Origin of the sequence: Vibrio sp. 2092, assembly GCF_033339635.1 — a bacterium.
Classification (GTDB): domain Bacteria; phylum Pseudomonadota; class Gammaproteobacteria; order Enterobacterales; family Vibrionaceae; genus Vibrio; species Vibrio alginolyticus.
The window spans coordinates 1-115,343 of the sequence record NZ_JAWOUY010000012.1 but is presented as its reverse complement, the minus strand read 5'-3'; the positions used below and the strand labels follow the sequence as shown (position 1 = coordinate 115,343).

Annotated in this window: 107 protein-coding genes and 2 pseudogenes (1 of these 109 running past the window's edge); 34 read left to right on the top strand and 75 right to left on the bottom strand. The window is 45.2% G+C overall.

The window, feature by feature from the left end:
- The 4 genes in view from tssL to tagH are tightly spaced (at most 21 nt apart) and all read right to left on the bottom strand, a layout consistent with a single transcriptional unit that may run on beyond the window.
- Window positions 1-254, bottom strand: the 5' end (the start) of a protein-coding gene (tssL, locus tag R7P80_RS19450; RefSeq protein WP_213869733.1) for a type VI secretion system protein TssL, long form. The gene continues 1,039 nt to the left of window position 1, outside the view; only the first 254 of its 1,293 coding nucleotides appear in the window; the start codon lies at window positions 252-254; its stop codon lies off the left edge, out of view.
- An 11-nt stretch (window positions 255-265) separates the two neighbouring features.
- Window positions 266-1,591, bottom strand: a complete 1,326-nt coding sequence (gene tssK, locus R7P80_RS19445) for a type VI secretion system baseplate subunit TssK (protein WP_085569002.1) — start codon at window positions 1,589-1,591, stop codon at window positions 266-268.
- Window positions 1,592-1,612: 21 nt separating this feature from the next.
- Entirely contained in the window at window positions 1,613-2,068 is a 456-nt protein-coding gene (gene tssJ / locus R7P80_RS19440) for a type VI secretion system lipoprotein TssJ (RefSeq protein WP_017820223.1), read from the bottom strand.
- 11 nt (window positions 2,069-2,079) lie between these two features.
- Window positions 2,080-3,273 carry a type VI secretion system-associated FHA domain protein TagH gene (gene tagH / locus R7P80_RS19435; protein WP_085569001.1) on the bottom strand — a complete coding sequence of 398 codons (1,194 nt, stop codon included), beginning with the start codon at window positions 3,271-3,273 and terminating at the stop codon, window positions 2,080-2,082.
- A 312-nt stretch (window positions 3,274-3,585) separates the two neighbouring features.
- On the opposite strand from tagH, the gene R7P80_RS19430 reads away from it, so the two are divergent.
- The 3 genes from R7P80_RS19430 (at window position 3,586) to R7P80_RS19420 (ending at window position 6,744) form a co-directional block, all read left to right on the top strand.
- Complete coding sequence (locus R7P80_RS19430; RefSeq protein ID WP_085569000.1) at window positions 3,586-5,736, top strand: serine/threonine-protein kinase; 2,151 nt, start codon at window positions 3,586-3,588, stop codon at window positions 5,734-5,736.
- A 446-nt stretch (window positions 5,737-6,182) separates the two neighbouring features.
- The gene (locus R7P80_RS19425) at window positions 6,183-6,518 is read left to right on the top strand and encodes an Hpt domain-containing protein (protein WP_031781126.1); all 336 of its coding nucleotides are present in this window, start codon (window positions 6,183-6,185) and stop codon (window positions 6,516-6,518) included.
- 34 nt (window positions 6,519-6,552) lie between these two features.
- Window positions 6,553-6,744 carry a hypothetical protein gene (locus R7P80_RS19420; protein WP_025767706.1) on the top strand — a complete coding sequence of 64 codons (192 nt, stop codon included), beginning with the start codon at window positions 6,553-6,555 and terminating at the stop codon, window positions 6,742-6,744.
- Between the two features lie 70 nt (window positions 6,745-6,814).
- On the opposite strand, the gene R7P80_RS19415 is transcribed toward R7P80_RS19420, so the two are convergent.
- The 4 genes from R7P80_RS19415 to R7P80_RS19400 form a co-directional block, all read right to left on the bottom strand.
- The gene (locus R7P80_RS19415) at window positions 6,815-7,276 is read right to left on the bottom strand and encodes an ATP-binding protein (RefSeq protein WP_213971890.1); all 462 of its coding nucleotides are present in this window, start codon (window positions 7,274-7,276) and stop codon (window positions 6,815-6,817) included.
- The gene (locus R7P80_RS19410; RefSeq protein ID WP_085568998.1) at window positions 7,257-8,486 is read right to left on the bottom strand and encodes a PP2C family protein-serine/threonine phosphatase; all 1,230 of its coding nucleotides are present in this window, start codon (window positions 8,484-8,486) and stop codon (window positions 7,257-7,259) included. The genes R7P80_RS19415 and R7P80_RS19410 overlap by 20 nt, the downstream gene beginning before the upstream one ends.
- 29 nt (window positions 8,487-8,515) lie before the next feature.
- The gene (locus R7P80_RS19405) at window positions 8,516-8,776 is read right to left on the bottom strand and encodes a hypothetical protein (protein ID WP_017820228.1); all 261 of its coding nucleotides are present in this window, start codon (window positions 8,774-8,776) and stop codon (window positions 8,516-8,518) included.
- Window positions 8,777-8,996: 220 nt separating this feature from the next.
- The gene (locus R7P80_RS19400) at window positions 8,997-9,611 is read right to left on the bottom strand and encodes a glutathione S-transferase family protein (protein ID WP_054574314.1); all 615 of its coding nucleotides are present in this window, start codon (window positions 9,609-9,611) and stop codon (window positions 8,997-8,999) included.
- Window positions 9,612-9,895: 284 nt separating this feature from the next.
- Here R7P80_RS19400 and R7P80_RS19395 point away from each other — a divergent pair, with 284 nt between their 5' ends.
- Window positions 9,896-10,471: a TetR/AcrR family transcriptional regulator gene (locus R7P80_RS19395; RefSeq protein ID WP_005375904.1), complete on the top strand. Its 576-nt coding sequence runs from the start codon at window positions 9,896-9,898 to the stop codon at window positions 10,469-10,471.
- 1 nt (window position 10,472) lies between these two features.
- Window positions 10,473-10,877 (top strand): PPC domain-containing DNA-binding protein, encoded by a 405-nt coding sequence (locus tag R7P80_RS19390; protein ID WP_064369222.1) that lies wholly within the window; start codon window positions 10,473-10,475, stop codon window positions 10,875-10,877.
- Between the two features lie 98 nt (window positions 10,878-10,975).
- On the opposite strand, the gene nirD is transcribed toward R7P80_RS19390, so the two are convergent.
- From nirD to R7P80_RS19335, 11 genes are all read right to left on the bottom strand, one after another.
- Window positions 10,976-11,311, bottom strand: a complete 336-nt coding sequence (gene nirD, locus R7P80_RS19385) for a nitrite reductase small subunit NirD (protein ID WP_038897520.1) — start codon at window positions 11,309-11,311, stop codon at window positions 10,976-10,978.
- Window positions 11,312-13,831 carry a nitrite reductase large subunit NirB gene (nirB, locus tag R7P80_RS19380; protein WP_225491844.1) on the bottom strand — a complete coding sequence of 840 codons (2,520 nt, stop codon included), beginning with the start codon at window positions 13,829-13,831 and terminating at the stop codon, window positions 11,312-11,314.
- 10 nt (window positions 13,832-13,841) lie between these two features.
- Window positions 13,842-14,678: an ABC transporter ATP-binding protein gene (locus tag R7P80_RS19375; protein WP_213971889.1), complete on the bottom strand. Its 837-nt coding sequence runs from the start codon at window positions 14,676-14,678 to the stop codon at window positions 13,842-13,844.
- Between the two features lie 11 nt (window positions 14,679-14,689).
- Window positions 14,690-15,655, bottom strand: coding sequence for an ABC transporter permease (locus R7P80_RS19370; RefSeq protein ID WP_005375889.1), 966 nt, complete (start codon window positions 15,653-15,655; stop codon window positions 14,690-14,692).
- Between the two features lie 72 nt (window positions 15,656-15,727).
- Complete coding sequence (locus R7P80_RS19365; protein WP_225491845.1) at window positions 15,728-17,092, bottom strand: CmpA/NrtA family ABC transporter substrate-binding protein; 1,365 nt, start codon at window positions 17,090-17,092, stop codon at window positions 15,728-15,730.
- A gap of 265 nt (window positions 17,093-17,357) precedes the next feature.
- The gene (locus R7P80_RS19360) at window positions 17,358-17,939 is read right to left on the bottom strand and encodes an ANTAR domain-containing response regulator (RefSeq protein WP_213972160.1); all 582 of its coding nucleotides are present in this window, start codon (window positions 17,937-17,939) and stop codon (window positions 17,358-17,360) included.
- Window positions 17,940-18,012: 73 nt separating this feature from the next.
- Complete coding sequence (locus R7P80_RS19355; RefSeq protein WP_054578976.1) at window positions 18,013-18,930, bottom strand: dienelactone hydrolase family protein; 918 nt, start codon at window positions 18,928-18,930, stop codon at window positions 18,013-18,015.
- 229 nt (window positions 18,931-19,159) lie between these two features.
- A complete protein-coding gene (locus tag R7P80_RS19350) occupies window positions 19,160-20,113 on the bottom strand; it encodes a glycosyl transferase family protein (RefSeq protein WP_213972159.1) in 954 nt (317 codons plus the stop codon).
- Window positions 20,110-21,015, bottom strand: coding sequence for a uroporphyrinogen-III C-methyltransferase (gene cobA / locus R7P80_RS19345; RefSeq protein WP_225491846.1), 906 nt, complete (start codon window positions 21,013-21,015; stop codon window positions 20,110-20,112). The genes R7P80_RS19350 and cobA overlap by 4 nt, the downstream gene beginning before the upstream one ends.
- Window positions 21,016-21,035: 20 nt before the next feature.
- Window positions 21,036-23,699, bottom strand: coding sequence for a nitrate reductase (locus R7P80_RS19340; RefSeq protein ID WP_225491847.1), 2,664 nt, complete (start codon window positions 23,697-23,699; stop codon window positions 21,036-21,038).
- A gap of 289 nt (window positions 23,700-23,988) precedes the next feature.
- Window positions 23,989-24,423, bottom strand: a complete 435-nt coding sequence (locus R7P80_RS19335; RefSeq protein WP_005375870.1) for a GNAT family N-acetyltransferase — start codon at window positions 24,421-24,423, stop codon at window positions 23,989-23,991.
- A 379-nt stretch (window positions 24,424-24,802) separates the two neighbouring features.
- Between R7P80_RS19335 and R7P80_RS19330 the strand changes: the two genes are divergently transcribed.
- From R7P80_RS19330 to R7P80_RS19310, 5 genes are all read left to right on the top strand, one after another.
- Window positions 24,803-26,059, top strand: coding sequence for an aromatic amino acid transport family protein (locus tag R7P80_RS19330; protein ID WP_017820237.1), 1,257 nt, complete (start codon window positions 24,803-24,805; stop codon window positions 26,057-26,059).
- A gap of 610 nt (window positions 26,060-26,669) precedes the next feature.
- Entirely contained in the window at window positions 26,670-28,583 is a 1,914-nt protein-coding gene (locus R7P80_RS19325; RefSeq protein WP_213965160.1) for a tetratricopeptide repeat-containing diguanylate cyclase, read from the top strand.
- A gap of 10 nt (window positions 28,584-28,593) precedes the next feature.
- Window positions 28,594-28,935 carry a hypothetical protein gene (locus R7P80_RS19320; protein WP_033906993.1) on the top strand — a complete coding sequence of 114 codons (342 nt, stop codon included), beginning with the start codon at window positions 28,594-28,596 and terminating at the stop codon, window positions 28,933-28,935.
- A 248-nt stretch (window positions 28,936-29,183) separates the two neighbouring features.
- Window positions 29,184-30,962 carry a S8 family peptidase gene (locus R7P80_RS19315; protein WP_225491848.1) on the top strand — a complete coding sequence of 593 codons (1,779 nt, stop codon included), beginning with the start codon at window positions 29,184-29,186 and terminating at the stop codon, window positions 30,960-30,962.
- Window positions 30,963-30,974: 12 nt separating this feature from the next.
- The gene (locus tag R7P80_RS19310; protein ID WP_047100954.1) at window positions 30,975-31,430 is read left to right on the top strand and encodes a hypothetical protein; all 456 of its coding nucleotides are present in this window, start codon (window positions 30,975-30,977) and stop codon (window positions 31,428-31,430) included.
- A 146-nt stretch (window positions 31,431-31,576) separates the two neighbouring features.
- On the opposite strand, the gene R7P80_RS19305 is transcribed toward R7P80_RS19310, so the two are convergent.
- The 3 genes from R7P80_RS19305 to R7P80_RS19295 form a co-directional block, all read right to left on the bottom strand.
- On the bottom strand, window positions 31,577-32,506 hold the full coding sequence (locus tag R7P80_RS19305) for an SRPBCC family protein (RefSeq protein ID WP_047100953.1): 930 nt from the start codon (window positions 32,504-32,506) through the stop codon (window positions 31,577-31,579).
- A gap of 137 nt (window positions 32,507-32,643) precedes the next feature.
- The gene (locus R7P80_RS19300; RefSeq protein ID WP_047100951.1) at window positions 32,644-33,885 is read right to left on the bottom strand and encodes a sensor histidine kinase; all 1,242 of its coding nucleotides are present in this window, start codon (window positions 33,883-33,885) and stop codon (window positions 32,644-32,646) included.
- Window positions 33,857-34,525, bottom strand: a complete 669-nt coding sequence (locus R7P80_RS19295; protein ID WP_047101150.1) for a response regulator transcription factor — start codon at window positions 34,523-34,525, stop codon at window positions 33,857-33,859. Before R7P80_RS19295 ends, R7P80_RS19300 begins: the two co-directional genes overlap by 29 nt.
- A gap of 89 nt (window positions 34,526-34,614) precedes the next feature.
- Here R7P80_RS19295 and R7P80_RS19290 point away from each other — a divergent pair, with 89 nt between their 5' ends.
- The 4 genes from R7P80_RS19290 to R7P80_RS19275 all read left to right on the top strand — a co-directional run bounded on the left by R7P80_RS19290 (window position 34,615) and on the right by R7P80_RS19275 (window position 37,446).
- Entirely contained in the window at window positions 34,615-35,814 is a 1,200-nt protein-coding gene (locus tag R7P80_RS19290; RefSeq protein WP_225477809.1) for a DUF5666 domain-containing protein, read from the top strand.
- 149 nt (window positions 35,815-35,963) lie between these two features.
- Window positions 35,964-36,260 carry a hypothetical protein gene (locus R7P80_RS19285; RefSeq protein WP_115386687.1) on the top strand — a complete coding sequence of 99 codons (297 nt, stop codon included), beginning with the start codon at window positions 35,964-35,966 and terminating at the stop codon, window positions 36,258-36,260.
- A 271-nt stretch (window positions 36,261-36,531) separates the two neighbouring features.
- Window positions 36,532-37,164 (top strand): hypothetical protein, encoded by a 633-nt coding sequence (locus tag R7P80_RS19280; RefSeq protein WP_225473152.1) that lies wholly within the window; start codon window positions 36,532-36,534, stop codon window positions 37,162-37,164.
- 3 nt (window positions 37,165-37,167) lie between these two features.
- Window positions 37,168-37,446 (top strand): hypothetical protein, encoded by a 279-nt coding sequence (locus tag R7P80_RS19275; protein WP_080996836.1) that lies wholly within the window; start codon window positions 37,168-37,170, stop codon window positions 37,444-37,446.
- Window positions 37,447-37,922: 476 nt separating this feature from the next.
- Here R7P80_RS19275 and R7P80_RS19270 read toward each other — a convergent pair whose 3' ends face one another.
- On the bottom strand, window positions 37,923-38,972 hold the full coding sequence (locus R7P80_RS19270; protein ID WP_115386688.1) for a Preprotein translocase subunit SecY: 1,050 nt from the start codon (window positions 38,970-38,972) through the stop codon (window positions 37,923-37,925).
- A gap of 439 nt (window positions 38,973-39,411) precedes the next feature.
- Between R7P80_RS19270 and R7P80_RS19265 the strand changes: the two genes are divergently transcribed.
- Together R7P80_RS19265 and R7P80_RS19260 are read left to right on the top strand one after the other, a co-directional pair.
- A complete protein-coding gene (locus R7P80_RS19265; protein ID WP_005388493.1) occupies window positions 39,412-39,873 on the top strand; it encodes a hypothetical protein in 462 nt (153 codons plus the stop codon).
- 93 nt (window positions 39,874-39,966) lie between these two features.
- Entirely contained in the window at window positions 39,967-40,440 is a 474-nt protein-coding gene (locus R7P80_RS19260) for a copper chaperone PCu(A)C (protein WP_005375841.1), read from the top strand.
- Window positions 40,441-40,780: 340 nt separating this feature from the next.
- On the opposite strand, the gene yegD is transcribed toward R7P80_RS19260, so the two are convergent.
- The 4 genes from yegD to R7P80_RS19240 all read right to left on the bottom strand — a co-directional run bounded on the left by yegD (window position 40,781) and on the right by R7P80_RS19240 (window position 44,114).
- Complete coding sequence (gene yegD, locus R7P80_RS19255) at window positions 40,781-42,133, bottom strand: molecular chaperone (RefSeq protein ID WP_225477807.1); 1,353 nt, start codon at window positions 42,131-42,133, stop codon at window positions 40,781-40,783.
- A 121-nt stretch (window positions 42,134-42,254) separates the two neighbouring features.
- Window positions 42,255-42,878: a hypothetical protein gene (locus R7P80_RS19250; RefSeq protein WP_005375837.1), complete on the bottom strand. Its 624-nt coding sequence runs from the start codon at window positions 42,876-42,878 to the stop codon at window positions 42,255-42,257.
- Window positions 42,879-43,202: 324 nt separating this feature from the next.
- A complete protein-coding gene (locus tag R7P80_RS19245; RefSeq protein WP_115386690.1) occupies window positions 43,203-43,523 on the bottom strand; it encodes a DOPA 4,5-dioxygenase family protein in 321 nt (106 codons plus the stop codon).
- 396 nt (window positions 43,524-43,919) lie between these two features.
- On the bottom strand, window positions 43,920-44,114 hold the full coding sequence (locus R7P80_RS19240) for a hypothetical protein (protein ID WP_147289583.1): 195 nt from the start codon (window positions 44,112-44,114) through the stop codon (window positions 43,920-43,922).
- Window positions 44,115-44,179: 65 nt separating this feature from the next.
- On the opposite strand from R7P80_RS19240, the gene pdhA reads away from it, so the two are divergent.
- From pdhA to R7P80_RS19225, 3 genes are read left to right on the top strand one after another with little or no spacing between them, the layout of a single operon-like run.
- A complete protein-coding gene (gene pdhA, locus R7P80_RS19235; RefSeq protein ID WP_025998586.1) occupies window positions 44,180-45,274 on the top strand; it encodes a pyruvate dehydrogenase (acetyl-transferring) E1 component subunit alpha in 1,095 nt (364 codons plus the stop codon).
- Window positions 45,267-46,250, top strand: coding sequence for an alpha-ketoacid dehydrogenase subunit beta (locus R7P80_RS19230; RefSeq protein WP_017634235.1), 984 nt, complete (start codon window positions 45,267-45,269; stop codon window positions 46,248-46,250). The genes pdhA and R7P80_RS19230 overlap by 8 nt, the downstream gene beginning before the upstream one ends.
- Window positions 46,247-47,395 (top strand): dihydrolipoamide acetyltransferase family protein, encoded by a 1,149-nt coding sequence (locus R7P80_RS19225; protein ID WP_053307766.1) that lies wholly within the window; start codon window positions 46,247-46,249, stop codon window positions 47,393-47,395. Before R7P80_RS19230 ends, R7P80_RS19225 begins: the two co-directional genes overlap by 4 nt.
- A 67-nt stretch (window positions 47,396-47,462) precedes the next feature.
- On the opposite strand, the gene R7P80_RS19220 is transcribed toward R7P80_RS19225, so the two are convergent.
- Window positions 47,463-48,428, bottom strand: coding sequence for an electron transfer flavoprotein subunit alpha/FixB family protein (locus R7P80_RS19220; protein WP_017821214.1), 966 nt, complete (start codon window positions 48,426-48,428; stop codon window positions 47,463-47,465).
- Between the two features lie 138 nt (window positions 48,429-48,566).
- On the opposite strand from R7P80_RS19220, the gene R7P80_RS19215 reads away from it, so the two are divergent.
- Entirely contained in the window at window positions 48,567-50,228 is a 1,662-nt protein-coding gene (locus tag R7P80_RS19215) for an electron transfer flavoprotein-ubiquinone oxidoreductase (protein ID WP_225491849.1), read from the top strand.
- Window positions 50,229-50,287: 59 nt separating this feature from the next.
- Here R7P80_RS19215 and R7P80_RS19210 read toward each other — a convergent pair whose 3' ends face one another.
- The gene (locus R7P80_RS19210) at window positions 50,288-51,172 is read right to left on the bottom strand and encodes a LysR family transcriptional regulator (protein WP_005388553.1); all 885 of its coding nucleotides are present in this window, start codon (window positions 51,170-51,172) and stop codon (window positions 50,288-50,290) included.
- Window positions 51,173-51,289: 117 nt separating this feature from the next.
- Here R7P80_RS19210 and R7P80_RS19205 point away from each other — a divergent pair, with 117 nt between their 5' ends.
- Window positions 51,290-51,961 carry a type 1 glutamine amidotransferase domain-containing protein gene (locus R7P80_RS19205; RefSeq protein ID WP_005388562.1) on the top strand — a complete coding sequence of 224 codons (672 nt, stop codon included), beginning with the start codon at window positions 51,290-51,292 and terminating at the stop codon, window positions 51,959-51,961.
- An 84-nt stretch (window positions 51,962-52,045) separates the two neighbouring features.
- Here the strand turns inward: R7P80_RS19205 and R7P80_RS19200 are convergent, their stop codons facing one another.
- Window positions 52,046-52,693, bottom strand: a complete 648-nt coding sequence (locus R7P80_RS19200) for a glutathione S-transferase family protein (protein ID WP_054701350.1) — start codon at window positions 52,691-52,693, stop codon at window positions 52,046-52,048.
- Window positions 52,694-52,811: 118 nt separating this feature from the next.
- On the opposite strand from R7P80_RS19200, the pseudogene R7P80_RS19195 reads away from it, so the two are divergent.
- Window positions 52,812-53,650 (top strand): annotated as a pseudogene (locus R7P80_RS19195) (LysR family transcriptional regulator).
- 9 nt (window positions 53,651-53,659) lie between these two features.
- Here R7P80_RS19195 and R7P80_RS19190 read toward each other — a convergent pair.
- The 5 genes from R7P80_RS19190 to artP all read right to left on the bottom strand — a co-directional run bounded on the left by R7P80_RS19190 (window position 53,660) and on the right by artP (window position 57,287).
- Window positions 53,660-54,232 carry a protocatechuate 3,4-dioxygenase gene (locus R7P80_RS19190; RefSeq protein WP_054701346.1) on the bottom strand — a complete coding sequence of 191 codons (573 nt, stop codon included), beginning with the start codon at window positions 54,230-54,232 and terminating at the stop codon, window positions 53,660-53,662.
- A 138-nt stretch (window positions 54,233-54,370) separates the two neighbouring features.
- Entirely contained in the window at window positions 54,371-55,039 is a 669-nt protein-coding gene (gene artM, locus R7P80_RS19185; RefSeq protein ID WP_005388569.1) for an arginine ABC transporter permease ArtM, read from the bottom strand.
- Entirely contained in the window at window positions 55,036-55,725 is a 690-nt protein-coding gene (gene artQ, locus R7P80_RS19180) for an arginine ABC transporter permease ArtQ (RefSeq protein WP_005388570.1), read from the bottom strand. The genes artM and artQ overlap by 4 nt, the downstream gene beginning before the upstream one ends.
- 1 nt (window position 55,726) lies before the next feature.
- A complete protein-coding gene (locus R7P80_RS19175; protein ID WP_054701344.1) occupies window positions 55,727-56,470 on the bottom strand; it encodes an arginine ABC transporter substrate-binding protein in 744 nt (247 codons plus the stop codon).
- Between the two features lie 88 nt (window positions 56,471-56,558).
- The gene (gene artP, locus R7P80_RS19170) at window positions 56,559-57,287 is read right to left on the bottom strand and encodes an arginine ABC transporter ATP-binding protein ArtP (protein ID WP_102970230.1); all 729 of its coding nucleotides are present in this window, start codon (window positions 57,285-57,287) and stop codon (window positions 56,559-56,561) included.
- 422 nt (window positions 57,288-57,709) lie between these two features.
- Here artP and R7P80_RS19165 point away from each other — a divergent pair, with 422 nt between their 5' ends.
- Both R7P80_RS19165 and R7P80_RS19160 read left to right on the top strand, forming a co-directional pair.
- Window positions 57,710-59,944 carry a hypothetical protein gene (locus R7P80_RS19165; protein ID WP_225491850.1) on the top strand — a complete coding sequence of 745 codons (2,235 nt, stop codon included), beginning with the start codon at window positions 57,710-57,712 and terminating at the stop codon, window positions 59,942-59,944.
- Window positions 59,945-60,086: 142 nt separating this feature from the next.
- Entirely contained in the window at window positions 60,087-61,082 is a 996-nt protein-coding gene (locus tag R7P80_RS19160) for an ABC transporter substrate-binding protein (RefSeq protein WP_054701342.1), read from the top strand.
- An 82-nt stretch (window positions 61,083-61,164) separates the two neighbouring features.
- On the opposite strand, the gene R7P80_RS19155 is transcribed toward R7P80_RS19160, so the two are convergent.
- From R7P80_RS19155 to R7P80_RS19125, 7 genes are all read right to left on the bottom strand, one after another.
- Window positions 61,165-61,542 (bottom strand): nuclear transport factor 2 family protein, encoded by a 378-nt coding sequence (locus tag R7P80_RS19155; RefSeq protein WP_318086861.1) that lies wholly within the window; start codon window positions 61,540-61,542, stop codon window positions 61,165-61,167.
- Between the two features lie 142 nt (window positions 61,543-61,684).
- A complete protein-coding gene (locus R7P80_RS19150; protein WP_053307776.1) occupies window positions 61,685-62,416 on the bottom strand; it encodes a DUF3726 domain-containing protein in 732 nt (243 codons plus the stop codon).
- A complete protein-coding gene (locus tag R7P80_RS19145; protein WP_054701341.1) occupies window positions 62,413-64,149 on the bottom strand; it encodes a hypothetical protein in 1,737 nt (578 codons plus the stop codon). Before R7P80_RS19145 ends, R7P80_RS19150 begins: the two co-directional genes overlap by 4 nt.
- Before the next feature lie 101 nt (window positions 64,150-64,250).
- Complete coding sequence (locus R7P80_RS19140) at window positions 64,251-65,852, bottom strand: BCCT family transporter (RefSeq protein ID WP_005390956.1); 1,602 nt, start codon at window positions 65,850-65,852, stop codon at window positions 64,251-64,253.
- A gap of 109 nt (window positions 65,853-65,961) precedes the next feature.
- Entirely contained in the window at window positions 65,962-66,951 is a 990-nt protein-coding gene (locus R7P80_RS19135) for a membrane dipeptidase (RefSeq protein ID WP_225491852.1), read from the bottom strand.
- 69 nt (window positions 66,952-67,020) lie between these two features.
- Entirely contained in the window at window positions 67,021-68,481 is a 1,461-nt protein-coding gene (locus R7P80_RS19130) for an aldehyde dehydrogenase family protein (RefSeq protein WP_215810421.1), read from the bottom strand.
- Between the two features lie 84 nt (window positions 68,482-68,565).
- Window positions 68,566-68,964 (bottom strand): RidA family protein, encoded by a 399-nt coding sequence (locus R7P80_RS19125; protein ID WP_182016142.1) that lies wholly within the window; start codon window positions 68,962-68,964, stop codon window positions 68,566-68,568.
- A 155-nt stretch (window positions 68,965-69,119) separates the two neighbouring features.
- On the opposite strand from R7P80_RS19125, the gene R7P80_RS19120 reads away from it, so the two are divergent.
- Complete coding sequence (locus tag R7P80_RS19120) at window positions 69,120-70,010, top strand: LysR family transcriptional regulator (protein WP_017821200.1); 891 nt, start codon at window positions 69,120-69,122, stop codon at window positions 70,008-70,010.
- Between the two features lie 80 nt (window positions 70,011-70,090).
- On the opposite strand, the gene R7P80_RS19115 is transcribed toward R7P80_RS19120, so the two are convergent.
- The 13 genes from R7P80_RS19115 to R7P80_RS19055 all read right to left on the bottom strand — a co-directional run bounded on the left by R7P80_RS19115 (window position 70,091) and on the right by R7P80_RS19055 (window position 85,028).
- Window positions 70,091-71,197 carry an NADH:flavin oxidoreductase gene (locus tag R7P80_RS19115; protein WP_213896784.1) on the bottom strand — a complete coding sequence of 369 codons (1,107 nt, stop codon included), beginning with the start codon at window positions 71,195-71,197 and terminating at the stop codon, window positions 70,091-70,093.
- A gap of 670 nt (window positions 71,198-71,867) precedes the next feature.
- A complete protein-coding gene (cyoE, locus tag R7P80_RS19110; protein WP_033906955.1) occupies window positions 71,868-72,782 on the bottom strand; it encodes a heme o synthase in 915 nt (304 codons plus the stop codon).
- On the bottom strand, window positions 72,743-73,054 hold the full coding sequence (cyoD, locus tag R7P80_RS19105; protein ID WP_012842490.1) for a cytochrome o ubiquinol oxidase subunit IV: 312 nt from the start codon (window positions 73,052-73,054) through the stop codon (window positions 72,743-72,745). Before cyoD ends, cyoE begins: the two co-directional genes overlap by 40 nt.
- Window positions 73,054-73,656 carry a cytochrome o ubiquinol oxidase subunit III gene (gene cyoC, locus R7P80_RS19100; protein WP_213914815.1) on the bottom strand — a complete coding sequence of 201 codons (603 nt, stop codon included), beginning with the start codon at window positions 73,654-73,656 and terminating at the stop codon, window positions 73,054-73,056. The genes cyoD and cyoC overlap by 1 nt, the downstream gene beginning before the upstream one ends.
- Entirely contained in the window at window positions 73,646-75,682 is a 2,037-nt protein-coding gene (gene cyoB, locus R7P80_RS19095; protein WP_225491853.1) for a cytochrome o ubiquinol oxidase subunit I, read from the bottom strand. Before cyoB ends, cyoC begins: the two co-directional genes overlap by 11 nt.
- Before the next feature lie 5 nt (window positions 75,683-75,687).
- Window positions 75,688-76,569, bottom strand: a complete 882-nt coding sequence (cyoA, locus tag R7P80_RS19090; RefSeq protein WP_005388604.1) for a ubiquinol oxidase subunit II — start codon at window positions 76,567-76,569, stop codon at window positions 75,688-75,690.
- 798 nt (window positions 76,570-77,367) lie between these two features.
- On the bottom strand, window positions 77,368-78,126 hold the full coding sequence (locus R7P80_RS19085) for an SDR family oxidoreductase (RefSeq protein ID WP_053307782.1): 759 nt from the start codon (window positions 78,124-78,126) through the stop codon (window positions 77,368-77,370).
- A 110-nt stretch (window positions 78,127-78,236) separates the two neighbouring features.
- Complete coding sequence (gene mmsB / locus R7P80_RS19080) at window positions 78,237-79,142, bottom strand: 3-hydroxyisobutyrate dehydrogenase (RefSeq protein ID WP_005375775.1); 906 nt, start codon at window positions 79,140-79,142, stop codon at window positions 78,237-78,239.
- 11 nt (window positions 79,143-79,153) lie between these two features.
- On the bottom strand, window positions 79,154-80,293 hold the full coding sequence (locus R7P80_RS19075; RefSeq protein WP_225491854.1) for an enoyl-CoA hydratase/isomerase family protein: 1,140 nt from the start codon (window positions 80,291-80,293) through the stop codon (window positions 79,154-79,156).
- A gap of 8 nt (window positions 80,294-80,301) precedes the next feature.
- Window positions 80,302-81,087: an enoyl-CoA hydratase gene (locus tag R7P80_RS19070; protein ID WP_145472032.1), complete on the bottom strand. Its 786-nt coding sequence runs from the start codon at window positions 81,085-81,087 to the stop codon at window positions 80,302-80,304.
- 38 nt (window positions 81,088-81,125) lie between these two features.
- Window positions 81,126-82,280 carry an acyl-CoA dehydrogenase family protein gene (locus tag R7P80_RS19065; RefSeq protein WP_205391128.1) on the bottom strand — a complete coding sequence of 385 codons (1,155 nt, stop codon included), beginning with the start codon at window positions 82,278-82,280 and terminating at the stop codon, window positions 81,126-81,128.
- A 19-nt stretch (window positions 82,281-82,299) separates the two neighbouring features.
- A complete protein-coding gene (locus tag R7P80_RS19060; RefSeq protein ID WP_047100925.1) occupies window positions 82,300-83,793 on the bottom strand; it encodes a CoA-acylating methylmalonate-semialdehyde dehydrogenase in 1,494 nt (497 codons plus the stop codon).
- A gap of 23 nt (window positions 83,794-83,816) precedes the next feature.
- Entirely contained in the window at window positions 83,817-85,028 is a 1,212-nt protein-coding gene (locus tag R7P80_RS19055) for an acetyl-CoA C-acyltransferase (RefSeq protein WP_053307787.1), read from the bottom strand.
- Between the two features lie 275 nt (window positions 85,029-85,303).
- On the opposite strand from R7P80_RS19055, the gene R7P80_RS19050 reads away from it, so the two are divergent.
- From R7P80_RS19050 to R7P80_RS19030, 5 genes are all read left to right on the top strand, one after another.
- Entirely contained in the window at window positions 85,304-85,678 is a 375-nt protein-coding gene (locus R7P80_RS19050; protein ID WP_017821195.1) for a MerR family transcriptional regulator, read from the top strand.
- Between the two features lie 66 nt (window positions 85,679-85,744).
- A complete protein-coding gene (locus R7P80_RS19045; RefSeq protein WP_053307789.1) occupies window positions 85,745-86,914 on the top strand; it encodes an isovaleryl-CoA dehydrogenase in 1,170 nt (389 codons plus the stop codon).
- Between the two features lie 25 nt (window positions 86,915-86,939).
- Window positions 86,940-88,544, top strand: coding sequence for a carboxyl transferase domain-containing protein (locus R7P80_RS19040; protein WP_205391125.1), 1,605 nt, complete (start codon window positions 86,940-86,942; stop codon window positions 88,542-88,544).
- A 29-nt stretch (window positions 88,545-88,573) separates the two neighbouring features.
- Complete coding sequence (locus R7P80_RS19035) at window positions 88,574-89,413, top strand: enoyl-CoA hydratase-related protein (RefSeq protein ID WP_064354630.1); 840 nt, start codon at window positions 88,574-88,576, stop codon at window positions 89,411-89,413.
- Complete coding sequence (locus tag R7P80_RS19030) at window positions 89,413-90,321, top strand: hydroxymethylglutaryl-CoA lyase (RefSeq protein WP_205391124.1); 909 nt, start codon at window positions 89,413-89,415, stop codon at window positions 90,319-90,321. Before R7P80_RS19035 ends, R7P80_RS19030 begins: the two co-directional genes overlap by 1 nt.
- Window positions 90,322-90,367: 46 nt before the next feature.
- On the opposite strand, the gene R7P80_RS19025 is transcribed toward R7P80_RS19030, so the two are convergent.
- From R7P80_RS19025 to R7P80_RS19010, 4 genes are all read right to left on the bottom strand, one after another.
- The gene (locus tag R7P80_RS19025; RefSeq protein ID WP_005375761.1) at window positions 90,368-91,246 is read right to left on the bottom strand and encodes a DMT family transporter; all 879 of its coding nucleotides are present in this window, start codon (window positions 91,244-91,246) and stop codon (window positions 90,368-90,370) included.
- Between the two features lie 215 nt (window positions 91,247-91,461).
- Window positions 91,462-94,509 carry an FAD-binding and (Fe-S)-binding domain-containing protein gene (locus R7P80_RS19020; RefSeq protein ID WP_053307793.1) on the bottom strand — a complete coding sequence of 1,016 codons (3,048 nt, stop codon included), beginning with the start codon at window positions 94,507-94,509 and terminating at the stop codon, window positions 91,462-91,464.
- 55 nt (window positions 94,510-94,564) lie between these two features.
- Entirely contained in the window at window positions 94,565-95,434 is an 870-nt protein-coding gene (locus R7P80_RS19015) for an amidohydrolase family protein (RefSeq protein WP_085568954.1), read from the bottom strand.
- 58 nt (window positions 95,435-95,492) lie between these two features.
- Window positions 95,493-96,386: an alpha/beta hydrolase gene (locus R7P80_RS19010; RefSeq protein ID WP_005375755.1), complete on the bottom strand. Its 894-nt coding sequence runs from the start codon at window positions 96,384-96,386 to the stop codon at window positions 95,493-95,495.
- A 154-nt stretch (window positions 96,387-96,540) separates the two neighbouring features.
- Between R7P80_RS19010 and R7P80_RS19005 the strand changes: the two genes are divergently transcribed.
- Window positions 96,541-97,497 (top strand): GlxA family transcriptional regulator, encoded by a 957-nt coding sequence (locus tag R7P80_RS19005; RefSeq protein ID WP_225491855.1) that lies wholly within the window; start codon window positions 96,541-96,543, stop codon window positions 97,495-97,497.
- A gap of 36 nt (window positions 97,498-97,533) precedes the next feature.
- On the opposite strand, the gene R7P80_RS19000 is transcribed toward R7P80_RS19005, so the two are convergent.
- The 9 genes from R7P80_RS19000 to R7P80_RS18965 form a co-directional block, all read right to left on the bottom strand.
- A complete protein-coding gene (locus tag R7P80_RS19000; protein WP_017634272.1) occupies window positions 97,534-98,883 on the bottom strand; it encodes an MmgE/PrpD family protein in 1,350 nt (449 codons plus the stop codon).
- A 14-nt stretch (window positions 98,884-98,897) separates the two neighbouring features.
- The gene (locus tag R7P80_RS18995) at window positions 98,898-99,734 is read right to left on the bottom strand and encodes a nitrilase-related carbon-nitrogen hydrolase (protein WP_225491856.1); all 837 of its coding nucleotides are present in this window, start codon (window positions 99,732-99,734) and stop codon (window positions 98,898-98,900) included.
- Window positions 99,735-99,738: 4 nt separating this feature from the next.
- A complete protein-coding gene (locus R7P80_RS18990) occupies window positions 99,739-100,620 on the bottom strand; it encodes a glycine betaine ABC transporter substrate-binding protein (RefSeq protein WP_017634274.1) in 882 nt (293 codons plus the stop codon).
- Window positions 100,621-100,655: 35 nt separating this feature from the next.
- A complete protein-coding gene (locus R7P80_RS18985) occupies window positions 100,656-101,390 on the bottom strand; it encodes an ABC transporter permease (protein ID WP_225491857.1) in 735 nt (244 codons plus the stop codon).
- On the bottom strand, window positions 101,387-102,556 hold the full coding sequence (locus R7P80_RS18980; RefSeq protein ID WP_005375741.1) for an ABC transporter ATP-binding protein: 1,170 nt from the start codon (window positions 102,554-102,556) through the stop codon (window positions 101,387-101,389). Before R7P80_RS18980 ends, R7P80_RS18985 begins: the two co-directional genes overlap by 4 nt.
- A gap of 24 nt (window positions 102,557-102,580) precedes the next feature.
- Complete coding sequence (locus R7P80_RS18975) at window positions 102,581-103,183, bottom strand: ABC transporter permease (protein ID WP_017635730.1); 603 nt, start codon at window positions 103,181-103,183, stop codon at window positions 102,581-102,583.
- A 287-nt stretch (window positions 103,184-103,470) separates the two neighbouring features.
- A complete protein-coding gene (locus tag R7P80_RS29420; protein WP_225491858.1) occupies window positions 103,471-103,896 on the bottom strand; it encodes a methyl-accepting chemotaxis protein in 426 nt (141 codons plus the stop codon).
- A gap of 3 nt (window positions 103,897-103,899) precedes the next feature.
- The gene (locus tag R7P80_RS18970) at window positions 103,900-104,784 is read right to left on the bottom strand and encodes a PAS domain-containing protein (RefSeq protein ID WP_225491859.1); all 885 of its coding nucleotides are present in this window, start codon (window positions 104,782-104,784) and stop codon (window positions 103,900-103,902) included.
- A gap of 412 nt (window positions 104,785-105,196) precedes the next feature.
- Window positions 105,197-105,370: a hypothetical protein gene (locus tag R7P80_RS18965; RefSeq protein WP_225491860.1), complete on the bottom strand. Its 174-nt coding sequence runs from the start codon at window positions 105,368-105,370 to the stop codon at window positions 105,197-105,199.
- A gap of 179 nt (window positions 105,371-105,549) precedes the next feature.
- Between R7P80_RS18965 and R7P80_RS18960 the strand changes: the two genes are divergently transcribed.
- The gene (locus tag R7P80_RS18960; RefSeq protein ID WP_005375731.1) at window positions 105,550-105,990 is read left to right on the top strand and encodes a phosphate-starvation-inducible PsiE family protein; all 441 of its coding nucleotides are present in this window, start codon (window positions 105,550-105,552) and stop codon (window positions 105,988-105,990) included.
- A gap of 420 nt (window positions 105,991-106,410) precedes the next feature.
- On the opposite strand, the gene R7P80_RS18955 is transcribed toward R7P80_RS18960, so the two are convergent.
- Both R7P80_RS18955 and R7P80_RS18950 read right to left on the bottom strand, forming a co-directional pair.
- Window positions 106,411-107,019, bottom strand: a complete 609-nt coding sequence (locus R7P80_RS18955) for a MarC family protein (RefSeq protein WP_017635732.1) — start codon at window positions 107,017-107,019, stop codon at window positions 106,411-106,413.
- Between the two features lie 279 nt (window positions 107,020-107,298).
- Window positions 107,299-107,724, bottom strand: a complete 426-nt coding sequence (locus tag R7P80_RS18950; protein ID WP_017635733.1) for a TraR/DksA C4-type zinc finger protein — start codon at window positions 107,722-107,724, stop codon at window positions 107,299-107,301.
- Between the two features lie 190 nt (window positions 107,725-107,914).
- On the opposite strand from R7P80_RS18950, the gene zigA reads away from it, so the two are divergent.
- The gene (gene zigA, locus R7P80_RS18945) at window positions 107,915-109,114 is read left to right on the top strand and encodes a zinc metallochaperone GTPase ZigA (protein WP_005375723.1); all 1,200 of its coding nucleotides are present in this window, start codon (window positions 107,915-107,917) and stop codon (window positions 109,112-109,114) included.
- A gap of 147 nt (window positions 109,115-109,261) precedes the next feature.
- Here zigA and R7P80_RS18940 read toward each other — a convergent pair whose 3' ends face one another.
- A complete protein-coding gene (locus R7P80_RS18940) occupies window positions 109,262-110,476 on the bottom strand; it encodes a CobW family GTP-binding protein (RefSeq protein ID WP_225491861.1) in 1,215 nt (404 codons plus the stop codon).
- Between the two features lie 523 nt (window positions 110,477-110,999).
- Window positions 111,000-112,259 carry a peptidoglycan DD-metalloendopeptidase family protein gene (locus tag R7P80_RS18930; protein WP_054701335.1) on the bottom strand — a complete coding sequence of 420 codons (1,260 nt, stop codon included), beginning with the start codon at window positions 112,257-112,259 and terminating at the stop codon, window positions 111,000-111,002.
- 147 nt (window positions 112,260-112,406) lie between these two features.
- On the opposite strand from R7P80_RS18930, the gene R7P80_RS18925 reads away from it, so the two are divergent.
- A complete protein-coding gene (locus R7P80_RS18925) occupies window positions 112,407-113,279 on the top strand; it encodes an aspartoacylase (protein ID WP_225491862.1) in 873 nt (290 codons plus the stop codon).
- 207 nt (window positions 113,280-113,486) lie between these two features.
- Here the strand turns inward: R7P80_RS18925 and R7P80_RS18920 are convergent, their stop codons facing one another.
- The 3 genes and pseudogenes from R7P80_RS18920 to R7P80_RS18910 form a co-directional block, all read right to left on the bottom strand.
- Entirely contained in the window at window positions 113,487-114,500 is a 1,014-nt protein-coding gene (locus tag R7P80_RS18920) for a CobW family GTP-binding protein (protein WP_021707804.1), read from the bottom strand.
- Entirely contained in the window at window positions 114,490-115,050 is a 561-nt protein-coding gene (locus R7P80_RS18915; RefSeq protein ID WP_017821071.1) for a carbonate dehydratase, read from the bottom strand. Before R7P80_RS18915 ends, R7P80_RS18920 begins: the two co-directional genes overlap by 11 nt.
- Before the next feature lie 44 nt (window positions 115,051-115,094).
- Window positions 115,095-115,271, bottom strand: a pseudogene (locus tag R7P80_RS18910) (dihydroorotase); the annotation flags it as partial.
- Between the last annotated feature and the right edge of the window lie 72 nt (window positions 115,272-115,343).

Below are 115,343 nucleotides of genomic sequence, written 5' to 3'. Positions count from 1 at the left end.
AGCTTTTGTGCCAATGTCTCTTTTAGAAACAACGGATCGGAATGAGTCGCTGTCGACCGAATTTGACCGATAATAGATAACAGGCCATTCGCCTCTGCTAGTAGAGAGTTATTCCCATAAGCGACCACTGAATCATTGTTCACCAATTCAGGGCTTTTTGAGATAACTACGGTATTATCCACAGACTTTTCTGATTGTGGTTTCGATGCGGGTGCTCTTCCACCCGGTGTTGGTTTTACTATCGTTTGTTCCATACAGAGCGCGCCTATTGATTAATACTCCAAAGCTCAAGTTCAGCATTCGGAAAATGCCCTGATAGGTGAAGCGCAATACCGCCACTATCTTTTAGCCTCATCCAAAATGGCCCTTTCTTGACAACTTCGAAATAGACATAGCCCGTTTGGTAAGGAATCTGTCTCGGGACGACACTCAACGGCACTACGTTTATACCGTTGATCTGATTATTAATTAGATCGCGAATCTGTTCTGCCGGGCCAAACTTGAGTTGCGCTGGGACCAGGCGTCTTATTTCATCTGTTGTGGTATCTGCTTTAATTGCTAGCACAAATTGGCATGACTCAAGCAAGCGTTTATCTGGAAGCGGCGTCACTTGAATACCGTATTGGCGAGGCTCCAACGGAAGTTTGGTCGCAGTTTGGTCAAGAACAACACTGAGGTACTGACTGAGTATCTGATTCAACTCGCTATAAACACTTGATACATCTAAGTGATCATACGCAAGCAAACTTGGGAGTCTTTTAGTTTTATTAGAAAAAGTGGCTAACTCACCAATGTAACCTTTAAGTGTCGTCGCTAATTCCAGTGGATGTAACCTATCTAACTCACTGAAATGCTTTAACTTCGCCTCATATCGGTTCAACATTTGGAGCATGATGAAATCAACAGCAGATGCCGATGCAGATTTGCCCTTAATCAAGCGCTGCGCAATAACGTCAGCACGCATCTTTGTCATCGCGATAACGTTACGTAGATAAGCTGACATGACTTTATCGCTCAGGAGATTGATAAGCGGAGGAACGTACTCATCGTCTAGTATAACTTCCCCTTCAGGAGTTACCTCTTTGATCCTTAAGATAGGTAACTCCACATAACCCGCTAATTTGTCATTACTCGCTTTCAACTCAAGGTTGAGGGCTGCAACTTGGATGGTTTCTTCATCTTGTCCTGTAAGGTTATCTATCACGTCGATATCTTGAAGTACATAACGAGAGACGATCGATTCGCTTACATCCGAAACGTTTTTACCTGTAACACTTGAAAGAGGGAGAGTTATTTTTACTAACGTATTTTCAGTGTTTTTATCAATAAGTAGAGGCGAAACTGAATCGTTGGATATTAACGTATTAACCAACGTCATATCTGGCAAAACAGCTTCAAGATGCTCAAGTTCAATAAGACCATCTTTTAGCGCGTGTTTTTTTACTCGACATTTCCAAACTCCCCAATTGTAAACCCCACCTAACTGATGTAAGCCCTTGAATTCTTGAGAGGTTGCGCGTTCTTGTTGTTGGAAGTGCTGGGGACGTAAAAACATTCCTTCGCACCAAGCCGTCTTGGAGTATTGCGTCATTTATAATTAGCCAACTAAACGTTATTTAACGACCAAAGACAGATCTTCTAACAATACTTGATATGTGTTGTAACCGGTCTTATCCACTTTAATGACTTGTCGCCAATTTGAGTTTTCAATATCTCGAAACGCTACGACAATGCCTAAATATTCTGTCTTTGGAGACATACTTGCTTGATATGTTTCTTTCTGACCTGGAGTTAATGAAACTTCATATTTATTCACTAAATCAGGTCCTAAGACTTTTTCACTTTCTTCATAAATAGAAAAAAAGTCCTGGCTTTCGAAAATGGTATTTGACGTTAATTCAAATACATACACCACTACAGGAGAAGGCCTGCCGTTTGAATCAGGATTAATGTTATGACTTGCTGCTATTTCTAAATCTGAGTATGGATCAACAACTAGGTTCGCTGCTGAGCACCCAAATAAAGCCATTGAAATTAATAACAAAATATATTGGTAAAACTTTTTCATCACCCTAATTCCTAGCCTTTGTTTTTTAATGCTAATTCATAGTGCTTAGCGAAGTCTTCTAAATAGAACGGAGACTCTTTATTGATAATATCATCGGATAGCTTTTCATGAATATCCTCAAACCTCTTCCAACTTTGAGCATATTTTCTAGCTGGAATAACCTTATTAATAACCGTGTCTTTCGCTAAAGCATCTGAGTATATAGAAGTAGGTTCAACAAGTGACATAACACTTGAAACCGTACCTTCAACACCTTTCATTAAGGCTTGCTCATGACTTTCGATGTCATTAAATGCTTCTTTAATGGCTGCATTTGGCTTTAAGAAGCTAGCAGTTTGACGGTTATATAAGTTATGAATCGCATCTTCTAAGTTTGCAGAAAACTTTAAAGGGTTATTTTCTGACTTACGAAATGCGGTATGACTAAGTCGATTTGTTTGTTTAAACACTGCTCTGTTATGCAGTGTTTCCATTAAACCAACTAGCATCAAAGAAAATGACTCCCCCAGTTGTTCAAACCATTCCTCTCGGTTATCGCTGGGAATCATCATTGGATCTATACCCACCCCTCTAACAAAAGCCGCAAGTTCACCCCCATTGGTATCAAAGTTGGGAGTCGATAGGTGTTCTGATTGTCGGTTAACCTTCGGTAAAGTTTCAGATACGATGCTCTGTTTTTCGGGCTTTGGGATATCAATAAAATCATCGACTAAACCAATATCTAGCTGAAAGTCAGAAGGAACACTTTCGTTTAAGAGTTCACTAGCACTAAGGCCTAGATCAACAAATTCCTCTTCCGATGGACTTGAGGCTACTTCAGGGGGGGCGCTAGAAAGACTTTTACTTGTCTCAAGACTGAATACATCTGTATCTGTTTGAATAGAAACTGAAATTTGATAATCCCCTAAGCTAACCATATCGTCATCGCTTAGTGCTATTTCATTTCCTTGACCCACAGGAGTTACAGCATTATTTACAAAAGTACCATTAGTTGAGAGGTCTTTTATCAAGTATTTGTCACCAAACTTAATCAGTTCTCCGTGGGTTCCGGATACCACTCTTTCAGGATCTGGTAGTGTCCAATCACATTGTTCAGACCGACCAAATGTAACCTTGGCATGTTCATCACTTGATTCAAACACGAACTCACTCTCAATCTCTGGAGTAAATTTGTGAAAACTTGTTATGGTTAAAACCAACTTCATGTAAACCTCGCCAAAGACCTGCTAGATATTATTTTTAATTTTATTATTAACTACTTTCTTATTAACAGTAAGATTAATAAAAACCTTAATACTGCCATTGAAAATCATGCACGGAATAATGAATCATTTTTTTATCAAAGCAATCACGTATTGTTCAACAATTTTAATTATCCAACCAAGTTCAAATTTTTGACACTTAGACTTTCATCAATAAAAAAACGAATGTTAGTTTGGCCGAGAAATTCTAACATAATGACTTTTCATTGAGCAGAAAGGTATATATTCCCCCATCATTTATACGGAGTTCTTGTGATGGAAGACAGTAATAAAAACAATTCTATAAATAACGAAGACAGCGGAGATAAAACTAAAATTGTAAAGACTCAAAAACGAGACAATGCAATTAAATCAACCAAACTCACTAATAATGAAACCTCCGTTAAAAATAAAAATGAAACAAATACAAAACTGTCTCAAAAAGAAAACACTCCGTTAGTTAATAAGAAAAAAAACAATAAAGATGACTCATTAAATAATAACAAAGATGTTATTAACGAAAGCTTAATAGGAACGACCGTTAAAAATCGGTATGAAATTGAGTCGGTTATTGGGCATGGTGGGCTTTGTGATGTTTACTTAGCTAAAGATAAGATTCTTGAATCTTCAGGTTCAGAAACACCCTACGTTGCGTTAAAAATATTACAGAAAGAGTTTGCTTCTCAACCAGAGACTGCACGCATGTTAATACGTGAAGCTCAACAAACTCAAAGGTTAAGCCACCCTAATATCATTAGGGTTTTTGATTTTGGTGTTGATGGCGAAATATACTTTTTAGTTATGGAGTATATTAACGGAGAAACATTAGAGAGTTTAATACAGCGTTCTAGGCCGCATGGGCTGAAGTTTAATGCAACTTTATCAATCCTAAATCAGGTACTCGATGCACTCTCATATGCTCACTCTCTTGGTGTAGTGCACGCCGACCTAAAGCCCGCTAATGTGATTTTAACGTCTGAGGGTAACGTTAAGTTGCTTGATTTTGGTGTATCTAAAACTCATCAATTAAAGCAGGATCAATATGCGGCTAAACGTAAATCCGAAAATGTTGAAACGCTTGGTTATACTCCCAACTATGCATCACTCAACCTGTTATCCGGTAAGGAACCGAACTTAAGCGACGATATGTTTGCTCTATTTTGTATTGCTTACGAGTTATTGAGTTGCAAACACCCTTACGCAAGAACTCCAGTTAATGAAGCTCTCAAAAAGAAGATCAAGGTCTCTAAACCAACTAACATGCCTGCATCTAAGTGGCCAATATTTTCAAGCGTATTTTCAACTGGCATCATTCCGAACGAGCTGACCCCTGAGCAGTTGAAACGCAAATTGAATATGCGCTATTGGCCTATCGCTAGCGGCGCGGCAGCGAGTATATTATTAGTTAGCGGCATTGTATTTGGTTATCAGCAGCAACAAGAAACCATTGCCACTTTGGAAACCGTTATTAGCAAGCAAAATGATCAAATTGCCGGACAAGAGTGGCAGCTTGATACGCCAGCAGAAAAAAGTTTGGCACTGATTGATAGTGAAAAAAGCTTACATCCAGTCGTTAAGGCTGGCTTATTACGCTTACACAAGACCTATATTCTCAGCGAGTTTGAATCTGAAATTGATCAGGTTTTGAATTCTGATGCCAACAACTACCCGAATTATGATGAAATTGAGTCCATACTTGATAAAGCAAAAACCTACTACCCTGACTCACATAAAATAGAAGTTCTTGCCTTAGATATTCAGTCAAGCAAGCACTCCACGTTACTTTCGATAGCAAGGCAAATCAACAGTCAACTTGAAAAGTCTCGGTACAGTAAAGAAGACGGCAGTAAATCCATCTATGAGCTCAAGGATGAGTTAAATCAGATTCATCAAGGTTATCCTTTCACGCCAAGTTCGTTATCTAGCGATGTTTTCGGTCAGCACCTCACTGAAGCACTCAAAAAGAAAGACGCAGCTGCACTTGTTGCTCTTATTAAGGTTGGGAACACCTTCTTTTCAAACGTAGAAGAGCATCAAGAGAACTTACAGATAAGTAATGCGATGAAAGATGCAGTGCTTGAAATGAAATTATATGAGACAGCGCTAGATTCCAACAGCCCTCTACCGTTTCCAGAAGATGCCGCTAGAATCCTGTTCCAAGAAGAGTTTGAAAACTTTTATTCTCGCCTAGAAAAGGCAAGGACGACAACTCATCTCGATAACTTGGTGAAGGATGTGGATCTGTTCTCGAAAAACTTTCCTATTGGTTTTCAGGATGTTAACGATTTAAGATTCAAAACTGCTGATAAATACTTACGCTTCTCCGATATATTACTTAATAAGCGAAGGACTTCAAGCGCAAGACGCGCTATGAAGAAAGCCAACGAGCTTATGAAGCAAATAGAACAGGACTCTAAACAAAGCTAGTAATACAAAAGGGACGCGAGTCCCTTTTTTGCCGCAGATTACTTGCCAATATGAAACTAGATTGCTAATTTATACTTATACTTAATGAGGAGAGTTAGCCTTGACTGAAGGAATAGTCAAAGTTGGCGAACGTCTGGCGTCCGTATGTAACGATAGCCTTAAACTAGGACTGCAAGACACTTACCGACTCGGCGTTTTACTTGGAAACGTCCCCTTTGCTACTTGTGTTAAAAACACGCGAGTTGAAGTGTTTTCATCCCTACATTTCGACCATTGCCGTTTGGATATAAGTCAAAATATCTTTAACAATGACTTTCTTTTTGTAAGTTTATCTCAAGCGACAAGCAAACTATTTCTGCTCAAATACTGGTTATGCCATTCATACCTTCGGCTAAGCCTTCATTATCCGAAACATTCCTCTACCTCAACGTTTAATAGGGGTATACATGATTAATTTTGATGTTCTCAATACATACATGGATAACGACGTAGATCTGATCGTCACTGTTTTTTCTACATACCTTGAAGATCACACGAATGATATAGAGCGTATAGATGAGCTATATGCAAGCAAATGTTGGTCAGAGCTCTATCTATTAGCTCATAGTTTAAAGGGCATTCTAGAGAGTTTCGGAGAAGACACCGCGGTCATTGCGTTTCAAAGAATAGAAGAAAAAACCAGAAACGATACAGCGCCAGATAGCTCAGATATAGCTATAGTTACTAAAGAGCTAGCTGCAATTAATCAACAAATCTTCACTTACTTGAAGAATATGCAATAAAGAAATTCAAGGCTTAACTGGGGGAAATATGGCAATGAATAATAGCAATTTCAGGGAGTTGATTGAGTCTCTCAAAGACCTAACACCAACTCAAAAAAGGTACTTACTTAGCCGTACAAAGATGGCGCTAGATGATGAAAGTAATATGTTAAACATCAGTGATATTCTAACACCAGAAGAGTTGGAGGCGTTACTATCACCAGCACCAACAACGAATACAAAATAACAATGATATACAACGCAACCGTCAGATTAACGCTAGGGACCAAGTGAAGCAAATCGACTTTGCTTGGTTGTTAGTTTCTCTCCCTATTCCTTTTCACTACAACAAACGTATTGTTATCGAAACCTTTTTCCAATTTAAACAGGTCAGATAATTGAGCGACTAACATCAGTCCGCGACCAGAGGAGGACCAACTATCGTCATCCATTAAGTTAGGTGCCTCAATCTGTTTATTTTTATGTTGGATGAACGTCTTCTCATTGATCGGCGCTCCGCAATCAGAGACTCTCAGTTCCACGAAACCGGACACTTGGTCATCCCCAACCCTACACTCCACTTCAATTGGCAGGCCTTCTATTTCACTGTAAGAATGAATATAAGCGTTATTCATGAGCTCAACGACACAAAGCTCCAATGATTGAATTGCATTTAAGGGGATTTGATGACCCATCAAAAACCGAACAACGTCTTTGCTCGCACTTCGTGAGTGAGTAAGGGAGCTCCCGTAAGTTCGTTTAAATTCGCTCTTTGACATTCTTTTCCTTAAAATTGAGCCTCTCACCATGCCATTTTACCTGTAAAAGGCTGGCATCATCATCAAACTCATCTTCGTTGTGCCAAGATTGTACTTTTTTAAAGACGTCTCCCACTTGATCTTCAACTGGCAGCGTGCAAACAGCTTTTATACTCGATGCCAATCGTTGTAGTGAAAACATCTCCTCACCCTGCCTCGCTTCAATCAAACCATCCGAATAAAGCCACAATGCATCGCCCTCATCTAGACTAATTTGGTTACCGCTATATTCCATCGGCTGCATTGCACCAACGATAAAGTTATCGTCACCTATCTGTTCCATCGTTTTCGTACTCGCTCGCCAAACTAAGATCCTAGGGTGGCCAGCCGTGCAATAGCTAAGTCGCCCTGATTTTGTGTTAAGAATGGCGTAAGCCATAGTAAAGTAATGTTGACTGTTTCTAGTTTGCTGATAACGCCGATTTAGCCGTTCAATCACAGATGCAGGCTCACTTACGCAATAGCCGTCATCTCTCAACTCCATCGTGATCGAATCAGGCCCCTGACTTTGAGATAGCGTCTGTTGAATAGAAAAAGCCATCAAAGCTGAAGAAATACCATGACCAGAAACATCAAATACATAAAACGCAACATGTTGTTCATCGAGCTCCAAATACCCCAACATATCACCACCAATCTGGGAGCATGGTTTGTAGACATAACTAAACTGTATATTTTGGATAGTTGATTCAGCAGGGAGTAGTTGCTCCATCAGATGACTCGCAGACTGCAGGTCTTGGTGAATTGTTTGATAGGCCGCATCGAGTTCTTTATTTCTCTCAACGAGTTTGTTGTGCAGTTCTAAAGTACGAAACCCCGCACGGATTCTGGCCTGAAGTTCCTCTACAGACGTCTTCTTATCTACGAAATCATCTGCGCCAGCATCAATGCCTTTCACGATCGAACTTTGGTCATTTCTAGAAGACAGTAGAACAAAGAAAATGTAACGCTCGCTAACTTTAGATTTTAATTGGCGACACAATTCAATACCATTAATTCCAGGCATCATTAAATCACTCAGCACAAACTGAATATCAGGGCGGTGGGTTAGCACTTCAAGCGCCGCTCTTCCGTCTTCAACTGCAACCACTTCATAGCCCTGCTTTTCCAATGCACTGCTGATGTAAAGCAGGACTGTTTTACTATCATCGACCAAAAGAATGGATTTCATCTTCCTCCTTAATACGGTTGCTATACTGGCTAACGCAAAACACTAGTCACTGACTGCTCATTTCTAAAACGGCTGTAGTCTTCGGCTAATAATTGGTGTTGATATCGAGTGTAAGACAACGCTTCATTAGAAATTAGTATCTGATGCTCTTTTTCGATTAACTGACTTTGCAGCCTTTCAATCTGTTCATTCTGCTGTGTGTAATTGAGGTACAGTGCGAATAGACCAAAAACCGAAACCATTAACAGGGCTATTAGAATATTATTGATAGTTTTCACTTGAATACTCATGACCTCTCCTTGTCTATTATTAGACTTTCCATGATGAAAGAGAGCGTCTACGGACCAAGAGCTCGAGGCTCTAAAACGCAACGAAGCAAATTGAGGTTGTTTTTCCAATTATAGGCGATAGGAGAAAAAATAAGAAAAATCTGAAAAAATTTGAATATCCTGCTGAGTTAAGAATCGGTAAGGTGGTAGCAGCGAGCTATCATCCACTCGCTGCAATACATTAACTCTGAAATGCAGGTCTAGCTAAAATTTGGTTATACCATCGAGCAATGTTTGGCGACGTCGATAGCACATCAATTTCTAGGCCTTTAATTGCGAAGCTGATCAAAATAAAGCCTGTTATATCGACAATAGTAAAATGGTCTACGGCGATAAAATCATTATGTTCAAGACGCTTGTCTAAGACAGGCAGAAATTCGTAGACGCGTTGTTTTGATTCTTCGCCCCATGCTTCAACGCAACGTTCTCTGTCTCCATAAACTCCGGTCATGTTTCGAAACGCCTGAAATGCCGCATTTAGTCCTTGGAACTCCACCACACGATGCCACATTTCCACCTGAGCACGTTCGAGCTGGTTAGCACCAAACAGCGCCAGATCATTTTCAAACGCTTCATCTAGGTAGCGGCAAATCGCCACGCTTTCGCAGATCGCTGTGCCATCATCCAGTTCTAGTAGAGGCACTTTACCGTTCACGCTTTTCGATTTAAACGGTTCAGATAGGTTATCGCCCTCACGAACGTTCAGCGCAATTCGCTCAACCTCGCCACCGATTTCCTTTAGAAAAATGCTAACTCGCTTACAACTTGGAGTCATTGCGGTTTCATAGAGCTTCATTTCACATCCTTTTATCTTTTTCTAACCGATTGGTTAGGATATACTGTAGCCAGTTTATAAACGATCAGTCAAGAACTTCACTATCAAAAATTTTCAAACAGTTGTGGGTCTGTTTGCTGAGCGAGATTTTTGATGCCGTTTGTGAGTTCACATGAATTTGGAGGCTGATACCCAAGAATAGATGGGTATTCATCATATTGGTTCAGTTCGAACGCTAGAGGTTCTCTGTACCATCCCTCCAAAGCAATTTAATTACCCGATAAGCAGACCCAGGCAGGTAATTTATGGCAAGAAAAGCCAACTTCGACCGAGATGAAAAGCTTCTCGTGGCTATGGATGTGTTTTGGCGCAAGGGCTTTGCGAACACGTCTATCTCGGATCTCACCGACGAGTTGAACATCAACCGCTTCAGTCTTTACAACACCTATGGTGACAAGCAACAGCTCTACTACGAAGCGCTCGATACCTACTTGAAAAAGGTCTCGCTACCGTCACTGAATGATTTGGAAAAAGACGACGCGTCTTTACCTGAGTTAGAATCGTTCCTCAAATCCTTTGCTGAACTGCAGCGTAAACGCAACTGTGGGTGTTTTATCCAAAATGCGTTGATTGAGCACGCTGGTGAAGACGATGATGTACTGCGCAAAGGGCATTTTTTGTTCGACCATCTTATCGACATCATTGCGGATGCGCTGACTAATGCGCAAAAAGAAACCTTAGTACCAAAAACGCTTAAACCAGAAGAGCTTGCTCGTTTTGTTCTCAACAACATGCAAGGCATGCGCGTACTTGGCAAAGCCAAACGTTATGCCGATTTGGATACGGCGCTTTCCTGCTTGCTGGTTTTGATTAGGAAGTGACATGTCGATTGAAGTGATAGCGGTACGTCTTACCAAAGGCATGGACTTAAAGCTGAACCTAGCGAAATTGGTCGAGCAGCATGGTATCAAAGCAGGCTCGATTGCCTCATGCGTTGGCTGTATCTCTGACCTCAACCTTCGTTTGGCAGGTGCAGAGAGTACGTTAACCAAACAAGAGTCATTTGAAATTGTCTCTGTGATGGGAACCCTAACGCCTGAACATCAACACGTTCATATCTCGGTGTCTGATCGTGAAGGACGAGTTTGGGGTGGGCATTTGTTGGAAGGCACAGTGATTGATACTACCGCAGAATTGATCATCCATTCTTACTCAGAACTTGAGTTCACTAGAGCGATGGACGACTCGACTGGCTATACCGAACTACAAGTGAATCCTTCCGAATAATTAAAAGCTCCAGAGCCTTACCGTGTGGTCCCTGGAGCTTTATTCGCTTATCTCTTACGCTAAGAATTTACTCATATCGAGCAGGCAAATTTCTAGGATCATTCTTCGACTAAATAACAAACCTGATTATCGTCGACCGTTACTTGCCAAGTTTTTAGACAGTACGCTTCATCTTCCAAACACTGCCCACTCTTTAAACTGAAATGCTGTTTGTAGAGTGGTGATGCAACACACATCTCACCATCGATATCACCGACAATCCCTCGACTCATCACATAAGCCTTACCAATTGGGTCCCAATCCTGAACAGCGTAAACACCGTTATCGGGAATGTAGAATAACGCGACATGCTCGCCTTCAATCAATACAGTGGCACCGATAAACGGCATCAAGTCATCAAGCTGACACACTTTCACTTTGGTTAACGCTGCCATTTACACCTCCTGTTTCACTGGAATACGCTGACCGCGCACACGTTGGTACGGCAAGACTTTGCTGCCCGACGTGCTGTTCAAGAAAGGACGGAAGCGTTGCAATTTTTGAGGATTATCCAACGTACTCTTCCATTCACATTGATAGGTATCTACGACTCGTGCCATTTGCTCATCCAATGAGTCACATAGGTTGAGAGAGTCATCCAAAATCACTTGTTTAAGGTAGTCTAAGCCCCCTTCCATGTTCTCCATCCACACGGACGTGCGCTGTAAGCGATCAGCGGTGCTGACGTAGAACATCAAAACCCGGTCGATCATGGTGATCAACTCTGATTTAGATAAGTCGGATGCAAACAAATCAGCGTGTCTTGGTCTCATGCCGCCATTACCACAAACGTATAGATTCCAGCCGTTTTCGGTGGCGATCACCCCAATGTCTTTACTTTGCGCTTCTGCACACTCGCGAGTACAGCCCGATACGGCAAACTTAAGCTTATGGGGCGCTCGCAATCCTTTGTAGCGGTTCTCTAACTCGATGGCTAATCCAACTGAATCATCAACACCATAACGACACCAAGTAGAACCCACGCAAGATTTCACGGTGCGCACCGATTTGCCGTAGGCGTGCCCTGTTTCAAAACCAGCATCAATCAAGGTTTGCCAGATTTCTGGGAGTTGCTCTAACTGCGCACCAAATAAATCCACGCGCTGACCGCCGGTGATCTTGGTGTACAGATCGTATCGCTGAGCGACTTCGCCTAGCACGATAAGTTTGTCTGGCGTGATCTCACCGCCCGGAACACGAGGCACAATCGAGTAAGAGCCATCTTTTTGCAGGTTCGCCATAAAGGCATCATTAGAATCTTGCAGAGATTGATGCTGTGGCTCCATGATGTGTTCATTCCACAAAGAAGCAAACACAGATGCAGCTGTCGGCTTACAAATATCACACCCATGCCCTTTGCCATGCAGTGCAATTAAGGTATCGAAGTCTTTAATCTGTTCCACTTGGCAAATATGGAACATCTCTTGGCGACTAAGCTCAAAGTGCTCACAAAGGTGGTTGTTAACCTCTACCCCCATGGCTGCCAGTTGAGTATCCAATACCGATTTGACCATATTGCTACAGCCACCACAGCCAGTACCAGCTTTGGTGTTGGCTTTAAGATCTGTCAGGTTGGTAGTGCCAGCTTGAATCTCGGCAACTAAGTCGCCTTTTGTGACGTAGTGACAAGAGCAGATGATGGCGCTGTCTGGCATCTCTCCATCTAACATTCCGGTATCAAACAGCAGGTTCGCCGCGTGGTCTGGCAAGACCGTTTTGTTCAAATAACACTGTAAGAGCGCATCGTAGTCACTGTTGTCACCAACGAGAATGGCACCGAGCAATTGGGTACCGCTCGCATCAACCACCAGCTTTTTGTAGATGCCTGCAACCGCATCTTGCAATACCATTTCCTGTGCGCCTTCGGTTTGCATTTGTGCATCGCCGATAGACGCCACATCCACCCCAAGTAGCTTGAGTTTGGTGCTCATGTCTGCACCTTTAAAACCTTCGCTTGGCATTCCAGTCAGGACATCGGCAGTGGTTCTCGCCATGTTGTAACCGGGTGCGACTAAACCAAAGATCTTCTGCTCCCAAAGAGCACATTCGCCAATCGCATAAATATTCTCATCGCTGGTTTGGCATTGGTTGTTAATCACAATACCGCCTCGCTCGCCTACTTCTAGCTCAGCCATTTTTGCCAGCTCATCTTGAGGGCGAATCCCTGCGGAAAAGACAATCACATCCACTTCGAGAGGATCTTTGTCTTTAAACACCATACGATGCTTAGCCGTTTCACCATCGCAGATTCGCTCCGTCCCCGTTGAGGTATGTACGGTTAGCCCTAGCGCTTCAATCTTCTCTTTTAGCACTAAGCCAGCACCATCGTCTAACTGCACGGGCATCAGGCGGGGTGCAAATTCAATAACGTGAGTTTCTAACCCCAATAGTTTGAGTGCGTTTGCCGCTTCTAAACCCAACAAGCCACCACCAATCACTGCGCCTGTTCTTGCACCTTCACATGCCTTCTTGATTTGGGAAAGGTCATCAAGCGTGCGGTAGACAAACACGTTGTCTCGGTCTTTACCTTCAATTGGAGGCACAAACGGGTAAGAACCGGTCGCGAGCACGAGTTGGTCGTAACCCAGCACATCTTCACCATCAAGTAGAATGCGCTTTTGCTCTCTGTCGATGCCTGTTACTTGGCTGCCAAGTACGAGTTGGATGCCATGCATGTCATACCATTCTTGGTTACTCAGCATCAAATCATCATGAGACTTACCCGCAAACAAAGAGGACAACTGTACACGGTCATACGCGATAAAGCGCTCTGCACCAATCACGGTAATTCGGTGCTCCAAATGTGCGTTTTTCTGCACTAGCTGCTCGACGAGATGTTGCCCGACCATACCGTTGCCTACCACAACGATGTGGCTCAATGCGTTCTTTACTGGAATCGTTAAAGGACTGTTCATCGCTGCCTCCTTATGCCGTTTGCGCTGCGGTTTTAGGTTTGTCTTCTTTCGAAGCAGGAATCTCGACTTTGGATTGCTTCTCGTAAAGGAACTTCAGCACCGCTTGTCGACACTTCTGATACTGCGCATCATCCGCCAGTGCGACACGCTCACGAGGGCGAGGTAGATTCACTTCTAACACTTCACCAATGGTTGCTGCCGGTCCGTTTGTCATCATCACGATTTTGTCGGATAGCAGCACCGCTTCATCCACATCGTGAGTAATCATGATGACGGTGTTGTTTAGCTCGGCTTGAATCCTCATCAGTGCATCCTGCAAATGCGCACGAGTTAACGCATCCAACGCGCCAAATGGTTCATCCATCAATAAAACCTTTGGTTGAAGTGCCAGTGCTCTCGCGATGCCGACTCGCTGCTTCATACCGCCCGAGATTTCATCCGGCTTTTTGTGCGCAGCATGCTGCATTTGAATCAACTCCAAATAGTGATTCACTTGCTCCTGAATCCACGCTTTGCCCTTTTTGCCGGCAATTTGTTTTAATGCGAGCTCAACGTTTTGATATACGGTGAGCCAAGGTAACAATGAATGGTTTTGGAACACCACTGCGCGGTCAGGTCCCGGTCCAGCTACTTCTCGTCCATCGACGATCACGCCGCCGTCTGTTGGCATGTGCAGCCCTGCGACTAAGTTCAATACCGTTGATTTACCGCAGCCAGAGTGGCCAATCAGCGATACAAACTCACCTTTATTGATTTGTAAATCAACGTTCTTAAGCGCGATGAACTCGCCATCTGGCGTTGGGAATCGCATCCCTAAACGCGTTAGATCTAATAATGCTTTTTCCATGATCGTTTCCCTTATCTCAACGCTTGTTGTTTATTCCAAGACAGCCACTTTTGAAGTTGCAACATGCCTCTATCGAGCATCAATCCAATAAAGCCGATTGTGATGACAGCCACCATGATGCGCCCCAATGATGCTGAACTGCCGTTCTGGAATTCATCCCAAACGAACTTGCCTAACCCCGGGTTTTGAGCGAGCATTTCTGCCGCAATCAACACCATCCAAGCGATACCTAAAGAGAGACGTAAACCTGTGAAGATCATTGGAATGGCTGAAGGTAAAACGATAGTGCGAATGTGCTGCCACCACGAAAGTTGAAGCACTTTACTCACGTTGATTAAGTCTTTATCAACGCTCGTTACACCCACTGCGGTATTAATCAGCGTCGGCCATAAACTACACAGCGCTACAGTGATCAGAGAGTTGATGAACGACTTAGCAAACATTGGGTCATCACTCACATAAGTGGCACTTACAACCATAGTGACGATAGGCAGCCAAGCTAAAGGTGATACGGGCTTGAGCAGTTGAATGATTGGGTTGAACGCTTGATACAGCCCTTGATTAAGACCAAGCACGATGCCAAGCGGAATCGCGATAACCGTCGCCAGCAAAAAGCCCGCAGTTACGGTCACTAAGCTTGTTATGATTTGGTCGAAGAACGTCGGTTTACCTGTGTAGGGACGAATCTTCACTTCCGCGTCCGGATTCTTGGCTAACTTCGCAGCATTACGTTTTTCCTGACGCTCGATAAACGCTTGTTCCTTTTCTCGCTCTTGCCAATGGTCATCGACAAGGTTGCTGAACTGCTGAAAAGTTTGCACAGGTCCCGGTAGCGTACCTAATGAAGTTTGCACTTCTCTCGCTGCTAAGTGCCACATTGCCAAAAAGATCAGCAAGCCAATGACGGGCAAAAGCACCAGCCGACTTCGGTTCACTACCTGCTTAGCAGGAAAAAGGGAAATGACATTACTAGACATACTCACTCCTAAGAAATTTACATCCTTGTTGCCACAAGCGAATTCCCTCGCCTGTGGCGTTTATCGTTATGGTTAAACCTTGTCTTTTCCTTTAAGCCCGATAGAGAACTTCTCTAGATATTTATTTGGCTCGCGACCGTCATAAACGATGTTGTCGATAAAGTGTGTTTGTGGCGCACGGAAACCATCTTCAGCACTAAAATCTGGGAAGTCTTTTTTGCTCAACACACCATCTTCAATTAGCGCTTGAGCTGCTTGTTGGTAGATATCTGGACGGTAAACCTCTTTTGCGACATCCATGTACCAATCATCGGATTTCTCGCTTGAGATCTGTCCCCAGCGACGCATTTGGGTCAGGTACCAAATCGCATCGCTGTAATACGGATAAGTGGCGTTATGACGGAAGAACACGTTGAAGTCTGGCACGTCTCGTTTGTCGCCTTTCTCGTATTCAAATGTGCCCGTCATCGAGTTAGCAATAACTTCGGCATCGGCTCCAACGTATTCGCTTTTTGATAGCATCTTCACTGCTTCTTGGCGGTTGGCATTGTCGTTTTCATCCAACCAATGTGCCGCTCGAATCAAGGCTTTCACTACGCGAATGTGCGTGTTTGGATACTTCTCAGCCCAAGCTTTGGAAACACCAAACACTTTCTCTGGGTTGTTCTTCCAGATCTCGTAATCGGTCACGACTGGCGTACCAATACCTTTGAATACGGCTTGTTGGTTCCATGGTTCGCCTACGCAGTACCCTTTGATCGTGCCCGCTTCCATTGTTGCTGGCATTTGTGGTGGCGGTGTAACACTCAAAAGAACGTCAGCATCCAACTGGCCACTGTTATCGCCTGAGTCTGGTGCGTAAAAACCTGGATGAATCCCACCTGCCGCTAACCAGTATCGCAACTCATAGTTGTGCGTCGATACAGGGAACACCATCCCCATGTTGAACGATTTGCCTTTATCCAGATAGCTGTCGACCACAGGCTTCAGTGCATCCGCTTTGATTGGGTGAACTGGCTTGCCATCTGGTTGTTTTGGAATGTATTGCTTCATCTGCTCCCAAGTATCATTGGAAACCGTGATTGCGTTGCCGTTCAAATCCATACTGAACGCGGTAATCACTTCTGCTTTTGTGCCGACACCAATCGTTGCGCCCAATGGCTGACCAGCAAGCATGTGCGCGCCAGCAAGCTCACCGTCGATGACTCGGTCTAATAGCACCTTCCAGTTTGCTTGTGCTTCTAAAGTGACGTACAAGCCTTCGTCTTCAAAAAAGCCTTTCTCATAAGCAACCGCCAGCGGTGCCATATCGGTTAACTTAATAAAACCAAACTTCAGGTCTTCAATTTCTGGCTCACCCAACTCTGCCTTTACGCTGACCGTGGTGAATACCGATAACGAAATTGCTGACACTTTCAGCATCGAACTCCATTTCATTGGTTTGCTCCCATAAAAAAAGCGCCACTACTCCGAAGAGCAGTAGCGCCGTTGCTAAGTCTACAATTACCGCCGTTGATAATTGAGATAAGCGATTCAACAATAAACCCAATTCTACTAATCCAATTACTGTGCCAACTTATTTTTCACTTTAAATACAATAAATTAGCGTATCTTGCTGTTTGTTATTACCCGTTATTGCTTGCTGATAGTGCAACACGCACCACGTTAGAAAACGCACCCTAACCCCAAAGTGGTAGAGCAACTAATCCAAAACTTCCAAAGTAGTTATCAAATTCTTGGCAACTTGTGCGAGCGTTTGGCTCGATTGCATGGCTGAATTTCTTAGCGCTTTATAAGCCTGTCCTTCATCAACGCTGTGCATCTTCATCAGCAGACCTTTCGCTTTTTCCACCAGCTTGCGCTCTTCAATCTTATTGGTCAGTAATTCAATTTCCGATTGCATACTTTCGAATTTCGCTCTCACTAATGTCGCATGTTCAATCCAAGGTTGAAGTGCAAACTCACTATCGTGCGGCATAAGAACATAGTCCATTTTTTCTGATAAACGATTGATATCATTGGATGATAATTTCTTTAAGACGATAAGAAGTGGTGCCGATTTTCTGCGGCAGAAATCGACGATCAAACGCAGTTCCGCGGTTGGTTGCTGCCATCCAACCACAACGCTTGCTGACGGTTCTCGCTGCATAAGCGTTTCTAGTTGTGCCAATTGGCAGCCAATGATGTTGTCGTAATCTTTGCTCAACAAACCGGACAATCGAGCCTGCTCTTGGAGGCCATCACAGCATACTATAATGGGTGTTTTTGACGTTGATTGAGTCATGCACATTCCTTGTTTATATCTCACTCACTAAGAGAGACATAACAAGGAATGTGCCAACTAAAGTTGAAGCGTTTTAACTAGAGGCGAGATGTTCTTTGAAGAAGCCGAGTGTACGTTCCCAAGCGAGCGCCGCTTCTTCCGGTGCGTAGCGTGCTGTTGAGTCGTTATGGAAGCCGTGGTTGACGTTCTCATACATTAACGCTTGATACTGTGCGTCGGTTGCGATCAATTGCTGCTCATAAGCAGGCCATGTGTCGTTAACACGCTTATCGAGCCCTGCAAAGTGAATCATCAACGGCCCTTTGACTTGCTTTTGGATCTCTTGAGCCGCAGGTGTTCCATAGAAAGGCACACCTGCATCGAGTTCTTCTGGCATAACTGCTGCGAGCATGTTGACAATGTATCCACCGAAGCAGAATCCAACCGCGCCCAATTTACCGTTTCCACCCTCGTATTGTTTGAGGAAGTTAGCGGCTGCAATAAAGTCTTGTTCGATCTTGGCTCTGTCCATCTCTTTCTGCATTGCGCGACCTTCATCGTCGTTCCCCGGATAGCCGCCGAGTGGATAAAGCGCGTCTGGAGCGAAAGCAATAAAGCCGTCTTTTGCAAGTCGCCTAGCCACGTCTTTGATATAAGGGTTCAGACCTCGATTTTCATGAATCACCAACACGGTCGGCGATTTCAAGGTCTTCTTCTGTGGCATCACCAAATAACCACGCCCTTCTCCATACCCATTTGGAGATGGAAAGGTTTCGTAAGTTGCTTTGATGTCAGGATCGTTAAATGAAACTTGTTCTGCGAGTGCGTAATTCGGGGTTAGCGCGTCAACCAGTGCTGTCATGCTAAAGCCAAGCACAGCAAGGCCACCCAGCCTATTTAGAAACTCACGGCGCGAGATTTTTCCGTGGGCGTATTCGTCGTACCAATCGAAGGCTTCTTGCGGGATCGGATGAGAAGCCTTTTCACTAGGAGTGGTATGCTTTAGAACCATTATCCATGTCCTCTGTGTCTTACCATATGGGATTTTCTCATTCTCAAAAGCGCAGCGAGAAACGAACGCGATTGAGGCTAAAACTGCGGTTTCACCACTCTGATACGAAGCAAGGTGGTGAAACACATCATTGGCGAGCTAGGATCTTTTACCTTCTTCAAACAATAGATAATGGATTCAGATTCAACAACTTTGCGTCGTTGGTTTTACATTAATTGACAATAGTGCGTCATTGCTGGGCGCAATAGGCTTGCCAGTAAGAGAAGGCTCGTTCGAATGCTTTTTCTCTGTCGTGCATTTGTGCAAATAGCACCACTGTCATGGTGGCAAGAACCGTATTCGCCATTTGGTTCATGTCATCTTCTGACGTCCCAAACGGGCAGTTCGCAGGCATTGTCACCTCAGACAGCATTTGCTCCGTCCAGTAGTGCGATGTCACGCCGCTTGTTTGGCTTAACCAGACCGTTTGGCTTACTTTCGGGTTGTATTCTGACTCACCCGATTGTCCTTTGAAGGACACAACAGCATGAGCGGTTTGACCAATCTCGTATTCGACTTCAGCATGAAGTTGTTGGAATCCAGGATGGAAGCTACCACGAATACCAACCGTCGCCTGCCCCGGATTCAATGCTCGAACCACAGTATTAATCGGCGTTCTAAGCCCATAACGATTCTTCCAACCGATCATGGTTTCTGCTTGAGGAGCGAACGCACTGAGCGGCAGATACACGATGTTTTGTGTGTCTAAGACACGTTTTGCGTCTTCGGCTGATTCCGCTTTCTTGATAGCAAACTTGTCGAGGTAATCTTCAGCATGCAAACGACCAGATTGACGGTCGTGATAACCATGCATCAGCACTTTATGGCCATTATCGGCGAGGATCTTCGCTGCCAACAGGTGCCAAGGTTGACCTGCCGCTTCACGTTTACCTGCATAACATGGCCAGTCGATGTCTGCACCAATAGCAGGCATGCGGGATTGGAATGCTTTCACAAAGCCGGCGATTTCTTGTTGAGTCTCGTTCTGTACACGAATCAGCATCAATAACATTGCCATCTGATCGTCATCGCACTCACCGTTTAGGTATTCATCCATAACTCGAAACGCTTGGTCAAAGTTCAGTGGTTTTCTACCACGTTCGCCACGACCGACTGTTCTAATACATTCCAAAATGCTGCTCATATTCCCTCGTACTCCGTCACTGACTGTACGGTTTCTATTAGTTGTTCGCGCAGTTTGACAACTTCTCCCATCACAATCAATGCTGGGCTGATGCCTTTAAGTGTAATCGATAACTCATTGAGCTGATTGAGTTGGGTAACATGCACTTGTTGTTGAGGGCTGCAACCATGAGTGATGATCGCGACTGGAAAATCTTCTCTCAAACCAGAGCCTATTAAACTCGTTTGTATTTGCGATGACTTTTCTAACCCCATATAGAAGACTAACGTTTGTCCGCTTTGCATCAGTTGACTCCACGCTTCAAATGCGCCTGTTACCACTTGCCCTGTCACAAAGGTAACGCTGCGAGCAACGCCACGATGAGTCAGCGGAATCAAGCTGTTTGCTGAACATCCAATCGCAGCAGTAATACCAGGGATGACTTCGTAAGCGATTGAGTGTTTGACGAGTGCTAACGCCTCTTCGCCTCCACGGCCAAATACAAAAGGATCTCCCCCTTTTAAGCGTACAACTCGCTTTCCTTGCTGAGCGAGCGACACAATCAAATCACAGATTTCTTCCTGAGCAATGCTGGGTTGTCCGCATCTTTTGCCCACGTAAATCCAATCAGCTTGTGGCGAAGACAACTCCAAAATATCTTTGTTAACCAAACGGTCGTACAGCAGAACCTCTGCCGACATAATCGCTTTCACAGCCTTTACCGTTAACAAGTCAGGATCGTGCGGCCCTGCTCCGACAATCGAGACAAAACCTTTGTGGTTCGCGTCCAGGTCTAGTGAATGGTCTTCTAAAAGTTGTTTCAGTTTGCTTGCTTGATCATGCTTAGAAAAGCGAGACGAGCGTTCTTGTTTCTGACTCGCTTGTCCTTTCTTAACCCAAGACTTTTGATAAGGCGCTTCCATGTGCTTATCCTCTTTATGACTTACTTTATTTGAATCGCCAGACTTTGCTGGCTCGCTTGCTGTTTGCCCTTTTGATGCTGATGGCTGTCGACCATTTGTTTGATTTGAGAGACGCACGAGCCACAGTTAGTGCCGCATTTGAGTTTGTTTTGAAGCTGGGTCAGTGACGTGCAGTCTTGTTTCTCCATCGCGTCATGTATTTGTTTATCGGTGACACGGAAACAACTACAAACCAGTTTGGCACTGCTTTGCGATTGAGTGATGGTAAGCAGTTGCGATAGCTCCATCGGTTTGCCAATCAAGCCGGTAAAGTTGGTGTAGTCGGTTTGAATCGGTTCACTAGACACCACTAAAACAGAACGAATGATACGAACGTCTCCAACAAGGTCGTAATCCACTGCTAACCAACCTTGGGCAATATCTATCGTAATTCTGCGGCTCTTTTCCGTTCGACAAAAACTCTGCTTCTTTGGTCGCTTATCGTGTGCAAAGCGCCAAATGCCCAAATTGCTTTCTGCTTGAAATGCGCTGTAGAGAAATTTACCGGAATCAAACTGTGTACCGATGAACATACCGTAGGTTTTTACCGCCGCATCTTGCACTTCAACATAAGACGACTTAAACGCAGGCTGCCCGGAAATAGGGTCTTTTGCGCTGTTTACTATCGCGTTAACACTGCTTTCACCGCCATATCGACCCGCCCAGTGCATTGACATAAATAGCTCTTGAAAACCCAAACCTTCATCAATTGCAACTTTGGCATAAATACTGGTGTTTGAAGTAGGCTGAAACAGCTTGGTGAGTTGTCCTGCTTTTAAGCGATTTTGAGTAGCAGAGAGTGTGTTCATGTACACGGTTGGTTCTAACTCAGAGGCGGCAAGGTGTGCGATATGACCTGTGCGCGTCATGGTATGCCATTGATCACGTTGCCTGCCCGTATTGAGCCACCAGCCTTTTGTTCTTTCTAAACGCGTAGGAGATTCACTGGTCACGACAAAACGTGCTTTACCATCTGGGTGCGAATAGATGCCATCAGCAAAAGGACGCTCTCCTCCCCATTGTGTCGGCATCCACTCTTCGTATTCTTGCTCGGTTAAGTTCGCGTGTTGAGACAGGTCGAGCTTCAATGGCGAATCTGCATTCATGCCTGTCATCGCCGCATATTCCCTGAATACCGACCGCTCAGAAGTAAATGCAAAACCATTTTGTGTCTTTTCCAATGCACACAGAGCTTGTCCGACTTGGCTTATCGTCCACCAATCTGATTTTGCTTCACCCGGAGGCGTTTGAAACTGGCGCTGCCTTGAAAGTCGACGCTCAGAATTGGTCACCATGCCTTGCTTCTCCCCCCAGCCAGCGGCGGGTAGCAATAGGTCCGCGTAATGCGCTACATCCGAATCCGCTGTGATATCGGAAACAATCACAAACGGACAAATCTCTAGTGCACGTTTTACCAATTGGTTATCTGGCAAAGAGACAACGGGATTGGTTGCCATGATCCAGAGAACTTTAATCTCACCACGTTCTACCGCCTCAAACAGCTCAACGGCTTTTAAACCGGGCTGAGTGGCAATTTCTGGTGAATCCCAAAACGCCTGCACTTGCTTGATGGACTCTGCGTCAAAAGCACGATGTACCGCTAACTGGTTGGCCAATCCACCGACTTCTCGTCCGCCCATCGCATTCGGCTGACCTGTAATAGAAAACGGCCCGCAACCTGACTTGGCAATTTTGCCTGACGCCAAATGTGCATTAATAATGGCATTGCCTTTATCGACACCATTTTCGGCTTGGTTAACTCCTTGGCAAAACAGAGTGATTGCGGTTGGGCTTTGCGCAAACCAATGGAAGAATGTCGTGAGTTTTTCTTCTGAAATGCCAATGGAAGACGTTAGATTAGTGACATCGTAACGTGAGTCAGAGACTTCTTCTTTAAGTGTATCAAACCCGTCGGTATAGGAATTTATGTATTCAGAATCAATGCATTGCTGCTCAATAAGAAACTTAAGCAACCCATTAAAAAGTGATACATCCCCATCGTTTTTAATCGGTAGATGCAAATCCGCTTGCTGTGCAGTGACCGTTTCACGCGGGTCAATGACCACCAGCTTGAGGTTAGGATTGTTTTCTCTCGCTTGTTGAATACGTCGGAATAAAACAGGATGCGTCCAAGCGGTATTAGCACCGCAAATTATCAAGAGCTCAGTCTTATCAATATCGTCGTAATTGACGGGGACGACATCTTCACCAAATGCTCGTACATGAGCCGCAACCGCCGAAGACATACACAAACGGGAGTTAGTATCGATGTTTGCGCTGCCAACATAGCCTTTCATGAGTTTGTTGGCGACGTAATAGTCTTCCGTCAACAACTGACCAGAAACATACATAGCGACGGAATCAGGTCCAAACTCCGCTTTCGCTTGATGAATCTTTTCTGCAATTAGATCCGTGGCTTGTTGCCATTGTACTTCTTGCCCTTGAGGTCGCTGCTTGGTGACAAGCTTTGGATACAGCAAACGCGAAGGCATATTCAAGCTCTCTGCCAACGCGATGCCCTTTACGCACAGTGATCCCGCATTTGCAGGATGACACGTATCCCCAACGATTCCTTTCGCATTGACCTCGACACCACATCCAACACCACAATAGGGACAAGTGGTTTTTTTACATCCTTGCGACATTCCGCCCCCTGATTCTTTCCTTAGAATGACGAGCTACAAGCGAAAAAAAACCTCTCCCGAAACGAGAGAGGCTGCATTGCCTATAAAAGCTCAAAAAAGTAATACCCTATCCGCTTAACCGCCTGCTAAGGGAAAGCGGCGCATCGAGTTAACGATGAACGTTTATGTAAAGCAAGTGAGGTGCCAAGATTAAAAACCCTTACTATACAAAAGGTTAGCATAAAACCAATTATAGCAACGCAATGCTACGCACTGATTGTGTGCAAATTTCGGTCATTATCGTGCAGTATTACTTTACTAATTCCATAACTAACCTGGATTCTTCGTCACCAAAATAATGCGCTTCTTCTTCTAACGTTTTAAAGCCAAGGGAGAGGTATAAAGACAATGCAGGTTGGTTCTTAGGATCGACAGTCAATTTCACGCTTGAGCCTAACGTCAACGGCGCAATAACGTTTTCTAGGAGGGAACGCGCAATACCTTTACCTCTATGTTGAATATCGACGGCCAATGACATGATCCAATATTGATGTGCATTTGTGCTAGTCGTTAGCAATATATACCCTGCGACCTGCTCTCCCTCTTTTGCTACCAGTAAGCTCTCTCCCCAACAATCAAAAGCTTGCCGAAAGAAAAATTGAGGATAGGCGTGTTCTCCAAATAAAGTATTTTCGAGCTTATATATGGCAAATAAGTCCTCTTTTTGCGCAGACAAGATGTCCATTCAATGACTCCTTCTTTAACATGAATGGCAGCAGTATACCTAAATCTCATCTAAATGACGGGACACAAACATCTCAATTAAGTGCTTAAGAAATGTAATATTCTTCCTGAAAATTAGGCCTAACTCACTTAGAACATACATCCGTGATTAAGTTTTAACCGCAAAATCAAAAACCACACAAGATGAAAATTTCAACACATACAACCATTGAACGTATTAAATTTAAGAGCTTTATTCTGGTTAATTGAAAAATTCATAGTTGGATAATTTACAACCACCCCAAATTCACAGCATTATTCACCAAGCTTCGCGTGTGATAATAAACACTAAAACCTTTACCATTTTCAGCATTATTATTTTTATAAAAGCGAGTTTTAAAGTGAAAGAATCTCGAAATGCCTTAAATCCTAGTGAAATAAACACAACCACAGCTTGGTCAAAACATGATACACATTGGGTTCTTAGCCTATTTGGAACAGCCGTTGGCGCAGGCATCCTGTTTCTGCCAATTAACCTTGGGATTGGTGGTTTTTGGCCTTTAGTCGCGATGGCAGTACTTGCTTTTCCAATGACCTATCTTGCGCACCGTGGCTTAGCTCGTTTTGTACTATCTTCTAAGATCAAAAACGCAGACTTCACTGATGTAGTGGAAGAGCACTTCGGCGCAAAAGCAGGTCGTTCTATTTCACTGCTGTATTTTCTTTCGATCTTCCCGATCCTGTTGATATATGGGGTTGGAATAACAAACACAGTAGATAGCTTCATGGTAAATCAGGCTGATATGGCTTCTTTACCTAGACCTTTGCTTTCTGGCGTACTAGTGTTTGCACTAATTGCTATTATGATGGCGGGTGAAAAAGTAATGCTACGGGCCTTTGCCATCATGGTGTTCCCACTTGTTGCCATTCTTGCCTTTCTATCATTTTACTTAATACCGAACTGGACCATGCCTGTCATGGATGTGCCAGAAGCGTCAGCTTTTGCTAGCACTATGTGGTTAGCAGTTCCTGTAGTGATTTTCTCGTTTAGTCACGCAGCTGCAATTTCAAGCTTTGCAAATGTACAACGTCGCCATTACGGTAAGCAGGCAGATGCCAAATCCGAAGTTATTCTTCGTCGCACTAGCATCATGCTGATTGCCTTTGTTCTTATTTTTGTATTTTCCTGTGTACTAACACTGTCACCTGAACAATTGGCTCAAGCAAAAGAACAAAACGTATCCGTATTGTCTTACTTAGCGAACGCAACCGATAATCCATTTATTGCAACACTTGGTCCTTTAGTAGCGTTTGTTGCTATCACTTCATCTTTCCTTGGGCATTTTTTAGGTGCGCGTGAAAGCTTAAATGGTTTAATTAACAAGCATTTTAACCTATCTGAGAAGCGTGTTGATCGTATCAGCGTGGCAGCACTGTTCTTCTCAATCTGGGCGGCCGCGATCATGAACCCAAGTATTCTTGGTATGATGGAAGCATTGTCAGGGCCTGTTATTGCAATGATCTTATTTATTATGCCAATGTTAGCGGTGTATAAAATCGAGGCGATGAAACAATATCGAGGAAATGTCTCTACTTACTTTGTTCTAGCAGCAGGCATTGTGGCGGTAAGTGCATTGATTTTTAGCTTCTTCAGCTAATAACTAAAGACTAGCTTGGATTTTCAGGGGAATACCTTACACAAGGTTAAGGTGATTCCCTGAATTTTCTTACTCTTTAAAAGGTAATCATCGTTACCCTTGACTCTTAAATAAGAGCGAAAACACCCGCAATCATAAGTACTGAAGCGATGCAGGTACGGCCGATAATGCCGAAGTGCGAAGGTTGAATCATTTCATTATGCATAGTTAATCTCCTATTTATTATAAAAGCCATTTTTTATTGGCTTAATAACACTATGTCTAATATCCAGTTTTTTAACAACCCATACAAACATTAAATATTTATGACAGAAACGTAATTTTTTACACTTCGCCCTGATTTTGAGCGATGAATCCGCGGCTTAAATCATTAGATTGAGTCCACCGAATATGCTCGCCTACCTGTCATCGTTACCTTATCTATACCATCGCCTAATCATTGCATAAGTTTTCAATAGATTTTGTTTTATAAATCATAATATTATAGAGATCCTTCTCGTATCTCACTCCCAAAACACTTTGCCACTGGGAATCCATCCGCACTTAACCAACAAGAAATGGTAGACTTAACTGGTATTCGGTTAAGAGATCACATTTTATTAATACGCTCATGCACTTCTCAATTAAAAAACTGGCTTGCGCACTTTGTACTGCACTTGGACTTTTCTTGCATCCCACCAACGTACTGGCGAGTACCGAAAAGCAAGCTTATCTGGAAGAACACATTTCAGCAGAAAGCAAGCCCATGTTAAAACTCTACTTTCGCTCGATGGGTAAGCCGCGATCAATTCAAAAAGATGAGTTAAATGCGCCACAGAATGCATCAGCGGAGTCTCTTGCTCTGTATTACTTTGCACGAAAGTACCTTAAGCGTTACGAAGGCGTTCCATTACCGAAAGATATGCCCGATTTAATCGAATTCGGTAAAAAGCACCATTTGGAATGGGTCGTCGCTGAAGCACAGCTCAATAAGGCTGTAACAATGATTGAGCAAGACGATAACTGGAACGCAGAATTGTTACTCCATGACGTTGTTTCTACAGCCCGTGATCTTGGTTATCTAGCATTAGAAGGCCGTGCTTACCGCTGGTTAGGCAATCTAGAAGTATCTCGAAATCAACTACGCAGTGGCCTAAAATATTATCGCAATGCCTATGAGTTATTAGAAAAAACAGTATTTGAAATACAAGTCGCGATGACACTGAACAACATTGGGACGGTCTACATCGACGCATCAGATTGGGCTCGGGCCAACAGCTACCTAACGCAAGCTCTCGACACTTACCTAGAGAGCGAATATCAATACGATAATAGCTTTTTTATGGGGGTTATCTACGCAAACCTTAGCATCGTTCACTCGAGCCTCGGAGATAACAAAAAAGCGGAATATTATTTCAATGAAGCCATTCGACTTTCAATGCAAACGGGGTCTGACACAGTCAAGCACCACTCTTTATCCAGCTTTTCACAAATGTTGAGCTCGGTAGGAAAAATTGATGATGCATTAATGGTCGCACAACGTTGCGTAGACCTGCCCATTCCAAAAAATCTAGAAATGCTAAAAACGTCTTGTTACGAGGCATTTGCAGAGGCTTACCTCGCAAACAAACAATACGATAAAGCTATTACAACAGCGCTTAACGTTCTAGAACAAACCAAGTCAACCAGTGAATTAGAGCTGCGGCAGCGTATTGATATGCTTTCGGTACTGGTAAACGCTCATCAAATTCTTAATGACTATGAAGCCGCTTTTCATTATTTAACCCAATTAAGAGAGCTGGAGGCTGAGTTTTCTCATCATATTCATGGTGAAGAGATGATTAACATTAAGTTTGATCTCGAAGCTAAGTTAGCCCAGAAAGAACTCAAATTGCTAGAAACAAAAAATGCGCTACAAGCGTCTGAACTGCGTTCGCAGCGCTATCGAGAAATGTTCTACTTTATCGCTATTACGGCAATTGGTGTCGTTGGTTTTCGTTACGTACTGCGCGTTAGACGTATTAATAAAGCACTCACTCAAGAAAATACTACCGATCCGTTAACTCAACTGCATAACCGTCGCTATCTTCACATTTGGCTGGACAAAATGGCTCGTAGAAGCCCAGATAGAACATTTGCCTTAGCAGTTTTAGATGTTGATCATTTTAAAACCTTTAATGATCAATATGGACACGATATTGGCGATAAAATGCTGACTCATATTGCCACGCTATTTAATGAATCCACCCGCTCTGGTGACCTACTCATTCGTTGGGGTGGAGAAGAGTTTGTCCTATTATTCGAAGTACAGCGAGTTGAAGATTGCGCTAAGTTTTTGGAGCGATTGAGATATACTGTTGAAAACACGCCATTGGTGGTTGACTCTAAACCATTAAACGCGACAATTTCCCTTGGAGCAGTGGACAAACTGTCGGCACAAATAATTAAACAAGAATGGGATCAGTGGTTTTTCTTGGCAGACCAAGCTTTGTATGATGCGAAGCAAGCTGGCAGAAACCAGTTCATCATTCACCCTACATCATAAAAAAGCACACATGAAAAAAAATCTAATCATTATTACTTTTGCGCCTCTATTTCTTATGGCGTGCAGTAATCAGCAAGCATCTCAACTGGGAATGCGCAGCAGCAGTGTCAATGTATATGCCCAGCAAATGAGTAACACTCAACTATGTGAAACTCTCTACTACAACCGTGCAACCAACCAAACCAAAGTGGCGATTGGTGCTGAGTTCAATCGACGTGGATTAAACAAAAAGTGGTGTGATAAAGAATTCGATAAGTTGTACATTAAAAAATGGATTGATAACGTGCTGCCTAAGGAAAAAGCCGAACCTAAAAAACCAATGGCAACTATTCAACCCGCTTCAACTAAATAACTCCTCTCTTGAAGCAGACGGTACACTCGTATTTTCTGCTTTTCACTTTTCATGCATGTTCGATACGACATATAAAAACCTCATGGTTTCAGCAAATTAACAAAGACTTATGTTGTCCATCGAACTTTTAATGTAAACAAGTTGTAAATGGTTTTCGTCCTTATTCTTTGTCGTTAGCTTTGTTTGTTCCTGTTAGCGGAATATGAAACAGGAACTAAAAAATTCCAAACAAAGACATGAGGTCAAAAATGGAAATACGCATTAATCGCCTATTTGCTGCTATGTTGGCAGTAGGCATTGCACCTGCCGTCTCGGCGTTTGATCCACTCTATTCTGAACAATGGCACTTAGACAACACGGGGCAAACTGCGTTTGCGGCTAATCCTGCTGTTGCTGGGAACGACTTAAACACTAGGCTCACTCAGGCAATGGGGATTGCAGGTGTTGGTGTGAAAGTTGCCGTCATTGATTCTGGAGTGCAGATCGATCACCCCGACCTTGCAGGTAATATAGTTACAGGTAGCAGAAACTTCGTCGAAGACTCTTCATTCCCACCAAGTTATCCGGTTGATACTAATGGTCATGGCACTGCTGTAGCCGGTTTGATTAGCGCCGTCGGCAACAACGGTGAAGGCGGACGCGGTGTCGCTTATCACTCTTCCCTCATCGGTTTTAACTGGTTAGCCAACCAGACATTAGAAGGCTGGTTAATCTCCCATGGCATGGACCCAGCAACACGCGATGTTCGCGTATTTAACCAAAGTTACGGTTTCAGCCCTATAAACCCGATTACTTTTGATGAAAGCGACCCTCAACTAAAACTTGAAATGGACGTGATGAAAAACGTCAGCGAGAGTAACGACTGGGGTCGAGGTGCTGTATTTGTAAAGTCAGCAGGTAATGGTTACCGCTATTTCAATGCAGGGCGATTCTTCGTATTGCCAAGTAACTTCTTTGCTGGTGGAGACAATCAAGGCTTACCGATGCACAACTCTGCTCAGTCTTATGATAACGCCAATTACTTCAATTTAGTCACTAGTGCACTACGAGCGGATGGTACGCGAGCGAGTTACTCATCGGTGGGTTCGAACGTGTGGGTTGCAGCACCAGCAGGTGAATATGGGCAAGATTTCCCTGCTATGGTCACCACTGATTTAATGGGTTGTGAAGAAGGGCAAAATACCAGTGAAGGCCTTGGCATTAATGGGTTACACGGCGGAACGGAGCTCGATCCGAACTGTAACTATACCAGTACGATGAACGGAACCTCATCGGCTGCGCCAAACACATCGGGTGCCATCGCGGCAATCATGTCAACCAACCACGCACTTTCTGCTCGTGATGTACGTGCTTTACTAGCGGAGACAGCAAAAGTAACGGATAAAGCGCATCCAGGCGTACAGCTTGAATTTACTAACCATAAAGGTGAACAGGTTAGCTACGAGGCCATTGCCCCTTGGCAGAAAAACGCAGCAGGCGTAGATTTCCATACTTTTTATGGCTTCGGCGCTGTAGATTTAGATGAAGCGATGCAACGTGCTCGCATGACGAATCGTGTTTTACCAGCTCAAGTCATTACGCCATGGGTTAATAACGCTACAGAAGTAAGTGTACCCGATGCAAGTCTAGTTGGTGGTTCTTCAAGTATCGCCATTGCCGATGAGCTGACAGTAGAATCCGTTCAAGTGACATTGACATTGGACCACGCTCGTCTGCCCGACTTAGCTATTGAGCTCATTTCGCCATCAGGGACTCGTTCCGTTTTGCAAACACCGCGCAATGGTCTTGTTGGCCAATCTCTTGATCCAACGATTACAGGCTACAAAGATCAATTAATGTTGTCTAACCAATTTTATGGCGAAGATGCAAAAGGCGAATGGACGTTGCGAGCAATTGATACGAACGGCGATGAAGTCTATTCTTACATTGCATATTTCAACTCTTCCACCATCTATGACGTTCCGATGGCAAACAACGCTCAGCCCGGTGTTATTAAGAACTGGTCGATGCGCATATTTGGACACTAAGGAGTCAATAACATGAAATACAAATCATTTTCTATGCTGGCTCTCGTTATCATGACGTCGAGTGCATACGCTGAGCAACAGCTCTCTCAACAACCTGCACCAGAACTGTTTGTGCCATCAGAAGCGGTTGAGATTAATGGCCAAGATTATCGAAAAGTGCAAACTGGCACTGTTAGAACCCTATCTGAAGACGTAAAACTTCAAGCGGGTGATGAGGTGTTTAAGAATGCGTTTAGTAACGTATCCAAAGCCACAGGACTGGTTTATATCACCGTAAACAATCCTAACGAAGCGAAAGCAGTCGCCAAAGAGTTAAAATTAGAAGTTATCTTCGCAGAGGGGGAATCAGCGGTGTTAAAAGCATCTCAAGATCAAGATCTGCTAAGTATTAGCGACTACTTAAATGCAGACAGCCGGGTAAAAGCGTCTAAAATTGAACTAAACAGCGGTAAATACCGTGCACAATAATTCTCTAACAAGAGAAGTTGGCCTGTAAAACCATGCCTCAGCGATTGCTGAGGCATTTTTATGGGTAGGAACAGATACGCTATTATTCTTTAGTAACATTTCGCATAACTAGTATGATACCTAAACACCCTACTCGCCTGCGCCTGTCATTTCTTAAACAAAATAATTTCCGTTCTTAGCTCTTCTTCCGTGGTTTCCTTCGGGCTATTCAGGTAGCGTTCGATTCCTAAAGGACTGGTTTTGACTTTCATACCACTCTGACGAACCAAGTTCATCGCTAAAGCCCATGCATTTCCCAAAAACTGATATTCACCTCGGTGTTCAACGACAAATGTTTCACTCTCAGGAATGGTACCGGTAACCGCCCCTTGAGGCGCTGGTACTGAGTTATGAAGAGGAAAGCAAGTGATAAACTCGAATGTACCTTTCTGCATATCCATCGACTGGTAATAACAAAACAATTCACCATTCACGGATAGGGTTTCGTCACTAACTAACTGTTCTAGTTGCTGAACATGCTTCTCAATTACCGAACCTAATTCCTGCAAGCTAGCCACACCCTTGATCCCAATATAATGAATTTGAGGCAACGTTCGGTTCCCAATTTCGACTAAGTCTGAATGCACTCTTCCGGTTTCAAGCTTACTTTTAAGCATGCGTAACCCACGTTGATAATCCATCTCTATCATCGACTTAAACATACTTTTCAGAAAGAACAGATACCAAGGGACGCGAGATTGCATTTGCCATTCGACTAAACAGCCATTTTGTGACGGCGTCACGATTAGAGTCACCTTTCCATGGCTCTTGATTGGACGAAAGAAATGCAGCTCCATATCTAATCGATGCTCTTGAGTACTTTCCAGTACAATCGCGCCAGTCCCAATACGCTGACCATTCCATTGATAACCAGCTCCAACGTGGCCCTGATTATCACTGAATGTCAGCTCGCAGCTTGGTTCAAGAATGATCCATGGTGACCAGCTGGGCCAGTGTTTGAAGTTCTTGAGATAGCCAATAATTTCACTTTGATTCTTATTAATTTCAATACTTCGGCTGACCTGATAAGAGAGCATAACGGTTCCTCGAGTTTCCGCTTCACTAACTTCAGTCTAATTCAAATTCCAGTTTTTTCTTGTTTGACTACGGGTTAGATGCGTACGACAAGAAAAATCCAGAGCGTTAATTCTCACTTGAATCAATACGCGCAAAGCTAAGAGCAGAACTCCACTTTTGCACTAAATCGAACACCATCATCGTCCAGTACTAACGCCCACCCCATCCGTTCACATATTCGTTGTACGATAACAAGCCCACAACCATAACCAGCGTTGTACGTCTCGTTGCCATCGTGACGGTTTAGGATCTTAAGCGCATGACCTTTCAACTCAATTTCAATATCTCCCACACTATAGCTAAAGGCGTTTTTAATCAGATTGTTGATAACAATGGTCACAAAACTCTCTGGTGCCTTCACTACACCACTATGTTGTTCGTGCAAAGCGTAGTTCGAATCTTGCTTGGCAAATAAAGGAGCTAGCTCTTCCAGTTGTTTTTGTAAACAAGTAAGAAGCTGATGCTCTCCGTAATGTTGAGGCTCTATTTTCTCTTTACCAAGTAAGAGAAACGCTTCTGTCAGTACACGCATCTCGTCACAAGCTGACTGCATCCTCGTGATGGCTTTTTGCGCAACTCGAGGTTGATCAGGAAGACGCGTCAGAATGTCTGTTGAGCCTTTAATCACCATGATTGGCGTTCTCAACTCATGCGATGCAAAACGGCTAAATTCTTGTTCTCGTTTGAAATAGCCCGCGATATCGTTCTTATTATCCAGCAAAGTCTGCTCTATCTGGCGTGTTTCGCTGAACTTAGTTTCAACTTGGAAAGCGGGTTGATCCGGTGACATTTGGCTAATTTTTTCTTCGATTTGCGCTAGTGGTCGAGACAATATTCGCACCATATAAATGCCATACCCGACCATAACAAATGAAAATAAGCCACCGAGCAGTAGCGTAAACTGATGCAGCGAGCTTTCGTATTCGTCCAAGTAATCATCTGAGTCATCTTGAAACACAATGTACATAAGCCCCTTCCCTGAGGGATGGTTCAATACAACAAAGTGTTTGTCTTCTTCACCAAGCAGATATTCGTAAAAACCAGGTGAAGTAAAAGAGAGCAACCAATCGGGTGTCGGTGCTTCACTCCAATATGAGTTGAATTCCAATACGTTTGGCAATGGCGCATCCCAGCCCTGTTTCTCGAAATTCTCACTATAAAGCGCAGCTTCAGTATCTAGCCAGTGATGTAAACTCAGCACTTCCAGTTTGTTTTCTGCCACATAAATCAGCGACCAAAAAAGAGTAAACATCACAAACGTCATGACCCCAAAACCCCAACGGATCTTGCGATAAATGCTTGGATATTCGTTATGCTTTAAGTCGGTAACCTTGTCCATGAATAGTCTCTAATCGTGATTCTTCAAAACCTTTGTCTAGCGCGGTTCTTAAACCGTAAATATGGCTACGAAGTGCATCACTTCCAGGTGGTTCGTCTCCCCACACACTATCGATCACTTCTGCGCGCGAGACCGCTGCTGGAGCACGTTGGAGGAGCAATTTTAAAATTTTAGTTTGAATTCGACTCAGCTTAATTTCTTTGTTTTTTCTCGTTACTTTTCCTGTACGCGCATCTAAACAAATATCTGCAAATTTGAGCGTTCCGATATCTTGTCTTGGACCACGATTAGCCAAAGCATGAACACGCAAACTGAGCTCTTCCATCGCAAATGGCTTCATTAAATAATCATCTCCCCCCGCTTTAAAAGCCGCGATTTTGTCATCTAGCGTATCTTTTGCCGTTAGGAAGAGAATTGGCGTTCCACATAACTTATCTTGTCGAAGCTTCTGTACCGTACTGATGCCATCGAGCTTCGGCATCATGATATCCATGATGATTACATCGTAATGATTTTCCTCGATTAACTTAATCGCAGCCTCTCCATGAAACGCACAATCGATAATCATGCCTTCGAGCTCAAGATAGTCTGCAATCGTCTCCGAGACGTTATGGTTGTCATCTACAATTAAAATTTTCATAAAATCAAATTTCTTCACGATCTCTTCACGATATGCCCAATAAGATACAGGCAATTTCCTAAACTCGCTCGTAAATTGAGGCTAATACAATGAAAAAACTCGCTCTTATTTCTGTAGTAGGTTTGGCATTGTCTGGTTGTGGTGGTTCAGGTGGTGGCACCAATAGCGATAGCACACCAACTCAACCAGCAGTGAAACCAAGTGTAGCGATTGGCTCTGTTGAAGCGGTCAACGCTGAAGAAAGCACGTTAACCGTCAATGGACATACGTATCGTGTGTCTGAGGTGGTTTATGACGACACACAAGTGCAATTGGCCGATGTAAAACCCAAAATGGTGGTTCGCGTGGGTTCAGATATTCGGCAAGCTTCGGGCAATGGCGTCCGAGTCACACTTGAACCAACCATTACTGGACGTGTGACAGCGATTGATCATGTGAAGAAAAAATTCACGGTAAACGGCATAGAGCTGCAGTTTGACGGTTTAAGTGATGATATAGAGATCAACGACTGGGTGATGGTGTCATCCTTACCGACTGCGGATGCGGGTTATCGAGTGTTGTCTGTGGTCGAGCTCGACGTAGATAACGATTACCCAGCACTTGGAAGCTACTACGAACTGGAAGGTCGCATTACTAGTACCGATGAAAATGCTGGAACATTTAAGTTAGGTGGAAAAGTAACGGTGACATATAACAACGTTAACCAGCTTAGCATTGGTCAATGGATTGAAGCCGAAGGTGAAATGCAAAACGGCATCTTCATGGCAAATGAGGTAGAAGTTGAAGACTACGACGATCTAAAAAATGACAGCGATGTGGAAGGTATCGTGACTTGGGTTGCCAAGGATTATAGTGAGTTCTCTCTAAACTACCGAGGAGCCTTCTTCATTGATAACGCAACACGCTTTGAGGATGGTAGCAAAGCTAATCTAGAACAAGGTCAAGAAGTAGAAGTGACCTCTGTGATGAAAAATGGCAAACGCACAGCTACCGTCATCGAATTTGAGCGGTCGGAGTTTGACAATGACAACCAATGGCGGGGTAAAGAGTTTGAATGTGAAGGCTATGTATCAAACTACGATGCTGATTCAAGAGTGTTTGAAATTGAGCATTGTGAGAATGATGCTGATCAAGTACTAAGTAACACCACCGTTGTGATTGATGCACAAACACGCTTCCAAGGCATTGAAGAACTTAACCTAAATGGTGCTCGTGTCGAAGTCGAAGGTGTGATCATTAACGAGCAAAATATTGCCCGTGAAGTGGAGTTAGACGTTTACGACTACTAATCCCTTCTACGCTTAAGAAAAAGTGTCACTTCGGTGGCACTTTTTCTTTTCACCTTACTTTGCTTCCCAAGCTCAAACCAACAAGTTCTCAGCCAAAGCCTTTTCTCTCCGTTACACTTTACCTATGTTTCACAACATTGGTGACGAATATGAAAAAACGCAACCTCATTTTGTTAATCTTGTTTTTTGGTTCAGCCACGAGCTTAGCTAGCGTTATGGATCCTGACTGCGATGCAGAAAAGGCAGCTAAAGCCGCTGCGACAAAAGCCGTGGTTGGTGTTGGGGGTCGCTGTACGCCTAAAGAGGCACTGAAAGATACCGCAGTTGATGCAGGAAAAGACAAATTGCCAGATGAAGGGGTGGCGGGTAAAGCTGTTGATGCAATGACACCGGAAAAAGAGAAGAAAACGGTGAAAGACGTAACCAAAAAGCTCAATAACGATTGATACCTACATCATAGATGTTTGAGCGTAGAAAACATTTTCCTAGAATAAAGTGGCGATTTACCAGTTGTTTGAAGCACACGTCTAATCTTGGTTTTTCATATTCAAAAACCTGCATTTGACCACACACTATTTTTACTACACAAGTTCAAAAATTAGTAATAATTCCTCCTAACTTTGAGACTTTGAGCCTAACGAGAAATGTAACAACTTGCATACAAGTCACTTGGCTATATTGTACACATACTATATATCGAAGAAAGGAGGTTTAACGATGGTTAGAGGTTATAGTGAACAGACTCTAAAAGCCGAACCTGTAGTTCAATTGGCGGTACTGACAGGCTTAGATGCCGATTTGAACTTCATCAGAAACAACAGAGAAAAGGTTTTGCCTATAATCACAGGTGTCATTTTGTATCGACAGCTCAATAGACGCGACCAAAGAAAAGTCCTTGAGCAGGCACAGGCTTTAGGGAATTCGAAATTTTTCGGTAAGATTCAAATGCTGGTAGCGCAAAGTATTGCCAAGCCAATGTGGAACCCTTGGAGCCTATCAGATGGTGAGCTGCGCCAGTATTTTAATACTCATAAAGCAGTTGCAAATTTCCTTTCTACATGGTTTATCACCATCGATATTAAACTTGAGGTCGGCTTTATGGCAGCTGTTATATACGCACTATCAAAAGGTCAAGGGGCTGCATTGATTAAAGAAATGGCTTCAGTGCACATCGCTGAAGAGACTTTCAAAAAACTCAGCCTCTCATCAACTGCACAACAAGCTGGCGCGAGAGCATTTTTTGTAGCTGTTATTCTCGCTAGTGTACTCAAAGGCTTTAACGAGGCAGATGCGCTAGCTGCAAAGAAAGAGTTGTTACGACGTAACATGCTTGGAATAGAGGATTTGTAAGCTATGTTTTGGATACTGGGTCTTTTAGTTTCCTTGTTTATCATGTACTCGGATTACGCGCATTACTTCTATACCAAGCGACATGGAAAGAAATCTAGGGTTTCTCGCTTATTTAGCTTGTTGATCACGGTAACGCTTCCTATGATTGCGACTACCGAGATTTTGAACGATCTTAATGTAGAGAAAACCAGCTACCAAGTGTGTGTAGTTTTAGTCTCAGCTTTAGTTGGCCTTCTGGTCTGCTTGTCGGAACAGTATCGTTTTAAGTCAGAAAGAGATTAGTGGTATCGGGTTGTCCAGCTATCACCAAAGGCATCAAATTGGTGCCTATTTTATTATTGGTTTATTAATAACTGATCTGGCGAGTAAGGCCGGTTCGAATATCTTCTAACGTTCACCCTCGAGCACGAGACCGCTATCATGACTTCTTTAATGAAAAAAAGAGAGCCTTTTGACTCGGGGATTTAGAGCTCTTGGACGTCTGAATGCGCATAGTTCATACCCTCTATTGAGACGTCGGAATTATTCGCTGTACCGTGATAGAAAATTATTTATGTATTGAAACACATATACCTTGCTCGTGAATATCTAGCCGTCTCGGACATCTCAAATCTAACCTCAACTTATATCCAAATGAATTTGTAGTTTGTATCACCAACTGCTCATAGTTTATTTAACAATTAACAACGAGTTCATGGGGAGCTAATACAAAAAAGAGCGCCGATTGACGCTCTTTCCGAACTTTAATAGATAACCAATTATGCGGTCTCTGCTTCACCTATCCAATGATAATGGTGGTTAGCTTTTTTCCCCACTAAACCGAGCTCTGCCAATTCTTCAAATACCTTGTCTACCTCTTCCGCAGACAGCCTAAACTGTTTAGCAACGGCTTTTTTGGTGCACGTAATTTGATGCGTTTTAAGTGCATCGCTAACTTGCTCTAACAAGGTTTTCGGTTCCTTTGGTTCTTCTGGCTCCGGCGCTGCTGGTATTTCTTGCTCTACTTCCTCTTTTATATGAGGAAGATAACCCGCAGGCGCTGGGTCTATATCGCGAACTGTTTTCAATATCATGCCCTCATTTCTGCGATAGAAATATCGGAACCGTTGCTCTTCACCAATCAAGCCAACAAAAAATGCAGCAAAGAAGTCCAAAAGAATCGAAAGAAATACAACCAAGCCAAGCTGAGCTTGCTGAGAGGTGGTACCAAATGCGTTAGCTAGACTATCAATTAAACCAATCACTGAGCCTTGCGTCACCGGCGGTAAACTATCACGCTCCATAGCCAAGCGTTGCTGCTCTTCACGTAAGGTTTTGTTTTGCTCCTGGATGCGAGTTACACCAGTCGCGATACGTTCCATCTCGATGTATTTCTGCGCTGCCATATTGTTGAGCTCAATCTGCTTATCGATTGCCGCAATCTGACGATTAAACGCTTCCACTTTCGCCTGCTCTACCGAAATATGACTTTGTGCACTATTGGTTGCACTATTAATCCCACCAATACTACCGCCAATGGAAATCGCAGCTAAGACTAAATAAAACACGAGAGCGGTTGCTGCTCCTGTGTAGTTGCGATGGGCTCGGCGCTCACCGTATTCATACCAAGCGTAAAATTTACCTGCTTCAAAAACGATCGCTAAACCACCAAATAAGGTTTGCATCATCGGGTTTTCGTCGATAGACAAAAACAGCAATAGAGAAAAAATAGTCGATGCTAAAATCGCAGCACCGGTGAATGCATATACACTCACCATGGCAAATCGACCTTTAGGGTATCGATATCCAATCTGTTGTTCGTATTTCATTTGAGAAATTTCTTAAGATTAATCGCCCCTCCGACTAAGCAGGACGGACGTTTCTGACATGTACAAAGGAGCGCAGAATACCGTATCCTTTATTAAATTACTGTCATAATTCCGTTAATGGAAAACAAGTGAAGATTCGGTGTGCATTTTGAATCGATATCAGCCAAATCTAGCACGTAAAAACACCACCACGACACCCACTAACCGAAGCTTCAGTGACATATAAGAGAGATTAATTCGGTATCTTCAGAAGCGACTAAGCAAGACTGACAAGTTGAATTGGAGGTTGTGAATGTCAGCCGAATCAAGACATTAAAGCGTTAAAAATAGGCAACAAAACAAATAATGCACACTTGCATCACCTTTTAGTAAACTGATAATTACATTGTTTGGTTAATTTGTTAGTATCCCGCGCCGAAGAAGATAAGCACTCAATTGTATGGAAAACACTCTAATACAGCACAAACACCATCGCTTGCACGCTATTGCGGTTATTATCGCGGTGTTGTTTCAGTTGTATTTAGCGTCCACAGCCGCTCTTAATCCTACACAAGTTCACAGCACAACTTGGCTCAACAAAGTCCAAAGTGAAAAGGTTTTACTGTGTACCGCAGATGGTTTCAAATGGGTGGATATCAATACGTTGATTGAGGCTAACGCTCAATCTTCTTCTAAGCTCATCCAAGATCTTAACTTACACGACGGCTTCCAGTTTGAATGCCCGCTTCTTCAAGCTGTTCAATTCTTTCTTTTAGTTGCGATTGGGCTTTACCTGACAACCATCCATTGGCTGCGCCGAGTAAAGTATGCACTGACGACTTATCACTTTTCAAAATGCGATAAGCTCGTTTACAAACACATCGCGCCTAAGCACTCTCCGCCGAGTGTTTTTCCTGCCTAACAGGCATCTAATCATTGACAACTTTATTCAAAAATAACGATGACTCTGTTTGTTGTCCATTCAGAGAAGCTATTAATTCAAAAGGAAAAACACATGCTTAAATCATTAAAAACCGCCGCTATCGCGCTTATTGCTGTCATCGCTAGCCCACTGAGTTTAGCGCACGATTATGAAGCAGGAAAAATTCATATCGACCATCCATGGAGCCGCGAAGCGCCACCAAACGCACCTGTTATCGGTGGTTTTTTTCAATTAACCAACCACGGTGACAGTGAAGATGCATTGATCGCAGCAGAAAGCCCAATCGCAGGGCATGTCGAAATTCACACGCATAAGAAAGAAGATGGTGTGATGAAAATGATTAAGATTGACGAAGTGCGCGTTCCAGCCAATGACTCAGTGTTGTTTAAGCCAGGCAGCTTCCATTTAATGATTTTTAACCCAACACAAACTCTTAAAGAAGGCGACCGCTTCCCTATGACGTTAACATTCAAAAACGCGGGTAAAGTGGAAGTAGAAATGGCGGTTGAAAAACAAGGTCACATGGAAAAACACATGCACCATTAATGACGTAAACAAAAGTGCCCGCTGATTTAGCGGGCATTTTTATCTCAGCTTAGTCAAAATCATTATTCCGGTAGATCCTAACTCGACTCTTCAGAATAATGGTGATGAATAACGCTCGGCGAAACGGGGTCACATATCATAACAGCGTGCTCGGGCAAGAGATTCTAAATCACGCTCGTCCCTCGCTATTCAGAATGACCTTGAAAGACTTAAGATCCTAAAAAGGTTCCCTACCCGCTTAAAACTCAACCTCTCGACAAAGTTCTCCAACCATCACTTGGCAAGCCTAAATGAAATCATAAGTTTGGCAACAAAGACCCACGGTTAATCAGCTTTCTTTCTACTTGAAACAAACCTCAGCCCAACGAGCTAAGCCGGCAGTTACTGAGCCAAAATAGTTTCCACTGACAACCGGAATACTTGGCAGTACGGTTTGCACCGCATCGCGCAAGATTGGCGAGCGTGCCGAACCTCCAGTCATAAAGATAGCATCGGGTTTAACTCCAGCTTGCTCTACCGCTTCTGTCACCAACGCCGTCATTTTATTCTTTGGCGACTGGATCGCTTCGATCATTTCGTCACGTCGTACATCAACTTCAATCGTTTCTGATAGTAAGTTGATGCCAGTTCGGTAAGAAGCTTGTTCTGAAAGTGCCACTTTTGCCTCTTCGGCACGGCGAACAATGTTGTAGCCTAAAGACTCATGATACACCTCTAGCAAACGAGCAAGTTTTTCTGGCTCTTGAGCCTGCTTTTGAAGCAACTTTAACGCTGATAGGTTCTCTCGCGAATAGAAGTCACTCTGCGCTTCTACATTATTGATTGCTATCGGGTTCCAGAATTGGGTAGTCGGCATCACAATGCCTGACTCCATTTTACTTCCCATGCCAAAAGGGAACATGAGCTGCTTAAATGCTAGCGCGATATCAAGATCATTCCCGCCGACACGCTGGCCACTGTGAGCTAACAAGCTTGCGGTCCTATCTGCTTTGCCGCGCCAAGACGGTCCCATTTGGATCAACGAACAGTCCGTTGTACCACCGCCAATATCGACTACTAGAATGATTTTATCTTCGCTGAGTGTCGCTTCATACTCTAGGCCCGCCGCGACAGGCTCAAACTGAAACTCCACATTTTGGAAGCCCGCACGTTTCGCTGCCCGCAACAAAATGCGTTCAGCCTGAATGTTAGCCGTTTCACCGCCACGCCCATGAAAGTTAATTGGTCTGCCGATCACAGCATCGGTAATACTTTGCTGCGCATCGTTTTCGGCTTGAGACTTAATATTGTCCATCATCGCGCAGACAAGGTCTTCGAAGAAAGCCAATTGCACATCACGCAAGCCAGATGCACTAAGAAAAGACTTCGGCGATTTCACATAATAGATATCGCGAGGATCTTCCAAATAGAGATTAAGTGCAGCCTGACCAAACGCGATGTCGTCGGATTCTAAGTCAATACTTTCTTCTCGGTTTAAATTGATTGCCCGGCGTAAAACCTGCTCACCAACTTGATCTAATGGTTTAATATCTCGATGGCGAAATAAATGCTCGGATACCGATTCACGAGTCGGTGCAGCAAGGGTGGAAGGAATAAAAGGGCTGTTTCCTTCTAGATTAAGCAGTACTGGATCACCCGATTCCATTTTAGCCACTGAACAGTTTGCAGTACCATAGTCAAAGCCGATAAACATTGTTTCTCCCACTGTCCCACTGATTAGTGGCCTTTTGACCGTTAAAAAGCTGGCAATGCTAACTTAATGGCATAAGAATTACTATCCCAAAATCAAGTGTAATTTAACGTGGAAAATCTATCTAAGGTACACTACTTTCTCTTTTTGCAGATGGCACAACAACCGCTACCAGTAAAGCTAACAACAGGAACACGGGGCTAAGCATTAATCCATGCCAGATTGAATACCCATCATGGAACAGCCAGAATATACCAAGCGTCAGTAGGTACGAAAAGTAGCTGCAAAACACCAAGCTAATCGCGACAAAGCGCTTTTGATTAATAATAAGAATCCGCACTAGATACTGGCTAAGAATACCAGAGCAGCGCATGGCAAGTTGCCAATTAATGATAAAGAAAGCAAGCGCAATAAACCCAGCTACGACCAGTGCATCATGCGTACTTAAAATGAAGTAGCTACCAAATCGGCTTATGATGACCGGATAATCGCCTTCGTATATCGTTGACCAAGATATTGCGTTCGCTGCTGCTACGTAATTGGCAAAATAAGCAATGGCGTAGAAAGTTGTTTGAGAACTGAACGGCTGAAATACATCCGTACAAAATCCTCGCCACTCTTCTTTGTTGGCGGTAGGCCCAACCCAGTCACGTTTTTTTTGGGCGGTACGCCCGGCAAACTCAGGCCCGTTGCGAAACAACAGCCAAAATATATAGAGTGCAAGTATAACCAAGAGTATTGAAAACATACCCTTCCCCCTCAGAAATTATCGGCGCCACTGCCAATGGCGTTGGGGTCGTAAACTGCACTTCCCTGCTATACCTATTTGATTTATCAAAGACTTATTATTTTATTACCACCAAAATTCATTCAACGGCATACTATACAGCGACATTTTCACGCTTTGTGTGAAGTTCGAAAGCCTACTTTTAGGTTTAGCACAAAAATAGCTACAGCAAAGCGTAAGAGAGGGATTCCGCACCCATCAATGAAGATGAGGCGTTAAGCAGAAGCTGTGACCGCAATGAGAAGAGAAGGATTCAAAGCGGCCATGCATGGGCAAGAGGAGCAACTATTTCTCTAACTTTTCTTCAAATACACCAATCTCTCTGCCCAACCAAATCGCGTGTTCTGTGTGATCGAGCAACTCTTCTTCGCTTACTGGGTGAATAAGCACAGAAAAATCGCCTCGAATCGTATCAAGCCACGCCAAGAACTCTTCACTCAATGATTCTAGGTGAATTTCAAACATCGGCATCTTGTGTGGGCCAACTAACCTTCCAACTAATGGAAACACACGCAGCACATCTTGACGCTCTTGACGGATGATCTCGTTCAAGGCTTGCGCTTTATCTTGTTCTCTTAGGGGAAAATAAACATGAGCGTGGTACATAACTTCTCCATAATCACTTCCACTTGAGCACCACCTACTTTGGATAAGCTCAAGGACTGCCGAGGGTATACATTTGTAATGCCGTCACCCTACCTTGATTCCACTCAGTTGGGAAGAAGTTATGCATTCTCATAAGGTCGAGGCTTCGAGCACAACAAAAATTTGCAATTCATCATATAGCAACTGTTTGAGTTGATTCATTAATAATGACTCACTTTGTCAAATTTTACAGCCAAATTTTGTTGCAAATATGTTTCATTAACCAGTAATTAAATTCGAGTTTAAAAATACCACCAACAAAATAGCAGCATATTACTCTGCAAAATCAGGGTGTAAGCAAAACTTTACTACTGAGCGAAAGTCAAAATGAAGCATAATTTAACAATTTGTTTACACTTATTGTATCTGGCTATACCACGATTTAGTTAGAGGGTTAGATACAGAAAAGCCTTTCTCTGTATCTTGCGGTGAAATATTCGCAGCGATGTTATCGACAAATAGTTTAAGGGACGAACAGATGCCTACCGCTATCGAAAGCACACGCAACCTTAGGTATGGCCTTTGCGCTGATATCAGAGTTTGAGTACCCATACAAACTCTGGTTTTGTATGAACAGCTGCAGTCCAAAAGACCCGCAGCGTCAAAAGGAGCTTGAGATGAACGTTCAGGCATTACCCATGCATCGGTTTATCGACCATCGTGGGGACCTAGTCGGCCAACTACCCAACTGGGCTGACACTGAAACATTGGTCGGGTTTTACCGAGATATGGTATTAACTCGCACTTACGACAACAAAGCAGTTGCCTTGCAACGCACCGGTAAGCTAGGGACCTATCCCTCACACTTAGGCGCGGAAGCCATAGGCATTGCGGTCGGCAGAGCACTTAAAGCCGATGATGTGTTTGTTCCTTACTACCGCGATATGCCTGCGATGTGGTGTCGTGGCATTGGCATGGAAAAGAACCTTCAATACTGGGGTGGCGATGAGCGCGGGAGTGATTTTGCTCCTGAAGGCAGTCCGGTTCCTAGCCGAGACCTTCCCTACTGTGTACCCATAGCGACGCAATGTACGCATGCTGTCGGGGTGGCTTCCGCGCTAAAAATTCAAGGTAACCATGAAGCTGCGCTAGTGATGTGCGGCGATGGTGGTACATCCAAAGGGGACTTTCTTGAGTCAATAAACTGCGCAGGTACTTGGAATATTCCACTTGTTTTCGTCGTAAACAATAACCAGTGGGCAATTTCAGTTCCGCGTAGTCTCCAATGTGCCGCCGATTTCTTATCAGAAAAAGCGCAAGGTGCAGGTATACCGGGTATTACTGTCGATGGTAACGATGTCGTCGCCGTTTATGATGCAACTAAAACCGCCCTTGAGAGAGCAAGAAAAGGGAAAGGTGCAACACTCATCGAAGCGGTGAGTTACCGACTGAGTGACCACACTACGGCCGATGATGCGACTCGTTATCGTAAAGAAGATGATGTTCAAACTGCATGGCAATACGAACCTATCGCACGTCTTAAAACGTACCTCCTTAATCAAGGCGCTTGGAGCGACGAACAAGAACAGCAATGGCTAGATTACTGTAAAGAGCAAGTAGAGTTAGCTGTTGAACGCTATCTGAGCTTACCGCCACAAGCACCAGAAACCGGTTTCGATTATTTGTATGAATCGCTACCTCAAGAGCTTCATGCACAAAGAGATGAACTCATCAACAAGGCAATGAGAATGCAGGGAGGCAGACATGGCTGAGCTAACGTTGGTTGAAGCAGTAAACCTTGCCCTGCACCACGAAATGCAACAAGACCCCAATGTTGTCGTACTAGGTGAAGACGTGGGCGATAATGGTGGTGTATTTCGTGCCACTGTTGGACTCAAGCAAGAGTTTGGTCTTAAACGAGTCATCGATACGCCACTCGCTGAAGCCTTAATCGGCGGGGTTGCGGTCGGTATGGCAACGCAAGGATTACGACCTGTCGCCGAATTTCAGTTTCAAGGTTTCGTTTTTCCTGCGATGGAGCACTTAATGTGCCACGCAGCTCGAATGCGTAACAGAACTCGCGGTCGGCTCACTTGTCCCGCGGTTTTTCGTGCGCCATTTGGCGGCGGTATCCACGCTCCGGAACACCACTCAGAAAGCGTGGAAGCGCTATTTGCTCACACTGCTGGATTTAAAGTGGTGATTCCTTCTTCTCCACAACGCGCATACGGCTTACTTCTCGCTGCAATTAGAAGCAATGATCCCGTCATGTTCTTCGAACCGAAGCGCATATATCGCACCGTTAAATCTGAAGTCGTTGATAACGGCGAAGCACTCCCACTCGACACCTGCTTCACCTTACGTAAGGGGCGAGATATCACGCTCGTTACTTGGGGCGCATGCGTCGTAGAGTCACTTCAGGCCGCGCAAACCTTGTCTAGTCAGGGAATTGAAGTCGAGGTGATTGATTTGGCGAGTATTAAGCCAATTGATACCGCGACGATTTTCAGCTCACTAGAAAAAACTGGGCGTTTACTCGTTGTTCATGAAGCGAGTAAAACTTGTGGTGTGGGCTCTGAGCTATTAGCTCGAACCGCTGAACACGCCATGTGCTTACTTAAAGCCCCACCTAAACGAGTAACTGGAATGGACACCATTATGCCTTATTACCGTAACGAAGATTATTTCATGGTTCAGGAAGAAGACATTGTGACCGCGGCGCGCGAACTCGTGGAGGATTGGAAATGAAGACGTTTAATTTACCCGATCTCGGTGAAGGTCTCGCTGAGTCAGAAATTGTCAAATGGCACGTTAATGTCGGAGACATGGTTAAATTAGATCAAGTGATCTTAACCGTAGAGACAGCAAAAGCGACGGTAGACGTCCCTGCCCCCTATTCGGGCCGTGTGGTCAGCCGTCATGGTGAGGAAGGTGAAATCGTCAATATTGGTGCATTACTGCTAGAGATTGATGAAACAGGTGCCGGGATAGAAGTAACGGAAGAGAAAAAAGCCACTGCTGACGCCGCAACCGTCGTCGGTAGCGTTTCTCACCAAGCGCATCATGTTAACGTTGATGATTTCTGGATTGGTGGCAACCACAACACGACAGAAAGTAACCTCGTTACCGCCCTGCCTTCGGCTCGCTTGTTGGCACAAAAACTTGGGGTAGATCTTAACCTCGTGTCAGGTAGTGGCCCGAACGGACTTATCGTAGATGCCGATATTTACGACGAAGCCGGAAAACAGCGTCCAGGCACCGAAGTTTTGAAAGGCGCTCGACGTACCATGGTATCGTCTATGACCGAGTCGCACGAACATGTTGCCGCCGTAACCATTACGGAAGAAGCATTGTTGGAAGATTGGCTGCCAAACGAAGATATCAGTATCCGCCTTGTTCAAGCGATTGTTCATGCGTGTCAAGAAGAGCCCGCTTTAAACGCTTGGTTTGATGCCGAAACCATGACACGCTGTGTACACACAACGGTCAATGTAGGAATTGCAGTAGATAGCCGTCATGGATTGTACGTGCCAGTCTTGCGCCACGCAGATGAATACGAGCCACAAGATGTTCGTCGTTGGCTCGATCAAACCGTTGAAGGGATCAGAGAGAGAAAAATCGGTCGTGAGCAATTGCAACACGCGACGATTACGCTTTCCAACTTCGGCGCGATTGCCGGTATTTACGCGACACCTGTCGTCACACCGCCACAAGTCGCTATTGTCGGCGCGGGCCGAATACTCGACCGAGTTGTGATAAGAAATGGTCAAGCAATTTCGGTGAAAGCAATGCCGCTATCCGTAACGTTTGATCATCGCGCTTGTACTGGTGGTGAAGCTGCAAGGTTTACAAAAGTACTTGCAGAGCACCTGCAACGTCCGAGCGAAAAGTAACTTATAAAAATCAAATGATAAAGGCTTCCAGTCCGGAAGCCTTTTGTTTTAGGAAGCAAGACTATATCTACAGCTTCTCTAACAGCTCAGGCATTACCACAAACAAATCGTCGACCAATCCATAATCTGCAATGTCAAAAATAGGCGCATCAGGGTCGCTATTAATTGCAACAATCACCTTGGAATCTTTCATTCCCGCCAAATGCTGGATCGCGCCAGAAATTCCGACGGCAATGTATAACTCCGGTGCAACAATTTTGCCGGTTTGCCCGACTTGATGGTCATTAGACACATAGCCCGCATCGACCGCCGCTCGTGACGCCCCTACCGCTCCACCTAGCTTGTCAGCCAATTGTTCTACTAAAACAAACTTCTCTTTACTCCCGAATGCACGACCACCCGACACCACTACTCTAGCCGCTGGCAATTCTGGTCGCTCACTTTCTGGCGTTTGTTGCGAAACAAACTCACTAAGTTTATTGATAATCACCGTGTCGACTTGAGTAAGCTTAGGGACAACTGGCGTGTCAGATAGCTCTGCGGCATCAAAAGCCGTACTTCTTATGGTCATCACTTTATAGGGGTCATTCGACGTGACTCTCGCCAATGCATTTCCAGCATAAATTGGACGAATCACCGTATCGATAGACTCGATTGTCATCACGTCAGAAAGTTGACCAACATTAAGCAACGCCGCCACACGAGGCATCACATTCTTACCAAATGTACTGGCAGGAGAAAGAATGTGTGAGTAGTTTTTGGCTACTTGTGAGATCAAAGGTGCGATATTTTCCGCTAATCCATGTTCATATCCCTTCGCATCAACCCAGATAATTTCTGCAACACCTTGAACACAATTCAACTCATCCAAAACTGATTGGCACTGATAACCAATAAGCAACACAGAAACAGGAAGCGATTTATCATCATCCTTAATCTCAAATGCCGCTTTAATTGCACACAGCGTCCCTACAGCCAACGATTGGTTGTCATGCTCTGCGAGCACAAGTGTTGCTAATGGTCGGTCTTCCATGGTCATGCCTCATATAACACGTCAGATCCATTACTTGAGCTTAGTCCACTTCACGTTAACGTCAACTGAGCTATAGTTTTCTGTATAGAAACCAAAAACCTGTCACGCAGATGACGATAATAGAAAGGAAGCATAGAGATGGAACGAGAGTGCATGGAGTTTGATGTCGTGATCGTGGGGGCCGGACCTGCAGGCTTAAGCGCCGCTTGTCGGCTAGCTCAACTCAGCCAAGACAGTGAAGGTGACGCACTTTCAATTTGCGTTGTAGAAAAAGGCTCAGAAGTGGGCGCACATATTTTATCTGGCGCTGTTTTTGAAACTAGTGCCTTAGATGAGCTTTTCCCCAACTGGAAAGAAATGGACGCCCCGCTAGCAGCCTCAGTTCAACGAGATGATTTCCTTTATCTTACTACTGAACAAAACCATATTCGCGTTCCCCACTTCCTTACACCGCGTCCAATGATAAATGGCGAGAATAATTACGTAATTAGCCTTGCCAACCTTTGCCGTTGGCTCGCTAACCAAGCAGAAAATCTTGGGGTGGAAGTTTTTCCGGGCTTTGCCGCTGCAAGCATCAATTATGATCAGACTGGCGCCGTGACAGGCATTAACACGAGCGATATGGGACTAGATAAGAACGGCCAGGCCAAACCTAACTTTGAACCAGGTATCGAGCTAAGGGCAAAATACACCCTTTTTGCTGAAGGTTGTCGCGGACATCTGGGTAAAGAACTTATTCAAAGGTTCGACCTAGACGCAGGAAAGCAACCACAGCACTACGCGCTTGGCCTAAAAGAGGTATGGGAGTTGCCCACTGACAGTAAGGATGTATCTGGCAGTGTTATCCACTCCGCTGGCTGGCCCTTGAGTGAAACAAATACCACAGGCGGCGGTTTTCTCTATCACATGGAGAACAACCAAATCGCCGTGGGGCTTATTGTCGACTTGAATTACAGCAATCCTTACTTGAGCCCGTTTGACGAATTTCAACGCTTTAAACACCATCCTGCTATTGAACCACATTTGAAAGGTGCTCAGCGCATCGCTTACGGCGCAAGAGCCATTGCGAAAGGTGGACTTTCCTCTCTGCCGAGACAGCAATTCCCTGGCGGTTTATTGATTGGTTGTGATGCGGGGACTTTGAACGTTGCTAAAATTAAAGGCAGCCACACAGCAATGAAATCCGGAATCATTGCAGCAGAAGCGGTACATACGGCCCGACAAACTGGAGCTTCTGAGCCAGACTACCAGTCGTTGTTTGAACCATCATGGTTGTATGACGAACTCGCTGAAACGCGTAACTTTGGTGCGAACATTCATAAGTTTGGCAGCATACTGGGCGGTGCTCTTTCGACTTTTGAACACAACCTGTGGCAACCACTGGTTAAGAAGCCGTTACCTTGGTCTATCAAGGACTATTCGCACGATCATGAGCAGTTAAAACCTAAACAAGAGTGCCACCCAATTGCATACCCAAAACCAGATGGTGAAATCAGTTTTGATAAGCCTTCGTCGGTATTTTTGTCGGGAACACAGCACGAAGAGAATCAACCTTGTCACCTTGTTCTGACTTACCCTCACATTCCAATTGATGTGAATTTAGGTATGTATGACGAACCGAGTCAGCGCTATTGCCCCGCTGGGGTTTACGAAGTGGTGGAAGTGGACAATAAGTTGAAGTTTCAGATAAATGCCGCCAACTGCGTTCATTGCAAAACCTGTGACATCAAAGATCCATCGCAAAACATCACATGGAAAGCACCTGAGGGTGGCGGCGGACCAAGCTATCAAAACATGTAGATACGTTAGTATATTGACCGTCTAACAAATGGATAAATAAACCGATTGGCAGAACCTTCTTACTCCTGCCAATCGGCAAAATGATCAAGTAAAAAATCGATAGCTAATCGCGCTCGTAGTGGCAAAAAGTGACGATTCTGATAAACAATCCAGCTGCTGTTACCACTTCCCCAATAGGGCTCTAGGATTGGCACCAAGCGACCAGACGAAATAGCATCGTTGAAACTGCTCTTGGGTAAGTAAGCCACGCCTAACCCTTCCGCACAGGCTTGCAAGACCGTGTGTGCGTTATTGCTCTTCCATCTGCCCTGCACCTTTACGCCATCTAAAGGCTTGCCGTCTTTTTCAAACAACCAAACGTCCTTATTGGCAATAATGCAGCTATGACGCTTGAGTTGCTCAGGGTGCGTTGGTAAACCATGTTCATCGAGATAACGCTGACTGGCTGCTGCTGCCATGGGACGATCCACCAACTTTCTCGCAACCAAGCCTGAATCACTCAACCTGCCGTAACGAATGGCAAAATCGAAACCATCTTCAATAAAGTTGACCATGCTGGTATTGAAGTTGATCTCTACCGTGAGATTAGGATGTTGCTTGGCAAACGCCATCAAGGCAGGCGCTACATGGTTCTCAGAAAACGCACCAGCGGCACTCACGCGTAACGTACCGCTCAATTGAGTTTGCTGCGTGGTGAGCTGTTCATTGGCTTGCTGAAGCCCAATCACCAGCTCTTTACACTGTTGATAATACGCTTGCCCCGCTTCCGTTAGACTCACCATTCTTGTCGAACGAGCTAACAAGGCGACACCTAATCGCTCTTCTAGTCTTGTGACTTGGCGACTGACGTGACTGGTACTGCAACCTAATTGTTTTGCCGCTGCAGAAAACCCCAAGCTCTCAGCAACCGTAACAAACTCATTGATGCCTTCAAAACTGTCCATACTTACCTTTGCTATATAGCAATAATGTTTTGCCAATTAATCGTATTATCACTTATTTGTTTAGCAATTAGTATGAAGGTGTTCAACAAATATACGTAAGCCAAAAAGGAAACCATCATGAAGAAAGTACTCATCATTGTGACGAACCATGCGACCCTTGGTGAAACTGACCAAGCAAACGGAACTTACGCGCCAGAGCTCACTCATGCGCTTAGCGAGCTACTAGGTGCAGGCTTCGATTACGACATTGCCTCTATCAAAGGCGGGCAAGCACCACTGTACGGAACCGACATCGAAGGCGACGCAGTCAACGAGAAAATCTTAGCGGATGATGATTTCCAGAACCGCATCAACAACACGATTCCAGTATCACAAATCAACGGTGACAACTACGATGCGATCTTCTATCCGGGTGGCTTTGGTCTTCTTTCAGACCTAGCGAGCAACGAAGATTTTGCCAAGATTTCTGCAAAACACTATGAAGATGGCGGTATTGTGGCAGCAGTTTGTCATGGTCCAGGCGCTCTTCTCCCTATCACGCTTAGCAATGGCGAAAAGCTGCTTGCGTCTAAATCAGTAACAGGTTTCACTCGCGAAGAAGAGATCGACTTCGGCACCATCAACGATATCCCATTCCTATTGGAAGAATCTCTTGCACGCAGCGCAGCGCGCTACTCTAAAGTGCAACCATGGCAAGAGTTTGTAATTGTGGATGATCGTGTCATCACAGGTCAAAACCCAACGAGCGCACACGGCGTAGGCAGAGCGATTGTTGAACACCTAGCTTAAACGCGCCGGAAACTACAACCATCCTAGAAGAGGAAAGCGTGCTTTGTCATGCTTTCCCTTGCTACAGGCGATTGCAAGATGCGCTTATACTTCTACCCCTGCTTCATCTTCTTCTACGATATCCGTTTCTTGGTTCGCCTCTTCCAACCATTGCTGTAAAGATTCACTTGCTAGCACCTTCTGTTGGTAAGCTTTGGCACCTTCCGATAACTCGATGCCATAAGTTTGGAAACGCAATGCCACAGGTGCATACATAGCATCAGCTATCGACCATTCTCCAAATAGCCAACCGTTGGGATACAGTTTGGCTTGCTCAGCCCAAATGGCATCAATACGCGCAATATCCTTACGCGCACCATCCGTTAGATCGACTTTTCTGCGTGCGCGGATGTTCATTGGGAGTTCGCTTCTTAAGTTAAAGAAACCCGAGTGCATTTCTGATGCAATAGCGCGTGCTTTAGCTCGTTCTACCGGGTCGATTGGCCATGCTTTGCCTTGTAAGTATTGCTCGTTAACGTATTCCAAAATCGCTAATGAATCCCACACGGTTGCATCGCCATCCACCAAGGTCGGTACTTTAGCCGTTGGTGTAATACCTTCCAAGGTCTTATAAAAATCTTCCGTGAATAATTTGAGCTTGGTGACTTCCACATCCAATTTGAATTGAGAAAAGATCAGCCATGCGCGCAGTGACCAACTTGAGTAGTTTTGGTTAGCAATAAACAGTTTCATGACGCCTCCATGCGGTTCGTGTTTTGAGTACCTATTCACAATATCTGATTGTATTTAAGGGGACTAACGGATAGTTTTGATGGAACACTTCAACAAAAACGATGGATGAGTTTTAGATATGGATATCGATGCGTTGCGCAGCTTTCTTGCTTTTATAGAAACGGGAAGTTTCACCCGTGCAGCCAAACAGATCAATCGCACCCAATCAGCGTTCAGTGCACAAATGCGTAAACTGGAAGACGAACTCAGTGTCAGTTTGTTTGAAAAAGAAGGTCGCAACCTAGTATTGAGTGAAGCAGGATTAGCACTACGCTCTCACGCCGAGCAATTGGTCAGCTTGCACAATCAAGCGCTGAAACAGGTGAAACGTTATGAAAACAAGCGCCCTCTTCGCTTGGGTTGCCCCGAGGATTACAACGACAATATCTTGCCTAAAGTCATCCGCGTATTACAGCAATCTGAGCCCACATGTTCGATTCAAGTCTTTAGTGAGCCGAGCATCACCTTGAGAGAAAAACTTGATGAAGGAAAGCTAGACGCCGCTATTGTGACAAGAGCACCGGACAGTGAGGAAGGTTACTGGCTAGCAAGCGACAAAGGCGTGTGGATTGCTCATTCTGATTTTGACATCGAGCAAGCCCAACCTCTCCCTCTCGCCCTATTCCAAACCGACTGCAAATACCATGCGGCAGCAGTAGACGGATTAACCAAACGTGGTACTCCTTATCAACTACTGGCATGTTGCAATACGGCCTCTGCACAACGAGCGATTGTACGTTCAGGCATGGCTATCGGTGCGATGGGCAGTATTAGCGTTAGCGAGGATCTTAAGATCTTAAGATCTTAGACGATATGCCATCACTGCCTTCCGTGGATATCGTTTTGGTCACGGGCGTCGAGCCTCATCCGGTACTGGATAAAGAATGCTTGGCGCAATTGGTTGAGTTAATGGCTTAACTGGATTCGCTAACCAATCACAAAGTTAAATTCGCCCGTTAAGCGCCCGTCGATTCGTATAGTCTCAAACTGTAGATAATCACGGGCTTTGCCACCCCACCATTCATCACCAGTATTGCCTTTTAAGTATAATTGAGTGGTCAGAAGCTCTTGGTTACCCCTCCACAACTTAACGTGAATGTGCGGCGGACGAGAGGCGTAAGGCACAGGATACAAAGTCTGGAATAAGTAGCGACCATCCAATTGAGTTTCGACTGCGCCAAAGCCTGCAAAGTGAGCATCAAACTTATCGTTATTTGGCTGCTTAGGATGATCGTAAATCCCCTGCCCATCACATTGCCAGATTTCTACCTTGATGCCTGAAACTGGGTTTCCTGTTGTATCTACGACTTTGCCTTGTAACACGATAGGTTCACCGACCAAGCCTTCTGATTGCAGAATCAAGTTTTGACGAAGAGGAATATCCACTACCGGATAAAATGGCCCTTCTGTTTGTGCTGGCGTCGGCCGCATTGGTGTTTTCGCTTTTAAAGAGGGGGCAAACAACAATGTCCACAGCGCTAAAAAGTGTCTTCTTTCCATGATGCCACCAATGCAATTGCGTTGAATTAAGTTTGGTGGAACTTGAGGAATTTGCCATGACGAACATAAAAAATGCCCCTGCAAGAGAGTCATTCGCAGAGGCACTGTGGAACTAAATGATGAGTGTTGATTGAAGGGTTATGCGGCTTCGAACGCCAATGCTTTCTTCTCTACCTGACGGAAAATAAGAGTTAGCACACCATTTACCGTTAAATAAAATGCACCTGCAATACCAAATACCGTCAACGTATCGTAGGTTTGTGCATTAATGCGCTGCGCGTAACCCATCAGATCCATGATCGTAATCGTGCTTGCTAGTGACGTGCCTTTGAAGACCAGAATCACTTCGTTCGAGTAAGCCGGAACAGCGCGACGAATGGCGTATGGCAGCAGCACTTTCAGTGTTGCGGTTTTGTTCATGCCTAATGCACGACACGCTTGCCATTGACCGGAAGGAATCGCGTTAAACGCTCCTTTGAACAACTGAGTACTGTACGCCGCGGTATTGAGTGCTAGCGCTAACATCGCACAGAACCAAGGTTGGCTTAACCATGTCCAGAATACACTTTCTCTTACGGCATCAAACTGACCCGGACCGTAGTACACCAAGAAGATCTGTACCAACAAAGGCGTACCTGTGAACAAGGTGATGATGCCACGACTTACCCAATGCAAACCCGGAGTACGTAGGATCAGAGTCAGCGTCATCATCAAAGCTAAAAGACAGCCCACAACCAAGGAAGCGGCGGTCAATTGGAGGCTAGTGCCTAAGCCATCCAGCATTTGCCAAACGTGTTGTTCGTTCATGCGGTAGCCTCCTGTCCCATACTCATGCCTTGAATTGAGAACTTCTTATCAATCAGTTTTACGGCACGTTGTGTAATCAAAGTAATGCCTAGGTAAATCGCCGCAGCGGTTGCGTACCATGTAAATGCTTCATGCGTCGCTGCAGATGTTAGCTGCGCTTGCTTCAACAAATCCGTTACGCCAATCAGTGATACAAGCGCGGTGTCTTTCAGCAGAACCAACCATTGGTTAGTTAAACCTGGTAGTGCGTGTCTTACTGCTTGTGGTAAAACAATGCGAACGAAAGCGTGTGCTTGACTGATGCCGAGTGCACTTGCTGCTTCTCTCTGCCCTCTTCCAACGGCTTTTAATGCGCCACGTAGAGTTTGAGAAGCGTAGGAAGCGAAGATCAATGACAACGCCACCACGCCAGACAAGAACGGGCTAACTTCAATAAAGTCGCCGGTGATTAAAAACAGAACCTGCGTCGAACCAAAATAGATGAACAACACGACAAGGATTTCTGGCAAGCCACGTACAATCGTCACAAACGCCGTCATTGGCCATTTAACGAAAACGCGGCGAGACATTTCACCACTGGCGAATACCACTGCCAGAATCAAACCGACTAAAAGGCTTGTGAAGGCTAGCTGGACAGTCATCCAACTAGCTTGAACAAGCGATAAAGAGTAACCCGTTAGTGCCATATTACTTACCGAAGTACTTGTTGTAGATTACGTCGTATTCGCCGTTCGCTTTCACTGTTTTCAGTGCCGTGTTCAGCTTGTTCACTAGCTCGTCGTTACCTTTGTTTACTGCGATACCGAAACCGTTACCGAAGTATTTAGGGTTAGTAACGTGCTCGCCCACGTACGCTAGGTTATCTTCTTTCTTGAACCATTCTGCTACGACAGCTGTGTCACCGAATACAGAATCAATACGGCCATTCTTCATATCGATGAATGCGTCTTGGTAACTTGAGTAAGGAACCGCTGTTACGCCCGGCATTTGTTCAATCAGGTAGCTTTGGTGTGTTGAACCGTTTTGAACACCAACACGCTTACCTTCTAGTGCTTTTTGAACAGCCACTTTTTCTTTGATAGAAACAAACGCTGCTGAGTTGTCATAGTATGCATTCGTGAAATTCACTTGCTCCAAACGCGCCTCAGTAATGTCCATTGCAGAGATTGCCGCATCGTAGCGCTTGAATTTTAATGCAGGGATCAGGCTGTCAAAAGATTGGTTGTGGAAGGTGCATTTTGCTTCCATTTCTTTACATAGTGCGTTCGCCAGATCCACATCAAAACCTTGGATTTGGTTGTTTTCATCCATGTATTCGAATGGGGCGTACGTCGCTTCCATCGCAAATTTGATCTCTTCTTGTGCTGCTGCGTTTGCTGCCATAGTTGCAGAAGAAAGGCCGATTAGTGAAGCTAGTAGAATCTTTTTCATTGCAATACTCCGTGTGTACTTAGTGGGCTGACACTCGCAATGACAGCCGAGCTTATCTGTTAAATAGACTGAACTTTAAAAACGTGATTTAGTGATTTAAGTAGTCAGCAAACTGGGCGGTTTGCGGGTTAGAAAACGAATCATTTGTGCCGTGCTCAACGATGTGTCCTTTTTCTAAATACAGTACGTGGCTAGCGATTTTCTTGGCGAAATCCACTTCGTGCGTCACAACTACTTGTGTAATTCCGGTTTCGCTTAAATCTTTAATAATCTTAACGACTTGGTTAGTAATTTCCGGATCAAGCGCAGCGGTCGGTTCATCAAAAAGCAAGACTTCCGGTTTCATCATCAATGCACGAGCAATCGCCACACGTTGTTGCTGACCACCAGAAAGTTGCATCGGCCATGCATCCGCTTTGTCTGCCAAATGCAGCGTCGCAAGAATTTGCATTGCCTGCTTCTTCGCTTCTTCTTTATCCATGCCAGCGACTTTTACCGGAGCCTCAATCAGGTTCTCCATCACTGTCATGTGTGGCCATAGGTTGTACTGCTGGAACACCATGCCTACTTTACGACGAAGTGCTAAACCTTGTTTCTCTTTGATTTCAGTAGAGAAATCAAAAACATCATTTGCGATGTTTAGCTTGCCGTTATCCGCACCTTCAAGAAGGTTAAGAACACGTAGTAGAGAGCTCTTCCCTGCACCACTTGGACCAAGTAACACCAGTGTTTCGCCGCTTTCACACTTAAAGCTGACATCGTGAAGCACTTGTGTCTCACCGTAGGATTTATTGATTCCGCTTACCTGAATAGTCATGCTGACATACCGCATTAATTGTCACTTGGCATTTATATTACTCAAAAGGATTTTTTATGCAATAAAAATGTATAAAAATTAATTTTGTTAAATTTTTGTATGATAAGCAATCAATACAACAGAGAATATGACTGGTTTAATCAGTTGGTTTTAACTGAAATTGTTGATGAAAATCCAACAATATGATGGCAATCGAAACAAGGTTAAAATTCTGGTTACTTTTGTGCTTGTGTAGACGGAATTTTGAGTCTTTGAGCGTACTACACCCGACGCAGACCTTCTCATTTTTGCCGGGCTCCCCTCGATTTCCGGTAAAGCCTTCTATCGGCGGGTTCCTGATTAGGACTTTGTGAATGGACTATAATTTCTCTTTGTATTCTGGCCTTTAATTCGAGTCATCTAAGTATGAGTGAGATAACCCCATGTTGAAGTCGCATTGTTTTTCTCTCATTGCACTTGCTTCTCTGAGCTTACTTTCTATACCCAGCGTTTGGAGTAGAACAGCAATCGTGTTACCTGGATTGCATGAACAGGGTATTGATCTTCAAGATAAGCCTATCTCTGCTGTGGCTACACGTGAATGGGAACTGGATCATGCTGATATCGTGTTTGGAGCTTACAAAGATAAGAGTGATAACGAGCGTGTAAAAGCGCTTGGTTACATGTACAACCAAAAGCTGGAACTTAACTCAGGTTGGCTGGAAAACGATATACGTAACCAAGCAGAACTGAATGGAATTGACTACGAAGATTTCTTTCTCCACTTTTCTGAAGACACTATCCTAGCTGAAGTCGACCCAAGCCATGGTGAAAATACCTTACTCAATCGAAAACCGATGATCGTTGGCTATACCGCCAGCGCTGACCACGCCGGCTTTTGGCTATATCAACCACCGCCATGGGATGCTGATGTATTTGGCCAGGCGAATAATGGTGGAGCCCTCTATGTCTATCACTCAGAGAAGTTCGACCGCTTAGCCTTTACGTTCTCTCAGTTTGCTCAAGGCGGCAGCTTCACGATTGAATACCCTTCTGCTATCGACTCGTTTGGTCGGGTAACAGAATGGAAACGCTTCGCGATTAAAAAAGACAAAACTGAGAACATGACTAAAAACCAAACAGTAAACTGGTCTGTTCCTTCGGATTGGGTTCGCGCTACAACGCATGATGGTAGCGGAAAAACTTATGGTGGCGGTCAGTACTTTGGCTCCACCTTTTTACGCGACGGCGGCCGCCTTTACTTTGCGAAAATTACTTGGCATGACGGCAACATAGAAAACCGCCCACGTCTCGAAAACATTCAACTCAAAAATAGCTTCCCTGCCGTCAATATCTCAGGAGCACCAACGGAGACACCGGAAGGCCAAACCATTCAACGCTGGCGTAAAATTCGTGGCTTCGACAAATCTGCAGATCGAAACCAAGACAATTATCTTTCTTGGAATGAATACAAAAACCGTTCGAATAAGAATGCAACGGCACGATTTCGTTGGGAGTCACGGGTTATTCCATTTGGTCGTATGTGGAATCAAACCTCTTCTTGGGCATTGACCAATCTCGGTAATCCCGTTTTTACCAATACAATGCGCCACTATTACCAAGCTGAATGGGCGAAACAAGGTTTAAATGGTGCGTACAACGACGATACGAATAAGTTACTCGGTGCAAATCAGTTCTACATATATTCCGGAGGCACAGTGGATGAACTTGGTTTGGTGGCGGGTAGCCAAGCTGCTGACGATGCTTACAAAGCGCAATTCTCGGCGTTCTTGAATAAACTGGCAACGCTGGATGAAGATGCGTTAATTGGCCTCAACATAGGTACGGCAAACTTATTCGGTCGTAATGGGCAAAACCACTTGGTTAACGCTGGCTCCTTGTACTTGCGCGAGCACTACCTTTTCCCTGCTACCGGCTTTAGTGGCTATGCTGGCTTGGCTAAATTTTGGGATAACTCTGCACTCGCCAAAGCGGGTCAGAAAGTGATTTATCAAGCGACCACGCGTTATGGTCGAGTTCAATACTTTGGCAACACTGAGGATAACTGGAAACAGGACCAATACTCTGCACTAGCGGTGTTCTACTTAAACTATCACCCTGAGCGCATTTACTTTAATCAGTGGAACAATGGCTACTTATATGGAAGTAATAACACAACAAGTGACAACTTCTGGAAGGCAGGCGTACCAATGAATATTGCTTATCAACCTAGCACCTTGCTTGCCGTTGATTTGGGAGAGCCTGCCAATCAAATACCAGAGGGGTATCAGGCGACTCCGGTAATGATGTCCACCAGCACGCCCTATCCTGCCGATTACACGGTGATTGGAGATGCTTCTATGAGCAAAGTGGCTCATCCTGACTTGCCCAATGGCGCTATCGATTTGTTACCAACCCATACGTACTTTGCGTATCACTCAGACGATATGGTGGTGGTGCATGGTCCTACGGAGATGGTGTTAGCCCGCGAATTCACTAAAGGCCGAGTTCTGTATCGAACTGATTTCTTTGGTAAGAATATCGATTATTTCACCTCACCGAAGATGACAATCGTGCTTCCAGAGCCTATGCGACCTGTAGATCAAGACGGTAACATCGGCGACTATGTTTCTCATATTGAGATTGGCGGCTACGAAGGAGTGTTCTTGCTGTATTAACGCCCTTTAAACCCTTCTCACCAAACGCTTCATAAATCGCCGTTTTTATGCTTAACGTCACTGAAAAAAAACTTGTTCACTGAATCTTTATAAACCGATGTATATACTGAAGTAAATGACAACGACAAGGAAATTCAGTCACATGAAGACGACACCTTCAATGCTCTCTGTTCTGCTGCTATCAGCATTATCTACTCATGCAAATGCGGACGAATGCGGAAAAATAACCATCGCAGACATGAATTGGAATTCGGCCAGCTTAATGGCGCACATCGACCAATTTGTCTTAAATGAAGGCTACCAGTGTGATGCGGAATTGATCCCTGGTGATAGCGTTCCTACAGGCACCTCTATGATTGAAAAGGGGCAACCTGACGTTGCGCCAGAGTTATGGACAAACGGCATTAAAGAAGCACTTGATAAAGGGATTGCGGATAAACGCTTGCGCATCGCTAGTGAATCGCTTGTCAATGGTGGTGAAGAAGGTTTTTGGGTTCCCGCCTATCTGGTAAAACAGTATCCAGAACTCGCGACGATAGAAGGCGTCATCAAGCACGCCAAACTATTTGAACACCCAGAAGATGATGACAAGTTCGCGTTCTATAGCTGCCCTGCTGGTTGGACATGCCAAATCACCTCCGGTCACTTGTTTAATGCATTAGGGTTAAGTGAGCACGGCTTTGAGATGGTTGACCCAGGATCTGGCGCAGCACTAGCTGGCACCATCGCCAAAGCCTATGATCGCAAAATGCCTTGGTTTGGTTACTACTGGTCACCGACCCCCGTATTGGGCAAGTATGATATGGTCAAAGTGGATTTTGGTAGCGGAACAGATTTAGAAGAGTATCGCAACTGTACCACTCAGCCTGATTGCGCTTCACCAAAAGTAACAATGTACCCACCTTCTCCAGTTCGCACAGTAACAACTGAGGCGTTTGCGAGCAAAGAACCCCAAGCATTCACGTACTTGCAGAAACGCGGATTTACCAACGAGCAAATGAGTGAAATGCTGGCCTGGATGGAAGATAACTACGCGGACGGTGAAGAAGCGATGTTTTACTTCTTTAATACCTACCCTGACTTGTGGAAAGGCTGGGTATCTGAAGACGTCGCGGTGAGAATCGAAAAAGCGCTTTGATGATTAATACTTCGAGTGCCACAAATCATTTAGCCTCCCATACCGTTTGAATAAACGGCATGGGAGACTAATCAACGACTCGTTAATACATGGTGTGACCATTCAATGTTTCTTTAGGAATCTCTTGCAGAGCGTCCCAATGTTCAACAATCTTCCCATTATGATCAAAACGAAAGAAATCCATCGTCACGTATTCAATATCATTAGGCCATGTTTGGTGAGTGTGTAGTGCCACCAAGTTCCCTTCAGCAATGGCTCGCACAAACGTAATATCTTTATTGGAATACTCGTTTTGCATCCGCTCAAAATACTCGATAAAAGCCTCGGGGCCATTTCCAACTAATGGATTGTGCTGGATGTACTCATCACCTACGTAGTCTTCAACGGCCTTTCTTGGATTACCTCTATAGGCGGTTTCGTAAAACGCAATGGCATTTCTTTTATTCTCTTGCAGATCCATTTTTCTTACCTGTGTTGCTCCATCTTGCGGATAACGGTAATCATAGTCTTTGAACTTCAGAAGTGACCAAACATCGCGCACAAAAAAGGCCGCTAAACAGCAGCCTTCATCACTTCTACTTGGAATCATCGCCTTTCATCGCTTAAACCACACCACCAGCACCGAGCATAGAACGCTCACTGTTCTCCACCAGCAACGCGGTTGCGGTTTGTTTCAGTGTTTCCCATTCTTGGTCTTCGACAAAGATACCATTTTGCCAAGAAGCTTGTTGCGTGCGGCTTAACTCATCTCCTTCAATGTGGGTGGTATACCCTTGTGCACTTTTCTCGATATCGAAATCGTTCACGGAGAGCTCGATAACCATACTATGCAAATCCGTATCATGCCCATCAAACTGATCCGAGAAAAAGACTTCTGGCGCGATTCGTCCACGGTTTAACACATAAAGCGTTCGCTTGGGACTAGAGCCATTGACCCATTGTGCACGGCACGCAATGCCTTTTGCAGAGAGCTTCAACAACTCACTAAAACCTAGCCAACGGTTATGGCACTGCGTCAACGTGATAGTAATCGACTTACGGTTAATCATTTTCTCAAGTGCGAAATCCAACACAGCGGGTAAATGACACGCTACACTCCCGTTGTGCAGTTCTACCTCTATGTTTGACGGCGTACTGTTGGTCACCGATACGGCGCAGTCTGAATCTAACCCAAGAAACAGACTGGCGTTATTAAAATGACGAACTCCATGTAAGCCAACCATTTGCAAGTCCGCCACCATGTTCGCAATGACATCCGCCTCACCACAGTGACGGCGCATGCCAAGAAATGCCTTATTAACCGCGGCCACCAATTCGTTGTGAGAGACGATCATAATGCAAATCCTCCACTGATTTTTTGATTATCACTTTGCGCAATTTCGTCACGTGGCGGCATGCTAGGGAAAATCCATGTGTCTGCCAGTTTAGGGTCGTGAATTTCATCTAACAACGGCGCACCTTGGAAGAAAGTTACTCGAACCCAACGATCCGAGCGCGGATCAAACTTAGTCGCGCCAAAGATCGCCAATTTACAGCGCAGTAAGTGCATTGGTAACGCATCTTTACGCAGCACATTCATTTGAATATCCCCCATCGCACGGTTGCCTAGCGTCCATACGCGACGTGTGATCGAACGATAAGCCGGTTTTTGCAATAGAAACTCTGCTACGGACATTTCTACATCACAGTCAAGCAAGGCCTGGTACAAGCGATTCACTTGTCTGCCGATATCAAGCGGCAGTTCTTTTTCTTCTCCAGCCTCTTCCCCGCGAACACCAAGCCTTGGCTCTTCTTTATCTTGTGAGCGATACCAGAACCAGTAGTTGTTCTCGGCTAGTGAGTAATCCGCATCAATCGCCCAGCGGTACTTGCTTTGCAACACTTCCAGTAAATCTTGGATCTTTTTCCCGCCCGGAATAGATAACGTTTCATCCGTATTCATTTGGCTAGCAAATTCATCCACTAAAGATGGGTAGAGTTCGATCAAGCAAGAGGTGAGAATTTCTTGGGCTTCCACACTCATTGTTTTCTTATGCTCGACCAAACTCGCCCAGTTCGGATGTAATGCCATTAACGTTGTTAGCTTCGATAGCAGTTGTTTGATGTCTGCTATCGCTTGATGATTGAGCCTGTCTTGATGTTCATTGATGGTGATGACTTGCTCTAAATGACGCTGTGCTTTTTGCAGCAATCCTTGCAAAGGAGCATGGAACGACGCTTCACATGGCATCGCAAAGACTCGCGCTACCGCACGTTCACGAGAGGTCATCCATTGGTCAACAATACACGGATGATTAATCAAGTATGGAGCCATGCCTAAGCCAGTAGCATTGCCGACACCAAGGTAGCGCTGCAAGCCACGATGCAAAGCCACCGCGTTGTCGCCACCTTGTTGAAGTGCCAGATAGTGCACCCAATCTAGGCTGAATTCACGCAACATATATACTGCACACATTTGCGCACTAAAAGACTGGCTGAAATCTGAGTTGTTCTCTAACAGTTTGAAATCGGCGATACCAAACTTTCCGTTACCATAAACAGCTGTGGTACGCAGGATATAACCCACTTCCGCTAACTCTTTCGGCTCAGGCTGCTCGCCTTGAGAAAGAGCGCTAACAATGTGCTCAAACACGCGCACACTTTTGTTTGCGCGAGCAAGAACAAGTACGTTGTTTGGATTACGTCCCGCTTCTTGCAGCGGTACATTTTCTCGCAATCTTTCCAACAAAGTAACATCAACATCGCCTTGAACCAGTGCAAATGTGACGTCCCACTTTTCAGCAATTACGCGATCATTACGCTCGTCGTCGGCAATTTCTTCACAGAATACCACCAAATGATAAACGTGCTCTGGCGTGGTCAATTTGTAAATCACATGACCATAACCACGAGGACAAAGCTGCCACTCATGCTTGGTTACTTGCCAGTTTTGGCTTGCCATATTACGAATCAGACTGCGAACAAAGCTGATTCGGTTTTGGTGCATTGCGCCAAGCCTTTCGGCTGCCATGACAATCGCTGCATCGCGCATAGTTGCTTCCGTATAAGTAGAACGATGTGCATCCATTTTGCTCACCACCTATTTGTTATTGTAAGAATACTAGGGTTTGTGCGGATGCAGGAGGAAAACACCCGCACAAGCTCCACGTTGTTTGAATTAGATAATTGTTATAGCCCTTGCTCTTTCGCCATTTTGATTGCGATTTGCGGCGCATTCCAAAGTGACGGTAACAGAATCAGCGAAACCGGAACCGCGGTAATCACAATGAAAGATTGCAGTGCAGAGATGCCACCAGAGCCAAGAGAAATCAGGATTAGTGCCGTCACACCCATCATTACGCCCCAGAAGGTACGGATGATCGCATTCGGCTCCGTTTCACCACTGATCACGACACTGATTGTGTAGGTCATTGAGTCGCCCGTCGTGACGATGAAGATCGTGGTTAAAATCAGAAATAGAATTGAAGTCAGCATTGGCATTGGTAGTTGCTGAGTCACCGCAAGCAAAGCACCTGGCAGGTTAAAGCCTTCGAACGCCGCACTCACACTGCCCGGTTCAGCAATTTCAAACGCTAGGCCAGAGCCGCCCACAATCGTGAACCAAAAACAGGTGGTTAACGGAGCCACAATACTGATGGTGGAAATGACTTGGCGGATAGTTCGACCACGGGAAATACGCGCAATAAAAATTGCCATCATCGGACCATAACCCAGGAACCAGCCCCAGAAAAATACTGTCCACCAGCTTAGCCAACCTTCATCACCACGGTAGGTCGCCATTGGGATAAAGTTATCCAGCATGCTCCCTACACCTTGAATGTATCCGTTAAAGATAAAATTCGTAGGGCCAAAAAACAGGATGTAAACCATCAATGCCATTGCCAGAATCACGTTGTAACGACTAAGCAGTTGCATGCCTCGGCTTAATCCACTGAGTGCTGACAAGGTGTAAAGAGCAATCGCAAACAAGATGATGATAAGCTGAGTGGTAAAGCCATCAGGAATATCAAACAGCGCATTTAACGCGTAGCTAACCTGCAAGCCTAAAAACCCAATTGGCCCGATGGTGCCCGCGGCTACCGCGATAATGCAGCACGCGTCAATCAATGCACCGAGTTGGCCTTTAAGTGCTCGTTCGCCCAAGACTGGGTAAAGCAAAATACGGGGTTTTAGTGGTAAACCTTTGTCGTAATGCAGGTGCATCACCACGATGGAAGTTAAGCTACCTACAATCGCCCAAGCCAGAAAGCCCCAGTGCATAAAGGATTGCGACAACGCATTCACCGCACCTTGCTGCGGGTTATCTTGCGCGCCGTACAAAGGGGGTGGGCTAACGTAATGCGCGATAGGCTCAGCCGCGGCCCAAAAAACACCACCACCAGCCAATAAGGTACAGAAAATAATCGCCATCCAGCGGAAAGAATCCATTTCTGGTTTTGCAATCCCGCCCAACATCACCTTGCCTGTTCGCCCTGCAGCCAAGCCAAGACCAATAAGAAAAGTGAGAAGCAGCAGTAACTGCCAGTAAGGACCAAACACCTGAACTGCCCAGCCAAAGCCGGCGTTAACGATCGTAGATAACAACTCGCCGTCATAAAGTGCAATAGCAACGAACAACGCGATAAAACCACCGCTATACCAAAAGGCCGGGTTATTCAGTCCTAATTTGTCCGTCGTGTTTTCTGTTGTTGATGTGTTGTGTGTTGCTTTTGACTTGCCCGATGACACGCTCATCGTGGAAGCTTTCATGCTATTGGTTAAATCAGACATACTCTGGCTCCAGAGGTTCTTTGCAGCTGCCAAAGACTGGCTACAAATGTGAGTTTTACGCCTGCCGTATTGTTGTTATGTAGGCAGGCGGTTCCTAATTTTGGGTGTACTATGAAATAGGCTCTAATCCTTCTTTGAGGAAGTTAAACCAGTTTTCACCCAATATTTTTCCTGCCTCAGATTCACTGAATCCGTGACGCATTAATCCGTTGTAGATGTTCTCCATCCCTGCACTGCCGCAGAACCATGGCAGCGCATCTGGCCATCCCGAGTTACTTGCCGAACCTTCGCCGTAATCCATCGCTTTTGACCAACGACCGTTGCGCATCCACTCCAACACTTGTTGCGGCTGGTTTAAGCACAGATCACTACCGATGCCTAAATGGTCGACGCCAAACATGTCTGCGGTTTTCGCTACCATCTGGCAGAAATCATCCAGAGTGCACTGGCTGCCATTTGGCAAATGGAATGGATATAAACTGAATCCAATCAAACCACCGCGCTCCGTCAGTGCTTTGATCACGGTGTTGGACTTGTTGCGCAGTGCGTCATGCGCAAATGTCGGGTTAGCATGGCTGATACAAATTGGACGCGAAGAGAGCTCGATAGCTTCCAACGTCGAACGCTCCGCGCTGTGGGACATATCAATGATCATCCCGACTCGGTTCATCTCTTCAATCGCTTGCTTACCAAAGCGAGTTACGCCGGAATCGTTTGGTTCGTAACAACCTGTCGCCAGTAAGCTTTGGTTGTTGTAGGTCAGTTGCATGATCAGCAGACCTTGGCGGCGCATCACTTCAATCAGACCAATTTCATCATCGATAGGTGAGCAATTTTGCGCGCCGAAGAAGATGCCGACTTTGCCTTCTGCTTTGGCTTTTTCTACATCTGCCATTGAATAAATAGGCATGATGAGGTCCGCATTTTGCTCGAAGCGCAAGTTCCACTCAGCAAAACGCGTTAAGGTTTCGCGCGCAGTTTCGTGGTAGACGATGGTGGCATGAACGGCGGTAATGCCACTCGCCTTAAGCGTTTGGAAATACTCTCGATCCCAATTGCAGTACTGCAATCCGTCAATCACAATCCGTTGTTGGTACATAACCACTCCTTAAACAATTTCTTAGCCTTTTCGTGCGGGCAGCTGACACCATCAGTTACCCTGCCGATCTTAGTAAGGACGCTGATAAGCGGTTTTCACCACGGTGTAGAACTCTTTGGCGTACTGACCTTGCTCACGAGGACCAAAGCTAGATTCTTTACGACCACCAAATGGCACGTGATAATCTGTACCCGCAGTTGGCAAGTTAACCATGACGCAGCCCGTTTGGACTTGCTGTTTGAAGATCGCGCTATTGCGCAGGCTTTGCGTGATAATGCCGCCTGTCAGGCCAAAGCGCGTATCGTTCGCGACTGCAATTGCCTCATCCAGATCAGAAACGCGAATCACGCTCGCCATTGGCGCAAAGACTTCTTCTTGGTTCACTTCCCAGCCATTCTGTGTATTTAAAAACAGAGTTGGTGACATGTAGTAACCGTCATGCTCTAGGCTCAGACGCTCACCACCGAAAGCCAGCTCCGCGCCTGCTTGGCGTGCGTTTTCGATCCACTCAAAGTTCGCATTCAGCTGGTTACCATCAACAACAGGGCCCATGAATACGCCCTCTTCTAGAGCGTGACCCACTTTAAGTTCGCTCATGCGTTTGATTAGCGCCTCAACATACGCGTCGTGAATTCCGTCCATAACCACAAGACGAGAAGACGCGGTGCACTTTTGACCTGCACCCGAGAATGAGCCTGCGATTGTCGCTTCGACAGCAATCTGAATGTCTGCATCATCTGCCACTACGAGCGCATTTTTGCTACCCATCTCTAGCTGACAACGCACAAAATTTGGTGCCGTTGCCGCTGCAACTTTACGGCCAGTGCCCACAGAGCCAGTGAAGCTCACGCCGTTCACTTCCTTCGAATTAATAAGGGTATTACCGACTTGCGAACCGCTACCCAAAACGAGGTTAAACGTGCCAGCAGGTAAACCTTGGCGATGGACAATCTCAGTCAGTGCAACGGCACTCGCTGGAGTTAGGTTGGCAGGCTTCCAGACGACACTGTTGCCAAACGCAAGTGCTGGCGCGATTTTCCAAGCCGCTGTTGCTGTTGGGAAGTTCCAAGGAGAGATAATGGCGATAACGCCGACGGCTTCGCGAGTAACTTCAACGGAGACACCTGGACGGACGGAAGCAGCGTTATCGCCAATTTGACGCAGTACCTCAGCAGCAAAGTATTGGAAGAATTGGCCAGCACGGTAAATCTCACCTCGACCTTCAGCAAATGGCTTACCTTCTTCACGCGAAAGCAAGGTACCCAATTCGTCACATCGTGCAATGAGCTCATCACCAATCGCTTGCAACACTGCTTGTTTGCGCTCGATTGGTGTTTTTTCCCACTCTGACTGCGCTGATTTAGCCGCTTGAATCGCTTGCTCTACTTGCGACACACTCGCTTGTGCGAAATCGCCAATGTTTTCGCTGATATCAGAAGGGTTAATATTGGCGATGGTGTCCATGCCCGATTGCCATTCACCTGCTATATAGAGGGATTTTTCTGCTTGAACATTGTTAATAAAAGTCATGGTTCTTTCCTTGTTCTTCCGATTTGTGATGGCAAGCCACCCACTCACTGATCTCTAATTGTTCTTAAATTGTTCTTATTGGATTTATTCTGGTTTGCTTGCCGACGCGTAGACAACAAACTCCACCAACATCTCTTCTCGCGCTAACCCTGCAACCACCATGGCGGCGCGATTTGGGTACGGCGCTTCAAAATATTCCGCGTACACTTGGTTAACGGTCTTTAAGTATTCTCTGTCGGTCACATAAATCAGGACCTGCAACACCGAGTCCAAAGACTCCCCTGCACACTCCAGGGTGTGAATGAGATTGTTAAAGGTTTGACGTGTTTGTGCTTCGATACCGCCTTCCACAACCGCGCCTGTGTCATCAATAGGAATTTGAGCCGTATACAGGGTTCCGTTGTTGACTATCGCCCATTCAAGCGGCGCTTTAGAAGCAAATAGACTGGTTTTAACTGGGTGTTTTTTAGTAGGAGTATTCACGTGCCTTTCAACCTTTGTAACAGCTTTGTTTCAATATGGTTAAATGATGCACATTGACAGGCGATAAATCTAACGGTAAATTTTTGACATTTGATAAATTAAACTTATCACTATGTTTAAAATAACGTAAATAAAGGGATTAAGAGGCATTAGGGATGAGTATTAAGCTTCAACAATTAATGCATTTTGTGATGGTAGTCGAGGAAGGAGGCTTTCGAGCCGCTTCACATCGTGCAAATCGTTCTCAGGCGGCACTGTCCACATCGATAAAAGAGCTTGAAAAAATTCTAGGGCAAACGCTGTTTGAACCCGGAAACAAAACCAAATTGACCCCGTTTGGTGAAATTTGTCTTCCCAAAGTGGTTCAGTTTCTCAATATCTACAGTGCACTAGACAACGATCTCAAAGCAGCCGCTGCCGGACAGCAAGGGAGAGTGCGAATTGCGAGCGTTCCTTCTGTTGCAGCGAAGCTCATTCCTAGCGTGTTGGGCGCCTTTTGCGAACAGTATCCAAATGTAGAAGTAAGCTTGATAGACGATAATGCCGCTGGCGTCGAGGCTCGCCTACTCTCCGGTGAGGTCGACTTAGCGCTCGGTAACCCCTCTCACCTCGATGAGGGGGGCATTGACTTTACGCCGCTGTTAGCCGATCCAATAGGCGTGGTGTGTTTAAAGGACAACCCTATTGCGAGTCATCCAGAAGGAGTCGAGTGGCAAACTTTGTTGGAACAACCCTTTATCCGTAACGGCACTTGTACACTTCTCGATCCAACCCCAGCAAGAGCTCTGAGTCAGCAAGCGCTCTATTCGGTCGAAAACATTACTTCGCTGTTTTCTGTCTTAGAACTTGGGATTGGTGTCACGACCCTACCGAAGCTTGCTTTCCCAACCAATGAAACACGCTTGGTTTGGATTCCGCTTATCGATCCACCACTTGAAAGGCAAATTGGTATATTTACGTTAACCGATCGCACGATCTCGCCTCAAGCTAAAGCATTTCACGATCTTTGTGTGCATTATTTAAACTATCAAAAAGAAGATAAATAATGGTTCGATTAACATGCGGATAATTAAAAGCCTCCATATTCAGAGTGGAGGCTAATTTGTATTTGTGTATTCGCTTCGTTCTATTTTTTGCGACGATTTCGGTTCTTATACACCACGCAAAAGTTACCACGCTTGGTACGACACTTTGAGCAACGTTCACAATCTACTGGTGCGCGATTGCCTTCTTTCCAACGTTTGATCAACTGTGGCTCAGCCAATAAAGGGCGTGACACAGCAAAAAATTGGATACCTGTGTTTTCTGCAATTTTCTCAATCGCATCAATGTCGCTCAGCCCGCCGACAGTAATCACCGGTATGCTAACGTCCTGACTGATCACGTGACCATATTCGTGAAAGTAACCTTCTTCTTGTAGTGTGTAACCATCGAACGTTTGACCAACAAGTTCGTTTGCTTTGCCGTGAACATTGCCAGATACGATGATCGCATCAACGCCTATTTCTTCAAGTTTCTTGCAGACGACGCGAGTTTCATTGAACGTTAAACCGCCGTCAAAGAACTCTGTTGCCGTCAGTTTAACGAGGATGGGAAATTCGCTTCCAACCAGCTTTCTGGTTTCAGAATAAATTTCTAAAAGAAAGCGCATGCGATTTTCTAAGTCACCACCATATTCGTCTTCGCGACGATTATAGTACGGGCTTAAAAACTGGTTAATTAAATAAGTGTGCGCCGCATGAATCTCTACGCCGTCAAAACCAGCGTCTTGAGCACGTTTACTCGCCAATGCGAATGCCTTTATGATGTAGTCTATTTCGTCCTTTGTCATCGCTTTGCCTTGCGTATTTGTACCACGCTCAGGCACGTCACTCGGAGCGAAGATGACACGCTCACCGACGTTATGGGTGGTTTTGGTGCCACCGTAAGCAATTTGCATCACGATTTTAGAATCTTGTTGATGTACTAGCTCTGTTAGCTTTTTGTATTCTTCAATAAAAGAGTCGTTGTAGATCCCCATCATACCTGCGTTGGGTTTCTCTTCTTCAACGATATTGGCATAACCCGTAACAATAAGCCCAACTTCCCCTTTCGCAAGCGTTTCGTAAATATCGTAAAGCTTTACCGTCATATGACCATCTTCGGTCGCCATGTTCTCCCACGTTGCGCTTCTCACAAAACGGTTCTTTAGGGTCATGTTGCCAATTCGGGCTTCGGAAAACAAAATGCTCAAAACCAGTCCTCTTAAAGTTGTCTTTATGTTTTATCTTTTCGCAAGTAAACAAGAACGAAAAAGGAACAGCGATACACGATGTATGGCTGTTCCTTCTCTGAATCCTTGAGACCTGCAAACTACAGGCGCACCTTAATGCCTCGGAGACGACAAAACTTTAATCTGGGTTAAGGTTTGGTGAGTTTTTAGATTATGTAAAAGGATGATTCTTAATCGTGTTCATTTCACTGGAGCTAAGGTGCTTCCTCACCCACTTTCAGTCGTAAAACTTTTGTATTTCGCTAGCTGGTGATTCAACTCAAACATTCACATTGTTAGTTTGTATGCTGCTATGGGAACTAGCACTCTCCCCAAATGTTTACATTACAAACTATCGATATTGAATTTTCATATGGCAAATAGAGTTATTGCGCTGTTTATACTTTTTAGCTTAATAGTCACTATCTCTTGGCATTATTACGCGTCAGCGAAAACGTGCTTCACTATGTTTTACACACTGGTTGTTTTTGCTTTTAGATATGAATACGTGATAGTGAAGCTAGAGGAGGAGCAGGAAAAACAGGGAAAATAAAGAACAATAGAAAGTGAAATGACCTTACTTCTAGGTAAGGCCATTCATGCATTCAGCAGCAAAAGATATTGGCGCTTAGCAAACGCTTAGGTTTGGTTGTTACAGAGCTAGAGGAATCAACTCGACGCCAAGCACACCACTGATCCCCATCACCACTAGCAGTGAGACTTTAAACACCGACTTTGACCAAGCGATGTAGTTGTTGTCATCAATGCTGCGAAAGGTTACTTTCGTCCACATAAAGCAAACAACCGCTGCAACCGCTAAGTATTCATACCCGGCTTCACCTAGTAAAAATAACCCCAATGATGCTGCCCCAAAAGCCACGACATACGCTTTCATGTGTCGATGCGCTTTATGAATACCTTCTTTAACTGGCAATACGGGAATCCCGGCTTCTCGGTAGTCTTGCATGCGGAACATGGCAATGGCATACGAGTGCGGCATTTGCCAGAGACAGAACATGGTAAAGAGTAAAATCGCTTCCAAGCTAATGAAGTTTGTTACCGCTAAGTAACCCACCAATGGCGGAACTGCGCCTGAGATACTTCCCACTAAGGTTCCATACACCGAGTTACGTTTGTACCACATCGTGTAAAAGAACACGTAATACACGTAGCCAAGCAACACGACGACAGCGGATAGTGGATTCACTCGGATAAATAACAGTGCGGTTCCTACCAGCAATAAAGCAAGTGCATAAACAAACGCAATATCGATATTGATGTTGCCTTTCACTGTTTCACGATTTCGTGTACGTGCCATCTTTTGGTCGATATCACGATCGAAAATATTATTCACCACACAACCTGAAGCGATGACTAACCCAACACCAACTAACGTCGTAACGAACAACATTAGACTGGCTGGTTCTGTTTTTGCGGCGAGGAAGAACCCCGCCGCAACAGAAATCAGGTTGCCGAAAATAATGCCCGGTTTAGTGATAGACAAATAACTTTTCAGCATACCTTGACCTACAACTTCATGTTGACGTTCATGTTGTAGATGATCCATACCGAGCCAGCGATAAGGATAAGTACAACAATGGCGGTAAACATCAGTGATACAAGGTTCCAACGTCCGTCGGATGTTTTTGTTTCCATGTGCAAGAAGTATTTAAAGTGAACAAATATCTGCACTAATGCACATCCAAATAGAATCGCATAGGTCGTTGTATCTGGTAATGATTTCGTCCAAACAAAGTAGAACGGAATTACCGTCAGAATCAGTGAGGCAATAAAGCCTTTCACGTAATCTGACGCACTGGTTTCTACATGTTGATCCATTACATTACCCCCAGTAAGTAAACGATGGTAAAGACACAAATCCAAACGATATCTAGAAAGTGCCAGAATAGGCTTAAGCAGTTAAAGCGCATTGCCATATTGTCGTTCAGACCTTTCGTCGACAGTTGATGGTATGCTACCGCTAACCAAATCAGACCAAAGGTTACGTGCAGGCCGTGCGTACCAACCAACGTAAAGAATGCCGACAGGAATGCACTGGTTTGTGGCCCATAGCCTTCTTCAATCAGGTGATGGAACTCATAGACCTCCATACAGATAAAGCTAAGACCAAGCGCGAACGTGACTAACATCCAACGTTTGAGACCAGCAACGTTGTTGCGCTTCATCGCGATAATGCCAAAACCAAATGTGATACTGCTAAACAGCAGCAGCATGGTTTCGACAAAAACGAATGGGAGTTCGAAAATGTCTTTACCTGTTGGGCCCGCAATTGAATTGCTCGACAGCACAGCGTAAGTCGCGAACAAGGTCGCAAACAGTACACAGTCACTCATCAGGTAAACCCAGAAGCCAAATAGCTTGTTGCCATTCGTGTCATGGTGGTGATCATGGTCGTGATGTGCTGCGATATTAGTTTGCATACGTCACCTCCAGATCATCTTTACTTTCGCTGTCTTTCACTGAGTTTTTCTTCGCTTCTTCAAGCTGAGCTCGACGTTCGGCCTCAATTGCTTTGATCTCTTCAACTTCCACGTAGTAATCCACATCATCGTTATAGCTATGCTGAATACACGTCACGATAATACCGACCAAACTTGCCGCCGCTAGCCACCAGATGTACCAAATCATTCCGAAGCCAAATAGGAGCGACCAAGCCGACACGTAGATGCCTGTTGCCGTGTTTTTTGGCATATGAATACGTTCGTATTCCACTTCTTTAGTTGGATCGAACTCGCCACTTTGTTTCTGGTACCAGAAGGCATCCAGCACATCACCTTTTGGTAGGTGCGCAAAGTTGTAGAACGGCGGTGGAGACGATGTTGCCCACTCAAGAGTACGACCACCCCACGGGTCACCAGTTAGATCACGGTTTTGCTCGCGGTCACGGATACTCACGTAAATTTGGATGAACTGAGACAATACGCCCAGCGCAATCACAAGCGTACCTGCTGCGGCAATCGACAACAGTGGGAAGTATTCTGGGTTGATGTCTTGGCTTAAACGACGAGTCATCCCCATGAAGCCCAGCGCGTAAAGCGGTAAGAACGCCATTAAGAAACCAATAATCCAAAGATAGAACGCGCGTTTGCCCCAAGTTTCATTCATGGTGAAACCGGTCGCTTTCGGGAACCAGTAAGTGATCGCAGCGAAACATCCAAACACCACACCACCGATGATAACGTTGTGGAAGTGAGCGATAAGGAATACTGAGTTATGCAGAACGAAATCTGCGCCCGGAACCGCCATTAGTACGCCCGTCATACCACCAACAGTAAAGGTGATCAGGAAACCCACCGTCCACATCATTGGCGTCGTAAAGCGGATGCGGCCTTTGTACATCGTGAATAGCCAGTTGAAGATCTTCACCCCTGTTGGGATAGAAATGATCATCGTGGCAATACCGAAGAAGGCATTTACGTTCGCGCCAGACCCCATCGTAAAGAAGTGGTGCAGCCAAACGACAAAGGCAAGAATCGTGATAACTACGGTAGCCCAAACTAGCGATGTGTAACCGAACAACTTTTTACGTGAGAAGGTTGCGGTGACTTCTGAGAACACACCAAAAATTGGCAAGATCAAGATGTACACTTCTGGGTGACCCCAAGCCCAAATCAGGTTGACGTACATCATTACGTTGCCGCCAAGATCATTGGTAAAGAAGTGCATGCCTAGGTATCTATCCAGCGTAAGCAGAGCGATAGTCACCGTTAGGATTGGGAATGAAATGATGATCAAAATGTTTGCACACAGAGACGCCCAAGTGAAAACTGGCATCTTCATCATTGGCATAGACGGTGTACGCATACGCAAAATGGTCGCGAAGAAGTTCACGCCTGTTAACGTCGTACCAACACCTGATATCTGCAGCGCCCAAATCCAATAGTCGACCCCGACTCCTGGGCTAGCCTCAATACCTGAAAGCGGCGGATACGCTAGCCAACCTGTACGACCAAATTCACCTAAGCCGAGAGACATGTTTGTTAGGATGACACCTACAACAAACAGCCAGAAGCTCAAGTTATTCAGATACGGGAAAGCTACGTCACGCGCACCAATCTGCAATGGCACGATGATGTTCATCAGACCAATGACCAATGGCATCGCTACGAAGAAGATCATGATCACGCCATGGGCAGTAAAAATTTGATCGTAGTGATGCGGTGGTAAGTAACCTGCTTCACCCGCAGAAGAAAGGAGTTGCTGACTACGCATCATGACTGCGTCAGCAAAACCACGAACAAGCATCACCATCGCTACTGCGATGTACATGAAGCCAAGTTTTTTATGGTCTACTGAAGTAAACCATTCATTCCACAAATATTGCCACTTTCCGGCTTTGGTCACCGCGTAAACTACGGCTAAACCAACCAGCGCCACAACCGCTAGGGTGATGACGATAATAGGTTCGTGGAATGGAACTGAATCAAGAGTTAATCTTCCAAACATTACGATTATCCTTGGTTTTCAGGCAAACAGTTCATTGAACCAGGATGCTGAGTCACAACGTCGGTGAACAAGAACGGAGGAACGCTAGAGAACAAAGTGACTGGCTCTGCGATACTTGGCGCTGCCAGTGAGCTGTATTGCTCCCAATCTTCAATACGATCAGGACTCGCCTTCACTTTCTGCACCCAATTTAGGAACGCAGCACGATCAGACATTGCTGAAGCTGTGAACTTCATTTGCGAAAAGCCTTCGCCGCTGTAGTTCGATGCAAAACCCTTGTAGTCACCTTCGTGGTTCGCGATCAGGTTGAGCTTGGTTACCATTCCTGGCATCGCGTAGATCTGTGTACCTAAGCGAGGGATGAAAAACGCGTTCATGATGTTGTCCGAAGTCAGTTTGAACTGCACTGGCACGTCTTTCGGGAACGCCACATAGTTCACCGTCGCAATGTTTTCTTCTGGATAGATGAACAACCATTTCCAATCGAGTGACACCACTTCGATGGTCATTGGTTTAACATCACTTTCCAAAGGTTTGGATGGCTCTAGTTCATGAGTTGAACGCCATGTGATCGTCGCAAGAATCGCAATGATGATGATTGGAATTGTCCATACCACCACTTCGATTTTGGTCGAGTGTGACCACTCGGGTGCGTACTCTTCTTCAGTGTTAGAGGCGCGGTATCGGTAAGCGAAGTAAATCGTCATTAAAATCACAGGGATTACAACGATCAACATCAGCAAAAGAGCAGTAATAATTAACTCTTTTTCTTGCACACCAATGGCACCTTTGGGGTCAAGTAAAGCTGAATTACATCCTGAGAGCATAAGTATGACGGACGCCAAACTTCCCCTCGACAAGATGCGTTTATATCTTGAGGCTTCCATTAACTTTCTCGATGGTTGTCTGGTTTCAAAGCAGATGCCAATCAAAGTAAATAAGAGCTCACAAATAGCGCAGAGGTAATGTATGAGAACAAGAAAAAACTTCGATAAGTAGTTATTCTACTTACAATTTTTCAACTTCGTCATCAAGCATTTAACCAGCTAGAATGAACCGTTATTTGCTACGATACGATTGGTATCAAGCCAAGAACCAGTTGTTATAGTCATTAGAATGTTTATGTGTTGAGCATGAGTAACGTCGGGCTCAGAGCGAAACAAAACGGAATTGAGTGGAGATCAAAACCACACTCTTAGTGTGAGTTTATTGTTACACTTTGAAACACTATGTTACATTTGGCGCATTATGAGGAGTAAAAAGTTAAAGCTCATTAGCCACAACTGGAAACTAACCTTCCATTAATGGAAGTTACACACTTTAAATAGAATATTAACCTCAACACGAATTTCTCGTGCTTCAACAATTAATTATTTAAAAACAAACAGTTGAAACTAAAAATTGATGAGACTGACTATCAACTTCATTTACGCAGATAGCCTTAATGAGAAGCGGAAGCTAAAAAATCAAAAGTGTGATCAACATCAAATTAATGATTTCACTTAATATTTGAGTGGTATTTACATCTCTTTATTGGATTGTGAGAAATCATTCTCATGGTAAATCCAAACATAAGTTGTAAATACATTTGGGTTGCGCAGAATTAGCACTCCACAACATAGAAAATGTTGAAATGGAAAGAGACTTATTATTCAGGTCTATCAGAGCCTTATTTCAGTGGTCACTTACATACGAATGCCACCATCCACTTCTAAAACCCTGCCAGTAAAGTAATCACTCTCAATAATGTATTTTACTGCATGCGCGATTTCGCTTGTTTCGCCCATCCTGCCAACTGGGATCATCTTTTCTAGTCGCTCTATGGCTTCGGGTTTCATTTGCTCTGCCATCGCGGTGTGTACTACACCTGGTGCAACCGCCGCCGCACGAATACCGTATCTTGCGAGCTCACGGGCCCATGTTGTCGCCATGGTCGCGACCGCCGCTTTAGATGCAGAATAATTGGTTTGTCCGATATTCCCTGCTCTCGCAACACTAGAAATATTGATGATAACGCCTCGGGAGCCACTCTCAATCATCTTGACGGCAGCTTCACGCCCACACAAAAATGTTCCTGTCACGTTAACGTTCATGACCAAATTGAATTGATCCAAAGACATCTTACTGATCACGCCATCTTTTGCTTTTACAAGTAACCCATCTCTTAATACGCCAGCGTTATTGACTAACCCATTGAGTTGACCAAAATCTTGGATAATCGCTTCAAACGTGGTTTCAACGTCGATTTCGTTGGTAACATCCACTTGATATGTCAACGCTTTCGCACTCAGCATTCGACACTGCTCTTGTGTTTCCATTAAGCCACTGGCGTTTACATCCAACAACGCTAAATCAGCGCCAGCTTGAGCAAGGGTAATGGCCATCATTTGCCCAAGCCCCTGCCCTGCTCCTGTAATGGCAATAACACTACTTTTTATGTCCATATTGGTGCACTCCATAGCTCGTAATGTTCTCTATCTCAACCAGTCTAAGTTGGCCGAAATGATGCGCGTTTTACGTCACCATCTCGGGCTGGTTTGTCACAAAACTCGGTCTAGCCTTTCTTACTCTTGTATAACTCAAATAAGCTTGAGAAATCGAGTTCGCCGTGGCCGCTCGCGTTGTGGAAAGAATATAAGTTGCGCGCTAACGACCCCATCGGAACCGAAGAATGTGTTTGTAACGCCGCATCTAACCCCAAGCCGAGATCTTTCAGCATGAGTTTGCTCATAAAGCCCGGTTGGTAATCGTGACTGGCTGGCGCACTGTCCATCACGCCTGGGCAAGGATTGTAAAGCTCCAATGCCCAATTTCGGCCAGAGCTTTGCAGCATGATGTTTGATAGCACTTTTGGATCGAGTCCATGATCGATACCTAGGTTTAATGCCTCGCACGTACCAGACATTAAAATGCCGAGCATAAGGTTGTTACAGATTTTCGCCATTTGACCATCGCCTGCTTTGCCAGCATGGAAAACATTTTTTCCCATATACTGCAAAATGGCATTGGCTTTAGAAAACGCTTGATCCGAACCACCAACAATAAAGGTTAATGTCGCCGCTTTAGCGCCAGCAACGCCCCCCGAAACGGGCGCGTCGACAAACAACACGCGTTTATTTGCCGCTTCATTGGCGACTAATCGCGCAGAGTCCGGATCAATGGTTGAACAGTCAATCATCAAGGTACTTGGCGAGACAAGATTGAGGACACCTACGCCACCATGTAAGTCACCAAGATACACGGAACGAACGTGAGACCCTGCTGGTAGCATCGTGATGACTGTGCTAGCACCATCCACGACTTCCTCAATAGAGCTCGCCACCACCGCACCAAAAGGTACTAGTTGCTTTGCGGCTTCGCTATCGACATCGAATACTTGCACGTTAAATCCAGACGCGAGTAAGTTTTGCGCCATCGGATGCCCCATTCTTCCTAAACCGATAAATGCGATGGTACTCATGATCATTCTCCTTATTGACCTAGTGTTTGTTCACCCAAATCAGCAAGCGGATGTTCGTCATCCGGCCAAAGTGAGGTAAACAAGGTATCGATGACATCTTCATCGACTTCACTGACACTGTTAAACATCCAGTTAGGTTCGCCATCCCGGTCAATAAGCCGAGAACGGACGCCCTCTTTAAACTCACCTAATAAGGCACTGCGAACCGACAAACTCAACTCTAAACGGAAACAATCTGCAAGCGGTAAGCTGTGGTACTCTTTCACTTGTCTAAAGCAAATATGCGCGGTGATCGCACTGCCCGATGCGAACGTTTGTTTCGCGTTTTCTATCCACTGGCTATTCCCTTCGATAGCCATGATTCGCTGTGCTATCGCATTAAGATCAAAGCCTTTGCACGCTTCCTCTATCTGATCTAAGTATGGACAAATTTGCGTGGTTGGTTTGCTATCAATAACTTGTTCTTCCATTAACTGTAGTAGTGCAGTTACCAACTCTTTCGCATCTTCTTTGCCCCACTGGAGCCGCTTTAGCTCATCCAGTAAGGTGGGATACTGCTCTTCCAACAGTGACCAATCGGCCAAACCAGTAGTGACAGCGTCACTTGAATTTACCATTGAACCTGTCAACCCGAGGAATAAACCCACTTGCGGATCTATCTGGCTTAAAAACCACGTACCTCCCACATCAGGATACAGTCCGATATTGATTTCTGGCATAGCAAGGCGTGATGTTGTTGTCACAACTTTATGGCTGGTTCCCATAAAAAGCCCCATCCCACCGCCCATGACAATACCTTCTCCCCAACCGATAATGGGTTTGTTGTAAGTGTGGATGAGATAGTCACACTCATACTCCAACGAGAAATAGTTCGTACAGAACTCTACGATTTTTTCTTTACTCTCGTTATGCATGACGTGATACATAGCTCGAACATCACCACCAGCACAGAATGCTTTTTCTCCAGCGCCAGTCAGTACCACACAAGCCATATGTGGATCATCTTGCCACTTGATAAGCTGATCGTTAAGTTGGACTAACATGTCATACGTCAATGCATTCAATGAAGCGGTGTTGTCTAACGTTGCGATACCAATGCGGTGCACGCCATCTAAGCACTCTATTTCACTAATGGTTACCATCCCTGCCATGTGGCCTCCTATCGGTTTTTCCATTGCGGTGGGCGTTTTTCTAAAAAGGCGCGAACACCCTCAACTTGATCTTCCGTATCAAAAAGATTCAGAAACAACTCTCGCTCTTTCATTAAGCCGTGCTTAAGTGGCGCAGAGCGCATATTTTGAATGAGCGCCTTACATGCGGCGACAGAAGATGGTGACTGGTTCGCAACAGATTCAGCAAGTTCCAGCGCTTTACTTAAAGCTTCACCTTTGGGAACCAACTCCTCAACTAGGCCTAGTTCTTTTGCTTTGTCAGCGCTGACTTGCTCTCCACATAAAATGATACGCTTTGCCCAGCCTTCCCCTACTAACGCTGTGAGGTTTTGGGTACCGCCAGCGCAGGGCAAAAGTCCGACTTTGGCTTCAGGTAAAGCAAGTACCGCTTGCTCTTCAACTACTCGAATATCACAAGCTAATGCCACTTCTAAACCTCCGCCCATGGCGTAACCATTAATGGCGGCAATGGAAACACCACGAAATTCCGAGAGCGTTTCAAAGGCTTCACCAAAGCATCGCGCCATGTCTAACGCAACCGCTTTGTCACCGTCAGAAAATAGCTTGAGATCTGCACCAGCAGAGAAAAACTTTTCTCCACTGCCGGTTAAAACCAGTGCGTAGACCTGCTTATCATTGTTAAGTGTGAGTATCAGCGACTTCAGTACCTTGAGGCTCTCTGCTGTCCACGTATTGGCTGGCGGGTTGTTCATCGTCACCACCGCAACGTGATTAGTGATCGTATGTTGAATGGCTTCTTGGGTTAATGGCATATCTGAATCCTTTCTCAATGAGCAAATCCAATACTTCGCTACAGCAAGGCCGACTCCTCAGAGAGCAAACGACGTGCGATGATCAAACGCATAATTTCGTTCGTTCCCTCCAGAATTTGATGCACACGCACATCTCTGAAATGACGCTCCATTGGATACTCTTTGATGTAACCATAGCCACCATAAAGCTGCAGCGCGTGGTCGCAAACCTGAAAACCTACATCGGTTGCGAACCGTTTTGCCATCGCGCAATAAGCCGTAGCATCAGGGTCATTTCGGTCGAGTTTACTGGCGGCATAGCGCACCAACTGCCGCGCAGCCACTAGCTCTGTCGCCATGTCTGCCAATTTGAATTGTAAGGCTTGAAACTGCGCAAGCGGCTTGCCGAACTGCTTACGCTCTTGAATGTACCGTGCCGCCTGATTAAGGGCCTGTTGAGCCGTACCGACGGAACAGGTCGCAATATTTATACGCCCTCCATCAAGCCCTTTCATCGCAAAGACAAAACCTTGCCCTTCTTCGCCCAGTAAATGGCTAGCTGGAATAACGACATTTTCAAAAGTAACCGCTCGTGTTGGTTGGCTGTTCCAACCCATTTTGGGTTCTTTGCGCCCATAGCTGATACCATCAGCGTGAGCAGGAACAACAAATGCGGACACGCCTTTGGCACCCGCTTCTCCGGTTCTCGCCATCACGACCAAAACATCTGTCTCTCCTGCGCCAGAGATAAAGGTTTTGCCACCGTTGAGGACATACTTATCTCCCTTTTTTGTAGCGGAAGTGGTCAGTGCAGCGGCATCCGACCCCGCATTAGGCTCGGTTAAGCAATATGAACCCAACCACTCGCCAGAGACCAGCTTAGAGCAATATTTGGCTCTCACTTCTTCGTTCGAGAAACTCGCGATCATCCAACTGGCCATGTTGTGAATCGTCATAAACGCCGTAGTGGACGTACATCCCATGGCCAGTTGTTCAAAGATAATTGAAGCATCCAAGCGACTCAGCCCTAGGCCACCTTGCGCTTCTGGAGTGTAGAGACTGAGAAACCCTAGTTCCCCCGCCTCTCTCAATACGTCTTTGGGGAAGATCTGCTTTTCATCCCACTCCGCCGCCATCGGTGCTAAACGCTCATCGGAAAATTGTTGAGCGGTATCGGCAAATGCACGTTGATCTTCATTAAGTTCAAAGTCCATAAAAGCTCCTTTTATTCACTCAGCGCAGTTGGATGGTCAGATTTGGCCCCGTTGGAATATCGTCATCAAACCAACGCGCCGTCACCGTTTTGGTCTCGGTATAAAAACGTACCGCTTGTTTACCATACGCATGTAAATCACCATAGAAACTGCCTCTCCAACCAGTAAAGGAGAAAAATGGTAAAGGGACTGGAATAGGCACATTGATCCCAACCTGACCGACTTGAATGTCATGCTGATATTTTCTCGCAGCAGCGCCATTAGCGGTAAATATAGAAGTTCCATTGCCGTAAGGGTTGCGATTCACTAACTCAATAGCTTCTTGCAACGTTTCGACTTCCATACAAACTAAGACAGGGCCAAATATCTCTTGCGTGTAAATCGACATGTTCGCTGTTACACCGCTAAACAAGGTTGGGCCAATCCAGTTTCCATCGGGAAAGCCTTCCACTTCACACTGACTGCCATCGAGTTCACACACTGCGCCTTGTTGTTTGCCATCTTCAATTAGGTCCAATACGCGTTGTTTAGCTTGCTCACTGATCAGTGGGCCATAAGCAGCCTGTTCATCATCCCAAGGCCCTGGGTGTACTTTCGCCATCGCCAGTTTCAGGTCCGCAATCCATTGTTTTGAATCGCCGACAAATACCGCAACAGAAATTGCCATACAGCGTTGCCCCGCAGCCCCTACTGAGGCTCCGATTAGGTTATTCACCACTTGATCTTTGTTTGCATCAGGCATGATCACCATGTGATTCTTTGCACCAGCAAAAGCTTGAACCCGTTTAAAATGTTTAGTCCCTGTGGTGTAGATATAACGGGCAACGGGAACCGAGCCAACAAATGACACCGCTCGAATATCAGGATGAGCCAGAAGAAAGTCGACTTGCTCTTTGCGGCCATGAACGATCTGCAACACTCCTTTCGGCGCGCCAGCTTGCTCAAATAGTTCAGCTAAACGAATAGAGGTCAACGGCACTTGTTCGGAGGGTTTAAGCACAAATGTATTGCCCGCAGCGATAGCGATTGGGAACATCCACAACGGAATCATGGCAGGAAAGTTAAATGGCGTAATGCCGCAACACACACCTAGGGGCTGAATCATTGAGTAACTGTCAATATCCGTGGCAACGTTTTCGACGGTTTCGCCCATCATGTTGCTGGCAATGTTTGCCGCCTGCTCAACAACCTCTATGCCTCGCCACACATCGCCTTTAGCATCCGCTAAAATCTTACCCGTTTCATGAGAAAGCAGTGTGGCAAGCTCATCATGATGCTCTTTGAGCAAGTGCTGATAACGCAGCATGACTCTGGCACGCTCGGATACTGCCACTTCCTTCCAGGATTGGAATGTCTCTTTCGCATTATCAATGGCGGCTTCCATCTCATGCTCTGTGGAACATGGAACGTACGCAATGACATCATTAGTGGCGGGATTGGTTACCTCAACCCAATCCGATGTTTGAGATTCACGAAACTCGCCACCAATAAACAAGGGAACCAAACGAGTCATCATTTACTCCTTTCTGATTTCAATTAAAGCGGTATTTCAATGCCTATCGCCGTGGCTTCTCCACCGCCGATACAAAGTGACGCAACACCCCGCATCACTTTTTTGGCTTCGAGATCACCATTGGTGCCTAACGCTTGTAGCTGACGCAAACTGTGAATCAATGTCACCAGAATTCGTGCGCCACTAGCCCCAATCGGATGCCCAAGTGCACAGGCTCCACCTTTAATATTTACTTTGCTCGTATCAAGCCCAAGTTCCGCCACCGCTATTTGTGTCACGACGGCAAAGGCTTCATTGATTTCCCACAGGTCCACTTCATAAATTGACCAATCTAGCTGGAACAGCAGTTGCTCAATTGCATAGACGGGTGCCAAAGTAAATTCTGCAGGTTTTCTGGCATGTGTAGAGTGCGCCTTGATGATCGCAAGTGGTTTAAGCCCCTGATGACGCGCAGTGTCTTCATCCATAAGCACAAGAGCCGCCGCGCCATCTGAAATGGCACTCGAATTAGCAGCGGTCACCGTACCTTTTTCATCGAATGCAGGTTTGAGTTGAGGAATTTTACCAAGGTCAATCGAGCGTGGGGGCTCATCGTAGTCCAGCTCCGCTTGTTCTGACTTGGTATTGAGTGAAACCGGCGAAAGTTCATCGGCAAACAAGCCTCGTTCTTGAGCTTCCAACGCACGTTTTGCCGACATCACGGCCCATTCATCCATTTGCTCTCTGGTGAACTTAAGCCTGTCAGCGACTTGCTGAGCATAAACACCCATTAAGTGCCCTTCGTAAGCATCTTGTAGCCCATCGAGAAACATGTGGTCATACGTAGACTGGTGCCCCATGCGCATTCCCTTTCTCGCCTCCCTCAGCAAATACGGCGCATTGGTCATACTTTCCATACCACCAGCAATGGCAGAGCGAATCGTTCCAGCTTTAATGAGATCGTGCGCTAACATGACGCTCTTCATGCCAGAGCCACACACTTTGTTAATGGTGGTGCACCCTACACCCAAAGGAAGATCTGCCCCCATAGATGCTTGCCTCGCAGGAGCTTGTCCACACCCTGCTGGAAGCACACATCCCATGAACACTTCATCCACCGAAGTCACATTCACTTCGTGCATTGCCGCCTTGATCGCCAGTGCGCCTAATTGAGGAGCAGAGTAAGTTTGCAACTTGCCTTGAAAGCGCCCAATTGGCGTTCTTTTCGCGCTGACAATCCAGATGTCTTTTCCCATGATTCGCATTCCCTTAAGGTATATGTGAACACTTGGCAGACTGATGACACCCTACATAGAATTACTCACCAAGCGCCACACCAGCCTTTATCGCCTTTTTCACTAACAAACTTTCATTCCGCGATTTCTTGACGTTTACGTAAGCATAGCACTAGCCTTTACAATGAGATGAAAAAACACACCAAGCAGACGTTTATATTTCAAAGTTGATGTTCGGCCTTCCCATTTAAGGTTCGATTTCCAGAAACTGGATTTTTATTCGAGGTAAGTATGTTATGGAAAAATACAAGATCAGTGACCTCGCCAAGGAGTTTGATATTACTACTCGCAGTATCCGGTTTTATGAAGACGTGGGTCTGATTGAACCAGAGCGAAAAGGCAATATGCGCGTTTATCAACGCAGGGATAGAATTCGCCTCAAACTGATTTTAAGAGGGAAACGACTCGGTTTTTCGTTGGCAGAAATTCGTGAACTTTTCGAGCTCTACGACATGCAACAAACCGAAGGACAGTTATTGAAAATGCTCAATATCATTGAAGAGAAACAAGCCGTCCTACAGCAACAACTCAACGACATCAGCGTCGTTATGGCAGAGTTGAATGCCGCTAAGGAGCGTTGTATTCAAACACTCAAAAGCAAGCAGACATAAACGCTATACTCAATTAGCAACACCGCTACAGGCTTTTCCACCTTACCTCTGATACCGGGAGACGTTATGAAAAGCACCTATACCCCACTCAATTTCGGACTTGGTGATACCATCGATATGCTCCGAGAGCACGTTAATGCCTTTGCTACCGAACATATTGCGCCCATCGCCGCGGAGATAGACCGCGATAACCAGTTCCCGAATCATTTATGGCCTTTGTTCGGAGAAATGGGGTTGCTTGGTGTGACCGTCGATGAAGAGCTTGGTGGTGCAGGCATGGGATACCTCGCTCATGTTGTTGCCATGGAAGAAATCAGCCGTGCCTCTGCGTCTGTCGCTTTAAGCTACGGCGCTCATTCTAACCTGTGCGTCAACCAAATCTTTCGTAACGGCACACCTTCTCAACGCGAAAAATACCTTCCAAAACTCATTGATGGTAAGCACGTTGGCGCCCTAGCGATGAGTGAGCCCAATGCCGGTTCAGACGTGATAAGCATGCAACTGAAAGCGGAGAACAAGGGCGACCATTTTGTACTGAATGGCAACAAAATGTGGATAACAAACGGGCCCGATGCTGACGTAGTGGTGCTTTACGCTAAAACAGATGTCAGCGCAGGTTCACGTGGCATTACCGCATTCATTATTGAACGTAACTTCGCAGGTTTCACTCATGCTCAAAAGCTGGACAAGCTAGGCATGAGAGGCTCGAATACTTGCGAACTTGTATTTAACCATTGCGTAGTACCGAAAGAGAATATTCTTGGCGAGTTGAATCAAGGTGTCGAAGTGTTAATGAGTGGGCTGGATTACGAGCGCGTCGTCCTCGCTGCCGGACCACTCGGGATAATGCAAGCTTGCATGGACATTGTGGTCCCGTACGTACATGAACGAGAGCAGTTTGGAAAATCCATTGGCGAGTTTCAGTTAGTTCAGGGCAAGATCGCCGATATGTACTCTCGAATGAGTGCAGCAAAAGCGTATGTATATACCGTCGCAGCGGCTTGTGATCGAGGTAACGCAACACGCAAAGACGCCGCTGGCGCGATTTTGTACAGTGCAGAACTCGCCACACAAATGGCACTCGATGCAATACAACTGCTCGGTGGGAATGGCTACATCAATGAATACCCTGCTGGTCGTTTGCTACGTGATGCAAAGCTTTATGAAATCGGCGCGGGTACCTCAGAGATTCGCCGCATGTTAATAGGCCGAGAGCTGTTCGAAGAATCTCGCTAACGGAACATACGACAAGGAAGTCATTATGGCCATTATCAAAAGTAAAACTAAGCCAACTGACGAGTTATTTCTTTCCAATAAAGCTGCGATGGAAACGTTGGTCACTCAACTTAATCAACACATCGAGACCATCAAACAGGGCGGCGGTGAAAAAGCCATTCAGCACCAGAGGCAAAAAGGAAAACTCCCCGCACGAGAACGCATCGCGCGCTTGCTTGATGACAACACTGACTTTCTTGAAATCAGCCAGTTTGCCGCCTGGCAAGTGTATGACGAAGCGATCCCCTGTGCTGGCGTTATCGCCGGCATTGGTATCATAGAGGGAATTCAATGCATGGTCATCGCCAACGATGCTTCGGTAAAAGGCGGAACCTACTACCCACTCACGGTAAAAAAACACCTTAGAGCGCAAGAGATAGCCCAACGTTGCCAACTCCCCTGCGTGTACTTGGTGGACTCCGGTGGCGCAAATCTCCCTCATCAGTCCGACGTCTTCCCCGACAAAGAACACTTTGGTCGCATTTTCTTTAACCAAGCGAGAATGTCGGCGAAAGGCATCCCCCAAGTTGCTGTTGTGATGGGGCTTTGCACTGCTGGGGGCGCGTACGTTCCTGCCATGGCGGATGTGTCCATTATGGTTAAAGAGCAAGGCACCATTTTTTTGGCGGGGCCACCTTTGGTGAAAGCGGCCACTGGCGAAGTCGTGACGGGTGAAGAGCTCGGCGGTGCAGACGTGCATTGTCGAAAATCTGGTGTCGCAGATTATTACGCTGAAAATGATGAACATGCCCTAATGCTTGCGAGAGAAGCCATTGCCAATGCCAATAGAACAAGACCTGTTAAGCCAGAAAACACCGTGCTACCTCCCCGCTACGACGCAGAAGAAATCTACGGAATCGTGAATGCCAACTTACGACTGTCATTCGACGTTCGAGAAATTATTGCCCGCATCGTCGATGATTCTGATTTCGACGAATTCAAATCCTTGTACGGCAGAACGCTAGTGTGTGGCTTCGCTCGTATTCAAGGACACTTGATTGGTATTGTGGCAAACAACGGTATCTTGTTTTCTGAATCGGCACAAAAAGGCGCGCACTTTATTGAGCTGTGCGCCAAACGGAAAACACCGCTTCTCTTTCTCCAAAACATTACCGGCTTTATGGTCGGAAAAAAGGTTGAAGAAGAAGGCATCGCAAAACATGGCGCCAAGCTAGTGATGGCCGTCGCTTGTGCTGACGTGCCGAAGTTTACCGTGATCATCGGTGGATCGTACGGCGCTGGTAATTACGGCATGTGCGGCCGAGCGTATGATCCAACCATGATGTGGATGTGGCCGAACGCGCGTATTTCTGTGATGGGCGGAGAACAAGCAGCAGGCGTTTTAACACAAGTTCGAAAAGACGCGAAGGAACGTCAGGGGGAAGCGTGGTCAGAGCAAGAAGAGCACATTTTTAGAGAATCGATCATAGACTTGTATGAAACACAAGGACATCCCTATTTTGCGAGTGCTCGGCTATGGGATGACGGAATTATTGACCCTAAAAAAACGCGTCAGGTGTTGAGTCAAGCGTTAACGGCAGCATTAAATGCCCCCATTCCTGATAGCGAGTTTGGCGTCTTCAGAATGTAAACATCCAAAGATGAATTAAGGAAGTTAGTATGCAGGAAATGCAACCAAGCATTATTCCCAACGCCCAAAGGCAAGATGATGTTCTTTGGCATGTCGATGATAATGGCGTAGCGACCATTACCCTAAACAGAACAGCCAAACACAATGCTTTTGACGCTTGTACGATCGACTTGCTGATCCACCGCCTAGATTATCTCGCTTTACGAACGGATGTGCGGTGCTTGGTATTAAGAAGTAACGGTAAGCATTTTTCATCCGGGGCCGATTTGAATTGGATGCAGTCGATGGCCGAAAGCACGAGGCAAGATAACTTCGTTGATGCCCAAAACTTGGCAAGACTCATGGAAACATTAGATTCGTTCCCTCAACCCACCATCGCAGTTGTTCAAGGTTCCGCTTATGGTGGCGCGCTGGGATTGATTTGTTGCAGTGATATCGCCATCGCAAGCCAAAGTGCCAACTTTTGCTTAAGTGAAGTTAGGCTTGGTTTAGTTCCAGCAACCATTGCGCCTTACGTCATGCGCGCGATGGGGAATAGACAAGCTAGACGCTATATCTTAAGTGGTGAAGTCATTTCAGCCGAAGATGCCGAACGGTTTGGTATTGTGCACGAAGTGAAAGAAGCCAAACAGCTTGAAAATGCGGTCGATAGCGTAATCAAGACGTTGCTACTTAATAGCCCAGATGCGATGCGTAAAGCGAAAACGCTCTGCCATCAATGTCATCAAAACCCCATCGATCAACAACTGATTCACTATACTAGCAAGCTCATTGCGGACATTAGAGTATCACCCCAAGGTCAAGATGGGCTGCAAGCGTTTCTTGAAAAACGTAGCCCAAGTTGGGTCACCAAGTCACAGGACAAGTAATGCTACCTTCCAAAGTAAAGATTGTCGAAGTAGGCCCTAGAGATGGGTTGCAAAATGAATCTCCTGTTGCGACCCAGACTAAAATCCGGCTGATCAACTTACTCTCTGATACTGGGTTAACGCATATTGAGGTGGGCTCTTTTGTCTCACCCAAGTGGGTGCCACAAATGGCGGACTCAATAGAGGTCATGAAAGCAATAACACGGCGAAATCATGTTACCTACTCTGCCCTGACACCAAACCTAAAAGGCTTAGAACAAGCGTTGGAGGCTGACTCCAATCAGGTCGCGATTTTCACTTCACCCTCAGAAGGATTCTGCCAACACAATATCAATTGCTCGATTGCAGAAAGCCTAACTCGCTTCGAACCTGTAATGCGATTAGCCACCAAACACGGCATCCCTGTTCGTGGCTATCTATCCTGCGTTGCCGACTGCCCTTACGATGGCCCGACAGCCCCTAAACAAGTGGCGAGCGTGGTCAAATCACTCATCGATTTAGGGTGTTATGAGGTGTCTCTAGGCGACACAATCGGTACAGGCACGCCAAACCGTATCGCTGCTATGCTAGAAGCCGTCATGTTGATTGCACCTCTTCCCCAGCTTGCTGTCCATTTCCACGACACATGGGGACAAGCTCTCACCAACATTTATCAGGCATTGAGTATGGGCATCAATACCATCGACAGTAGTGTAGCTGGGCTGGGTGGATGCCCATACGCTCATGGCGCATCAGGAAATGTCGCAACGGAGGATGTACTATATTTATGCCAAGGGTTAGGAATAGAAACGGGGATCGACTTAGAGCTACTGGCTAAAGCTGGCTGGATGATCAGCGAAGAGCTGGGTCGGCAGCCTACATCAAAAGTGTCATTAGCATTGCGTAACCGCGTATTATCACTTTCGTAGAAGGCCATCCGGCACCTCAAATTCTCCCAACCCAAGTTAATTTGCTCTACTTTCGAGTAGGGAAGCGAAACCGCCCGCCAGTACGATAAATAATTAGAGAAAATAAGATAAGCACACAACCTACTAGTTTATTTGCCGTTAGCACTTCGCCATACCACAGCACGCTCAGAATAACCGTCCAAACTGGTTCTAATATCATAATTAGAGCAGCGTTACCTGCCTGAACAAATTTTTGCCCCATGGTTTGCATTACGTAACGCAAGCTCGTCGCTAATAAGGTACTCAACGCAAACCACCACCAAATAGAGGAGTCCACCTCAGCCGGGAAAGATTCCATAAAAAATGAAACCAACAAACCTAAGCAACCTGCTGAAAAAAGTTGCACGCAAGTAAGCAGCAGCACAGGTAGTTTTTGAGAGTATTTGCTGTTCACATTAAAATGAAGCGCCAAAACCAGTGCTGCACCAAGAAACCACAATTGACTGGCCGATTGTTTCCAGCCACCAACTAAAGAAAGACAAGCAAGACCTAATACAGCGATAGGCAAAGAAAGCCAGAAAATTCGTTGTGGTCGTTGACGAAACATAACCCATGCAACAATCGGCACAAACAGCATGGAAAGGCTCATGATAAATGCGCCTTCCCCAAGAGTATCACTGATAGAAATAGCGTAAATCCATGTCATAACGGCACTGCCTAACAGGAGCCCGACACCACCAGCAGAAAGCACATCTTTTAAGTTTGCTTTCAGCAAAGGTCGGTAACATAGAGGCAGTAAGCAGAGCGAAGCGATAGTAAATCGCGCCCCAATAAAGCCAAAAGGTGGTAAACCCTGTATTGTTTCCTTAGAGAATATCCAGCCAAGTGCAGCGATCATCGTCGTCGCAACCAGAATAACCGTCGCTTTGCGTTCTGAGTTAAACATAAGTACTCACAAAATATGGAACACACAATAGCGCAGCAAGAGAGTTTTACTGCGCTATTGTGTAAATTTGAAAGGGGTTTGTGTCGAGCGAAAAAGTGAAAGCCCGATCCTCTCCTGTATTGTTGTCACGCAGATTGAAGTTCTGCTGCTAGATACATTAAATGCAGGCAAAGTCTTAAGGCAAGCCTTTTCGCATACTAAATTACTTTAGCATTCTATACAGCAAGCAAACTGGCTAAAACCTGTACGGGGTGTCGAACTACCTCTCCTTCAAAACGCTTAACTTGACTGCGGCAGGAGTACCCCGTGGCTAACACACGCTCAGTGGGCAAGTTCTTTATATTCGGTTTCCAACTAAGCTGATATATAGCTTCAGACGTACTTTTCTTATCCACTTCATGTCCGAATGTCCCAGCCATGCCACAACATCCCGTAGGTATGACTTGCAGATTTAAGCCAAAGTGCTGAAAAATAGACTGCCAAGATTTCTCAGTCTCCGGTATTTTGGTCTTTTCTGTGCAATGCGCCATCAAATACCAAGGTTCTTCATCCGATACACGTACTGGCGGCCATTCATTAAGTGTATCCACCAACCACTCAAGAGCCGTATAAACTGTAAATTCGCCTCGCTTCTCTTTTAGAGCCTGATGGTACTCATCACGATAACAAAGCACTAAGGCTGCATCGATACCGATCATAGGAATTTCAAGCTCAGCAACTTGGTTGAGAAAATCCGATGTGTTTTGTGCATTTCTGGCGAATGCCTTAAGGAAACCTTTTACATGTTGAGCTTTCCCATTGGGTTTGAAAGGCAGAACAACAGGGTGTTTCCCTAACCGCTGCAATAACTGAATAAAGTCCGCAACCAACTCGGCTTCATAAAAGCTGGTAAATGGATCTTGAACAATCAAGACGTAATTTTGCTTCACTTCTGGGGAAAGCGATTCTAGATACACAAAGTCAAACGGGCTCACTCCAAGTGCCTGACATCGACTTTGCAACGTAGGGATCGATAGCACTGGCGAATCAATAAAACCGATGGATGTCTCTAATACTTGCGTAACAGGCCTACTAGATGCAATTTGATTAACCAGCTTGGGAGCTTTTGCCATAATCGGCAGCAGTTGCTCAATATTCGACACCAGATAGTCGCGCAGAGGTCTACGATAACGAGAGTGATAGAGGTGTAAAAAACGCGCTCTAAAATCAGGTACATCAACTTTCACAGGACACTGACTCGCACACGCTTTGCACGCTAGACAACCGTTCATCACCTCATAAACTTCATGCGATAAATCATCAGGAGCGGGGCGAGATATCAACTTACTCAGCTTCTGAGCCAAAAGCTTAACCGATAACTTTTGATTGAGAAGTTGCTGTTCGTTAGCGAGCAAATCGAAGTCACTGTCATTAAGGCGACGCAGCCATTCACGCATTATCCCCGCCCTCCCTTTCGGAGAGTGGCGACGATCGGCTGTCACTTTAAATGATGGACACATTGGGCTATCAGCATCGTAATTAAAACACAGCCCATTGCCATTGCAAGACAGTACGGGCTTAAGCGACTCTCGGACTTCTACGGGGATCTGACGATCATAGTAGCCACGCTTGGTCGCTGTGACTTTTACCATTTCAGCGTCGCTATTCAGTGGTGTGCAAATCTTCCCCGGATTCATTTTATTGTCGGGGTCAAACGCCGCTTTAATGCGCCTTAATTCAGTAAAGAGCTCATCACCAAAGAAGGCAGGTCCATATTCTGAGCGATATCCTTTACCGTGTTCTCCCCACATTAAGCCATTGTATTTTGCCACCAGCGCGACTACATCATCGGACAGTTGATGCATCAACGCTTCTTGCTCGGGGTCACACATATCGAGCGCAGGACGCACGTGAAGGACGCCAGCATCCACGTGCCCAAACATGCCATAATGCAGGTTATTGTCGTCCAGCAACGTACGAAATTCCTCGATAAAGTCCGCTAAATTTTCAGGCGGCACACAGGTATCTTCCGCGAATGCAATCGGCTTTGCCTGACCTTTGGTCGCGCCAAGCAGCCCAACCGCTTTCTTGCGCATGCCATAAATGGCCTGGATGTCTTGGGGTTCACGACAGACTTGATAACCGATGATACCACTGCGTCGGTGAACGATTTCCTTATCGAGAATTGAAAGTAAGCGTTCAACTTTATCCTCAATATCATCGCTGTGACTGCCTGCGAACTCGACAAAGTTAATCCCTTGCATCTGTTTGCCCTGCACGTCTGAGATCGCGTGTTTTACCGAGTGCCAGATAATATCTTCTCTTGCAAGATTGAGTACCTTTGCATCAACCGTCTCAACCGATAGAGCCTCTGCTTCGACCATCAAGGGCGCATTTCGTAGCGCAGAGTCAAAACTATCGTATTTTACGTTCACTAATAGTCGCGTGGTAGGTATTCGCGTAAGATTGAGCTTGGCTTCAGTGATAAAAGCTAACGTACCTTCAGAGCCACATAATATTCTCGTGACGTCAAACTCTTCACTCTTGTCGTTGATGGCGTTTTTTAGGTCATAACCAGTAAGAAATCGATTCAGAGGAGGAAACTTATCCAGAATCTGTTGACGCTTGTCTCGACAAACTTCCTCCGTAATTTTTAACGCTCGCGATACTACATCACTGTTTAACCATTTGTTTTGTTGAACTGCTTCGGTATCGAGAACCGAACCATCCGCCAATACGGCTTTGAGTGCCAACACATGATCCGAGGTTTTACCATATTGCAAAGAGCCTTGGCCTGATGCATCAGTATTAATCATCCCACCTAATGTTGCGCGGTTGCTGGTCGACAGATCTGGCGAGAAGAAATAACCATAAGGGCGAACGATGTCGTTGAGTTGATCTTTGACTATCCCAGTTTCCACTCTCACCCAACCTTCCTGCTCGTTAATCTCTAACACTCGATTCATGTAGCGAGACAGGTCAACCACAATCCCCGAGTTCAATGATTGTCCGTTGGTGCCCGTTCCGCCTCCTCTGGGCGAAAAGGTCAGGTGCTTAAATTCATCACGTGCACTGACCTTGCCAAGTATTACCACATCATGATGGTTGGCAGGAAAGACGACCGACAAAGGAAGTTGCTGGTAGACGCTGTTGTCAGTCGCCATACTCAATCGAGTGGTATAACGAGCATCAGTATCCCCCTTGAAACCAAGTTGTTTAAGGGTGTTAAAGAACTTGATAACCACAGGATCAGAGGAAACCTGTAGCGGAAGTGCAGGAAGCATAATTTGAATCGGTGCCTTACGGTTGTCTTTTTAGGTTCGTAACATGAATGCGGAGTTAAAAGTGGTAGAGGCGCTTGGGGTTATCGACCAGAATCTTGCCAAACAGTGTCGTATCTTGCGTCCAGTGCCACAAGGTATCTAATAGCTGGCCATCATTTGGCATCTCAGCAGCAAAACATGGATGAGGCCAATCCGAGCCCCAGACGCATTGCTCTTCATTCGCTTCTAACAAAGCTTGAGCAAACGAAGAAACGTCATCATAAGGCGGAGATTGAAGCGACAAACGATACGGTGCCGACAATTTTGTCCACACTTTCCCTTCGGCCTTAAGCTTCAATAAGGTTTGAAAACCAGGATGAGAAATCAGCTTGTTTGTTGGCATATGTCCAAGATGATCAATCACTACGGGCACGGGTAAAGCCCTTAATCGCTGATATAAGTCATCAAACTGCGAAACATCAATTAAGCATTGAAGGTGCCAGTGTCGCTCTGCAAGGCGAGCCGCTAAACGTTCAACATCACGCCACTCAATACCACCTTTAAACAGCAGGTTCATCCGCACCCCACAAAATCCGGCTTCTTGTAGCTCATCCAGCGTTTGCTCGGACACATCCGCATCCACGACCGCGACGCCTTTGTAGTCGTAACCTTGCTGGCGTAAATACCGTAATGTATCAAGATGCAACTGGTTGTCATTGCCATACACACTCGGCTGAACCAGCACGCCATGACGGATGCCTAATTGCTGGTGTAAATGCAGGTACGCGCCGACGCTGGCATCGGGTGGCGTGTAGGTTCGCGTTTCACAGTACGGATAACGTGAAGAAAAAACGTGGGCATGACAATCAACCGCGCCTTCAGGAATCGCGATTGTTGGTTTATTTACAAATGGGTCCGCCGCTTCACAAAATGGAATTATGCTCATCGAAAATCATCCTGTCAGAAAGGTAGAGGTGCCATCAACGAAAGCACCTCTGGAAGACTTAACTGAAGTTCTCACTCAACCAGTTCGCGATCACGCCAGAGAACTGAATAAACTTAGGATCGTCGTCCAACATCCACTCGGTGTGACCACCTTCAGGCAGTAAGAATAGAGATTTCGGCCCAGGGTATTTCGCGTACAGCGACTTTGCTTCGGTCACTGGGTGAAGATCGTTTTCTGCACCGTGCGCAATCAAGATTGGCGCGTCTGCAAATCGCTCGTCCAGTAGGGCTTCCGGTTTGAAATTGATGAGAGAATCCGCAAAATCCAGATCAGATGTCACGCCGTAGCCCGGTGCTTTGACCAGTTCAGTGAATACATATTCGCGGCTTACTGGGTCAAGCGGGTAGATTTCAAATGGATCAATCCCCTGCTTTTCTCCACCAAGAGCAAGACGTGTACGCTCTTCTAACATAAATTGACGGAACGCTTTCCAACCGTGCTCGCCACGTTGAGCAACCTGAACACGTACCGCATCATAAAAGCCGTTCATGGAGATAAGGCCATCAATCGCATCTTGACAAACTCGGTAAGCATCAAGAATTAATCCACCGGCCATGCCCCAGCCAGCCAGTACGACTTTGCGGCCTTCCTCGTCAGCGCGCTGTTTCACAACCGCAACCGCGTTCGCGATGTCACGTACTTGTTCATCTAGGATAACTCGCTCACGAATACCCTCAGATTCACCAAAGCCACGGTAGTCAAATCCGAATACTGTAAAGCCCTTCGCAGTTAAGGCTCTCGCGTAACGCTCTGGGTGAATATTTTTTTGCCCAGTAAAGCCTGAGCAGACAATAACGATCGGTAAGTCTGGGTTGTTAACGTTCTCGTCAGTAAAGAAAGCGCCATCAAGGCGTAGACCATCACTAATTACTGGGGCTTTTTGTTCAATCATAATTATCTCGTCCAAATGAATGTGTATGCTCGACAAAGAAGTCCTTGTCTTAAGTCACATCATGTTCGAATTTTGATAGCAATAATTTAACAATTGCGACATTCTTATCCAGAAATACGACATAGATGAACTGCCCACTTGGTGACCACAGAGAATGAAAACGACACACACGTATCGCATTGGTTTTTTCCTTATTCCTGATTTTTCGATGCTCTCTTTTTCGGCGGTTATCGAACCTCTTCGAATGGCCAACCGCCTCGCTGGTTGCGATTTGTATCAGTGGGATATTTATGGATTCGAAGATAAAGAAGTGTCGGCCAGTAATGGCGTTTCATTCTCGCCAACACAGTCAGTCAACAACATTGCTCATTTAGACTTGCTGCTGGTTGTGGCAGGTATTGGCGCCCATGTTGCTGCTGCGAGTGGCTCGGTGAATCAGTGGTTAAAGCAAGCGCTTCGTCAAGGCATCGCCGTGGGCTCGACTTCGACAGGCAGCGTATTGTTAGCAAAAGCTGGCCTGTTAAAAAACAAAACGTGTACCGTGCATTGGGAGTCCGCCAACAGCCTGGCAGAGGAGTTTCCAAACATTAACGTGACCAGTGAGTTGTACGAATTCGACCCACGCACACCAACTTGTTCGGGCGGCCTAGCCGGTTTGGATATGATGCTTCATTTAATTACAAACCAACATGGGAGTGACTTGGCGAATCAAGTGGCAGAGCAATGCATTCACCCTGCGATTCGACCAGCGCATGATAAACAGCGGATGTCGTTAATCCGTAAGCATAACATCCGCCACCCGCGCCTGATCGACGCTGTAGAGATCATGGAAGCCAACATGGAAGAGCCACTAAAGTGCTATGAAATTGGCGAGCAAGTAGGGTTATCGGTCAGGCAGATGGAAAGGTTATTTTTGCAATACTTGCAAGACAAACCAGGCAATTACTACCTTCAATTGCGCTTAGAACGCGCTCAACATTTGTTGTTGCAAACCATGCTGTCCATCACTCAAATCAGCACCGCTTGTGGGTTCAGTTCTACATCGTATTTTGCGCGCTGCTACAAAAAACGCTATGAAAAAACGCCGCGTGAAGAGCGACGTTTAGCTTAAGATTGAGTAAGAGAAAGGAGTTCGATCTCTTCGATCTCATCGTGATGTGTCAGACGGCTTATCGGACAACGTGCCTTGGTAAAGCAATGATAGCCAAGCAAGTACCTGCTCTTTACTGGCTTTATCAAGTTGCAAACAGCCCTCTTCTATCGCTGACACGCGCGAAGCGGGCAGTTCTTTCTCTGCCAAAGTACGAAACTTACCTCGCATCTCGCCTCGACTGAGCGGATTTTCAGGATTACCTCGCGCAATACAGGGAGGCGAAGTCAGTTTGTCGCCATTTTTCAACGTCACCACGACATGCGCCCAACGTTCGGCTGGAAACTTATCATTGTATGCAGGCTCTTCAATTAACTTCATCCGTTCCGTAAGTGCCAAGCGAGCAGGATCTTTCAGTCCTTTGGTGACGGCTTCTACCGTGACCGTATTATCTATAACCGCACTCGCGACTGAAAATGGCAAACTATACTGAGCCTGCTCGGTTGTCTCAGGGCGCTTGGTATGCAGGCACACCGCCTGGTGAAAGCTGTGAACTTCGATAAGTTCAATCTCATCAGCTTTTAGTTTATTTTCTTGTTGCAGCGCTCTCACCGCTTCAACCGCGGGTTGAGCCCAACGACAAACCGGATACGGTTTAAAGTATTGCTCCAGGATATACCAGCGCTGCCCTAAATCTGCCCACAAAGCGTGAGTTTGTTGGTCCAGCAGAGTCACGGCTGGCGCGCCAGTAAAGCCCTCTTCTGCCAGCTCTGCACTGGCAAAGCCCGCCATCGCTCCCCAGCCAGAGCCGTCTTTGAGCATGGTTGGATGTTCAATACAACGCATCATTTGACTGCGCGGGCCATAGAACTCGGCAATGCCGAGCGCATGCTCTGTTTGTGCATCCGTTAAGTCTTTTCTTCTTGCAGACACCGCAGCGACGCCCAACGCATTCCAAGCACCAGAAGTATGATAGTCACAAGCGGTTTGATGCAGCGCGATTCCGGCGCGAGTTGCAATTTCGTAGCCAATGATGAGGGACGTTAATAACTCTTCTCCCGTGATCGCTGACTCATGCATACTGGCGAGCAGCCCCGGCAAAACAGCGACGCCAACATGGCCTTTCGTCAGGACTTGGCCGTCGTGCGCGTCCATGCTGTCAATCAACATGCCGCCATATAGAGTCGCCCCACAACCACTGGCCGTGTGATCAGAAAACAGCATCGGCGTATCACCGGCAAACTGCTTCTGCGCGAGTTTAGCTACCATATTTTGCAGTTGCGTCGCTTTACCTGCTGCGGCGACACCCAACAGATCCAAGACGCAATATTTCGCTTGTTCAATAACGTCAGCAGGAAGCTGTTCAAAGGTTAATTCGTGAATAAATCGATGAATAGATTGCATCATCTACTGCTCCAGTTTTAGCGTTTTGCCTTCGACAATAGCGTTGTGATCAATGGTGTATTGCTGTCTCGCACGGTAGGCAGCTCGAACCTGGCTTTATCAATATCGTCCAATGACAAGGTTGCAGTTATCAAGGTTTCACCGTCTTCTGCCTGCGCCAATAGCTCGCCCGTTGGAGACAAAATACAGCTTCCTCCCCAAAACCACGCTTCGCCCTCTGGCCCGTAACGATTAGCCATCAAAACTGGAGTTCCGTAGAGCACCGCATAAAATTTAACGTTAACTAACCAGTTGTCTTCGTTGGAAAAGTCTTTACTGACAATACTGCTGGCCGAGTTGATCGGCGCGAGCAAGATTTCAGGCTTATCGAGTAGCGCGCAATGAACCAAAGGTGGGTTCCATAAATCGGCACAAATTAAAACCGAGCCTCGCCAATTTTCATCAAGACAAACGCTGGTGGTAGCCTCTCCCGAATGAAACCACTTACCCTCTTCAAGCCCACCATAGGTTGGTAAATTGACTTTACGATGCACAGCAACCACCGTACCACCGAGCAACCAAGCCATCGCGTTGTAGTATTCTCCCGGAGCGGCCTGTTCAACAAAGCCGACAATCACGGACATCTGCGGTGCAAGTTGCGCAAGCTCTTTAAGCCGAGCGTCATCACGCTTCATGGCAACTTCACGCACAGAAGATTGGAGCTGGTATCCGGTCAAGGAGAGTTCAGGAAACAGCAATAGCTGCGACCCCAAGGCCGCAGCTTGCTTTATGTAATCCTGATGAATATTCAGATTGGCATTCACATCGCCTAACTGGGCGTTGATTTGGGCCACACTGACTTGCAGGATAGTCATGGTATTACCCCAAGTTATGCTCAGATAGGAACTGGCTTGCGACTTCTGAGATCGAACGTCGCTCCACATCAACTTGTTGATTCAAAGTCGACATCGTATCGCCATCGATCGCCGCAGAAAGCGCGTTCATTTGCTCGGCAAGCTCTGGGTTCGCATCTAGCGTTTCTTGGCGAACCACAGGAGTGATCGCGTAATCAGGGAAGAACTGTTTGTCATCCGTTAAAACGGTAAAACCAAATGCTTTGATACGACCATCTGTTGCAAATACAAGCGCAGCATCGACTTCTTTCCCTTTCAGAGCATCATAAGTTAACCCCGTATCCATGCGTTTCACTTGGTCTCGTGAAGCTTTGAATTTGTAGGTTTTCTGTAAAGGTCGGAAGCCATCTTTTCGTGCATAGAATTCCGCATTCAAAGCAATGGTCATTGGCGGGTCTTGGCGCATTTGCTCGGCAAACTCGGACAAGGTTGAGATGCCACGTTGTTTCGCATCGTCACTGCGCATAGCGAGCGCGTAGGTGTTGTTCGCTTTTGAAGGGTTAAGCCAAACTAGGCCTTTCTTCGCATCGAGTTCCCTAACGCGTTGATACACTTGCTCTGCTGGGAGCTTGTCTTTGACTTTGTTGTAAATGATCAGTGATGTGCCCGTATATTCCCAATAAAGATCAATCTGTCCGTTTTCTTGCGCTTTTCGCAAAACCGCGCTGCCCATGCCCGAACGTTTATCAACGTCGTAGCCTTTTTGGGTTAAATATTGAGACGTAATTTCCGTTAAAAGCTGTTGTTCTGTAAAGTTTTTACCACCTACGACGATTTCCGCAGATGCGTGAAAACTTGAAAGCAGTACACCAACGGCCAGCAAGCGGCGAGTAATTTGCTTCAACATGTTTGACTCCTGTCTGTATTCAATTTTTAGGATTGTTATTGTCTAGCTCTAATAGGGTTACAGCCTTTAGGTACAGTGACATAAGAAACGGCTCCTACCACACTGTCGATAGCGATAGCCAACATCGCTGTAGGAATAGCGCCTGCCAGCATCATGATGGGTTCATCCAGATCAATACCGGTAAAAATGAGCTCCCCTAACCCACCGCCACCAATTAAGAAGGCCAGTGGAACGGTACCCACGTTGACAGCTAACGCCGTGCGGATACCGGCAAAAATGACGAAAAGTGCATTAGGAATTTCAACCTGAAACAACATTTGTAACTCGGTCATACCAATGCCTGACGCCGCTTCTTTTAAATGAGCGGGCACTTCTTTCAGCCCGATGTAGGTGTTTCTGACAATCGGCAACAACGAGGCAATCGTAAGTCCAAATACCGCAGGCACGGTGCCAATGCCAAGAAAGCTCATTGCCAGCGCGAGAATGGCTAAAGTAGGAATCGTGGTCCCCACATTCAAAACCTGCATCGCCGATTCTGCGACTTTCTGAAAACGAGGGCGGCTGAGCAATACGCCGACGGGAATCGCGATTAGGATCGCCAATCCACCAGACAGCAGCACCAGTTCAATGTGCTGAATCGTCAAATAAACAATGTCTTCTTGGTAGTAGAGGAAATCATCGATCGTACCCGCGCCTTGTAAATAAATACCCAACGCAAAGACACACGCCAATAAAACGAAATAGTAGGTTTGTTTTAGCTGATTGGTCACGATGCCTCCTTAGCCTGATGCAATGGCTGTGGCTCACTAAGAGAGGTATCGCGCTGATAAGTTGCTCCTAGATAATGAGTAATGCCGCGCTGTGTGACTTCGCCCACTAAGCGGCCATTCTCGTCAACACACGGCATCCAAACAATGTCGTGCGTGAACATCTTCGACGCGACTTTACGCAGATCATCCGTGGTTCGGGCGATTGTTTTCAGGCCGACATAATGTTCACCGCAGTACCCCTTCATATTGATTGCTGTAGCTTTTGGCACATAACCGATAGGCTGGTGTTGGCCATTTACTAATATCACGGCGTCGCGATACCCATACGCGTCAATTTTGGTTAAAGCGTCGGCAAGCGTCTCGTTAGGTTTCACGTGCGCAAAGGTGGTCTGCATGACGGACTCAGCCGTCACTAAGCGTAGACGTTTAAGTGCGCGATCATCTCCGACAAAGTTTTTCACGAAATCATCTTTCGGGTGTGCGAGCAAATCGTCAGGCGTATCGTACTGAACCAGATGACCATCGCGGAAAATCGCAATTCTATCGGCCATTTTGACCGCTTCATCAATGTCATGACTGACAAACATGATGGTCTTGTTGAGCTCTTGCTGCATTTTAAGGAACTCATCCTGGATTACTTCACGGTTGATCGGGTCAATCGCGCCAAATGGTTCATCCATCAGCATGACGGGAGGATCCGCAGCTAGCGCTCGAGCAACTCCAATTCGTTGCTGCTGTCCGCCAGACAACTCATTTGGATAACGATTAAGGAAAACACTAGGATCAAGAGCAACCATCTCCAATAGCTCTTTTGCACGCGTCATGTATCTCGCCTTATCCCACCCTAATAACTTGGGAACCACCGCGATGTTTTCGCCGATCGTCATGTTGGGAAATAAGCCAATTTGCTGAATAACATAGCCGATGTTGCGGCGCAGAGTGACTGTATCCATCCCAGAAGTATCTTCACCGCCAAGATAGATCTTGCCCGATGTCGCGGGAATAATTCGGTTGACCATTTTCAGCGTGGTGGTTTTGCCACAACCGGACGGGCCAAGTAACACACATATTTCACCACTGTGAACTTCCATCTCAATGTGATCTGCGGCAGTCACCGGGCCATTAGGCGTTTCAAAAATTTTGGTTAGCTTGTCAATTTTGATCATTTGAATGTCCCTATTATTTGTCCTTTATCGAGCAGCGGTTAGGCCCGGTGGCGTTAATCTTTTTTGTAGTCGAATCAATCCGTAATCCGCGATGATAGCCAGAAGGCTGACGGCGATGGCACCAACGATCAGTTGTCGAGGATCACTTTGCGAGATGCCACGGCTGATAAACACGCCCAGCCCACCGGCTCCGATATACGCGGCGATCGCCATAACGCCAATATTCATTACTACTGCCGTTCTCACACCCGCCATAATCACCGGAATCGCCAATGGAATTTCCACCATTTTCAAACGCTGAAAAGGCGTCATCCCGATACCGCGAGCAGCCTCTCTGAGCGATGGTTCTACGTTGTGAATTGCGGTATAAGTGTTGCGAATAATAGGCAGCTGAGAATAAAGCAGTACGGTAATCACGGCGGGCACGTAGCCAATCCCATGACCAATGGTCGATAAGAGAGGAATCATCAAACCAAACAATGCGATTGAAGGAATGGTGATAATGATGGACGCTACGTAAAGCACCACTTTCGCAGCGCGCTCATTTTGTGTGATAAGAATGCCGATAGGTACGCCAGTTAAGATGGCAAGCCCAACAGCCAGAGCAACCAAAGAGATGTGCTCCATGGTAAGCGTACCTAGCAGCGCTAAGTTATCTATGGTGAAATTTAGTAAGTCCAAGTAGGTCTCCCCCAACTGTGATTCGCAACCAAGTTAACAGGAGATTAAATTACGCTACTTTTTATTAACAGTGTTGTAAAATAGCGACACGTAAAGATAGAAATACGAAATATTAAGAAAGGAATGAACTGGCTTTCTCATCACCAAAAACACGCTTGATTGGCGATGAGTAGCACTAGTAAACAATTTGATTATATAGGAACTTAAAAGCCTGTGCTGGCATGAAGAACTGACTACAACGAGCGGTTAAATTGCTCCACGGCCTCTACAACACGGCTAGCGCCATCTTGTATTTCATTCATCACATTGCCTGCTTTTTCAGAGAGCTCTAGCGTATCTAGTGCTTCTTTTTGGCATTTAGCGATCAGCTTAACTGCGTTATCTGTTCGCTGTAGGTTTTCACTGACCATTGTGACAATTTCATCGGTGGTTGCATTGGTTCTTGTAGCAAGCTGTCTGACTTCATCAGCAACAACGGCAAAACCTCTACCATGCTCACCCGCACGAGCCGCTTCTATCGCCGCATTTAACGCCAATAAGTTAGTTTGGTCAGCGATACCACTGATGCTATTTACCAACTCGCTAATACGCGATGAGTGCGCTTTAAGCTCGTCAATCGCGGTGTTCGCTTGCTGCATTTGCTCGGAAAGTGTCTGCATCTTTTATAACGTTGAGCCTATAACCTCTTGCCCTTGCAGGGTTTGTGTTCCAGTTTCTTGGGAGATTTCGTTCGCCAATTGCGCAGCCTGGGTCATTTTCTGTTCCTGCATCACCTGTTGGGTAATATCTGTCGCGAACTTAACGACCTTATAGAGCTCTCCTCTGTCGTTATGGATTGGGTTATATGAAGCCTCTAACCACACCTCTTCACCATAACGGTTAACTCGTTTGAATCGCTCTGATGAAAATTGCCCTTTTGCTAAACGTTGCCAAAACTCACGGTAAGCTTGAGAGCTCGACTCTTCCTGATCACAAAACATGCGATGATGCTTCCCTAGAATCTGATCAAGCGTATAACCCATTGTGTTTAGGAAATTATCGTTGGCTTTTAAAACATGGCCATCTAATGTGAACTCAATTACCGCCATAGAACGACTTAATGCATTTAGCATGTCCTCTTGCTCACGAGATGATTTGATCGTTCGCGTAAGTTCAGAAGCAAAAACAAAAAAGCTTTCTACTTCTCTGCGCTCATTTAAAACAGGCTGGATAATCGTTCTTAACCAGGCTTCCTCACCATTACCTTTCTGTACTTGCAATGCCCCATTCCAGAACACTTTATCTTGGACGGCTTTCTTCATTCGATGAAAGTGATCTGTATTGCGCGAATTTGACGGTACCAATTCAGTAATTGATTTCGTTAAGATCTCATCATCATTTAAGAAAAGTTCTTGCTGTAGCTTAGTATTTGCAGAAGTAATGATGCCTTTACTATCCAATGTTAAGCGGATCATCTCTTCATCTAAACTGGTTTGGATTTGCTGCAGGATTTGCAACTCCTGCTTTAATCGTTGATTTTCTTGTTGAAGCGACTTATTAAAAAACATGACTTTCTCTCATTTGACCGACCTTCGGACTAGTCAAAGGTTTATTATTTGTATACCGAATAAACTGCAAGCGGCAAAATCATTTGGTTGCATATTCAAACGCGATTTCTATTTCTCATCAAAGGACCCCGCTGGGAATACGGCGATTTTTTCTACAGTGTAACCTAAGCGCAGTATACTGAAATTTCTTCAGCGCCCAAGCTGTTTATATATTTATTAATATTAAAGCTCTTTATCGCCAGTTTGAGGTTTGTATTTGTGGATGTACTTATATGGAAAATTGGTGTGTTCAGATCAATAAGCCTTTCCATCAAAAAAGGGCTTTGACTTAGTTCCAATAATTTTTGCCGTTTTATCGCTGTTCCACCCGACTTTTGAGCGATTACCCACTCCTTATTCGCTTGCATTTCTATTAATAGCGCACGGAGGAACCAGCAACAAGCGCATCGATTTGCCCAGTATCAATACGTTGTGGTATCCGCTCATTCAGTTTGCCGTGAAGGTGATGAATCACCACCTCACCAGTCGACTCGTCACGATCAGAAATGAGGCAATGAGGTAATGAGGTAATGAGGTAATAACGCATGACACCAGAGATTACATTATGTGTCCAACATTGTGCCCACTCCTAAGTTTCATAACTTCCTTCCCTCGGACGCTTCTATCTCTCACCACAGCAACTATGCTTTAAACGACATGTATTCAATTGTCTAGCTTCAACATATGAAGGTTAAGTGAACATAAACAAGCGAAGGAAACAGGGCCATGGAAGTCGATAAAAATGATAAGTTAACAAAAAAATTACAGATAGTGATTCATTGGTCTGTAAGAGTATTGTCGATAGTTATGTTGTTTGTAATCGTCATGGGTGTGATAGATGTTGCATGGACGATATATCAAAAACTTATCACGCCACCTAAACTCATTCTGACGATTTCAGATATGCTAGCCACTTTTGGTGCTTTTATGGCCGTTTTAATTGCTATTGAAATTTTCATCAATATAACTATTTACCTGAGAGAAAATGTTATTCATGTAAAAATCGTCATGGCCACCGCGCTGATGGCAATCTCCCGAAAGGTCATTATTATAGACTTTGAAACCTTGTCTCCAATGTACCTGATTGGAATTGCGGCTGTAGTTCTTAGTATGAGTCTTGGTTACTGGCTGATCCATAAACTGCCCAATAAGAGCCATACTGAATAAACTTCTCAGCCTCCCGACTTTTCAGATACTCTCACGGCATGAAAAAGTCTTGTCTTGGCACGTTGAAGCTAATAAATTCCTCCATGCTAGGCTCTATATACTGCGAGACTACAAGATTATAGAGTAGTGCCTAAGCGGAGAAATTATCGATATTGTTTTCTAGCAGCTAATCTTTGAGTATTGGCACAGCTCAATGGGGGCAAGTGTTGCTCCAGTTCCCCCATCTGATATATACCCTCAACATCTATGCATTTTACTTTCAACTTTTCCGTGGTCCTCTTAAACAAGGTCGTCACGAGTAGCCTGAAGGATTACATCCGGCTAGAAGTAACAGCCAGAAAAGTGATTGTCAGGTGGTCGGTCATCTCGCCGTAAAATTAGCTCTTAACGTATACCTTCAGCTCAGTTTGCGAAACAGCCTTAAAGGTCAAAGTAACTTTCAATCCCATTCAGAGTGTTGGTCGTGGCCACAGCGGCTAATATCAACCCCATGATCCGACTTACAGCACTAGCTCCTGTATTCCCAATAATCCTGTGTATGCCGCTGGCCATTAATAGCAAGATATAAACAACCAATAGTACCAGCAGCATCATAGCCACTGTCTGGACTTGCTCCCAAATATTAAACCGCACGTTCTCTGTGAGTAAAACGGCGGCTAATATTGCGCCAGGGCTAGCAATTGATGGAATGGCTAGAGGAAAAACTGCTGTATCATGATGACTATTGAGCGTTCTGATTTCTTCTGCTGGTTTACTCTCACCAAATATCATAGTCAAAGCAAACAAGAACAATACGATACCGCCCGAGATTTGAAACGCAGACAAGGGAATACGCATTGCTGTAAGTATGATTTCACCAGCAACAACAAAAAACAGTAGGATAGCAGCGGAGAATAGAGTCGCAAAAAGAGCGACCTTACGCTTTGCCACTTCTTCATAGCTTTTTGTGGCTGCGATAAAAACGGGCACAGTACCTATGGGATCGATGACAGCAAAGAAAAAGATAAAAGTTGCCACAAAGTCAATCATGCTACTTTCTCCAGTACCAATTTAGCTTTAAGGATAGAAGATCAGCTTGAAGTAGCAGAGAAAATGTTTGACGCTAACATAGCGAGAGCTCATTCAGAAAAACAAAAATGGTGCGTTATTTACAATACAGAACTTACTTCTATCCTATCGATAACTATTAATATCTCAAAGGTAATGACTACCATACCTAACGGTAGTCGCCATCGCTTTAGACTTCTCAGAGAACATCAAAAAAACAAGTGAACGAGAAGAATATCGACGTCATAAGATAGTGAGGCTTTAGTGTTTATACCAGTGCTCTTTTGACTCCATTTGAGCTTTTACTTCTGCACTATATTCAGCAGTAGGTCGTGCCAATAACCTTGGAATGCCGATAGGTTCTCCGGACTCTAAACAATAGCCATACTCCCCTGTGCGCAAGCGAGCCAACGATTGTTGAATCTTAGGTAACAACTTTTGCTCTCTATCTATGATTCTTAATGCGATTGCAGATTGCTCCTCACTGGACGCCCTATCGCTTTCGTCACTGAATTCCATTGGCGCAATCATCTCTTCTTTCGCGCGTTCAATATGCGCTAACGTCGATTCATAAAGCTCAAATAATCGGTTTTCAAAAAATGCGAGCTGAGCTTCATTCATATAATCCGCCTCGGGCGCTGCAAGAATTTCTTCTTCTGTCATGACATGCTTTTTCTCTTCGTTCATAGAACCTCCACACCGAGATAAGAGTTCGCTCTCTAAATTCCGTACATCTGAATCTGTATAACTTAACGACGAATGAATGCGCCAATAAGGTGCAGTACTCGACACAGTCACAAACTGCTTGATGCCAGAGTTAAGATCACCGACTATATTAATTGTTATATTATAACATTACACTATAAAGAGCATGAGCATGAACACCCAGAAACTCCCTGTTACGGTTTTGTCCGGCTTTCTAGGCGCAGGAAAAACAACCGTTTTAAGTCATATTCTTAACAATAGACAAGGCAGAAAAGTGGCGGTCATCGTCAACGACATGAGCGAAGTCAACATCGACGCAGCGACCGTTCAGAATGAAGTTTCTCTCAACCACAGTGAAGAAAAGTTGGTTGAAATGAGTAACGGCTGCATCTGTTGTACCCTGCGTGAGGATCTACTTGAAGAAGTTACTAAACTCGCGCAAGAAGGCAGATTCGATTACTTAGTTATCGAGTCCACTGGCATCGCCGAGCCACTCCCCGTTGCAGAGACTTTTACTTTTGCCGATGAAAACGGGCTCTCACTTTCAGACGTTGCACGTTTAGACACCATGGTTACAGTAGTTGATGCGATTAACTTTCTGCGTGATTACGATGAAGCTAAGTTCTTAACAGAGACAGCCGAATCCTTAGGTGAAGACGATGAACGCAGCGTCGCCGACTTGCTCGTTGATCAAGTAGAGTTCGCTGACGTTATCTTGATAAGTAAAACCGACCTCGCTGAGAAATCAGAAATCGAAAGGCTTCTTGCTATTCTTAAAACTCTCAATACATCGGCCACTATTCTTCCTATCTCGAATGGTGAAGTAGAACTTGATGCGGTACTCGACACACAAAGCTTCAGTTTTGAAAAGGCACAACAAGCCCCAGGTTGGTTGAAGGAAATGCGAGGCGAGCACATACCTGAAACCGAAGAATACGGCATTTCCAGCTTTGCCTATCATGCGAGACGCCCTTTCCATCCAGAGAAGTTTTACGACTTCCTCCACAATGCGAAAGATTACGGCAAACTGATTCGTTCCAAAGGTTACTTTTGGCTAGCAACCAGACCAGAGTTTGTCGGCCAATGGAGCCAAGCGGGAGGCATCGCACGTTATGGTGTTGCGGGTATGTTTTGGAAAGCGATTCCGAAGGAGGAGTGGCCGACGGATCAAGATTACCTAGATGCTATAAACGACATTTGGCAAGAACCATACGGCGATATGCGACAAGAATTGGTGTTTATTGGTCAGGGATTAGAGCAAGAGAAATTGATTGCTCGTCTTAACGAATGCTTGTTAACAGAAGATGAGATGGAGCAAGGGCTCGACTATTGGTTATCTCTGGAAGACCCTTTCCCTGAATGGGAACAGTAAACGACTGAGATACAAAAAAGCCTCCCACCATTCGGGAGGCTTTTTAGTTACACTGAGCCAATTTTGTTATATAGAACCAACGCAGCAAGTCCGTCTTGGAACAAGCTGAGATTCAAGCATGCAGCGAGGGAATCCTCACCAGCGCATTCAAACCGTCTTCTTCTGGCTCAACTTAGCTATTTTCTTTGGCCAAGGATCTTCAAATGTTGCCCCTTGTTGCCATTGCTCCAATTCCCCTTCCGTTAAAAAGCAGTTTTCCAGCGCATCAATAAACGCATCGACTTCGTTTTCCTGCCCAATCACCGTTAAGCGACAACGACGATCACCAAAGCGGCTTTCAACACTGTCTATCTTATCTTGCAGGATTTGACGATGTTCCTCAGTGAAGTTTTGCGATTCGTCATTGATTACCGAAGCGCGCCAAAAGCCTGTAATTTCAAGCCCCACATTGCCGCTTGCTTGGCTCCAAAGCAGTGAAACATCGTCTCGAGTTGGAAACCAAAAGAACCCTTTACTGCGGAACACACCTTTAGTTAAATACTGGTGGCAGGTATTCCACAAACGCGCAGGATGAAAAGGTCGATCATCTTTGATCACTTTCGCGACAAGGCTTTGTTCGTCTTTATCAGAGAGATTCAACGGCTCATTCACCGTCTCACGAAGTTCTGCGATTAACTGCTCAACAAGGAAGAAATTGTAGTCTTGCTCACCTTTCAACATGCGGATATCCAAGTTTCCCCACGACGTTTTGATTATCTCGGTGTAAACGTTAAGCGGGTGAATCGCCTGCGCGATGTTGCGAACGGTATTGTCGTCCACTTTGTCCGTCTTGGTGAGCATGACACGGTTTGAGAACATGATTTGCTCTACCAACAAGTTTTCAACGCCGCGAACACCCTGCTGCACGTTCTCCTGCCACTTAGGGATTAAGGCAGAACCTTGTCGATAGTCATCTCGCAACCAAGTCGCATCCACCAACGTAATTACGTCTTTGAGTGCGAATTGTGCGTTACTTTTGAAGTACTCGACCAAAGGTAAAGGATGACTACTGCCCGACGTTTCAATCACAACCCATTCTGGCGATTTTTCTGCGCAGAGCTTTTTAAGGGCTTTATCGAGCTGCTTTACACCACTCAGGCTGCTGATGCTGTCTCCACTGATCGTAACAAAGTTGCCCTGCTCTTCACTCACCGCATCGGTATTTAAGATAAGCACGCCATCGACGTCTAACTCACTCATGTCATTAACAATAACGGACAGATCAATACCAGAAGAATCGGCTTGTTGAAGAATGTTGCGTAAAAACGTGGTTTTCCCGGACCCGAGAAACCCATGCAAAATGGTGACTGGAATTGATGGCATACTTTTGACCTACAAACTCTGGATGAACGCATGTTATAACATAACAACTTAGTGAGTTATAGAAGGAATCTAATTGCTGTCTTAGACGCAAAACTTAAGAATCGGTAAAGATCACAGGGGCTGATTTCTCAGAACTCTCCTTCGTTTCTCATCACGTTTCATCACCAGCAAAGGTCTGACTATTGATAAAAATAATAAGTGGTTACAAAACGACCATTGCTTTGTTTATAAAATTGGAGAAAGATGACAATACAGCGATTTATAGGGGGTGGTGTTATGACTTTAGTTCTTACCGTTCTTATTTTCCTAAGTTGTATTGCGATGCTCGCGATTGGTGTGATGTTTTCACGTAGGCCGATCAAAGGCGGAGGTTGTTGCAAAGCGTCCGATGTTGCGGATGTGGGCGCACGTAAAAGAAAAAATCGCAGTCATTATTCTTCTAGGAACACATATTGACACTCACCTATTGCTCCAACCTCACAACACAAAATAGCATAACTGAGCCCTAACAAATTGTCGGGACTCAGTTTTTCGTTTCTACTAGATAATCAAACTCTGATACTCGCGCCAAAAATGAAGGTTTCTGGATGTTAGGAAGCGACTTCGCGATAGGTAAGTCGGCTTTCATTGCATCAACCGGACGATTACGAACTAAAACTTCAAAATGTAAATGTGGTCCGGTTGAACGACCAGTATTCCCAGAGAGGGCTATTTTTTGCCCACGCTTTATAACTTGACCTTTTTTAACCAAGATTTTATTCAAGTGTAGGTAACGAGTTTTGTACACACTGTTATGTTCAATCACTAAATAATTACCGGCATAAGGGTGCTTGCGGACCGCAATTACTTTTCCATCCCCAGTAGAATAAACTGGCGCACCAATTGGTGTCGCGAAATCCGTTCCGTTATGCGGGGTGACTCTTCCCGTCACTGGGTGTTTACGCTTAGGGTTAAACCCAGAAGTGATTCGGCGGTATGCCCTATCGACAGGATAACGGTTAAACGCTCGCTCCAAACTGTTACCAGCTCTATCATAGAACCGTCCATCCTCGGCTAGAAATGCAGCGACTTCGCCCCTCGCTAAGTTAAAAGAAATAGCCTTAATCTCACTATTGCCAGTTTTGTGTTCACCTAAATATTGCTGTTTCACTAATATATCGAAACGGTCACCGGCTCTAAGAGATCGCGCAAAATCAATCTTATCTTTCATCACCTGCGTAATATTTGCGACGTGGCCTGATGCCAATCCTACTCGATGTGCCGAGACTGAAAAACTCCCTTTGATTTCTCCCGAAAATAAGGTTTCACGCCATTCCCCTGAAATTTCCTGAAATTCGTAAGAGAAGGAGCCATCGTTTTCTCTAGTGTAGATAGCCTTCTCTACAAGGCTCATATGATAAATTAGTCGACTCAATTGCCCCATGTCATCCATCACTAATTCAAGCTCTTCTCCGGGCTTAATCATATCTAGCTGCAGGTGATCAAGATCAACTGAGAGAATTTGCTGCAAAATACCGTAAGAGAGACCCAATTGAGCGAAGATACCACTGAGCGTATCTCCCACTTTAACTATATAGTGTATTTGTTTAGGTTTAGGCAACGGAGTCAAACTGACATCTGAGGGAACCACTATCTTTGATGATGGAGGTGGTGACGAATCACTGCTTTGATTCAGTTGAACGCTGTGACTATCTTGATTTGGCTCATCCTCTGTAGGTAGAAGCAAAGCGACCGAAAAACAAAACACAGCAACGATTAAAGCAATAAATTTAAACTGACTCATGAGAAACTAAGTAACAATAATAACGATTGTTATGTTATAACATATCTAAGATTGCTTTTACTCAGTTTAGTAAACGTTTATTCAGTTCACTGGATTGGCTAAGAGAAGACCAGTCATTCAACCCATTCTCTTTGAGAAGGATCAATAATGAACACATTCAATTCAGCACTGATCGTTGCAGGAACACACGGAAACGAACTTTCTGGTATTTATTTACATAAACTAATCAAAGAAAAACGTTACTCTGTCAATAGATCAACCTTTTCAGCCTGCTCGATCATCGCAAACTCCGAAGCAGTAAAACACAACGTCCGATACATCGATACAGACTTAAATCGCGAGTTCTCAGCAATGAATAGCAATCATTGTCCTGATTTGCATGAAAGCAAGATTGCACATCAATTTATCGAGAAATATGCAAACCAAGAAAAACTGTTGATTGTTGACCTGCACAATACAACAAGCAATATGGGAGCGACGTTGATTTTGCTTTCTAACGATGTGTTTTATCGGAAACTGGGCGCGTACGTCAAACAACGAATGCCATCAGCACATATCCTTTTCGAAGAGCGAAAGGAATGGCAAGAGCAACCTTACCTTTGTACTGCTGGGCAATATGGAATAATGATTGAGGTCGGGGCGCAAGCACATGGTGCGCTAGAGTACAGTACGTTGGAGTTGATGAAACAGATGCTTACCGCAGTATTGGACTATGTTGAAAAGCACAACCTCAACCAAATAGGCTTACTGAGCGATTATGAGGCGTTTTTTTACACCGAAGAAATCAGGATTCCACTTGATCAAGAGGGTATGCGGCAAGCACTAGTACACCCTACTATTTGTGGCAGAGATTTTGAGGCGGTCAAACCAGGAGCACCTTTATTAGCGACTTTCGCTGGTTATGATATCCATTGGAATGGCAAAGGGGAAATTTACCCGCACTTTATCAATGAGAGCGCCTACAGTACCGCAAATATAGCAATGGCCCTCGCTAAAAAAAGACGTGTTTCTTCCGTGTAACTTAAAGCAAGTAATTAGGCCACGTGTAACGTGGATACCTCACCCCATGAATAAAACTGTGCCTGAACCGCATAGGCAGAAAATACGGGTACTAACCCCACCCTAATACGGCAGCATAAGTGCCCTAAGCGCAGCTTTAAAAGAAACCCCACTAGAATTTTAAGGAGGTAAGACATTATGGTTAAAAGGAGAGTTTTCTCTTTTCTATCATGATGCCTTCTCCAAACATCGAAATAATCTATCTTCAAATTGGTCATCTAGACCGGAAGAGATCAGTTCTAGGCGGCTTTCTGAACACTCGTCTAGTTCAAACTCTGTGAGTCCATCTGATGTTAGATTGTAACCAAAAATACCGCTTCCCGTGATAAAAACCGCTTTCATTCGTTCGACCTTGAGGTCGAGCAGCAATAATCTCAGCTTTTGATGATCGAACACGTTTTCAGCGGATATACGCCAACCGATACTGTAGAAACCTTCCCCCTGATTGGTTGCTTTTAGAATGCCACTCTCAGGCATAGGCAACTCAGGAACAAGTGACTTTTTCTCTCTTTCACGATAAAGAACAGAGGGCGTTTTTTGCACGTCAATACGAGTCGCTCCCTCACATTCATGAAAAGGGATAGCGCCATGTTCAGCGAAAATCACTTTTGTTTCCCGCAGACCGAGCTTTGCTATATAAGCCGTCAGCTTTTGCTCATCTTCATCTTGATAGAGATCGCGCTTATTACCTACCACTGTATCTGCGATAGTGATTTGCTGGTTAAACGTTTCATGCTCAGTGTACTTAGGATCCGATAGTTTACGTGCATCGACTAAAGTAATGTTTTTTTGCAAAGCGAGAATTTGACGATAATACTCGGTCGATAGCACTTGCAGTACTTCTTTAGGATGACCAAGGCCTGTAGGCTCAATCAACAATCGATCTGGCCTTGCTTCAGACAATAATTGATTTAAGGCGATTTGCATCGGAAGACCTGCTGCACAGCACATACATCCCCCGGGGACCTCTCGAATAAACACTTGGTCTTGTTGTTTTTTTTGGCCTTGTAACAAGCTGCCATCAATACCAACTTCGCCAAATTCATTGACCAATACAGCCCAACGTTCATGACTCGGTTTATGGGTCAATAAGTGCATTATTGCCGATGTTTTCCCCACCCCGAGAAAGCCAGTGATGATGTTAGTCGGCACTCGCGAAATCAGTGGCTTATTAAAGTTCATTGGCAATTCTCCGGTAGCCTTGGACTAGTTCATGGTTGGCAGAAACGACGGATTCGGAAAAAGCTGAATATTCTGGCGGCACTTTAGAGATACTCTCTAAATCAAAACCGACACCAATATTGGTCATCGGTGGTACATGGAAATAAGCGGGTAAATCGAGGCCATCGACGACACAGTTATGACGAATAACACACCTCTCACCGATGACGCTATTGAACACGACGGAGTTGAAGCCAATGAAAACATCATCACAAACCTGGCAAGGACCATGAATAATCGAACGATGAGCAATAGATGAGCGCTCACCAATGGTCACCGCAGCCCCTGCCTTAGAGTGAATTACGACACCATCTTGGATATTGGTGTCACGTTTGATGACGATAGCTTCCATGTCTCCATGGTTATTAACTTCGTCAGCTCGAATAACAGCATAGGGTCCAATAAAAACGTTATCCTCAATAATGACTTTGCCACAGATAATAGCGGTTGGATCGATAAAGGCTGTTGAGGACACCTGTGGCATATGGCCCGTTGGGTTTCTTCTTAACATAATGCTTCCAGTTTGTTTATGGCTCTTTTTTTACGGTCAGCGACTTAACGATTGAAGGATAAACGCATCGCTCCAGCTGGTTTATCGATGACTTTGTTATTGGCATAAACTAGCGCGCCATTGACCCAAGTCTTTTGAATTTGAGCTGAAAATTCATGTCCAGCAAAAGGCGACCAACCACAGTGATATAAACTGTTTTCGTTGCTAACTCGTGTTGGGGTGTGCGACGTGAAGTCGTATGAAGCGCTGTTCACCGCTTAACGAGTGAACCATCTGTATCACCAGATGAACCT

Excerpts from the sequence above, each read along its gene's own strand:
- tssK (WP_085569002.1), bottom strand. The coding sequence starts at position 1,591 with ATGACGCAATACTCCAAGACGGCTTGGTGCGAAGGAATGTTTTTACGT.
- tssJ (WP_017820223.1), bottom strand. The coding sequence starts at position 2,068 with ATGAAAAAGTTTTACCAATATATTTTGTTATTAATTTCAATGGCTTTA.
- tagH (WP_085569001.1), bottom strand. The coding sequence starts at position 3,273 with ATGAAGTTGGTTTTAACCATAACAAGTTTTCACAAATTTACTCCAGAG.
- R7P80_RS19430 (WP_085569000.1), top strand. The coding sequence starts at position 3,586 with ATGGAAGACAGTAATAAAAACAATTCTATAAATAACGAAGACAGCGGA.
- R7P80_RS19425 (WP_031781126.1), top strand. The coding sequence starts at position 6,183 with ATGATTAATTTTGATGTTCTCAATACATACATGGATAACGACGTAGAT.
- R7P80_RS19420 (WP_025767706.1), top strand. The coding sequence starts at position 6,553 with ATGAATAATAGCAATTTCAGGGAGTTGATTGAGTCTCTCAAAGACCTA.
- R7P80_RS19415 (WP_213971890.1), bottom strand. The coding sequence starts at position 7,276 with ATGTCAAAGAGCGAATTTAAACGAACTTACGGGAGCTCCCTTACTCAC.
- R7P80_RS19410 (WP_085568998.1), bottom strand. The coding sequence starts at position 8,486 with ATGAAATCCATTCTTTTGGTCGATGATAGTAAAACAGTCCTGCTTTAC.
- R7P80_RS19405 (WP_017820228.1), bottom strand. The coding sequence starts at position 8,776 with ATGAGTATTCAAGTGAAAACTATCAATAATATTCTAATAGCCCTGTTA.
- R7P80_RS19400 (WP_054574314.1), bottom strand. The coding sequence starts at position 9,611 with ATGAAGCTCTATGAAACCGCAATGACTCCAAGTTGTAAGCGAGTTAGC.
- R7P80_RS19395 (WP_005375904.1), top strand. The coding sequence starts at position 9,896 with ATGGCAAGAAAAGCCAACTTCGACCGAGATGAAAAGCTTCTCGTGGCT.
- R7P80_RS19390 (WP_064369222.1), top strand. The coding sequence starts at position 10,473 with ATGTCGATTGAAGTGATAGCGGTACGTCTTACCAAAGGCATGGACTTA.
- nirD (WP_038897520.1), bottom strand. The coding sequence starts at position 11,311 with ATGGCAGCGTTAACCAAAGTGAAAGTGTGTCAGCTTGATGACTTGATG.
- nirB (WP_225491844.1), bottom strand. The coding sequence starts at position 13,831 with ATGAACAGTCCTTTAACGATTCCAGTAAAGAACGCATTGAGCCACATC.
- R7P80_RS19375 (WP_213971889.1), bottom strand. The coding sequence starts at position 14,678 with ATGGAAAAAGCATTATTAGATCTAACGCGTTTAGGGATGCGATTCCCA.
- R7P80_RS19370 (WP_005375889.1), bottom strand. The coding sequence starts at position 15,655 with ATGTCTAGTAATGTCATTTCCCTTTTTCCTGCTAAGCAGGTAGTGAAC.
- R7P80_RS19365 (WP_225491845.1), bottom strand. The coding sequence starts at position 17,092 with ATGAAATGGAGTTCGATGCTGAAAGTGTCAGCAATTTCGTTATCGGTA.
- R7P80_RS19360 (WP_213972160.1), bottom strand. The coding sequence starts at position 17,939 with ATGACTCAATCAACGTCAAAAACACCCATTATAGTATGCTGTGATGGC.
- R7P80_RS19355 (WP_054578976.1), bottom strand. The coding sequence starts at position 18,930 with ATGGTTCTAAAGCATACCACTCCTAGTGAAAAGGCTTCTCATCCGATC.
- R7P80_RS19350 (WP_213972159.1), bottom strand. The coding sequence starts at position 20,113 with ATGAGCAGCATTTTGGAATGTATTAGAACAGTCGGTCGTGGCGAACGT.
- cobA (WP_225491846.1), bottom strand. The coding sequence starts at position 21,015 with ATGGAAGCGCCTTATCAAAAGTCTTGGGTTAAGAAAGGACAAGCGAGT.
- R7P80_RS19340 (WP_225491847.1), bottom strand. The coding sequence starts at position 23,699 with ATGTCGCAAGGATGTAAAAAAACCACTTGTCCCTATTGTGGTGTTGGA.
- R7P80_RS19335 (WP_005375870.1), bottom strand. The coding sequence starts at position 24,423 with ATGGACATCTTGTCTGCGCAAAAAGAGGACTTATTTGCCATATATAAG.
- R7P80_RS19325 (WP_213965160.1), top strand. The coding sequence starts at position 26,670 with ATGCACTTCTCAATTAAAAAACTGGCTTGCGCACTTTGTACTGCACTT.
- R7P80_RS19320 (WP_033906993.1), top strand. The coding sequence starts at position 28,594 with ATGAAAAAAAATCTAATCATTATTACTTTTGCGCCTCTATTTCTTATG.
- R7P80_RS19315 (WP_225491848.1), top strand. The coding sequence starts at position 29,184 with ATGGAAATACGCATTAATCGCCTATTTGCTGCTATGTTGGCAGTAGGC.
- R7P80_RS19310 (WP_047100954.1), top strand. The coding sequence starts at position 30,975 with ATGAAATACAAATCATTTTCTATGCTGGCTCTCGTTATCATGACGTCG.
- R7P80_RS19305 (WP_047100953.1), bottom strand. The coding sequence starts at position 32,506 with ATGCTCTCTTATCAGGTCAGCCGAAGTATTGAAATTAATAAGAATCAA.
- R7P80_RS19300 (WP_047100951.1), bottom strand. The coding sequence starts at position 33,885 with ATGGACAAGGTTACCGACTTAAAGCATAACGAATATCCAAGCATTTAT.
- R7P80_RS19295 (WP_047101150.1), bottom strand. The coding sequence starts at position 34,525 with ATGAAAATTTTAATTGTAGATGACAACCATAACGTCTCGGAGACGATT.
- R7P80_RS19290 (WP_225477809.1), top strand. The coding sequence starts at position 34,615 with ATGAAAAAACTCGCTCTTATTTCTGTAGTAGGTTTGGCATTGTCTGGT.
- R7P80_RS19285 (WP_115386687.1), top strand. The coding sequence starts at position 35,964 with ATGAAAAAACGCAACCTCATTTTGTTAATCTTGTTTTTTGGTTCAGCC.
- R7P80_RS19280 (WP_225473152.1), top strand. The coding sequence starts at position 36,532 with ATGGTTAGAGGTTATAGTGAACAGACTCTAAAAGCCGAACCTGTAGTT.
- R7P80_RS19275 (WP_080996836.1), top strand. The coding sequence starts at position 37,168 with ATGTTTTGGATACTGGGTCTTTTAGTTTCCTTGTTTATCATGTACTCG.
- R7P80_RS19270 (WP_115386688.1), bottom strand. The coding sequence starts at position 38,972 with ATGAAATACGAACAACAGATTGGATATCGATACCCTAAAGGTCGATTT.
- R7P80_RS19265 (WP_005388493.1), top strand. The coding sequence starts at position 39,412 with ATGGAAAACACTCTAATACAGCACAAACACCATCGCTTGCACGCTATT.
- R7P80_RS19260 (WP_005375841.1), top strand. The coding sequence starts at position 39,967 with ATGCTTAAATCATTAAAAACCGCCGCTATCGCGCTTATTGCTGTCATC.
- yegD (WP_225477807.1), bottom strand. The coding sequence starts at position 42,133 with ATGTTTATCGGCTTTGACTATGGTACTGCAAACTGTTCAGTGGCTAAA.
- R7P80_RS19250 (WP_005375837.1), bottom strand. The coding sequence starts at position 42,878 with ATGTTTTCAATACTCTTGGTTATACTTGCACTCTATATATTTTGGCTG.
- R7P80_RS19245 (WP_115386690.1), bottom strand. The coding sequence starts at position 43,523 with ATGTACCACGCTCATGTTTATTTTCCCCTAAGAGAACAAGATAAAGCG.
- R7P80_RS19240 (WP_147289583.1), bottom strand. The coding sequence starts at position 44,114 with ATGGGTACTCAAACTCTGATATCAGCGCAAAGGCCATACCTAAGGTTG.
- pdhA (WP_025998586.1), top strand. The coding sequence starts at position 44,180 with ATGAACGTTCAGGCATTACCCATGCATCGGTTTATCGACCATCGTGGG.
- R7P80_RS19230 (WP_017634235.1), top strand. The coding sequence starts at position 45,267 with ATGGCTGAGCTAACGTTGGTTGAAGCAGTAAACCTTGCCCTGCACCAC.
- R7P80_RS19225 (WP_053307766.1), top strand. The coding sequence starts at position 46,247 with ATGAAGACGTTTAATTTACCCGATCTCGGTGAAGGTCTCGCTGAGTCA.
- R7P80_RS19220 (WP_017821214.1), bottom strand. The coding sequence starts at position 48,428 with ATGGAAGACCGACCATTAGCAACACTTGTGCTCGCAGAGCATGACAAC.
- R7P80_RS19215 (WP_225491849.1), top strand. The coding sequence starts at position 48,567 with ATGGAACGAGAGTGCATGGAGTTTGATGTCGTGATCGTGGGGGCCGGA.
- R7P80_RS19210 (WP_005388553.1), bottom strand. The coding sequence starts at position 51,172 with ATGGACAGTTTTGAAGGCATCAATGAGTTTGTTACGGTTGCTGAGAGC.
- R7P80_RS19205 (WP_005388562.1), top strand. The coding sequence starts at position 51,290 with ATGAAGAAAGTACTCATCATTGTGACGAACCATGCGACCCTTGGTGAA.
- R7P80_RS19200 (WP_054701350.1), bottom strand. The coding sequence starts at position 52,693 with ATGAAACTGTTTATTGCTAACCAAAACTACTCAAGTTGGTCACTGCGC.
- R7P80_RS19190 (WP_054701346.1), bottom strand. The coding sequence starts at position 54,232 with ATGGAAAGAAGACACTTTTTAGCGCTGTGGACATTGTTGTTTGCCCCC.
- artM (WP_005388569.1), bottom strand. The coding sequence starts at position 55,039 with ATGAACGAACAACACGTTTGGCAAATGCTGGATGGCTTAGGCACTAGC.
- artQ (WP_005388570.1), bottom strand. The coding sequence starts at position 55,725 with ATGGCACTAACGGGTTACTCTTTATCGCTTGTTCAAGCTAGTTGGATG.
- R7P80_RS19175 (WP_054701344.1), bottom strand. The coding sequence starts at position 56,470 with ATGAAAAAGATTCTACTAGCTTCACTAATCGGCCTTTCTTCTGCAACT.
- artP (WP_102970230.1), bottom strand. The coding sequence starts at position 57,287 with ATGACTATTCAGGTAAGCGGAATCAATAAATCCTACGGTGAGACACAA.
- R7P80_RS19165 (WP_225491850.1), top strand. The coding sequence starts at position 57,710 with ATGTTGAAGTCGCATTGTTTTTCTCTCATTGCACTTGCTTCTCTGAGC.
- R7P80_RS19160 (WP_054701342.1), top strand. The coding sequence starts at position 60,087 with ATGAAGACGACACCTTCAATGCTCTCTGTTCTGCTGCTATCAGCATTA.
- R7P80_RS19155 (WP_318086861.1), bottom strand. The coding sequence starts at position 61,542 with ATGGATCTGCAAGAGAATAAAAGAAATGCCATTGCGTTTTACGAAACC.
- R7P80_RS19150 (WP_053307776.1), bottom strand. The coding sequence starts at position 62,416 with ATGATCGTCTCTCACAACGAATTGGTGGCCGCGGTTAATAAGGCATTT.
- R7P80_RS19145 (WP_054701341.1), bottom strand. The coding sequence starts at position 64,149 with ATGGATGCACATCGTTCTACTTATACGGAAGCAACTATGCGCGATGCA.
- R7P80_RS19140 (WP_005390956.1), bottom strand. The coding sequence starts at position 65,852 with ATGTCTGATTTAACCAATAGCATGAAAGCTTCCACGATGAGCGTGTCA.
- R7P80_RS19135 (WP_225491852.1), bottom strand. The coding sequence starts at position 66,951 with ATGTACCAACAACGGATTGTGATTGACGGATTGCAGTACTGCAATTGG.
- R7P80_RS19130 (WP_215810421.1), bottom strand. The coding sequence starts at position 68,481 with ATGACTTTTATTAACAATGTTCAAGCAGAAAAATCCCTCTATATAGCA.
- R7P80_RS19120 (WP_017821200.1), top strand. The coding sequence starts at position 69,120 with ATGAGTATTAAGCTTCAACAATTAATGCATTTTGTGATGGTAGTCGAG.
- cyoE (WP_033906955.1), bottom strand. The coding sequence starts at position 72,782 with ATGGATCATCTACAACATGAACGTCAACATGAAGTTGTAGGTCAAGGT.
- cyoD (WP_012842490.1), bottom strand. The coding sequence starts at position 73,054 with ATGGATCAACATGTAGAAACCAGTGCGTCAGATTACGTGAAAGGCTTT.
- cyoC (WP_213914815.1), bottom strand. The coding sequence starts at position 73,656 with ATGCAAACTAATATCGCAGCACATCACGACCATGATCACCACCATGAC.
- cyoB (WP_225491853.1), bottom strand. The coding sequence starts at position 75,682 with ATGTTTGGAAGATTAACTCTTGATTCAGTTCCATTCCACGAACCTATT.
- cyoA (WP_005388604.1), bottom strand. The coding sequence starts at position 76,569 with ATGGAAGCCTCAAGATATAAACGCATCTTGTCGAGGGGAAGTTTGGCG.
- R7P80_RS19085 (WP_053307782.1), bottom strand. The coding sequence starts at position 78,126 with ATGGACATAAAAAGTAGTGTTATTGCCATTACAGGAGCAGGGCAGGGG.
- mmsB (WP_005375775.1), bottom strand. The coding sequence starts at position 79,142 with ATGAGTACCATCGCATTTATCGGTTTAGGAAGAATGGGGCATCCGATG.
- R7P80_RS19075 (WP_225491854.1), bottom strand. The coding sequence starts at position 80,293 with ATGGCAGGGATGGTAACCATTAGTGAAATAGAGTGCTTAGATGGCGTG.
- R7P80_RS19070 (WP_145472032.1), bottom strand. The coding sequence starts at position 81,087 with ATGCCATTAACCCAAGAAGCCATTCAACATACGATCACTAATCACGTT.
- R7P80_RS19065 (WP_205391128.1), bottom strand. The coding sequence starts at position 82,280 with ATGGACTTTGAACTTAATGAAGATCAACGTGCATTTGCCGATACCGCT.
- R7P80_RS19060 (WP_047100925.1), bottom strand. The coding sequence starts at position 83,793 with ATGACTCGTTTGGTTCCCTTGTTTATTGGTGGCGAGTTTCGTGAATCT.
- R7P80_RS19055 (WP_053307787.1), bottom strand. The coding sequence starts at position 85,028 with ATGGGAAAAGACATCTGGATTGTCAGCGCGAAAAGAACGCCAATTGGG.
- R7P80_RS19050 (WP_017821195.1), top strand. The coding sequence starts at position 85,304 with ATGGAAAAATACAAGATCAGTGACCTCGCCAAGGAGTTTGATATTACT.
- R7P80_RS19045 (WP_053307789.1), top strand. The coding sequence starts at position 85,745 with ATGAAAAGCACCTATACCCCACTCAATTTCGGACTTGGTGATACCATC.
- R7P80_RS19040 (WP_205391125.1), top strand. The coding sequence starts at position 86,940 with ATGGCCATTATCAAAAGTAAAACTAAGCCAACTGACGAGTTATTTCTT.
- R7P80_RS19035 (WP_064354630.1), top strand. The coding sequence starts at position 88,574 with ATGCAGGAAATGCAACCAAGCATTATTCCCAACGCCCAAAGGCAAGAT.
- R7P80_RS19030 (WP_205391124.1), top strand. The coding sequence starts at position 89,413 with ATGCTACCTTCCAAAGTAAAGATTGTCGAAGTAGGCCCTAGAGATGGG.
- R7P80_RS19025 (WP_005375761.1), bottom strand. The coding sequence starts at position 91,246 with ATGTTTAACTCAGAACGCAAAGCGACGGTTATTCTGGTTGCGACGACG.
- R7P80_RS19020 (WP_053307793.1), bottom strand. The coding sequence starts at position 94,509 with ATGCTTCCTGCACTTCCGCTACAGGTTTCCTCTGATCCTGTGGTTATC.
- R7P80_RS19015 (WP_085568954.1), bottom strand. The coding sequence starts at position 95,434 with ATGAGCATAATTCCATTTTGTGAAGCGGCGGACCCATTTGTAAATAAA.
- R7P80_RS19010 (WP_005375755.1), bottom strand. The coding sequence starts at position 96,386 with ATGATTGAACAAAAAGCCCCAGTAATTAGTGATGGTCTACGCCTTGAT.
- R7P80_RS19005 (WP_225491855.1), top strand. The coding sequence starts at position 96,541 with ATGAAAACGACACACACGTATCGCATTGGTTTTTTCCTTATTCCTGAT.
- R7P80_RS19000 (WP_017634272.1), bottom strand. The coding sequence starts at position 98,883 with ATGATGCAATCTATTCATCGATTTATTCACGAATTAACCTTTGAACAG.
- R7P80_RS18995 (WP_225491856.1), bottom strand. The coding sequence starts at position 99,734 with ATGACTATCCTGCAAGTCAGTGTGGCCCAAATCAACGCCCAGTTAGGC.
- R7P80_RS18990 (WP_017634274.1), bottom strand. The coding sequence starts at position 100,620 with ATGTTGAAGCAAATTACTCGCCGCTTGCTGGCCGTTGGTGTACTGCTT.
- R7P80_RS18980 (WP_005375741.1), bottom strand. The coding sequence starts at position 102,556 with ATGATCAAAATTGACAAGCTAACCAAAATTTTTGAAACGCCTAATGGC.
- R7P80_RS18975 (WP_017635730.1), bottom strand. The coding sequence starts at position 103,183 with ATGGAGCACATCTCTTTGGTTGCTCTGGCTGTTGGGCTTGCCATCTTA.
- R7P80_RS29420 (WP_225491858.1), bottom strand. The coding sequence starts at position 103,896 with ATGCAGACACTTTCCGAGCAAATGCAGCAAGCGAACACCGCGATTGAC.
- R7P80_RS18970 (WP_225491859.1), bottom strand. The coding sequence starts at position 104,784 with ATGTTTTTTAATAAGTCGCTTCAACAAGAAAATCAACGATTAAAGCAG.
- R7P80_RS18965 (WP_225491860.1), bottom strand. The coding sequence starts at position 105,370 with ATGCGTTATTACCTCATTACCTCATTACCTCATTGCCTCATTTCTGAT.
- R7P80_RS18960 (WP_005375731.1), top strand. The coding sequence starts at position 105,550 with ATGGAAGTCGATAAAAATGATAAGTTAACAAAAAAATTACAGATAGTG.
- R7P80_RS18955 (WP_017635732.1), bottom strand. The coding sequence starts at position 107,019 with ATGATTGACTTTGTGGCAACTTTTATCTTTTTCTTTGCTGTCATCGAT.
- R7P80_RS18950 (WP_017635733.1), bottom strand. The coding sequence starts at position 107,724 with ATGAACGAAGAGAAAAAGCATGTCATGACAGAAGAAGAAATTCTTGCA.
- zigA (WP_005375723.1), top strand. The coding sequence starts at position 107,915 with ATGAACACCCAGAAACTCCCTGTTACGGTTTTGTCCGGCTTTCTAGGC.
- R7P80_RS18940 (WP_225491861.1), bottom strand. The coding sequence starts at position 110,476 with ATGCCATCAATTCCAGTCACCATTTTGCATGGGTTTCTCGGGTCCGGG.
- R7P80_RS18930 (WP_054701335.1), bottom strand. The coding sequence starts at position 112,259 with ATGAGTCAGTTTAAATTTATTGCTTTAATCGTTGCTGTGTTTTGTTTT.
- R7P80_RS18925 (WP_225491862.1), top strand. The coding sequence starts at position 112,407 with ATGAACACATTCAATTCAGCACTGATCGTTGCAGGAACACACGGAAAC.
- R7P80_RS18920 (WP_021707804.1), bottom strand. The coding sequence starts at position 114,500 with ATGAACTTTAATAAGCCACTGATTTCGCGAGTGCCGACTAACATCATC.
- R7P80_RS18915 (WP_017821071.1), bottom strand. The coding sequence starts at position 115,050 with ATGTTAAGAAGAAACCCAACGGGCCATATGCCACAGGTGTCCTCAACA.